The organism is Methylocapsa acidiphila B2, from assembly GCF_000427445.1.
GTDB classification, from domain to species: Bacteria; Pseudomonadota; Alphaproteobacteria; order Rhizobiales; family Beijerinckiaceae; genus Methylocapsa; species Methylocapsa acidiphila.
Genome location: NZ_KE386496.1, coordinates 2,664,046 through 2,779,388 on the forward strand (window position 1 = coordinate 2,664,046; position 115,343 = coordinate 2,779,388).

The 115,343-nt window shown below is 62.3% G+C and carries 98 protein-coding genes and 1 riboswitch (1 of these 99 running past the window's edge); of the genes, 40 read left to right on the top strand and 58 right to left on the bottom strand.

The window, feature by feature from the left end; genetic code table 11:
- Nucleotides 1-482: 482 nt before the first annotated feature.
- The 23 genes from METAC_RS0115065 to cobD all read right to left on the bottom strand — a co-directional run bounded on the left by METAC_RS0115065 (nt 483) and on the right by cobD (nt 18,664).
- A complete protein-coding gene (locus METAC_RS0115065; protein WP_051335607.1) occupies nt 483-797 on the bottom strand; it encodes a septal ring lytic transglycosylase RlpA family protein in 315 nt (104 codons plus the stop codon).
- A 593-nt stretch (nt 798-1,390) separates the two neighbouring features.
- Complete coding sequence (locus tag METAC_RS0115070; RefSeq protein ID WP_026607687.1) at nt 1,391-1,981, bottom strand: hypothetical protein; 591 nt, start codon at nt 1,979-1,981, stop codon at nt 1,391-1,393.
- Nucleotides 1,941-2,384 carry a group II truncated hemoglobin gene (locus METAC_RS0115075; protein ID WP_026607688.1) on the bottom strand — a complete coding sequence of 148 codons (444 nt, stop codon included), beginning with the start codon at nt 2,382-2,384 and terminating at the stop codon, nt 1,941-1,943. Before METAC_RS0115075 ends, METAC_RS0115070 begins: the two co-directional genes overlap by 41 nt.
- A 64-nt stretch (nt 2,385-2,448) precedes the next feature.
- Nucleotides 2,449-3,306 (bottom strand): SIR2 family NAD-dependent protein deacylase, encoded by an 858-nt coding sequence (locus tag METAC_RS0115080; protein ID WP_026607689.1) that lies wholly within the window; start codon nt 3,304-3,306, stop codon nt 2,449-2,451.
- Nucleotides 3,306-3,530 (bottom strand): hypothetical protein, encoded by a 225-nt coding sequence (locus METAC_RS0115085; protein ID WP_026607690.1) that lies wholly within the window; start codon nt 3,528-3,530, stop codon nt 3,306-3,308. Before METAC_RS0115085 ends, METAC_RS0115080 begins: the two co-directional genes overlap by 1 nt.
- A gap of 45 nt (nt 3,531-3,575) precedes the next feature.
- The gene (locus tag METAC_RS0115090; protein ID WP_026607691.1) at nt 3,576-3,881 is read right to left on the bottom strand and encodes a 2Fe-2S iron-sulfur cluster-binding protein; all 306 of its coding nucleotides are present in this window, start codon (nt 3,879-3,881) and stop codon (nt 3,576-3,578) included.
- A 56-nt stretch (nt 3,882-3,937) separates the two neighbouring features.
- Nucleotides 3,938-5,089 (bottom strand): DegT/DnrJ/EryC1/StrS family aminotransferase, encoded by a 1,152-nt coding sequence (locus tag METAC_RS0115095; protein ID WP_026607692.1) that lies wholly within the window; start codon nt 5,087-5,089, stop codon nt 3,938-3,940.
- A complete protein-coding gene (locus METAC_RS0115100) occupies nt 5,086-5,361 on the bottom strand; it encodes a DUF6129 family protein (protein WP_026607693.1) in 276 nt (91 codons plus the stop codon). The genes METAC_RS0115095 and METAC_RS0115100 overlap by 4 nt, the downstream gene beginning before the upstream one ends.
- A 12-nt stretch (nt 5,362-5,373) precedes the next feature.
- Nucleotides 5,374-5,583, bottom strand: coding sequence for a putative nitrogen fixation protein NifT (gene nifT, locus METAC_RS0115105; protein ID WP_026607694.1), 210 nt, complete (start codon nt 5,581-5,583; stop codon nt 5,374-5,376).
- A 40-nt stretch (nt 5,584-5,623) separates the two neighbouring features.
- A complete protein-coding gene (locus tag METAC_RS0115110) occupies nt 5,624-6,760 on the bottom strand; it encodes a cysteine desulfurase family protein (protein ID WP_026607695.1) in 1,137 nt (378 codons plus the stop codon).
- 466 nt (nt 6,761-7,226) lie between these two features.
- Nucleotides 7,227-7,481, bottom strand: coding sequence for a nitrogen fixation protein NifZ (locus METAC_RS0115120; protein ID WP_036255640.1), 255 nt, complete (start codon nt 7,479-7,481; stop codon nt 7,227-7,229).
- Nucleotides 7,478-7,813: a nitrogen fixation protein NifZ gene (locus METAC_RS0115125; RefSeq protein ID WP_026607697.1), complete on the bottom strand. Its 336-nt coding sequence runs from the start codon at nt 7,811-7,813 to the stop codon at nt 7,478-7,480. Before METAC_RS0115125 ends, METAC_RS0115120 begins: the two co-directional genes overlap by 4 nt.
- An 82-nt stretch (nt 7,814-7,895) precedes the next feature.
- On the bottom strand, nt 7,896-8,690 hold the full coding sequence (locus METAC_RS23870) for a 4Fe4S-binding leucine-rich repeat protein (RefSeq protein WP_051335608.1): 795 nt from the start codon (nt 8,688-8,690) through the stop codon (nt 7,896-7,898).
- Nucleotides 8,680-9,207 (bottom strand): hypothetical protein, encoded by a 528-nt coding sequence (locus METAC_RS0115135; protein WP_026607698.1) that lies wholly within the window; start codon nt 9,205-9,207, stop codon nt 8,680-8,682. Before METAC_RS0115135 ends, METAC_RS23870 begins: the two co-directional genes overlap by 11 nt.
- A gap of 12 nt (nt 9,208-9,219) precedes the next feature.
- On the bottom strand, nt 9,220-9,570 hold the full coding sequence (locus METAC_RS0115140; RefSeq protein WP_026607699.1) for a HesB/IscA family protein: 351 nt from the start codon (nt 9,568-9,570) through the stop codon (nt 9,220-9,222).
- A gap of 11 nt (nt 9,571-9,581) precedes the next feature.
- Nucleotides 9,582-9,803, bottom strand: a complete 222-nt coding sequence (locus tag METAC_RS0115145; protein WP_026607700.1) for a YfhL family 4Fe-4S dicluster ferredoxin — start codon at nt 9,801-9,803, stop codon at nt 9,582-9,584.
- A gap of 81 nt (nt 9,804-9,884) precedes the next feature.
- Nucleotides 9,885-11,408 carry a nitrogenase cofactor biosynthesis protein NifB gene (gene nifB, locus METAC_RS0115150; protein WP_245257565.1) on the bottom strand — a complete coding sequence of 508 codons (1,524 nt, stop codon included), beginning with the start codon at nt 11,406-11,408 and terminating at the stop codon, nt 9,885-9,887.
- 899 nt (nt 11,409-12,307) lie between these two features.
- Complete coding sequence (locus METAC_RS0115155; protein ID WP_026607702.1) at nt 12,308-12,502, bottom strand: 4Fe-4S dicluster domain-containing protein; 195 nt, start codon at nt 12,500-12,502, stop codon at nt 12,308-12,310.
- A 296-nt stretch (nt 12,503-12,798) separates the two neighbouring features.
- Complete coding sequence (gene nifA, locus METAC_RS0115160) at nt 12,799-14,553, bottom strand: nif-specific transcriptional activator NifA (protein WP_036255642.1); 1,755 nt, start codon at nt 14,551-14,553, stop codon at nt 12,799-12,801.
- A 377-nt stretch (nt 14,554-14,930) separates the two neighbouring features.
- On the bottom strand, nt 14,931-16,340 hold the full coding sequence (locus METAC_RS0115165; protein WP_051335857.1) for a 4Fe-4S binding protein: 1,410 nt from the start codon (nt 16,338-16,340) through the stop codon (nt 14,931-14,933).
- 201 nt (nt 16,341-16,541) lie between these two features.
- Nucleotides 16,542-16,874 (bottom strand): cupredoxin domain-containing protein, encoded by a 333-nt coding sequence (locus METAC_RS0115170; protein WP_026607705.1) that lies wholly within the window; start codon nt 16,872-16,874, stop codon nt 16,542-16,544.
- 26 nt (nt 16,875-16,900) lie between these two features.
- Nucleotides 16,901-17,446, bottom strand: coding sequence for an iron transporter (locus METAC_RS0115175; RefSeq protein ID WP_026607706.1), 546 nt, complete (start codon nt 17,444-17,446; stop codon nt 16,901-16,903).
- Nucleotides 17,447-17,623: 177 nt separating this feature from the next.
- A complete protein-coding gene (gene cobD / locus METAC_RS23875) occupies nt 17,624-18,664 on the bottom strand; it encodes a threonine-phosphate decarboxylase CobD (protein ID WP_051335609.1) in 1,041 nt (346 codons plus the stop codon).
- Between cobD and cbiB the strand changes: the two genes are divergently transcribed.
- Nucleotides 18,663-19,655, top strand: coding sequence for an adenosylcobinamide-phosphate synthase CbiB (gene cbiB, locus METAC_RS0115185; protein ID WP_026607707.1), 993 nt, complete (start codon nt 18,663-18,665; stop codon nt 19,653-19,655). The two genes, cobD and cbiB, sit on opposite strands and share 2 nt — an antisense overlap.
- Here cbiB and METAC_RS0115190 read toward each other — a convergent pair.
- Entirely contained in the window at nt 19,639-21,081 is a 1,443-nt protein-coding gene (locus METAC_RS0115190; protein ID WP_026607708.1) for a cobyric acid synthase, read from the bottom strand. The genes cbiB and METAC_RS0115190 overlap by 17 nt on opposite strands.
- Before the next feature lie 27 nt (nt 21,082-21,108).
- Nucleotides 21,109-21,729 carry a cob(I)yrinic acid a,c-diamide adenosyltransferase gene (cobO, locus tag METAC_RS0115195; protein WP_026607709.1) on the bottom strand — a complete coding sequence of 207 codons (621 nt, stop codon included), beginning with the start codon at nt 21,727-21,729 and terminating at the stop codon, nt 21,109-21,111.
- 242 nt (nt 21,730-21,971) lie between these two features.
- Between cobO and METAC_RS0115200 the strand changes: the two genes are divergently transcribed.
- The 7 genes from METAC_RS0115200 (at nt 21,972) to cobJ (ending at nt 31,679) form a co-directional block, all read left to right on the top strand.
- The gene (locus METAC_RS0115200) at nt 21,972-23,186 is read left to right on the top strand and encodes a hypothetical protein (protein WP_156898238.1); all 1,215 of its coding nucleotides are present in this window, start codon (nt 21,972-21,974) and stop codon (nt 23,184-23,186) included.
- Nucleotides 23,187-23,465: 279 nt separating this feature from the next.
- Nucleotides 23,466-23,678, top strand: a riboswitch (cobalamin riboswitch).
- 141 nt (nt 23,679-23,819) lie between these two features.
- Nucleotides 23,820-24,863: a cobalamin biosynthesis protein CobW gene (cobW, locus tag METAC_RS0115210; RefSeq protein ID WP_026607711.1), complete on the top strand. Its 1,044-nt coding sequence runs from the start codon at nt 23,820-23,822 to the stop codon at nt 24,861-24,863.
- A gap of 4 nt (nt 24,864-24,867) precedes the next feature.
- Nucleotides 24,868-28,200 carry a cobaltochelatase subunit CobN gene (gene cobN / locus METAC_RS0115215; protein WP_026607712.1) on the top strand — a complete coding sequence of 1,111 codons (3,333 nt, stop codon included), beginning with the start codon at nt 24,868-24,870 and terminating at the stop codon, nt 28,198-28,200.
- Nucleotides 28,197-29,513, top strand: coding sequence for a precorrin-3B synthase (gene cobG, locus METAC_RS23880; RefSeq protein WP_036255644.1), 1,317 nt, complete (start codon nt 28,197-28,199; stop codon nt 29,511-29,513). The genes cobN and cobG overlap by 4 nt, the downstream gene beginning before the upstream one ends.
- Before the next feature lie 5 nt (nt 29,514-29,518).
- A complete protein-coding gene (locus METAC_RS0115225; protein ID WP_026607713.1) occupies nt 29,519-30,160 on the top strand; it encodes a precorrin-8X methylmutase in 642 nt (213 codons plus the stop codon).
- On the top strand, nt 30,157-30,900 hold the full coding sequence (locus tag METAC_RS0115230; RefSeq protein ID WP_026607714.1) for a precorrin-2 C(20)-methyltransferase: 744 nt from the start codon (nt 30,157-30,159) through the stop codon (nt 30,898-30,900). Before METAC_RS0115225 ends, METAC_RS0115230 begins: the two co-directional genes overlap by 4 nt.
- Complete coding sequence (gene cobJ / locus METAC_RS0115235; protein WP_026607715.1) at nt 30,897-31,679, top strand: precorrin-3B C(17)-methyltransferase; 783 nt, start codon at nt 30,897-30,899, stop codon at nt 31,677-31,679. Before METAC_RS0115230 ends, cobJ begins: the two co-directional genes overlap by 4 nt.
- Here cobJ and METAC_RS0115240 read toward each other — a convergent pair.
- Nucleotides 31,646-32,428, bottom strand: coding sequence for a cobalt-precorrin-6A reductase (locus METAC_RS0115240; protein WP_026607716.1), 783 nt, complete (start codon nt 32,426-32,428; stop codon nt 31,646-31,648). The genes cobJ and METAC_RS0115240 overlap by 34 nt on opposite strands.
- A gap of 14 nt (nt 32,429-32,442) precedes the next feature.
- On the opposite strand from METAC_RS0115240, the gene METAC_RS0115245 reads away from it, so the two are divergent.
- Genes METAC_RS0115245 through cobM form a run of 3 tightly spaced genes read left to right on the top strand, consistent with a single transcriptional unit; the run spans nt 32,443 to nt 34,786 of the window.
- Nucleotides 32,443-33,663: a bifunctional cobalt-precorrin-7 (C(5))-methyltransferase/cobalt-precorrin-6B (C(15))-methyltransferase gene (locus METAC_RS0115245; protein WP_026607717.1), complete on the top strand. Its 1,221-nt coding sequence runs from the start codon at nt 32,443-32,445 to the stop codon at nt 33,661-33,663.
- Nucleotides 33,642-34,040: a cobalamin biosynthesis protein gene (locus METAC_RS0115250; protein WP_026607718.1), complete on the top strand. Its 399-nt coding sequence runs from the start codon at nt 33,642-33,644 to the stop codon at nt 34,038-34,040. The genes METAC_RS0115245 and METAC_RS0115250 overlap by 22 nt, the downstream gene beginning before the upstream one ends.
- The gene (cobM, locus tag METAC_RS0115255; RefSeq protein WP_026607719.1) at nt 34,037-34,786 is read left to right on the top strand and encodes a precorrin-4 C(11)-methyltransferase; all 750 of its coding nucleotides are present in this window, start codon (nt 34,037-34,039) and stop codon (nt 34,784-34,786) included. The genes METAC_RS0115250 and cobM overlap by 4 nt, the downstream gene beginning before the upstream one ends.
- A 330-nt stretch (nt 34,787-35,116) precedes the next feature.
- Here cobM and METAC_RS0115260 read toward each other — a convergent pair whose 3' ends face one another.
- Both METAC_RS0115260 and METAC_RS0115265 read right to left on the bottom strand, forming a co-directional pair.
- Nucleotides 35,117-35,671: a carboxymuconolactone decarboxylase family protein gene (locus tag METAC_RS0115260; protein WP_026607720.1), complete on the bottom strand. Its 555-nt coding sequence runs from the start codon at nt 35,669-35,671 to the stop codon at nt 35,117-35,119.
- A 13-nt stretch (nt 35,672-35,684) separates the two neighbouring features.
- Nucleotides 35,685-37,409 carry a thiamine pyrophosphate-binding protein gene (locus METAC_RS0115265; protein ID WP_026607721.1) on the bottom strand — a complete coding sequence of 575 codons (1,725 nt, stop codon included), beginning with the start codon at nt 37,407-37,409 and terminating at the stop codon, nt 35,685-35,687.
- A 324-nt stretch (nt 37,410-37,733) separates the two neighbouring features.
- On the opposite strand from METAC_RS0115265, the gene ilvD reads away from it, so the two are divergent.
- Both ilvD and METAC_RS23885 read left to right on the top strand, forming a co-directional pair.
- Nucleotides 37,734-39,584 (top strand): dihydroxy-acid dehydratase, encoded by a 1,851-nt coding sequence (gene ilvD, locus METAC_RS0115270; RefSeq protein ID WP_026607722.1) that lies wholly within the window; start codon nt 37,734-37,736, stop codon nt 39,582-39,584.
- A gap of 404 nt (nt 39,585-39,988) precedes the next feature.
- Entirely contained in the window at nt 39,989-41,251 is a 1,263-nt protein-coding gene (locus tag METAC_RS23885) for a cation:proton antiporter (protein WP_156898239.1), read from the top strand.
- 22 nt (nt 41,252-41,273) lie between these two features.
- Here METAC_RS23885 and METAC_RS0115280 read toward each other — a convergent pair whose 3' ends face one another.
- The 4 genes from METAC_RS0115280 to METAC_RS0115300 all read right to left on the bottom strand — a co-directional run bounded on the left by METAC_RS0115280 (nt 41,274) and on the right by METAC_RS0115300 (nt 45,182).
- Nucleotides 41,274-41,720: a hypothetical protein gene (locus METAC_RS0115280; protein WP_026607723.1), complete on the bottom strand. Its 447-nt coding sequence runs from the start codon at nt 41,718-41,720 to the stop codon at nt 41,274-41,276.
- A gap of 233 nt (nt 41,721-41,953) precedes the next feature.
- Nucleotides 41,954-43,327: a hypothetical protein gene (locus METAC_RS0115285; protein WP_156898240.1), complete on the bottom strand. Its 1,374-nt coding sequence runs from the start codon at nt 43,325-43,327 to the stop codon at nt 41,954-41,956.
- An 873-nt stretch (nt 43,328-44,200) separates the two neighbouring features.
- Complete coding sequence (locus METAC_RS0115295) at nt 44,201-44,572, bottom strand: Ig-like domain-containing protein (RefSeq protein ID WP_156898241.1); 372 nt, start codon at nt 44,570-44,572, stop codon at nt 44,201-44,203.
- Between the two features lie 61 nt (nt 44,573-44,633).
- Nucleotides 44,634-45,182, bottom strand: coding sequence for a formaldehyde-activating enzyme (locus METAC_RS0115300; protein WP_026607727.1), 549 nt, complete (start codon nt 45,180-45,182; stop codon nt 44,634-44,636).
- Nucleotides 45,183-45,688: 506 nt separating this feature from the next.
- On the opposite strand from METAC_RS0115300, the gene METAC_RS0115310 reads away from it, so the two are divergent.
- Entirely contained in the window at nt 45,689-46,108 is a 420-nt protein-coding gene (locus tag METAC_RS0115310) for a winged-helix domain-containing protein (protein ID WP_026607728.1), read from the top strand.
- 98 nt (nt 46,109-46,206) lie between these two features.
- Here the strand turns inward: METAC_RS0115310 and METAC_RS0115315 are convergent, their stop codons facing one another.
- Nucleotides 46,207-47,631 carry an L-serine ammonia-lyase gene (locus METAC_RS0115315; RefSeq protein ID WP_245257501.1) on the bottom strand — a complete coding sequence of 475 codons (1,425 nt, stop codon included), beginning with the start codon at nt 47,629-47,631 and terminating at the stop codon, nt 46,207-46,209.
- A 148-nt stretch (nt 47,632-47,779) separates the two neighbouring features.
- Entirely contained in the window at nt 47,780-48,187 is a 408-nt protein-coding gene (locus tag METAC_RS0115320; protein ID WP_026607730.1) for a GlcG/HbpS family heme-binding protein, read from the bottom strand.
- Between the two features lie 151 nt (nt 48,188-48,338).
- On the opposite strand from METAC_RS0115320, the gene METAC_RS23890 reads away from it, so the two are divergent.
- Nucleotides 48,339-51,584, top strand: coding sequence for a GH36-type glycosyl hydrolase domain-containing protein (locus tag METAC_RS23890; protein ID WP_156898242.1), 3,246 nt, complete (start codon nt 48,339-48,341; stop codon nt 51,582-51,584).
- On the opposite strand, the gene METAC_RS23895 is transcribed toward METAC_RS23890, so the two are convergent.
- Nucleotides 51,581-52,546: an extensin-like domain-containing protein gene (locus tag METAC_RS23895; RefSeq protein WP_425338916.1), complete on the bottom strand. Its 966-nt coding sequence runs from the start codon at nt 52,544-52,546 to the stop codon at nt 51,581-51,583. The two genes, METAC_RS23890 and METAC_RS23895, sit on opposite strands and share 4 nt — an antisense overlap.
- Nucleotides 52,547-52,645: 99 nt before the next feature.
- Here METAC_RS23895 and arfB point away from each other — a divergent pair, with 99 nt between their 5' ends.
- On the top strand, nt 52,646-53,068 hold the full coding sequence (arfB, locus tag METAC_RS0115335) for an alternative ribosome rescue aminoacyl-tRNA hydrolase ArfB (protein ID WP_026607731.1): 423 nt from the start codon (nt 52,646-52,648) through the stop codon (nt 53,066-53,068).
- Between the two features lie 65 nt (nt 53,069-53,133).
- Here arfB and METAC_RS0115340 read toward each other — a convergent pair whose 3' ends face one another.
- Nucleotides 53,134-53,700: a DUF2852 domain-containing protein gene (locus METAC_RS0115340; RefSeq protein ID WP_245257502.1), complete on the bottom strand. Its 567-nt coding sequence runs from the start codon at nt 53,698-53,700 to the stop codon at nt 53,134-53,136.
- Nucleotides 53,701-53,783: 83 nt separating this feature from the next.
- On the bottom strand, nt 53,784-54,674 hold the full coding sequence (gene galU, locus METAC_RS0115345) for a UTP--glucose-1-phosphate uridylyltransferase GalU (RefSeq protein WP_026607733.1): 891 nt from the start codon (nt 54,672-54,674) through the stop codon (nt 53,784-53,786).
- Nucleotides 54,675-54,995: 321 nt separating this feature from the next.
- Here galU and galE point away from each other — a divergent pair, with 321 nt between their 5' ends.
- Nucleotides 54,996-56,003 carry a UDP-glucose 4-epimerase GalE gene (gene galE / locus METAC_RS0115350; RefSeq protein WP_026607734.1) on the top strand — a complete coding sequence of 336 codons (1,008 nt, stop codon included), beginning with the start codon at nt 54,996-54,998 and terminating at the stop codon, nt 56,001-56,003.
- Nucleotides 56,004-56,068: 65 nt separating this feature from the next.
- Here galE and hemH read toward each other — a convergent pair whose 3' ends face one another.
- On the bottom strand, nt 56,069-57,127 hold the full coding sequence (gene hemH / locus METAC_RS0115355) for a ferrochelatase (protein WP_026607735.1): 1,059 nt from the start codon (nt 57,125-57,127) through the stop codon (nt 56,069-56,071).
- 255 nt (nt 57,128-57,382) lie between these two features.
- Nucleotides 57,383-57,907: an iron response transcriptional regulator IrrA gene (gene irrA / locus METAC_RS23900; protein ID WP_051335860.1), complete on the bottom strand. Its 525-nt coding sequence runs from the start codon at nt 57,905-57,907 to the stop codon at nt 57,383-57,385.
- A gap of 169 nt (nt 57,908-58,076) precedes the next feature.
- Between irrA and grxC the strand changes: the two genes are divergently transcribed.
- The 3 genes from grxC to METAC_RS0115380 are packed head-to-tail and all read left to right on the top strand — an operon-like array spanning nt 58,077 to nt 59,483.
- On the top strand, nt 58,077-58,343 hold the full coding sequence (grxC, locus tag METAC_RS0115370; protein ID WP_026607736.1) for a glutaredoxin 3: 267 nt from the start codon (nt 58,077-58,079) through the stop codon (nt 58,341-58,343).
- Complete coding sequence (locus METAC_RS0115375; protein ID WP_026607737.1) at nt 58,340-58,804, top strand: DUF1178 family protein; 465 nt, start codon at nt 58,340-58,342, stop codon at nt 58,802-58,804. Before grxC ends, METAC_RS0115375 begins: the two co-directional genes overlap by 4 nt.
- Before the next feature lie 34 nt (nt 58,805-58,838).
- Nucleotides 58,839-59,483, top strand: coding sequence for a DsbA family protein (locus METAC_RS0115380; RefSeq protein ID WP_245257503.1), 645 nt, complete (start codon nt 58,839-58,841; stop codon nt 59,481-59,483).
- Here METAC_RS0115380 and METAC_RS0115385 read toward each other — a convergent pair whose 3' ends face one another.
- Nucleotides 59,484-61,550 (bottom strand): M3 family metallopeptidase, encoded by a 2,067-nt coding sequence (locus METAC_RS0115385; protein ID WP_026607739.1) that lies wholly within the window; start codon nt 61,548-61,550, stop codon nt 59,484-59,486. It abuts the gene before it with no gap.
- Between the two features lie 84 nt (nt 61,551-61,634).
- Between METAC_RS0115385 and METAC_RS26525 the strand changes: the two genes are divergently transcribed.
- Together METAC_RS26525 and METAC_RS0115405 are read left to right on the top strand one after the other, a co-directional pair.
- On the top strand, nt 61,635-63,557 hold the full coding sequence (locus METAC_RS26525) for a hypothetical protein (protein WP_156898243.1): 1,923 nt from the start codon (nt 61,635-61,637) through the stop codon (nt 63,555-63,557).
- Nucleotides 63,558-63,738: 181 nt separating this feature from the next.
- Nucleotides 63,739-64,167: a hypothetical protein gene (locus tag METAC_RS0115405; protein ID WP_026607741.1), complete on the top strand. Its 429-nt coding sequence runs from the start codon at nt 63,739-63,741 to the stop codon at nt 64,165-64,167.
- A 134-nt stretch (nt 64,168-64,301) separates the two neighbouring features.
- On the opposite strand, the gene METAC_RS0115410 is transcribed toward METAC_RS0115405, so the two are convergent.
- Both METAC_RS0115410 and METAC_RS0115420 read right to left on the bottom strand, forming a co-directional pair.
- Complete coding sequence (locus tag METAC_RS0115410; RefSeq protein ID WP_036255649.1) at nt 64,302-65,228, bottom strand: BstA C-terminal domain-containing protein; 927 nt, start codon at nt 65,226-65,228, stop codon at nt 64,302-64,304.
- 251 nt (nt 65,229-65,479) lie between these two features.
- A complete protein-coding gene (locus METAC_RS0115420; protein ID WP_026607743.1) occupies nt 65,480-66,442 on the bottom strand; it encodes an IS1595 family transposase in 963 nt (320 codons plus the stop codon).
- Nucleotides 66,443-66,550: 108 nt separating this feature from the next.
- Here METAC_RS0115420 and METAC_RS0115425 point away from each other — a divergent pair, with 108 nt between their 5' ends.
- On the top strand, nt 66,551-66,799 hold the full coding sequence (locus METAC_RS0115425; RefSeq protein ID WP_026607744.1) for a helix-turn-helix domain-containing protein: 249 nt from the start codon (nt 66,551-66,553) through the stop codon (nt 66,797-66,799).
- Nucleotides 66,800-66,915: 116 nt separating this feature from the next.
- Here METAC_RS0115425 and METAC_RS0115430 read toward each other — a convergent pair whose 3' ends face one another.
- Both METAC_RS0115430 and METAC_RS26825 read right to left on the bottom strand, forming a co-directional pair.
- Nucleotides 66,916-67,959 (bottom strand): P63C domain-containing protein, encoded by a 1,044-nt coding sequence (locus METAC_RS0115430; protein ID WP_026607745.1) that lies wholly within the window; start codon nt 67,957-67,959, stop codon nt 66,916-66,918.
- A 252-nt stretch (nt 67,960-68,211) separates the two neighbouring features.
- Nucleotides 68,212-68,463: a hypothetical protein gene (locus tag METAC_RS26825; RefSeq protein ID WP_198017228.1), complete on the bottom strand. Its 252-nt coding sequence runs from the start codon at nt 68,461-68,463 to the stop codon at nt 68,212-68,214.
- Between METAC_RS26825 and METAC_RS0115440 the strand changes: the two genes are divergently transcribed.
- The 4 genes from METAC_RS0115440 (at nt 68,444) to METAC_RS0115455 (ending at nt 72,461) form a co-directional block, all read left to right on the top strand.
- Nucleotides 68,444-68,890, top strand: coding sequence for a PIN domain-containing protein (locus tag METAC_RS0115440; protein WP_026607746.1), 447 nt, complete (start codon nt 68,444-68,446; stop codon nt 68,888-68,890). The two genes, METAC_RS26825 and METAC_RS0115440, sit on opposite strands and share 20 nt — an antisense overlap.
- Nucleotides 68,891-68,904: 14 nt before the next feature.
- Nucleotides 68,905-70,002, top strand: a complete 1,098-nt coding sequence (gene ychF / locus METAC_RS0115445; RefSeq protein WP_026607747.1) for a redox-regulated ATPase YchF — start codon at nt 68,905-68,907, stop codon at nt 70,000-70,002.
- 103 nt (nt 70,003-70,105) lie between these two features.
- Nucleotides 70,106-70,756, top strand: a complete 651-nt coding sequence (gene bluB / locus METAC_RS0115450; protein ID WP_026607748.1) for a 5,6-dimethylbenzimidazole synthase — start codon at nt 70,106-70,108, stop codon at nt 70,754-70,756.
- A 151-nt stretch (nt 70,757-70,907) separates the two neighbouring features.
- Nucleotides 70,908-72,461: an alkaline phosphatase family protein gene (locus METAC_RS0115455; RefSeq protein ID WP_026607749.1), complete on the top strand. Its 1,554-nt coding sequence runs from the start codon at nt 70,908-70,910 to the stop codon at nt 72,459-72,461.
- A 509-nt stretch (nt 72,462-72,970) separates the two neighbouring features.
- Here METAC_RS0115455 and ctrA read toward each other — a convergent pair.
- Nucleotides 72,971-73,672: a response regulator transcription factor CtrA gene (gene ctrA / locus METAC_RS0115460; protein WP_026607750.1), complete on the bottom strand. Its 702-nt coding sequence runs from the start codon at nt 73,670-73,672 to the stop codon at nt 72,971-72,973.
- Between the two features lie 615 nt (nt 73,673-74,287).
- On the opposite strand from ctrA, the gene METAC_RS0115470 reads away from it, so the two are divergent.
- On the top strand, nt 74,288-74,692 hold the full coding sequence (locus METAC_RS0115470; protein WP_026607751.1) for a flagellar export protein FliJ: 405 nt from the start codon (nt 74,288-74,290) through the stop codon (nt 74,690-74,692).
- 299 nt (nt 74,693-74,991) lie between these two features.
- A complete protein-coding gene (locus tag METAC_RS0115475; protein WP_026607752.1) occupies nt 74,992-76,080 on the top strand; it encodes a lysylphosphatidylglycerol synthase transmembrane domain-containing protein in 1,089 nt (362 codons plus the stop codon).
- 148 nt (nt 76,081-76,228) lie between these two features.
- Here the strand turns inward: METAC_RS0115475 and METAC_RS0115480 are convergent, their stop codons facing one another.
- The 3 genes from METAC_RS0115480 to secA all read right to left on the bottom strand — a co-directional run bounded on the left by METAC_RS0115480 (nt 76,229) and on the right by secA (nt 80,913).
- Nucleotides 76,229-76,516: a hypothetical protein gene (locus METAC_RS0115480; RefSeq protein WP_026607753.1), complete on the bottom strand. Its 288-nt coding sequence runs from the start codon at nt 76,514-76,516 to the stop codon at nt 76,229-76,231.
- Nucleotides 76,517-76,694: 178 nt separating this feature from the next.
- Complete coding sequence (locus METAC_RS0115490) at nt 76,695-77,366, bottom strand: Spy/CpxP family protein refolding chaperone (RefSeq protein WP_156898244.1); 672 nt, start codon at nt 77,364-77,366, stop codon at nt 76,695-76,697.
- A 715-nt stretch (nt 77,367-78,081) separates the two neighbouring features.
- Nucleotides 78,082-80,913: a preprotein translocase subunit SecA gene (gene secA, locus METAC_RS0115505; protein ID WP_026607756.1), complete on the bottom strand. Its 2,832-nt coding sequence runs from the start codon at nt 80,911-80,913 to the stop codon at nt 78,082-78,084.
- A gap of 455 nt (nt 80,914-81,368) precedes the next feature.
- On the opposite strand from secA, the gene METAC_RS0115515 reads away from it, so the two are divergent.
- The 4 genes from METAC_RS0115515 to METAC_RS0115530 all read left to right on the top strand — a co-directional run bounded on the left by METAC_RS0115515 (nt 81,369) and on the right by METAC_RS0115530 (nt 85,089).
- Nucleotides 81,369-82,286 carry a peptidylprolyl isomerase gene (locus METAC_RS0115515; RefSeq protein WP_425338917.1) on the top strand — a complete coding sequence of 306 codons (918 nt, stop codon included), beginning with the start codon at nt 81,369-81,371 and terminating at the stop codon, nt 82,284-82,286.
- Nucleotides 82,287-82,409: 123 nt separating this feature from the next.
- Nucleotides 82,410-83,651 carry a bifunctional glutamate N-acetyltransferase/amino-acid acetyltransferase ArgJ gene (gene argJ, locus METAC_RS0115520; RefSeq protein WP_026607758.1) on the top strand — a complete coding sequence of 414 codons (1,242 nt, stop codon included), beginning with the start codon at nt 82,410-82,412 and terminating at the stop codon, nt 83,649-83,651.
- Nucleotides 83,652-83,656: 5 nt separating this feature from the next.
- Nucleotides 83,657-84,058: a (deoxy)nucleoside triphosphate pyrophosphohydrolase gene (locus tag METAC_RS0115525; RefSeq protein ID WP_026607759.1), complete on the top strand. Its 402-nt coding sequence runs from the start codon at nt 83,657-83,659 to the stop codon at nt 84,056-84,058.
- A 128-nt stretch (nt 84,059-84,186) separates the two neighbouring features.
- Entirely contained in the window at nt 84,187-85,089 is a 903-nt protein-coding gene (locus METAC_RS0115530) for a TIR domain-containing protein (protein WP_026607760.1), read from the top strand.
- A gap of 122 nt (nt 85,090-85,211) precedes the next feature.
- Here the strand turns inward: METAC_RS0115530 and METAC_RS23905 are convergent, their stop codons facing one another.
- Complete coding sequence (locus METAC_RS23905) at nt 85,212-85,835, bottom strand: SCO family protein (RefSeq protein WP_051335611.1); 624 nt, start codon at nt 85,833-85,835, stop codon at nt 85,212-85,214.
- Between the two features lie 59 nt (nt 85,836-85,894).
- A complete protein-coding gene (gene mtoX, locus METAC_RS0115540; RefSeq protein WP_026607761.1) occupies nt 85,895-87,181 on the bottom strand; it encodes a methanethiol oxidase in 1,287 nt (428 codons plus the stop codon).
- Nucleotides 87,182-87,433: 252 nt separating this feature from the next.
- Between mtoX and METAC_RS25300 the strand changes: the two genes are divergently transcribed.
- The 4 genes from METAC_RS25300 (at nt 87,434) to fdhF (ending at nt 93,311) form a co-directional block, all read left to right on the top strand.
- The gene (locus tag METAC_RS25300) at nt 87,434-88,045 is read left to right on the top strand and encodes a GNAT family N-acetyltransferase (RefSeq protein WP_051335612.1); all 612 of its coding nucleotides are present in this window, start codon (nt 87,434-87,436) and stop codon (nt 88,043-88,045) included.
- A gap of 150 nt (nt 88,046-88,195) precedes the next feature.
- Nucleotides 88,196-88,858: a cell division ATP-binding protein FtsE gene (gene ftsE / locus METAC_RS0115550; protein WP_026607762.1), complete on the top strand. Its 663-nt coding sequence runs from the start codon at nt 88,196-88,198 to the stop codon at nt 88,856-88,858.
- A gap of 156 nt (nt 88,859-89,014) precedes the next feature.
- On the top strand, nt 89,015-89,989 hold the full coding sequence (locus tag METAC_RS23915; protein WP_036255652.1) for a cell division protein FtsX: 975 nt from the start codon (nt 89,015-89,017) through the stop codon (nt 89,987-89,989).
- Between the two features lie 442 nt (nt 89,990-90,431).
- Nucleotides 90,432-93,311: a formate dehydrogenase subunit alpha gene (gene fdhF / locus METAC_RS0115565; RefSeq protein ID WP_026607763.1), complete on the top strand. Its 2,880-nt coding sequence runs from the start codon at nt 90,432-90,434 to the stop codon at nt 93,309-93,311.
- Between the two features lie 118 nt (nt 93,312-93,429).
- Here the strand turns inward: fdhF and METAC_RS0115570 are convergent, their stop codons facing one another.
- The 8 genes from METAC_RS0115570 to METAC_RS0115605 all read right to left on the bottom strand — a co-directional run bounded on the left by METAC_RS0115570 (nt 93,430) and on the right by METAC_RS0115605 (nt 101,970).
- Nucleotides 93,430-94,155, bottom strand: a complete 726-nt coding sequence (locus METAC_RS0115570; protein ID WP_156898245.1) for a hypothetical protein — start codon at nt 94,153-94,155, stop codon at nt 93,430-93,432.
- Nucleotides 94,156-94,625: 470 nt separating this feature from the next.
- The gene (locus METAC_RS0115575) at nt 94,626-95,144 is read right to left on the bottom strand and encodes a hypothetical protein (protein WP_156898246.1); all 519 of its coding nucleotides are present in this window, start codon (nt 95,142-95,144) and stop codon (nt 94,626-94,628) included.
- A 5-nt stretch (nt 95,145-95,149) separates the two neighbouring features.
- On the bottom strand, nt 95,150-96,916 hold the full coding sequence (locus METAC_RS23920; RefSeq protein WP_051335614.1) for a cyclic peptide export ABC transporter: 1,767 nt from the start codon (nt 96,914-96,916) through the stop codon (nt 95,150-95,152).
- A 145-nt stretch (nt 96,917-97,061) separates the two neighbouring features.
- The gene (locus tag METAC_RS0115585) at nt 97,062-97,580 is read right to left on the bottom strand and encodes a DUF3617 domain-containing protein (RefSeq protein WP_198017229.1); all 519 of its coding nucleotides are present in this window, start codon (nt 97,578-97,580) and stop codon (nt 97,062-97,064) included.
- A gap of 165 nt (nt 97,581-97,745) precedes the next feature.
- Nucleotides 97,746-98,450, bottom strand: a complete 705-nt coding sequence (locus tag METAC_RS0115590) for a hypothetical protein (protein ID WP_026607767.1) — start codon at nt 98,448-98,450, stop codon at nt 97,746-97,748.
- 245 nt (nt 98,451-98,695) lie between these two features.
- Entirely contained in the window at nt 98,696-98,929 is a 234-nt protein-coding gene (locus tag METAC_RS0115595; protein ID WP_026607768.1) for an MbtH family protein, read from the bottom strand.
- A gap of 78 nt (nt 98,930-99,007) precedes the next feature.
- On the bottom strand, nt 99,008-100,438 hold the full coding sequence (locus METAC_RS23925) for a diaminobutyrate--2-oxoglutarate transaminase (RefSeq protein ID WP_084144024.1): 1,431 nt from the start codon (nt 100,436-100,438) through the stop codon (nt 99,008-99,010).
- 128 nt (nt 100,439-100,566) lie between these two features.
- Nucleotides 100,567-101,970 carry a nucleotide disphospho-sugar-binding domain-containing protein gene (locus tag METAC_RS0115605; protein WP_026607769.1) on the bottom strand — a complete coding sequence of 468 codons (1,404 nt, stop codon included), beginning with the start codon at nt 101,968-101,970 and terminating at the stop codon, nt 100,567-100,569.
- A gap of 499 nt (nt 101,971-102,469) precedes the next feature.
- On the opposite strand from METAC_RS0115605, the gene METAC_RS23930 reads away from it, so the two are divergent.
- The 3 genes in view from METAC_RS23930 to METAC_RS0115625 are tightly spaced (each overlapping or abutting the next) and all read left to right on the top strand, a layout consistent with a single transcriptional unit that may run on beyond the window.
- A complete protein-coding gene (locus METAC_RS23930) occupies nt 102,470-112,549 on the top strand; it encodes a non-ribosomal peptide synthetase (protein ID WP_026607770.1) in 10,080 nt (3,359 codons plus the stop codon).
- On the top strand, nt 112,546-113,622 hold the full coding sequence (locus METAC_RS23935; protein WP_051335615.1) for a TauD/TfdA family dioxygenase: 1,077 nt from the start codon (nt 112,546-112,548) through the stop codon (nt 113,620-113,622). Before METAC_RS23930 ends, METAC_RS23935 begins: the two co-directional genes overlap by 4 nt.
- A protein-coding gene (locus METAC_RS0115625) for a non-ribosomal peptide synthetase (RefSeq protein WP_026607771.1) crosses the window boundary here: on the top strand, nt 113,619-115,343 show its 5' end (the start). It continues 7,350 nt past the right edge of the window; 1,725 of the gene's 9,075 nt are visible here — the first part of the coding sequence; it begins with the start codon at nt 113,619-113,621; its stop codon lies off the right edge, out of view. Before METAC_RS23935 ends, METAC_RS0115625 begins: the two co-directional genes overlap by 4 nt.

The window sequence follows — 115,343 nt, forward strand, 5'->3', positions numbered from 1 at the left end:
GGGCGTCAGGCGGTCGACTTCAGTTTGCGCGCTCCTCGTATGTTCGCCTAATCGAAACGGTCTCGTCTAAATTCAATGGGTTGGAGCCGCTCGGCTCTCGATCTCGCCTCTTTTCGCCCGCCGATGGCAGAGGCTTGATAGGTCCCAAACAGGTTTCGCGGACGGATGCCGGCGCGTTCTTCTGTATCACAATGGTTCGGCGTCGAGCAGAGTTCTTTACGCCTCGAACGTCAGACGAACGAATCGCGGCCGAATCGCCGACTTCGGTCGAGTCTGGCTTTGTTCACCGCAAGATGTGGGGATCAGCGCGCCCGTGCGGGCTAACTCTTGAGAAAACCGTCTCTTGAGCTGCATGATGATGGCGCAGCAGAGCAAGCCGCGCGGAGACTCGGAACCGCCCTCATGTCAACCGAGCAAAAAACGAGAGGTCCGAGGCGCGCCGGGCCGGCGCCAAGGCGCGCCTTCCGAAGAGGGCGCGGAGCCTATGGATTCGACAGCGTCTCCATGCTGACCCTTGCGACGCCTGCGCGCCGAAAGCCCAAGGCGTCCGCGGCCCCGGTTGAGACGTCTACGATTCGACCGCCGACAAAAGGCCCACGATCATTGACGACGAGCACCACCGAGCGCCGATTGGACAGATTGGTGACCCGCACATGGGTTCCCAAAGGCAGGGACCGATGAGCGCAAGTCATATGTCCCCGTCCCGAGTAATAAGACGCCTTGCCGGTCCAGCTTTGCGCGCTCGCCGGATGACTAACAATAATGGACAGCAAAACAACCGTGATAGGTAACCTCAATGATCATCTCCATTTGCGCTTTATGACCCGCGCTTTGTCAGGCATTACTCAGGCGCTACATGGAAGATGTGATCACAAGTTGGCGATATACATAGGCTATAGGTACGAGATCCTAGTCTCAGTCTATGCTTTAGAGGCTCTGTATTGAATTCGTCATTTCAGTGTAATCTTGGCCCGCCGGGGCCTCGTCACAGCTTCGAACCTAATCAGCGCGACGGCTCGAGTCCGCAGTAACCGCAGCTTGCGATATGAACAGACGAGCGGAACGCGGCTGCGGACCGGGCATGCGGAGGATTTCCGCGCCAGTCGGCGTTGTTGCAAGGATGAAGACGCGCGGGATTCGGCTCGATTGGCGCCGACCGGACCGCGCTCGACAATGAAGGAAAGCACACCGCGATCTCGCGCGCGGAGACAGCGGCCTCGCCAGATTTATGTCTGCGTCATTCGATCAGATCATGGTCTAATCGACGCTGCGATCTCAGCGCAGATGTGGCTTGGCAAAAATTTGGTCGACCGAATGAGACATTCGGTCGACCAACTCGATCAGGCTCTAGTGGATAAACCTGGGCGTAGAATTTTCGACGCGAGGATCTTCAGACCGGCCGATTTTCGTTCGGATTGCGAACTGGACCCATCCGCTTCAAGCCTTCCTCGTAGCTGATAACCTCCCAGTCGGCGTCGAACTCAAGCGCCTTCTCGGTGATATAATCCATCTTGCCGGCCGTATTGAGCTTCTTGATGTCGTTCTTATCGATGAAGAGCAATTCCAGGAATTCATTATAGGCGGTCGCTTCGCCGATCGGGAGGCAGTAGAAGGTCACGTCCCCCATCGGGATGCGATATTTGCACAAAAGATCCTGATTGTTCGAATAGATGAAATATTTCCCGCCGGGCTTGAAGAACTCGCCGAGGACTTCCATCGTCAGCTGCAGATATTCGAACGAAAGGAGATAGCACATGAAGACTTCAAAAGAAGACGAGCCCTCCTTCGTCGTCACGAAGGCCTGCCAAATCGACAGTTCCGGAGGCCGCTTTTCATCGGCCATGCTGGTCTGAAACTTCAACGCGATCTCGCCGCGGAACCCGAACCGGCCGGGGCTGATTTCTTCCTTGATGATCGGATGCGTCAGACGTCCCTCGGTTTCAAGGCGCGCGAAGACTGTGTTCTCTATTTTGAGCGTCATGAGGGTTCCCGTCGTCATTGCGGACCCAGTCCGCCAATTTGTAAAAAGATTGGAGCAATTGCTCCCGTAATGCGGGATCCGCGACAACCTCGTCAAGGGCGCCGCTCATGCAGAGCATCCAGGCGTCGCGCTCCGCCGGACCGATCCGAAACTGCATATGCCGCATCCGCAGGCGTGGATGTCCACGCTCTTGCGAATAGGCTTTCGGACCGCCGAGCCACTCGCCCAAATAGCGCTTGAGGATTTCGCCAACGGGCGCCAAGTCTTTCGCGTGCATGGCGCGAATTAATTTGGCTTCCGGCAAGGAATCCATGCGGCGATAGAACGAATCGACGAGGGCGTCGATTGACGCCTGACCACCGATGCGCGCGAATGGCGTTGAGGGCTCTTGAGAAGACGTCACTGCCGCGAGTCGTCTTGCAAGAGGCTCCGAGACTTTCGTCCCGGAACCTCAAGATCTGTTCTACTCATGCGAGCGCGGCTTCCTTTTGCGAGGCCATCGTCGCCACGAAATCCGCGAGCGGCATGTCGATTCGCTCGACATTATATCGCTCGAGGAATTTTACTTCGTTCTTGGTCGGCGTCTCGGGCAAGACCGCCCAGTGCTTTTCGGAAGAGCGCTTCATGATTTGCCAAGCGAAGATTCGCTCCAGCTGGGTCATGAAGCGGCAACCGAGAAACAGGAAGCTCCGGTCGGAGCGCAGAGACTGAACCTTTTCCGGAATCGGCGTTTGAATGTCGATCTCGGTGAGCACTTCCACGAAGTCCGAGTCGGAGACGAGGAAATTGCCTTCCGGGGCGACTGAGCCCCAGGGCTGGTAAAGGACGGTCGCCCACCCTTCGGCCGCGGCTAATTCCGCCTCCTTGTCGATCTTCGCTCCGGTCTTGTCGAAATACCGAACCCAGGTCGCGAGATGCTCGGCTTGGCTCACGCCCTGAATAAAGCCCCAGTTCTCACGGACCGCCAGCGCCTGTTGCGGCAGGTCGTCGTACCAAGAATGGACGACGAGCGGCAGCTTGGGCCAAGAGGCGATCCAATTATGGAGCGTCGTCGGCTCGACATGAGGCTTGAACGCCTCCGTCATCACCGCGCTGATGGTCTTGCGATGCTTGAAATTCTCAATGAACTGCGCCGCCGCCGAAAGATTCTTGCGGATCTTATGCGGCACGGAGGCTTTGGCAGTGAGCTTCGCCACCAACGGGTCCGGCCCGACGGGAAGCGGGCAATCCGCGCCGGCCAGCGCCAAGACGCCCGGGCCCAAGTACGGGACAAGGAGGCCGGCGTCCAGAGCCGCATGAATCTGTTCGAGCGTTTGCGTGGTCATTAGAATGCCTCGAGCTTGACGCCTTCCAAGGTCTTCAGCTTGGCGAGCTCGTCGAACGTCGTGTAGAACGCCGCCCGTCCGCCGGACAGCGCATGAATGGCGAGATGATTGGACAGATGGTTGTGCCAGTCCTGGGCTGAAATGCCTTCCGGCGCCTCGCCGCAGAAAATGCATTCGCCCTTCGGATTGTAGCGGACCTGAATGATGACTTCACCGGTGGCCATTGCGAAACTCCTCTCTGGTGATGGGCAGTGCGTCGATTGACGGAATCAACCGGAAAGCGCGCCGAGCAATTCAACTGTTACATTTTCCGTGCCGTTGAGCACGCATTGGCAGGCAAGGCGCGATTTTGATCCGACGCCGACCATCGCGTCGAGGCGCTCGCTCTCCGGCGCCACCAACTTTTTCAAGCCCTTTTTGCCCTCGAGAACAAAAAGATGGCACGGATCATATTTATTCTTGCTCTCGCAGGTGCATTCGATCGGGATTCCGGCAGCTTGAAGAGCGGCCAGAATTGTCGTGCCCTCAGCCGCCTCTTGTGTCTTTCCTGAAGGCTTAATCGTGATGGTGGGCATTTAAAATCGATCCTCTGTTGGTTGGATTGAACTCATGCGAGCGCTTGAAGCGATCGCTATAGGGTGATTTCCGCGCCGGCGCCGATATTGATCGATGCGTCCTTCATCGAGCCGACGATGAACGCGATCTGATCCTCGGTGAGATGGGCGTGGAACGGGAGCACGACGGCGCGATCGGCGACTTTTTCGGTCACGAGAAAGTCCGTCTTGCGATAGCCGAGCTCGAAGTAAAGAGGCTGAAGATGCAACGGCATGGAATAAGCCGCCGCCTCGACTTCCTCTTTCTTCAGATCGTCAATGATCGCGTCGCGGCTCGAGCGCGAAAACCGCGTGCCGAGATGTACGGTATAGAGGAACCAATGCGCCTCGGTCACGTCGGGGGCGATGAACGGGTCCTTGATCCCTTCGAATGATTTGACATAGTCGTAGTACCAATATTCAGCGCGCTTTCGCTTTGCCAGGATCAGCTCGAGGCGCTGAAGCTGCGCCAACCCGAGCGCCGCCGATATATTGCTCATGCCGCCATTATAGGCCGGCGCGCCGCCGACGACGACGGAAGCGCGCTCCTCCAGCCGATGCGACCGGTAGCGGCGTAGCGCCATTGCGACGTCGATGTCGTCGGTGACGACCATCCCGCCCTGGCCGCAGACGAGCGGTCCTGGTTGGGAAAAATCAAAGATCGAACAATCGCCGAAGGTTCCGACCAATGCGTCTTTGTAAGTGGAGCCGATCGCCTCACTCGAATCTTCGATCAAAATCAGCTTGTGGCGCTGAGCGATCTCGCGAAATTCCGTCCACTGCGCGGGATGGCCGTTCACATTGCTGACAAGGATCGCCCGCGTCTTCTCCGATATTTTTCTTTCCGCCTTTTCGGGAACGAGCGTGCCCGCCCAATAATCGATGTCAGCGAAGATCGGAAAGGCGCCGCGAATGGCGATCGCATGCGCGATTTCCCGAAACGAGTGCGGCGACGCAATGACTTCGGCGCCCGGACCGATTCCATAGGCGTCAAGCGTCAGCATCAGTCCCATAGTCCCGCTCGACACCGAGACTGCGAATTTACGTCCGAGATAGGTTGCGAAGGCTTCCTCGAAGGCCTCAACCGCTTCGCCAGAACTGACATGTGCGGACTGAAGCACCTCCATCACGGCGTCGAGCTCCGCCTGCGACATATCGGGATCGCAAAGCGGGATCATGTTGACGCTCATGGCGAGACCTTATTCTGAACAACGATGATTCCCGTCGCGACCGCCGGATCCCTTGTCATCGTCACGCAATGATTAACGGCGCTGACCAGGAAGAGGTTGAACCGCGAGAATTCCTTATAAGGACGCTCGCCGTCGACGTCGCTCGGATCGCATCGCGTCAGCGAGACGCCGGGAAACCGCTGTCGGAAATCCGCCAGTACGGAGGCGTCCGCGTCCGGAGCCGAGAGCAGCGCTTCGATCTGCGCCAAATTTTCCGTGGTGAGAGCGCTCATGCCGCCTTCTCGTCAATCATTCAGCTTGCGGGCTTCGACCGTACAAGGGATTTCCAGCCCCTCTGCGGCCGGCGGCAATTCGAGCTGCCAGCCATTGGCGAGGGTCACGATGCCGCCCCACATTTCCGGCTTCTCCATGGAGACGACCGGCTCTTCCAGATCCTTTTTCGGCACATAGACCGAAAGAACGCCGGCGCCGTCCTTACGAAGCATGATCTTCATTTAAAACCTCACTGACCCCGCCACGCGCAGGGCGCTTTTGTCACGCGGCAATCGCCGCCGCTTCGTTGACGATCCCGGGCAGAACATCGAGGACCGCGTCGATCTCAGCCGCGGTCGTTTCACGGCCAAGCGAAAAACGGATGGACGATAAAGCGCCCCGTGCGTCAAGCCCCATGGCGAGAAGCACATGCGAAGGCTCCGTTCCAGACGAGGTGCAAGCAGCTCCTGCAGAGGCGCAAATCCCCGCTCGATCGAGCCGCTCAAGGATCAGCTCGGCCTCGAGATCGCCGAAGCGAATGTTTGTTGTATTTGCGACGCGTTCGGCGCCCTGGCCATTGATCGACGCAAACGGCAGGCGCTCCAGAACGCCCGCCTCAAGCTTGTCGCGCAGGCCGGCCAGATGGGCGTTTTTCGCCCCCATCTCTTTTTGCGCCAGCGCCGCCGCCGCGCCGAGGCCGATAATCCCGGGGACATTCTCGGTGCCGCCGCGACGGGCGCGCTCCTGATGGCCAAAGATCTGGGCCGGGAGCTTGACGCCCTTCCGCATGAATAAGGCCCCTATCCCGGTCGGCGCGTGAAGTTTGTGACCGGTCAAGGACAATAAGTCGATCTGTGACGTCTTGAGATTGATCTCGATTTTGCCGACCGCCTGAACCGCGTCGGTATGGAAGAGCACGCCCCGCTCGCGGGCTAGGCGCGCGATGGCCTCGATCGGAAAAATGACGCCTGTTTCATTATTCGCCCACATCACGGACACGAGCGCGGTGTCAGGCGCAAGACTGGCTGCGACTTTCTCCGGGTCCGGGTGTCCGACGGCGTCGACAGGGACGTAGGTGACGCGCGCGCCCTTGGATTCGAGATGGGCGAGCAGCTCCAGACACGAAGGATGCTCGACGGCCGTCGTGACGATATGCTGCTTGGCGGGATCGAGGGCCAAGGCGCCCAAAATGGCCAGATGGTTGGCCTCCGTGCCGCAGCTCGTGAAGACGAGCTCGGGCGGCGCGCAACCGAGCAACTTGGCGAGATCGCCCCGCGCCGCCATGACCGCGCTCTTGCTGCATTCGCCGGCCTGATGCTTGCTCGACGGATTTGTTGGACCGCCACGCATGCAGGCGGCCATGGCCTCGATGGCTTCGGGCGCGACCGCGGTCGTCGCATTATTGTCGAGATAAATCATTTTGGCACAATCCACCCAAACGCCAGGCGAGCCCGCGTCGGCCCGATCAGGATCTCCGTTTTCCGACAGTAGCAAGACTCGTGCACGCTGGCCCGCGTGAGTCCCCGGCCGAGAGCCCAAGCCTTGAATTTCTTCTGTTTTCCCTACGCCCCTGTTTCGCGACGGCGATCAAACGCAATAAGGCGTCAGCCTAATCCCTCGCCCGCCTTGGAGACGCCAATTCATGCGAAACGACTTGCGGAGTCGCCATCGACGAAAAGTCGAGACGATTTCGGCCGATCAGACCGAGAGGATCTGAAAAAAGAGGCGACGCGCGAGATGTCCCGATCGCGCAAGATTTGACGTGGGCCAAATCCGCCGATGCGCGCCCGGCATGTGATCGGGCGAAGCATGCCTAATTCTTAAGCGCCAAAATCGACCAAGAGCCGGATGTCGCAGCGGACAGACGGGCGGCTCGCAACGCGCCTCAGGCCTCCGGCGCCAATTCCTCCTCGAGGCATCCGACGACAAGCCGCGTTCCGTCGAACTCGACAAGATAGAGCGGGCGTTTGGTTTCCTCGATCATGCCGATATTGACGACCTCGCCTGTCTCGCCTGTACGCACGAGCAAGACATCAAGAGGCTGGTCCGGATAAGATCCGTCGTTATACAGGTCCTCGGTCGCCTGAACGCGCTGGCCCCATTGGAATTTCGGCGCATAAGCGGCCCCCGGATCAATCATCCCTCATCTCCTTTTGGCGGCTTCGCCGTCTTTTTCTTCGCGTCGGAGGGCTCGTCATCGCCGTCGACAGCCTCGAGCTCGCGCGATTTCATGCCAACCTTGTTGCCAGTCTCGATAAACTCGACGCCGAAAATGTAGAACTGCTGAAGAAAGGTGCCGATATTGCAGACATAGCCCTCCTCGCCCTTCTTTGCGAGAATGTCGCCGACGTCTTTGCCGCAATAGGTCCCGTCGTTCCGAACGGTGCGTTTCGTGCGAACTCTTTGACCATAGGTGAAGCGCGGCGGCTCATTGAGCTCGACGACGTCGCTATCCCGGCTGATATTGGTCATCTTCGCAACTCCTCGACAATTCTTTTGGTGCGCAACCTGATATTCGCGGGCCGAGCGAGACGCTGAAGCATTCAGCTGGCGCTCAGTTGATCATTGTGACGACCGGGCCATCGCCCTGCCCGCTCGGCGGCCGCCCGTCGCGCAATCTTTGCGAAACCATCTCCCGCACCAGCGGATCGGAGTCGTCGGCCATCGCCGCCAAATCCGCGCGATCGATGCGGCTCGCGACCTCATAGCGCACGCGCCAATCCGGATCGCCCTTCATCGCGACAAGTTGCTCATTGGAGAGCCGACGCGCGACGTCGAGCCGCACGCTCGGATCCTTGTCTTGAGCCATACGCATCAACCAGGCCGGATCGATTCGCGCGACGACGGTGCGACGGACTTCCGTCTCCCGATCATGAATCATCATCGGCAGCGTCGAAGGAGACAGTCGCCGAGCGATCATGGTGCGCACGTAATAATCGGGATCGTTCATCATCGAGACGAGCCCCGCGTCGTCGAGGCGGGACGCCACCCGAATACGGACCTCGCGATGCGGATCGTTGCGAAGGCGCAGAAGATAGCTGTCTGGAAGGCGGGCTCCTGCCGCCCAACGCACCGTTTCGTCCGGATCATTCAGCAATGGCGGCAGGCGAAACACGTCGGCATGCTTGGCCGCGACGGCGCGGGCCTCGAAATATTCATCCGCCAAATGGTCATTGGCGAGAGTAGGATTCCAATCGAAAAATCGGTCGATCCGACGGGCGTAGCGGTCTTTCACGCAAGCCATTTTCGGCTGGCACTTCCCCTCTTGCTTCAAGCCTTCATATTGGCAGGCCCCGCAGTCAATCTCGCGCCCGGCAAAATCGCGCGCCTCGTCGATCTCATTCCTCATCAGCGCTCTCCATGCGTTGATGGACCTCGAGCAGAACCGTCGCGCCGATTTTATCGGTCGCATCGAGCTCGAGCAGTTTTGTGGCCGCCTCGACCCCCTCTTCGAGATTGCCGAGCCGCATTTGTAGATAAGCGTAGCCCTTCAAAACGAAGAGATAGAAGCGCGGCATCATGTCATAGCTGCTGAAATTCGCGTCGTCGCTGCGAACCTGGCGCCAATCGTTCGAGAGATTATTATGATGCGCGGCTTCGGCGAGGCAAATCTTGGCGACCTCGAGACATTCGCTCAGCCGACCTTTGTAAAAGTAAAATCGGTACAGACCGATCAGCACCGCCGGATGCGCGGGCGCCAGCGCCTCCGCCTGACGGAGATGCTCAAGCGCCAGCGAGTCATGCGCATAAAGACTCGCGGCCTCGTTCAGATGGTCAGCCGCGCCCGGAGGCAGACCGGCGCCGAGCAGAATTTCCACATCCTGAAGCGAGGCCCCTTGTCCGCTCCCGCCAAACGTCAGATCCATGCCAGCCGCTTTTCAATGCTCATGCGCATGTTCATGCTCGACGACCGGTGCGCTGTGGCTGGAGCAGGTCGAGGTGTTTTTCGGATCGTGAAATTTGAGTCCGGCCGAAGTCGGAGTCTCGACGAAATCCATCGTCACGCCCTGAAGCAACAGACGGCTTTGCGCCGGAAGGAAAAACTTCAAGCCATTGTATTCGTGCACCGTCTCGCCGCTCGCAGGATTGGCCTCGACGCTGAATTCCGCCGAAAGGCCGGAACATCCGCCGGGCGAGACGTGGAGACGCAGGCCGCTGCCGGGACCGCCATCAAAACGAAGCATGCGGCGAATGAATTTATCCGCCGCGGGAGTAAGTGTGACGTTCAAATCTTGCATGTTTAGGCCGCCGGTTGGTAACGAGGATAATTATTGTCGATCACGCAGGTCTCTTCAATCGGACAAATCAAAGCGCATTGCGGATCGTCGTGAAATCCGATGCATTCGGTGCATTTCGCCGGATCGATGACATAGATGCCATCGGCTGCAGAGATGGCTTCGTTAGGGCATTCAGGCTCGCAGGCCGAGCAATTCACGCAGGAAGCCGCAATTTTCAACGACATTGAGCCGCTCCGATCAGAGGCCGCATTTCGGCCTAGTCGCCGGGGGCATAAGACCGCCCCCGGCATGGTGCATTAGGAAAATTACTCCGCGGCGACCGCCGCGACGTCGACGGCGACTTCGCCGGGCCGGATCTCCGCGTCGCCCTTTTCGACGTGGATGATCGAGCCGTCCTTCACGCCTTCGAGATAGCGCTTGAAGTAGGTGATCGCCGACTTCTCGATGAATTCATGGGCGAATTCATCGACCGCCTCAATGCCGGCCGCCAAGAGATCCTTCTTGGGGCAGCCGCCGATCTTGGCGACGAACACCGCATGGCAGTCCTTGATGGCGCGAATGACCGTCTCGAGCGCGTCTTCCTCGCCATAGCCGCCTTGGCAATAGAGATCGACGCGGCGATGGCCGATGAAGTGAGCGCCCTTGCCGGTGCTCAGCTCATAGATCTGGAACTCGGCGGCATGGCCGAAATGCTCGTTGATGCGGCCCGAGCCCTTGGTCGCGACGGCGATCAGGATCTTGATGTCGCTTTCGACGCCCGCGAGGATCTGTAGCTCGTTGGCCTTGGCGCCAGAGACCGCCAGACGCTCTTCCTCGACCCGGGCCTGATAGGCCTGGCGCGTGGCGAGATCGTAATTGACGTCCATCTCCATGATCTTTTCAGTGGTGAACTCGGCGCTGCGGTCTTCGCCGAGAAGACCGACGGCGTCGGCGCGGCACTGGCGGCAATGCCGCATCATGTTCATCTCGCCTTCGCAGCTGTCCTGCAGGCGCTTCAGCTCTTGCGCCGTCGGGCCGCGCTGTCCGGTCAAGCCGAACACCGTGCCATGCTCGGCGGCGGAGATGAGCGGCATGATGTTGTGCAGGAAGGCTCCGCGCGACTTGACGGCCTTGTTCACCTCGACGAGATGCTGGTCGTTGACGCCGGGGATCATGACGGAATTGATTTTCGAGAGAATTCCGCGCGCGGTGAGCATCTCAAGACCCTGCATCTGACGATCGGTCAGGATCTGCGCGGCCTCTTTGCCCGTATAGCGCTTATGCTTGTAGAAGATCCAAGGATAGATCTTCGCGCCGACCTCGGCGTCCACCATATTCACCGTGATCGTGACATGATCGACGTTATAGCGCGCGATCGTGTCGACATGATCGGGAAGCGTCAGTCCGTTGGTCGACAGGCAGAGCTTGATGTCGGGAGCGGTCTTGGCGATGAGGTCGAAGGTCTTGAAGGTCTTCTCAGGATTGGCGAGCGGATCGCCCGGGCCGGCGATGCCGAGAACGGTCATCTGCGGAATGGTGGAGGCGACGGCGAGCACTTTCTTCGCGGCCTGCTCCGGCGTCAAACGCTCGCTGACGACGCCGGGACGCGATTCATTCGCGCAATCATATTTGCGGTTGCAGTAATTGCATTGAATGTTGCAAGCCGGCGCGACCGCGACATGCATGCGGGCGTAATGATGATGCGCCTCTTCGCTGTAGCACGGATGATTCTTGACTTTTTCCCAGATTTCGGGAGCAAGGTCGTTCTGGCCGGCCTCGGTGCCGCAGCTCGCCTTTTTGCCGCCGTCGCTGTTGGTCTCGCAGCCTTTGTGCTCGGCCATCTTCTTCATGATTTCGTCGGCCGATGCGCCCGCCTTGACAGCCGCTTCAGCGACCTCGCGTTCTGACAATTCCATTGTTCGATCCTCGCTTTTGGCTTGGAACCTATTGGTACTAAAGGGGCGCGCCACGCCTCCCCCCGTCCGCCGATAAGCTCTACTGCGATCCCGCTCGGCAAGACCGCCTGGCCCTTGGGGAGCAACTAGCGTGCCACATATGGAATAAGTCTAAACATTTGAATCTTCGAGCATTTTGATGAGTCAGCAATGCGGTCGAAACCCGTCATCTTTATAACCAGTCGTAGGGCCGGCCTGTTTGAAAGATGACAAGGCGTCGCCGCCTCAAGACGTGACGAAATTGGTCGGAGGCAGGCTCGTTTTGCCGCGCGCATCGAGAACCGCGCGTGGCTTTGTGATTATCGCGACAGCGTTAGCCCAGAGACTCGTCCCATAAGGCTTGGAGGCTCCTTGCAGGAAGCGAGATCCGCTCTTTCAGAACCACAGATGTGAATGAGCCCGCGCTGCGGACGAATGAAATGCGACAACAAACCGGTGCCCCTGGCTCCGGCATCCAGCGCGGTTAGCGTGACGTCGCGTTCCATTCAACCCTTTTGGCCAGGCGGCGCATCACCCCTCTTGTTCAGTTCGACATAAGTCCTTCTGGACGGGGTGTGTGCGTTTCGCAAAGACGGTCGCCGTTATTCCCAGCGACATTCTTCGATGCCGGAAACGGCTTCAGCCCGCACGGTTGCAAATCCGACATAAAAAAAGCTGGTCGAGGTCCGACCAGCTTTCAAATCTCGAGACATGCCTTGCTTCAGCCGGTTGGACGATGCGTTCCTATTAAAGCGCTCCGTTCAGTTGAAGCCGGCCGATCGACGGGCCCGAACACCCTTCCCCAGACGGTCGCCTCAGGCCGGCACGCAGGTCTGCGGAACGGGGCAAACCGTATCGCACTGAGGATGGTCATGATCGCCTTCGCATTCGGTGCATTTCTTGGGATCGATCACATAGGTCTCGTTCTTGAACGAGATCGCGGCGTTCGGGCATTCGAACTCGCACGCGCCGCAAACCGTGCATTGGGAGGCGATGATCTTGTAGGCCATTACCGATTCTCCTTCAACAAAGGGGCCCGGGATCGGCTTGTGCATCCCGGAGCGATAGAAAATGAGGTCGAGCTTTCATCGTCTCCGTCGAGATGGGAGGCGTGCGCGGAATTTTGGGGACGGCTCGGCGCCAGCCCAACGCAAATTCGCGCAAGAGCAACCGAAAAGCGTCTAAGCAAATTCAGGACCACCAACTAATCCGTTGAATTTCCAAGACACTATTGGCCGCTTCGTCGACAGGCCGGAGACGAGGCGGACAAACCTGTCCGACCTTCGACAATTGGCGCGGGCGATAATCAGAACTTTTTGATCTCGATCGCATGCTTGCGCAGCGCATAGCCGATCTGGCGCGGCGTAAGCCCCAACATGCGCGCGGCTTTGGCTTGGACCCAGCCGGATTTCTCCATCGCTTCGAGCAAGCGCGCGCGTTCCGAATCGTCGCCCCGATCGAATGACTCCGGCCATTGGGTTCCCGGCGCGGCCTCGACCGATTCCGCATTGGACGGCGCGGCGACAGGACGCGCCAGTTGCGGAGGTTCGCGATATGCCTCGACCGGCGGCGGCGCGGAGAATGGCCCGAGTCCGCCCACGGCCTTCGGCCAAGGATCCGCCGACGCCTTTCCTTTCCAGAGAGTCGCCGACAGACATTGATCCTGCCCGCAGGCGAAATCCGCGGCGACGATCGATTCCTCGGCCGCGAAAGTCGCCGTCCGCTGGACGCAATTTTCGAGCTCGCGGACATTGCCGGGAAAATAGCAGGATTTCAGCACCTGCATGGCCTGCTTGCTGAACGCGAGCTGGCGGCCGTTTTCTTCGTTGAACTGTTCGAGGAACCGCGCAGCTAGAAGCGGTATGTCGCTGCTCCGCTCGCGCAACGGCGGCAATAACAGCGGCACGACGCTGATGCGATAATAGAGATCGGCCCGAAACTCGCCATTGCGGACGGCCTCTTCCAGATTTTTGTTCGTCGCCGCGATAAGCCGGACATCCGCCTTCAAGGTCTTGGTTCCGCCGACCCGCTCGAACTCGCCGCTCTGAAGGACGCGCAACAGCTTGGCCTGGAAGGACGCCGAAATTTCGCCGATCTCGTCGAGGAAAAGCGTGCCCCCGTCGGCGAGTTCGAAACGGCCCTTGCGGGTCGCGACCGCGCCGGTGAAAGCGCCCTTCTCATGGCCGAAAAGCTCGGATTCGAGCACGCTTTCGGCGAGCGCGGCGCAATTGACCTTGACGAAGGCCTTCGGCGCCCTCGGCGACATTTCATGCAAGGCGCGGGCGAATAATTCCTTGCCGGTTCCGGATTCGCCACGAAGCAGCATGGTCGCGTTCGAACGCGCGACGATCGCGATCTTGTCGAGAACCGAACGTATCGCCGGGCTTTCCCCGATAATGCCGGAGGCCCGCACCCCGCTCGCCGGAGCCGGCTGCAGCTTGGTGATCTCCTTCTGAAGCCGATGGCTCTCCTCGATGAGACGATCGCGATCGCGCGCGACGACGCGATGAAGCTTCACGGTCTGCCCGATCAGATTGGCGATCATCACCAGGAAGCGGACATCGGAATCGAAGCGAAACACGCTTTCGCCGTCCCAGATGCGGTCCACAGTCAAAGTGCCGACGACTCTATCCCCCGCCCGGATCGGCACGCCCATGAAAGAAACCTTGACCCCGTCCGAGGCGAGCGCCGCGACGTCGCTGGCGTCGAAGAGATCATGGTCGGCGACATTGTGAACGACGAGCGGAACGTCCGTCGCGACGATCTGTCCGATGGCGCGCTCCGGATAGCGCTGCGGGGTCTGTGAAAGACTGTCCTCGCTCCATCCCGCTCCCACGGCCACCTCGGGCGCGCCGTCATCCGCCAAGAGAACGATGGTTCCGTGCCGCATCTGAAGGAAAGACGACAGAAGATTGAGGACATTGGCGAGGGTCGTCTCGAGCCGGGTCGGGGCGGTCAGGATCTTGGAGATTTCATAGACGCCGATCAGCGCGATCTCGCTCAATTGGATGCGCTGAGAGGGGGCCTGCGTCGTCGCAGCCAGAGCGTCTGCGTCACTCATTTGCACGGCCTTCCTTAGCTCGCGGCGTCGCTGAACTGTTGGAACCCGAACACTGACAATAAGTCAGTATGTTTTTTGACAGCGACCTGTCTCAATTCCAACCTTTGTGAATCTAATCCGACGGCCAAAGCCTGTCGCTCTCAAATTTTGGGCAGGATTTTGCGCTGCAACTAAACAACGCGCCCATTTTGACAGCATAAATTGTTCGGCTAGTCGCATTTCACGCCAATTTCTCTTCACCCCCGCGAATGTCGTCCCGGAACGGCGTAAAGGCAACAATCCGCGCAGGCGCGCGAAGCCTCTGCCGCATCACGGCTCTGAGGAGGCAAAAAAGATTTTGCCAATCGGTGAGGCGACAATCGCGACGCTGCGCGGCGTCACCAAACCCAAAGAAAGACGGCCCAGCCGCCCGCTCCGATCAAGACGGCGAGCCCGACCAAACCGGTCGCCGCCGCGCGGCGGAAGATGTCGGTCGTCGAGAGACCGGCGATCCGCCAGCCAAGCCAGAGCGACCAAAGCGCGCTTCCGACCAGTAACGCGCCGCGCAGAAGGCCGACATATCCAAGCGCTAGGCCCTCGCCGTGCAGCATCGTGACGGTCGTGGCGCTGAGCCCAATGAATACGCCGCAAGCAGCGATCGGGATGAGGCTTTGGGCGAAATGATGGAACCGCGCCGCCGGCCATGGGCCGAGGCTGCGGGCGGCGGCCCAGAGGCAAAGCGAGATCGCCCCGCCGATCGCCGCCGCGGTCGCCGCGATATAGGCGACAAGCAGGGCGCCGTCGAGAAAGGTCAATTGATCATTGACCTCGGGATAGTCGGTGAGAATCCACCACGGCGGCTGCAAGCGCAGCGGCCAAAGCAGATCCCTGTCGATCAGCCATTCCGCGACCGCCTGCTTGAGGGCGACGAACCACGGGCTCACGCTCCAGTGAAAAGCGCCGGTGGCGACGCCCAGGAGGCCGAAGATAATGAGCAGCGTCTCCGCCGGTTTCGACGTCGATCCCGCGACATGAACGATCTCATGATTGGGACCGCGCGGGGCGAGGCTGACCGCGCCGCGAAAATCGCTGCAGCGGCCGCACATATGGCAATCGGAGGCGCCGCGCATGGTGCGAATTGGAACAAGCGGAGCGCAATTGATCGCCTTCGCATGGGCGTGTCCCGAAAGGCGCGATTGCGTCCAAGCCGCCGGATCGACCTTGAAATGCACCGGCGCCAGCTTCGCCAAAAGGCCGAAAACGCCATTGACCGGGCACAGATAGCGGCACCAGACCCGTTTATTGCGGCCGTAGAGATAGCCGACGAGGATAGCCCCGGCGGTCGAGCCGCCGAGAATGAGAAGCGCCGGCTTTGGATACTGATAGACGCTGATCATCTGGCCATAGATCGTCGTGCAAACGAAGGCGACGAAAGGCCAACCCTTCCAGGCGATCCAGCGCGGAACCGCATGGCCGCGGCCGAACCGGCTCGCCGCCTCGGAAAGCGCGCCCTCGGGACAGAACAGTCCGCACCACGCGCGCCCGACCAACGCCATGCTGAGCAAGACGAAGGGCCACCAAATCCCCCAGAACGCGAATTGCGCGAAAAGAGTGAGATTGCTCCAAATATGCGCCGTCCGCGCCGGCAAAGGAAGGAAAGCCGGGACTGCGACGAGAAGGACATAGGCAAAAACGACGGCCCATTGGATGCGCTGGATGAGGCTTTGGCGCTGGCGCAACCATTCGCCTGCCTCAAAAAAAAGGCGCACGGCGGCCGTCGGTCGGCGCGGCAAAACCTCCTCCGCCATGGCTTTGGGCTCAAATCCCGGCTGATCTCGCTCGAGGGCGCGCCGGTCGCGTTCAACGGCGTCAAAGGCGCTCATGACTCATACTCTCCGGATCCGACCTGCACGTCTCGGCGATCTGGCGTCCCGCGCAGGGAGGGACATTAAGCGCTTCGGCGAATGTCATGGTTCGGACATGCCCGTCGAGACAATGCAATTCGCGCCTCACTTCGCCACGAGCACCGCCTTGGGCGCGTCGGGATGAAAATCGTCGAAAAACGAATATTCGCCTGGATCGAGCGTCCTGAAGACGAGAATTGACGTCGAATTCGGCGCAAGCACTTTTTCCTTGCGCAATTCTCCGCTCTCGAATTCCGCCGGCGACGCCCCAGTGTTGCGCAGCTCGAGCTTGAACCTCCGGTTTGCGGGAACCTCGATCCGGAGCGGCTCGACCTTCCCATCATGAAACTCGATCGAGAAGGTCGGCTCGTCGTCTGCGCGCGCCGCGGCCGTCGCGCAGAGAAAAATGAGCGCCGCACAAAGCCGCATCGCATTCATGGACAAACTTTGATCCTTTGCCTCGTTCAATAGGCGCCCTTTTTCCCGGCGCCGGCATAGACAAAATCATAATCGATGGAAAAGGCGTCGAACCAAGGCGCCACCCCGGTCTCCTTGTCGACATGGCGCCCGAAATGGGCGTGGGCGTCGGCGCCGGGCGGCGCGATCGTCAAGCGGAGCCTATATTTGCCAGGGCCGAACATTTTGACATTGTCGCCGTAGTGCGGCCCGTCATTCGCGACCATGGGCATGAAGGCGCCCTTTTGTATCTGGTTGTCATCGAGCTTGGTCAATTCGTAATTGACGGAGAGATAGGGAATCCAATCCCCTTGCGCAAAGCCGTTCTTGTTGTCTTTCGCAGCCTTGATGTCGGATTCGAGATGAACGTCAGAATCCTTCGCCGGGCGCATCACGTCGGGCGGATCCATCTCAATCGGCTGAAGATAGACCGCGCCGATCTCCATCCCGTTTTTCTGCTGTGGCTTGCCTATCGGATATTCCTTGGCGAAAGCGCCGGATCCGAGCGAGGAGCCGAGAAGCGCGACGCAGGTCAAAGCAAAGCCAAAGCGCATCAGTTTCTCCTCGGATAAGATTGGTCGCGCAATAATCGTCATAAGTAGCAAGGATGACGCCTTACATTCAAGGCTTCAAAGCCAATATTTTCCAAGATGGGTCAAAATGCACTTCTCTATTTTATAATGATTTTAAAATAGACGAACAAAGCCCTACTAAGCTTAGATTGCTCAATTCTATTTTCTCGTCGCGCCAAAGCTCAGCGCCGCACGAAGGCGCGCGCGATCCGCATCCGATCCGGGCAGGCCGAAGCGGAGCAAAGCGGGCCGCGAGGCGAAGCGCCGAACCAGGATTCCCGCCCTCGCCAAGGCGTCAAACAGCTTCAGGGCGTCCCGATGCGCGGCAAGGCGAAAAAGCGGGCTCCCACCGACGATCTCGAATTGCGCCGACAACAGAATCTCGTCGAGCGCGGCCGCATCCGCCGTAAGCTTTCGGCGCGCGGTCGCAAGCCAGTCCGCATCGGCCAAAGCCTTCGCGCCGAGCGCAATCGCCGCGCCCGAAACCGGCCACGGCCCCAGGGCCGCACGCAGTTTTTTGGCGAGCTCCACCGGCGCGATCACAAAGCCGAGGCGAAGCCCCGCCAGGCCATATGCCTTGCCGAAGGAGCGCAGGGCGAGGACGCCGCGGGTCGGCATGGCCGGGATGATGCTGGCCGCAGGCTCGACAAAATCCATGAAGGCTTCATCAACGATCAGCAAACCGTCATGTTCGCCGAGTTCCCTCGCAAGTGCGTGCAGGTCCTCCGCGGGAACGAGCCGGCCGTCGGGATTATTGGGATTGACCACAATGGCGACGTCCCTGTCGGCAAGCCCGGCGAGGTCCTCGACCCTATCGACCTCGGCCCCAGCCGCCCGCCACGCATCGGAATGTCCGCGATAAGCATGGCCCAAAATCCCAACGCGGCGGGCGGGCCAAAGATAAGGCAGACAGCCGATGATCGCCTGGCTTCCGGGAGCGGCGAGCGCTGCGGCGCCTTCGCTGGCGCGATAGGCGAGCGCCGCCGCCTTTTCGAGCGCGCGCAGGGCCTCTGGCTCCGGCAGGCGGCTCCACGCCTCGGCAGGCAAATCCCCGATCGGATAGGCATAGGGGCTGACGCCGGTCGAAAGATCGAGCCAGGGCTCGGGCGCCAAAGGATAGGCGCGCCGCGCCGCGGAAAGATCGCCGCCGTGACCGTCGCCGAATGGCGTCGGCGCCGCGAATGTTGGATGATGCCGCATGGATCTCTATGTCACGCTTCCGCTCGCGGCGCTGGCCGCGGCGATCGAGGCCGGCCTCGGCTATCCGCAAGCCCTGTTCAAGGCGATCGGCCATCCCGTGACCTGGATCGGCGCCCTGATCGCCCGCGCCGACCACGGCCTCAATCGCGACGCCGACTCATTTGCGCAAAGGCGCGCCCTCGGCTTTCTCGCCCTGGGCCTTGTGCTAGCCATCGCCGGAGGCGGCGGCTTCATTATCGCCCAAGGCATCGAGGCGTTGGCGATCCCCCACGCAATCGGCCTAATGCTGACAGCGCTTATCGCGTCGAGCCTCATCGCGCAACGCAGCCTGCATGCGCATGTCCGCGCCGTCGCCGACGCGCTCGAGCGCGAGGGGCTCGCCGCCGGCCGGACGACCGTGGCCGCCATCGTCGGCCGCGACGTCGTGGCTCTCGACGAGGCCGGCGTCGCCCGCGCCGCGATCGAGTCGCTCGCGGAGAATTTTTCCGATGGCGTCGTCGCGCCAATCTTCTGGCTGGCGCTCGGCGGGCTTCCGGGCGGAATGGCCTATAAAGCGATCAACACCGCCGACAGCATGATGGGGCATCGGACCGCGCGGCACGTAGCTTTCGGCTTCGCCGCCGCCAGGCTCGACGATCTGGTCAATCTTGTTCCCGCACGCCTCTCCGCGCTGTTGATCGCGACGGCGGCTCTTTTCACGCCCGGCGCTTCCGCCATCGGGGCGCTGCGGACCGCATGGCGCTTTTCCGGCGGGCATCCCTCCCCCAACGCCGGCTGGCCGGAGGCGGCCTTCGCCGGCGCGCTCGGCCTGCGGCTCGGCGGCCCGCGTTGTTACGGGCAAATCAAGATCGACGACCCCTGGATCGGCGCCGGCGCGGCAGTCGCGGGGTCGGCCGACATCCGACGCGCGCTCGCGCTTTATCGCCGCGCCTGCTTCGTTCATTGGGTCCTTCTGACGCTGCTCGCCCTTGGCTTTATTGGGCGAGCGTGAGGAGCCGGTCGAGATCGATGCTCGCCTCCAGATGCGCCGCGACCGCGTCGAGCGCCTGCTCGAGCGAATCGTCATAGGAGCGGCCCGAGCCGGACGCGCCGAGCCTCGCGAGCAAAGCGGCCCGCTGCGACGGCTCGGCGAAAAGGCCATGCACATAGCAGCCGCTCACCCTCCCGTCGGCCGAGGTCGCGCCGTCCATGCGCCCGTCGTCGAAGGCGAGAAGCGGGCGAGCACAATCCGGCCCGAACGTGCGCCCGAGATGGATTTCATAGCCCGAGAAGGGCGCGCCGTCCTGCGCCCCCGCGCCGCGCACCGGCCTGACCAGCTTCTCGCCTGAGAAATCCGTCTCGACATCGAGCAGGCCGAGGCCCGGCGCCTCGCCGGACGGACCTTCGAGCCCTTGCGGGTCGCGACAGATCCGGCCGAGCATCTGATAGCCGCCGCAAAGGCCGAGCACATGGCCACCCCGCCGCACATGGGCGAGAAGATCGATGTCCCAGCCCTCCCGACGGAACGCGGCGAGATCGGCGATCGTCGTCTTGGAGCCGGGCAGCAGCACGAGCGCGGCCTCGACCGGCAAGGTCTCGCCGCTTTTGACCATGACGAGCCGCGCCGCGCTTTCGAGAGCCAAGGGATCGAGATCGTCGAAATTGGCGATCCCCGGCAGGACCGGGACGGCGATCGTGATCTCGCCCGCGCCGGCCTCCCTTCGATGCGCCAGCGCCAGGGAATCTTCGGCGGGCAGGCGCGCCGCCGCCGGGCAAAAGGGGATGAGCCCGAGTCCCGGCCAATCCGTATGGCTTTCGATCAGGCGCATGCCCTCGGCGAAGAGGGAGGGATCGCCGCGAAACTTATTGACGAGGAAGCCCTTGATCATCGCCGCGTCGGCCGGATCGAGGACGAGCTTGGTCCCAACGATCTGCGCGATGACGCCGCCGCGATCGATGTCGCCGAGCAGAACCACCGGAACGTCTGCGGCCCGGGCGAAGCCCATATTGGCGATGTCGTTCTTGCGCAGATTGATTTCGGAGGCGCTGCCGGCGCCTTCGACGATGACGAGATCGGCCTCGCCGCAGAGCCGCGCAAAGCTTTCCAGCACCGTGGCGAGCAGCTTCGGCTTCCAATCCTGATAATCCCGCGCGCTCGCCTGGCCGACGACCTGGCCGCGCGCCACGACCTGCGCCCCGCCGCCGCCATGGGGCTTCAAAAGCACGGGATTCATATCGATCGAGGGCGCGACGCCGCAGGCTCTCGCCTGCATCGCCTGGGCGCGGCCGATCTCGCCGCCATCCTCGGTCACGGCGGCGTTGTTCGACATATTCTGCGGCTTGAACGGGCGGACGGCGAGGCCCCGCTTATGAAATGCGCGGCAGAGCCCGGCGACGATCAGCGATTTGCCGACGTCGGAGCCCGTCCCCTGCAGCATCAACGCCTTCGCCCGCCGCGCCATGGCCTAGAATTCGATCCCTTCCTGCGCCTTCACCCCCGCCTTGAAATGATGCTTGACCAGCGTCATCTCGGTCACGAGATCGGCGGCCTCGATCAGCTCCGACTTGGCGTTGCGGCCGGTGACGACGACATGAAGATCGGGCCTGCGGGCCTCGAGCGCCGCGAGAATCTCGACGAGCGGCAGGTAATCGTAGCGCAAGGCGATGTTCAATTCGTCGAGCACGAGCAGCCTGATCTTCGAATCCGCCATAAGCGCCCGCGTCTTGGTCCAGGCGGACTCAGCGGCGGCTACATCCCGCGCGCGGTCCTGCGTTTCCCAGGTGAAGCCCTCGCCCATCGTGTGCCAGGAGATGAGATCCGCGAATCTCGCGAGCGCCGCGCGCTCGCCGGTCTCCCAACCGCCCTTGATGAATTGGACGATTCCACAGGACCAGCCGTGGCCGAGCGCGCGCAAAAGGAGCCCCATAGCCGCCGTGGACTTGCCCTTGCCAGCCCCCGTGTGGACGATCAGCAGCCCTTTTTCCACGATGGTTTTAGAGGCCACCTCGGCGTCCTGCAGGGCCTTGCGCTTCGCCATTTTTTCGCGATGGCGGAGGGCTTCGGGTTCGTCAGTGGATTTATTCATTTGTGCCCAATTCGTCGAGACGGCTTAAGTGGCCAGTGAAGCAATTTTGAAATGCTCCATTCTTAAAAAGCCGGGGCTTCAATTGTGGCTTAGGTAAGGTTGAAGGGTAACTGGAACAGACACCAACCCTTGCAAAGGCTTCTGCCAACTGCTGACAAGGCCATGCTCTAAATTGAGCTCGACCTTTAGCACCCGCTGTGGTTTACTTACCATATTAGTGGCTCAGCCTGCTGCAGGGGACTATGAATATTTATAGCCGGCTCTACAAGTACCGGAACACTCCCTCAGCATTCCCAGCAGAAAACTTTCTCACAGAAGCACTCGCAGACATCTTCAACCGATTGCCGATGCCCTTCCAAATCGAGTTCCTGGTTCGAATGTTGTCAGCATCGTGCTCGAAGCGCCTCCGAAAGAAGTGCAAGGACGTAGGACAGATCAACGCCAAAACGCAAGTCTGCATAGACGTGGTTGGCTCCTTCAAGCGACCGGACATGATCGTCTATCTGGACAACCAGCCGCTCGTCCTTTTCGAAGTCAAGGTCAACGCTGCTTTCCAGGAACACAAGGTAGAAGGCCCCGAAGTTGAACGACTGCACCGTGCCGACAATAACGAAGCCCTCATTCAGAGCCAGCTCAAGACGTACTCGGACTGGATGAGTTCGCAGTGCTCCGGCGATTGGCCGGGTGCCGTCGTGCTGCTAACACACGGGACGCAAGCGCCAGATGGATTCGAGGATGACGGGCGCGAGCGCAACTCTGTTATCGGCGTTACGCGGACATGGGCGCACGTTGGTGGCTGGCTCGCCTCTAATCTCAACTTGAACCGATCTGAGATGACGTATTGTGCACTCGCTTCGGACTTCAATCTCTTTCTAGAGGAACAAGGACTGATGACGGACTTCATGACTTCGCGGGATTTGGCGGCAACGGCACTTTTTATGTCCTCCTACCGAGCGCTGATGTATACTTTCAGCACAGCAATATCCGCAATCGCTTCAAAGTACCCGAAGTCCCGGGGCGGAAATTTGCATTGGGAGTTCTGGCCCGATGGTAACGCATATTGGGCTTGGTACTACCTGAATAGCAAGCTGAACCCCCCTGGCAGCAAGTTCTGGATCGGGATCGGCATATGTTTTCCAGATCAGCGAGCGCTTGATTGTGTTGATCCCGTTGGCATACCGATGCATGAGCCTTTCTTCTTCGTCATGAGCGACGACGACTGGCACAAAATGAAGCCCTCTGAGTTCTTCAGCAAAATCCCCAAGGGATGGGTTGAAATCCACGACGGATACAGCGTAGTCGCGACGCGCGCGGTCAGCAGTTTCGTAGCCGACCCAGATGCTCGCGCGCAATCGTTAATTGCCTGGGCTCAGGAAGAAGTTGGGCAACTTATCTCTTGTATCCCAAACTTCGAGGATGCGCCCATCGAGAATATACCCGAGGAGGTCGAAAGCTGATTCAACAGCCGCAGCAACGCCAGTGGAAATAGATTTCCCATTTTTTCGGTGTAAACGGCGGCTCAAGATCAGACCATCTCAAGAAAATTGTCCTTCCGTGTTTGGGAAAGCATTATTGAGGCGTCGCTCGTTGCCACGACCGGCAGTCGTTCGAAAGAGGTGCGCCGCAGAAACGAAAGTATCGAAGATGGCTCGCGAGTGGAGAAACCACCCCCACAGGCACAACGCGATCCAAACTTGACCCGCCACCCCTCGATTGACAGAACTCCCCACTGGTATAGTCTCCCTCCCCGCAACGGTCCCTCGCTTCGAGTGGTAAAAGGGAATGCGGCGGCGCTTTCTTTCGCGCCGGAAGCCGCAGCTGCCCCCGCAACTGTCAGCGGTGAGCCGCGCGCCACAAAGCCACTGGGACGCCGGGCGACCGGGTTCTGGGAAGGCGGCGCGGGGCTATGATCCGTGAGCCAGGAAACCTGCCGTTCAAATCGAGCCAAGGCCGGCGGGGTGCTCCGGCTTTCATCGATGCCGGCGACCAGCTCGCCGGCGAAGGAGCCCGCATCTTTGCGGCGCTCCCGCCGAAGCGCCCGCGCGTAAATTCAACGCCGAAGGACCGGGCGCCTCGATGACGACACTCGCATGACCAGCTTCGCCAAAATCCCGGCGACGATCGTCACCGGCTTTCTCGGCGCCGGAAAGACGACGCTCATCCGTCACTTGCTCGCCACCGCCCAGGGCCGCCGCCTCGCCCTCGTCATCAATGAATTTGGCGATGTCGGGGTCGATGGCGAGATTTTGCAGGCCTGCGGCGACGAAGCCTGCAGCGCCGACCGAATCATCGAGCTCGCGAATGGCTGCATCTGCTGCACCGTCGCCGATGATTTCCTGCCCGCGATCGAACGGCTCCTGGCGCTGCCAGAGCCGCCCGAGCACATCATCATCGAGACCTCCGGCCTCGCTTTGCCGAAGCCGCTGGTCAAGGCCTTCGATTGGCCGGCGGTCCGCTCCCGATTGACGGTCGACGGCGTCATCGCCGTGGTCGACGGCGCGGCGGCGGCGGAGGGCCGCTTCGCCGATGATCCAGCGCGTCTCGCCCGCCAGCGCGAGGCCGATCCCTCGATCGAGCATGACAATCCGCTCGAAGAAGTCTTCGAGGATCAATTGCTCTGCGCCGATTTGATTATTTTAAACAAGACCGACCTCATCGGCGCGGAAGATCAGGCGCGTGTCTCGGCCGAAATCGCAGCGAGCGTTCCCCGCGCGATCAAAATCGTCGCGGCGCGCGAAGGGCGGATCGACGCAGCCATCCTTCTCGGCCTTCATGCCGCCACCGAGGACGATCTCGCCGCGCGGCCCTCCCATCACGATTCCGAAGCCGAGCATGATCATGATGATTTCGAAAGCATCATCGTCGACATGGACGCGATCGAGGATAGCGGCGCCCTGATGCGCCGCCTGGCGGAGGTCGTCGAGCGCCATGACGTCCTGCGGATCAAGGGCTTTCTCGAATTGCGCGGCAAGCCGATGCGGCTCCTCGTGCAAGGGGTCGGCGCGAGGCTGCAGCAGAGTTTCGACCGGCCCTGGCGTCCCGGAGAGCCACGGCGCGGACGCTTGGTCATGATCGGCGAGAAAGGCCTCGACGCGGCGGCGATCGCCCAGGCCCTCGCGCCCAGCGCGTTTTGAGCCTATGCACCTCCTGCGCAGCCAATCGCTGACGCTCGACGAGGCGGAGGCCGCGATCGATCTGGGGCAGACGCCGGCCGATCTCGTGTTCCTGTCCTTTTCGGACAGCGATCTCGCGATCGTCGCGGCCGCGCAGGCGCGGCAGAAGAGCAGGCAGAGCCTACGGCTCGCCAATCTCGGCAAGCTCAAGCATCCCTATTCCGTCGATCTCTATGTCGAGAAGCTCGCCTCGAAAGCCCGCTTTGTCCTCGTTCGCCTGCTCGGCGGCCTCGACTATTGGCGCTATGGCGTGGAAGAGCTCGCCCGCGCCGCGAGGGCGCAAAATTTCACGCTCGCCATCATTCCCGGCGATGCGACGGAAGACCCGAGGCTCGACGCCGCCTCCACCTTGCCGATCGCCGAGCTTCGCCGCATGTCCGCGGCGTTCCAACATGGCGGGGTTGAAGGCGTCGCCGCGCTTCTCAGCTGGATCGAGACCTTTCCTCATGCGCCGGCCATGCCCGGCGAGCCTACGACCTTGCCAGCGGCTGGGCGATGCGAGGCCGCTTGCCGAGCGCCCGCCGCGGCCGCAGGACGAGCGTTCATCGTCTTTTACCGCGCCTTTCTTCTCGCCGGCGACCTGGCGCCGATCGAGGCGCTCGCCGACGCGCTCGCCGCGCGGAGCTTGAGCGTCTCCGGCCTGTTCGCGACGAGCCTCAAGGACGCGCAGGCGATTGCTTTCCTGCGCACGCAGATCGCGCGCGAAAAACCCGACGTGATCGTCAATACGACCGGATTTTCAGCCCGCCTCGACGATGGCAGAAGCCCGCTCGACGAGGCCGATTGTCCAGTGCTGCAGGCGATCCTCGCCGGCTCGAGCGAAGCCCAATGGAAGGCGGACCCGCGCGGCCTCGGTGCGGCGGATCTCGCGATGAATGTCGTCCTGCCAGAAATGGACGGGCGGCTGATTTCGACCGCGATCGGCTTCAAGACGGAAAGCCTTCCCCGTGCGGATCTCGAATTCACGCCGCTCGTTCATGCGCCCACGACCTCCGGCGTCGATCGCGTCGCCGATCTCGCCGCCGCCTGGACGAGATTGCGAAAGGTCCCGCAAGCGAAGCGCAAGATCGGCTGCGTCCTTTCGGATTATCCGGGCAAGGCCGGCCGCGCCGGCTATGCGGTCGGGCTCGATGCGCCGCAAAGCGTCGCCTCGATCGCGGCGATCTTGCGCGACACCGGATATGACGTAGGCACGCTTCCGCCCAACGATGAATTGATGCGCGGCCTCGAAGCCGGCGCCGCGACCGAGCGCTTGAGCCTCGCGGATTACAAAGACGCCCTTCGCGCCATGCCGGGACCATTTGTCGAGTCGCTGCTCGCGCGCTGGGGAGAGCCTGAGGCGGACCCGCTGGCGCGCCAGGGCGCTTTCCACTTCTCGATCCTGCGCGCGCGCCATTTGCTCGTCGCGCTACAGCCCGATCGAGGCGCGAGCCCCGAGCGTAAGGCCGACTATCACGACTCGAGCCTGCCGCCGCGCCATTCCTATGTCGCCTTCTATGTCTTTCTGCGCCGGTCGGAGCAGATCGACGCCATGATCCATTGCGGGACGCATGGCACGCTCGAATGGCTGCCGGGAAAGGCGGTCGCGCTCGCCGAGGATTGCGCGCCGGCCGCCGTGCTCGGACCTCTGCCCGTCGTTTATCCGTTCATCGTTAATAATCCAGGCGAGGCCGCGCAGGCCAAGAGGCGCATCGGCGCGCTGACCCTCAGCCATATGACCCCGCCGCTGACGGAAGCCGGAAGCCATGGCGCCGCGCTCGAGATCGAAGCCTTGTTCGACGAATATGCCGCCGCCGAGTCCCTTGACCCGAAGCGCGCGCGACTCCTGGCGAAAGCCATTCTGGAACGCGCCGAGGACACGGGATTGGCGCGGGACTGCGGGCTCGACCAAAGCGCCGACCCGTCAGCAGCGCTAACGCGCCTCGACGCCTGGCTTTGTGATCTGAAGGAGATGCGCATCGGGGACGGCCTGCATGTCTTTGGCCAGTCCCCTTGCGCCGCCTCGCGCGACGCCAACGCGCCAGCGGAAACCGCCATGCTGATTGACGCCTGCGGACTGGCGGAAGCAACCGGCCTCGTCGCCGCGCTCGACGGCCGCTTCGTCCCGCCGGGGCCGGGCGGCGCGCCCTCACGCGGACGCCTCGACGTCTTGCCTACCGGCCGCAACCTTTATGGCGTCGATCCGCGCGCGGTCCCGACCCGAACGGCCTTCGAGATCGGCCGGCGCGCCGCGCGCGAGGTCTTGAACCGTCATGCCCAGGATCATGGCGATTGGCCGAAGCGGATCATCATGGACCTTTGGGCGAGCGCGACCATGCGCACCGGCGGCGACGATCTCGCTCAGGCGCTCGCGCTCATGGGCGTCATGCCGGTCTGGGATTTCGCCTCGTCCCGCGTGAGCGGCTTCGAGATCCTGCCTCTCGCCCGCCTCGACCATCCGCGCGTCGACGTCACCTTGCGGATTTCCGGCCTCTTCCGCGACGTGTTTCCAGCTCAGATCGCACTATTCGATCAAGCCGTCCGCGCCGTCGCAGCCCTCGACGAGGACGACGACAGCAATCCCTTGGCGGCGGCGCGGCGGCGTTCGCCGGGGGACTTTCCGCGCATCTTCGGCGCCGGGCCCCAGGCCTATGGAATCGGCGTCACGCGGACGATCGACGCAGATCCATCCAGCGCGCGCGACGATCTCGGACGGCTCTATCTCGCCGCGACCTCGCACGCCTATGGCGGCCCGCGCGGCGAAGGCGCGGCCTCGGCGCAATTTTCCGATCGCGTCGCGGAAGCCGATGCGCTCGTCCATGTCCAGGACCAGGATGAAGGCGACGTTCTCGACTCCGACGCCCTCGTCGATCACGAGGGCGGCTTCGCGGCGGCGGCGCGCCTGCTCGGCAATGACGCGCCGGTCTATCATGTCGAGACGACCAGGCCTGACGCGATCAGGGCGCGCACCCTGCCTGAGGAGGTTGCGCGCGTGGTCCGCGCGCGCGCGAGCAATCCGCGCTGGATCGCCGGGCAGATGCGCCATGGCCATCGCGGCGCGGCCGAAATCGCCTTGACCATAGACAATCTCTTCGCGCTCGCGGTTCTCGCCGATGCGGTCGCGAGCCAGCATTTCGACTTAATGTTCGAGGCGACCTGCGGCGCGCAAGATGTCCGGGACTTTCTGATCGAGTCCAATCCCAAGGCGGCGCGCGCCATTGTCGAGCGTTTCGAAGAGGCCCATCGACGCGGCGTCTGGAAAAGCCGGCGGAATTCCGTCCTCGATCGCCTCGCCGAAATGCGGGGCGCGCTTCCATGACCCTCGCGGCTCGCCTTCGCAAGGGCTGGTGTCCGGGCGCGCTTCGGCCCATGCCGGCCGAGGACGGCATGCTGGTCCGCTTGCGCATCAGTGGCGGCGCGCTTTCGAGCAGGGCGCTGCGGCGGCTGGCGGAGGCAGGACGCGCGTGCGGCAACGGGCTCTTCGATTTGTCGTCGCGCGCCAATCTGCAAATGCGCGGCGTCTCGGCGCAAAGCCTGCCCGCTCTGACCGCGATCCTTGCGGAGCTCGGCCTGCTCGACGAAGACGCGGAGGCGGAAGCCGTCCGCAATGTGCTCGCGAGTCCCCTCGTCGGCCTCGATGCGCCGATCGACGCGGGGCCCATCGCGCAGGCGCTGGAGAAGGCCCTCGTCGGCAACAAGGATCTTCATGGGCTGCCGGGCAAATTCGGCTTTCTCATCGACGATGGCGGCGCGCTGTCGCTGGCCTCGGTTCCGGCCGATGTCCGCTTCGACTATTGCGCGGAGCGAAAGGTTTTCATCGTTGGCGTTGGCGGCGACGCGTGCGAGGCCGAATGTCTCGGCGCCTGCGAGCCCGGCGCCGTCGTCGATCAAGCGCTGCGGATCGCGCGCGCCTTTCTCGATCACGGCGCGCGCATGCCCGAAACTCCCCGCCGGATGCGCGAGCTTTTGCAATCATGCGGCCCCACCGCGATCGCCAAGGCCACAAGACTTCGCCCTGCGCCGCCGCCGCAAAAGGCTCGCTCCCTAGCCGAGCCCTGCCCCATCGGCCCGATCCGCCTCGGGGGCGGCGAAAATCTCTGCTTCGGGGTCGGCGCGCCCTACGGCCGCTTCGACGCCGATATGCTTGAAGCGATCGCCCGCGGCGCGGAAGCATTCGCCGATGGCGAGACCCGCCTCACGCCCTGGCGCGCGATGCTTTTGCCGGGGGGCGCCGAAGCCGAGATCGAAGCGCTGAAGACCCATTTCTCCATGGAGAATTTCATCATCGACCCGCAAGACCCTCGGCTCGCCGTCGCCGCCTGCCCTGGCGCCCCGGCCTGTGCGCAAGGCTCAACGCCGACCCATGCCGACGCCCTAGCCTTGGCTCCTCTCGCGCGGCTCTTGCAGCCGGAGGGCGTGACGCTCCATGTGTCGGGCTGCGCCAAGGGTTGCGCGCGGCGCGCCGCGACGCCTTATGCGCTCATCGCGAAAGACGGCCGCTATGAGCTGATCGTCGAAAACGCGCCGCCGAATCGGGGCGCGGCGCAAGGTCTCACGCTTTCGGAGGCGCAATACATGCTGGAGTCGATCGCCCGCCAGGCGCGCGCGGCCCGCGAGGTCGAGCATAGATGAACGCCATGTCGGAACCTTCGAGCCGCTTCGATTACATTCGCGACGGCGCCGAGATTTATCGCCGCTCTTTCGCGACCATCCGCGCGGAAGCCGATCTCGCGCGCTTCTCCCCCGATGAGGAAGCCGTCGCGGTGCGCGTCATCCACGCCTGCGGCATGGTGGAGATCGCCAGCGATCTCGCATTCTCGCCCGAGGCCGCCGCGCGCGCGCGCCAGGCGCTGCGGGACGGCGCGGCGATCCTTTGCGACTCCCAGATGGTCGCCCATGGCGTCACAAGAGCGCGCCTGCCGCGCGCCAATGACGTGATCTGCACGCTTGGCGATCCCACTGTCCCGGCGCTCGCCGCACGGATCGGCGAGACGCGCAGCGCCGCCGCGCTCGAACTCTGGCGCGATCGCCTCGACGGCGCCATTGTCGCGATCGGCAATGCGCCGACCGCCTTGTTTTACCTGCTCGAAATGCTCCGCGAGATCCCTGCGCGGCCCGCTTGCATCATCGGCATGCCGGTTGGCTTCGTCGGCGCCGCCGAATCGAAGGAAGCGCTGATCGCAGCGGCGCCCGCGCCTTTCATCACGGTGAAGGGCCGCAAAGGCGGCAGCGCCATGACGGCCGCCGCCTTGAACGCGCTTGCAAGCGAGGCCGAATGAACGATCAGGCGCAGCGCAAAGGGCGGCTCTATGGCGTTGGGCTCGGCCCCGGCGACCCGGAGCTCGTGACGATCAAGGCGGCGAAAATCATCGAATCCGCACCAGTCGTCGCCTTCTTCTCCAAAAAAGGCGCGCCGGGAAAAGCCCGCGCCATCATCGACCGTTGGCTCCATGGCCAATGCATGGAATTGCCTCTCCTCTATCCGCTGACGACCGAGATCCATTTTCACGATCCGGCCTATGTCGAGGACCTGCGCGAATTCTACGCCGCGGCGACCGAGACGATCGCCGCGCATCTTGCGACAGGCCGCGACGTCGCTCTCGTCTGCGAGGGCGATCCGCTCTTCTACGGCTCCTTCATGCATGTCTATATCCGGCTGAAGGGTCGATTCGAGATCGAGATCGTGCCCGGCATCACCGGCATGTCCGGCTGCTGGAGCGCGGCGAAATTGCCGATGGCCTGGGGCGACGATGTCGTGAGCGTTCTTCCAGGCACGCTGGAAGGCGCCTGCCTCACCCGCCATTTGAGCGCCAGCGACGCCGCCATCATCATCAAGATCGGCGCGAATTTATCAAAGGTCCGAGCTGCCATCGCGCAAGCCGGGCGGCTCGACGCCGCAATCTATGTGGAGCATGGCACGGCCGCAGCAGAGAAGATCATTCCGCTGGCCGAAAAGACCGACGATCACGCGCCTTATTTCTCGCTCGTCCTCATTCCGGGAGAGGGGCGACGGCCATGACGATTTCTCCCCGCGCTCCAGCTGGAAATCTGAGGGTGGTCGGCCTCGGCCCCGGCCCCGAGGCATGGCTGACCCCGGAAGCCTCCGCCGTCCTCGCCGAGGCGACGGATCTCATCGGCTATGCGCCCTATCTCGACAGGCTTCCGCCCCGACCGGGGCAGACGCGCCATGCGAGCGACAATCGCGTCGAACTGGAGCGCGCGCGCCATGCGCTCCGCCTCGCCGAGGAGGGCCGCCGCGTCGCCGTCGCCTCGGGCGGCGATCCAGGCGTCTTTGCAATGGCGGCGGCCGTGTTCGAGGCGATCGATCGAGGCAAGCCCGCCTGGCGCGAGATCGACATCGCCATATGTCCGGGCGTTTCGGCGATGCAGGCGGCGGCGGCCCGCGTCGGCGCGCCTTTGGGCCATGATTTCTGCGCGATTTCGCTCTCGGATAATCTCAAGCCCTGGGCCGTGGTGGAGCGAAGGCTGAACGCGGCCGCGATCGGCGATTTTGTGATCGCGCTCTATAATCCGGCCTCGAAAGCGCGGCCGCATCAGATCCATGACGCCTTCGCCCTGCTGCGCCGGAGCAAGGCCCCTGAAACGCCGGTGATCTTCGCCCGCGCCATCGGCCGCGCGGATGAAAAAATCACAATAACGACGCTCGCAGCGGCAGAGCCGGGCCTCGCCGACATGAGCACTCTGGTGATGATCGGCTCGAGCGAAACGCGGCTCATCGCCCGCGCGGGCGCGCAACCCTTCGTCTATACGCCGCGCGACGCGAGAGCCTCGGCGTGAGCGAGAATATGGGCCATGGCCTCGGCCGGATCATGCAGGGCGTCTCCCGCGACGCCTTGCGGACGTTCGACCATCACGACCGGCAGCCCGAGGCGCCGCGCCGCGACGATCTTGGCGAAAGCCGCGCCACCGCCGCTATTCTTGGTGACGATCATTTCGATCTTTTCATCGCGCAGAAGCTCTTCTTCCGCAGCCGACCCAAATGGGCCGCGCCCGGCGATCACCCGGCAACGAGCCAATTCAGGCGGCGGATCGAAGGGATCGACGGCGCGAATGAGATAGGCATGCTGCGGAGCCGACGCGAAAGCCGCGAGCTGCAGCCGGCCAATGGTGAGAAAGACGCGCTTCGGCTCGGGTCCGAGCGCGGCGGCGGCTGCCTCCATATCGCCCACTATGGTCCAATCATCGCCCGGCTCGCGCAGCCAGGGCGGGCGCGTCAGGACGATGAGCGGAATCCCCGCCTGCGCGGACGCGAGCTCAGCGTTGCGCGACATTTGCTCGGCATAGGGATGCGTCGCGTCCACGAGAAGTTCGATGCGCTCCCGCTCGAGATAGGAGACGAGGCCCTCGACCCCGCCAAAGCCGCCAATTCGATAGGGAATCGCCGGCGCGATCGGCGCCTTGGTGCGGCCGGCGAAGGACAGCATGGACCATATGTCACGCCGGGCGGCCGCGAGCAAGGCGGCGAGGCGGCTCGCCTCCGTCGTCCCGCCGAGCACGAGCACGCGCATCCGTTTTCCTCCCAACATCGGCGCGCGACGCCATGACTGCGACGCCCAGCAAAAAATGGCTTTCCGTGATCGGCATCGGCGAGGACGGACTCGACGGGCTTTCTCCTGCCGCGCGGCGACTATTTTCGCAAGCCCGCCTGGTCGTCGGCGGCGCGCGGCATCTCGCGCTCGGCGGCGCTCTCGAGGCCGAAACCCTGGCCTGGCCCTCGCCCCTCGCCGACGCCATGCCGAAAATCCTGGCGCGACGCGGGACCCCTGTCTGCGTCCTCGCCTCGGGCGATCCCTTCTTCTTCGGGGTCGGCGCGCTCATCGCGGCCCATGTTCCAGCAGAAGAGATGCTTTGTCTGCCGGGACCTTCGGCCTTCAGCCTCGCGGCCGCGCGGCTCGGCTGGAGCCTTCAGGATTGCCGCCTCATCTCGCTGCATGGCCGCGATTTCGAACGGATCATCCCTGAATTGCAGCCTCGGACCCGCATCCTCTGCCTTTCCTGGGACGAGACGACTCCGCCGCGCCTCGCTGGGCTCCTTCGCGAGCGCGGCCTCGGGGGCTCGCGGATAATCGTCATGGAGGCCATGGGCGGACTACGCGAGCGCCTGAGTGAAAGCTCCGCCGAATCTTTCGCGATGGACAAGATTAATCCCCTGAATCTCGTCGCGCTCGAAATCAGCGCGGCGCCCGGGTCCAGGGTTCCGCCAGCCGCCTCGGGCCTCCCCGACGCCTGGTTCGAGAATGACGGGCAGCTCACCAAGCGCGAGATTCGCGCCATCGTTCTGTCGGCGCTCGCGCCGAGGCGCGGCGAATTGCTTTGGGACGTCGGCGCCGGCGCGGGCTCCGTCGCGATCGAATGGATGCTCGCCGATCCGGCCAATCGCGCCATCGCGATCGAGTCTCAGCCCGCGCGCGCGGAGCGCATCAGGCGCAACGCGCTTGCGCTCGGCGCGCCGCAGATCGAGATCGTGACCGCCGCCGCGCCCGAAGCCTTTACCGGCTTGCCTCAGCCGCAAGCGATTTTCGTCGGCGGCGGCGCGAGCGACCCAAAACTTCTCGATGCGGCCTATGCCGCGCTTCCGGCCGGCGGCCGCATCGTCGTCAATGCGGTGACGCTCGAATCCGAGGCGGAATTGATCGCCCGCTTCAAGGCGCATGGCGGCGATCTCATCAAGATCGACATTGCCCGCGCCGATCCTCTCGGCGGCTTCCACGGCTGGAGGCCGGCGCGGCCGATCACGCAATGGTCGGCGACCAAGACATGATCGCCATTGGACTCGGATGCCGGAAAGGCTGCGGCAGCGAGGCGGTCATCCGCCTCGTCCGACGCGCCTTGGCGACGGCAGGTTGCAGCGACGCCCGGGCCAGTCTGTTCACGCATGTGGATAAGAGAGACGAAATGGGCCTCGTGGAGGCCGCGCGGACGCTCGGCCTGACGTTGAATTTTCTCGACGCCAACGTGTTGCGTCTCGCCTCAAACCGCGCCGCGACCCGCTCGATGCGAGTCATGCAACTCTTCGGTCTGCCCTCGATCGCCGAGACCGCAGCGCTCGCGGGCGCCGGCCCAAACGCCATGTTGATCCTGCCGCGCATGAGCGAAGGCGGCGCGAGCTGCGCGATCGCCGCAACGGAGCGAATATGACCGTCCATTTCATCGGCGCGGGTCCCGGCGCGCCAGACCTCATCACCTTGCGCGGCCGCGATCTCATCGCCAGCTCGCCTGTCTGTCTTTTCGCCGGCTCGCTCGTTCCCCGCGCCTTGCTGGAGCATTGCCCCAAGGGCGCGCGCGTCATCGACACGGCGCCAATGAGCCTCGACGAAATTTGCGCCGAATTTTCCCGCGCGCATTCTGCTGGGCAAGACGTCGCGCGGCTTCATTCCGGCGATCTTTCGATCTGGAGTGCGCTCGGCGAGCAAATCCGCCGCCTCGACGGCCTCGACATTCCCTACACGATCACGCCCGGCGTTCCCGCATTCGCCGCCGCCGCGGCGTCTCTCGGCTGCGAGCTGACTTTGCCGGAAGTCGCCCAATCTCTCGTGCTCACGCGCACGCCGGGGCGCGCCTCCTCCATGCCGGCGCTGGAAACGCTAGAGGCTTTCGCGAGGACCCAGGCGACGCTCGCAATCCATCTTTCCATCCACGCCCTCGGCCAAGTCGTCGCCGACCTGACGCCGCATTACGGCGCAGATTGCCCGGTCGCGATCGTCTATCGCGCCTCGTGGCCCGAACAAAAGATCATTCGGGGAACCCTTTCAACCATCGCGCAACAGCTCGCCAAGACGCCAATCGAGCGAACGGCGCTGATCTTCGTCGGCCGCGCGCTCGATGCGCCGGATTTTCGCGAAAGCGCGCTTTATGACGCTGCTTATCAGCGGCGGTATCGTTGACGCTCTTGCGTTGTGTTGGAACAGTTCAAGGTGACGGGTCGTTCCGCGCGCATAGCGCAAATGCTAACATGCGTCCTGTCAGCTGGAATGATTCGATCCAACCAATATTTGCGCAAGGCGAATATGCCGCATGATCGAACTCACAACGCCACAACCCGTGCGAATCCTACGACCGCACGACGAATTCTCTGCCGCTACGCGTAAGCGACGCCTGTAGTTCGACGTCGGTAGATACAGCATGCGGCGAACTTGCATTCCGATAATTACGGTTGATCGATCCTAAGTCATTTCGATCTTGCCGGACGAATGCGGACTAGCCCCTCGATCCACCTAAAACGGCTTCGCCGCGCCTTCGGGCAAGGCGACGCCGAAGCCTTGATTGATCGCCGAAAACATCTGGTAGAAGCCGGAGAGCACGACCAATTCCACAAAGCCCTCTACGCCGAAGGCCTCGATGCTTCGGTCCTGCAGGTCTTGCGGGACATTCTTCCAGGCGAGCGTCGCGGCCAAAATGTTGGCGACGAGATCATAGGGCGCCGGGAACGCCCCGTCCTGAACGCCGTCCTTCCGCAAAGCGTCGATCACCGGCAAAGGCACGCCCGCCGCTTCGGCATGCTCGACATGGTCGAGCCATTCAAAAGCCGCGCCCGTGCTTCTTGCGACGCTCAACACGATGAACTGATAAATATTCCGCGGCAGGCTGCCTTGGAATTTCAGGAAGAAGCCCAGGTCTTCGATCCGTCGGCAGAGCTGCGGATGGTTCATCAGCGCGGCATAGGGGCCGCCGAAGCCCGCGCCCTGCGCGGCGCGGCGCTCGAGCATCTCGTCGTAGAGCTCGAGATCGGCCGGCGAAAGCTTTGAAGGATCGAAAGGCAGCTGCGCCATAAAGGCCTCCGCGTCACTCGTGATAGGAATAGGCGGCGAGCGCCGCCGCCCAATCGGCGACCGGCGTCGCCGCGGACTTGTCGGCTTTGACATCTATGAGACATGGGCCTTCGCCGGCAAGGCCGCGCGCGAAGGCGCCGGCGAGATCGCCCGGCTCGCGCACCGTCTCGCCGCGACAGCCCAAGGACCGCGCGAAACCCGCCCAGTCATGATCCGGCAGCCGCGTCAATTCATCGGGAACCGGCCCGAGCTTATGCGCGCGCAGCCATACATTGCCCAAAGCCGCATTGTTGACGACGACAAACAAAATTGGGAGCCCATAACGCGCGGCGGTCGCGACCTCGATCCCATTCATGCCCATGCAGCCATCGCCCGTGACGACCGCGACCCGGCGCTGCGGCTGGGCGCATTGCACGCCTGCGGCGGCGGGAATGGCCCAGCCCATCGGCCCGAGATTGGTGGCCGAAATATAGGTGCGGGGCTCATAAGACTCCCAATAATGGCCGGCGAAGGCGCGATGCGCGCCGGAATCCACCAGCAACACGCCGTCGCGGGGAAACGCGCGCCGCAATTCGGCAATGATTCGCGCCGGATGGATCGGCACGGCGTCGCTGGCGCAATGTTCCACGTCTTGCAGCCGCGGCGTCGCGCGAATCTCCGATAGCCAGGCTTCGCGCGCGGCGCGGCTCGTTCCGAGCGAGGCGTCAAGCACATCCGTGCGGTCAAGCAAATAGCGTAGAAATGCGCCGCAATCTCCAACGACGCCGCCGCCTGCCGAATGCATCCCGATATTCGCCGCCGCGAGATTGACGCAGATCGTGGCGCTCGGCGCGAGCTGCAGCGACCAATGCATGGTGTCGCGCTCGTTCAGGCCGGAAGCGAGCACGATCAGCAGGTCGGGCGGCGCGTCGAGCAGGGCCATGCGGGCATGATGCGTTCCGCCATAGCCGAAGACGCCGAGCGACAAAACATGATCCTCCGGAAAGACCCCCTTGGCGCGCAACGTGGTCGCGACCGGAATGCGCCAAAGCTCGGCGAATTGCCGCAGCGCCTTGGCCGCATAGGCGTGCTCGACGCCCGCGCCCGCGAGGATGGCGATCCTGATCGGCGGACGACCGCCGTCAGCGCCGGTGAAATGACGGAACGCGGCTTCCGCGCCGCTCAAGGATAGCGGCGCCGGATCGACCAGCGTGGGATCAATCGGGACGTAATCAACCGAAAGCTCAGCGATCTGGCAGTCGCTCGGCAATGAAAGATGAACCGGGCCAGACGGCTTTGTGCGCAGCTGCAACATGGCGTGCTTGAAAATATGCGGCAGGTTTTTTGGGTTGTCGACAGAAGAGGACATGCGGACGATCGGCTTCAGAACCGAGACGTCGTCGAGCGTGAGCGGGCTTGCGTCCTGGAACATGCCGAGGCCTTCGACCAGCGTCGCGACCTCGCCGCTGAGCAAAAGCACCGGCGAGCCGTCGGTCTGCGCCGCGGCGACCGCCGTCACCGTATTGGTGAAGCCCGGCCCGCCAATGCAGAGCGCCGCGCCAAACTTGCCGCTCGCCCGGGCGTAGCCGTCGGCCATATAGACCGCGCCGCCCTCTTGCGCGGCGACGATGGGCTTCAAGGCCTTTTGCCGCCCCAGCGCCGGCAGAAAAGGATCGACAAGGCCGCCGGGGACCATGAAAAGATGGTCGACGCCCTCGGAGGCTAGAGCGTCGAGAATGAAATCGGTTCCAAGCGGCATGGCGGCATTCCCCTCGTCGCTCAAGGCCCGGAGATGGTGCGAATCGGCCCTTGCGCAGCCTAATCCTTGACTGCAGGTTCTAATATCACGCGCGCTCTTTCCATATCCGCCTTGCGCGAAGATTTCATGCCCCGCCTTCGCCCCGGCGGCGGCTTGCGGTCGCGAACATGAATGCGACCAAGAAAGAAAACGATTAGCCGCGCCCGAAGCGTAGCTCAGCGACAGCTCCGCCGAAGCGCCTGCGGCCTCATAGGCGGCGCGTGACCTTGCCGCGCCGATTGGCTATAAGTCGCGGACAAATTCCTCACCTTCAGGATCGATGTCATGCCCGCTTACCGCTCCCGCACCACGACGCATGGCCGCAACATGGCGGGCGCGCGCGGCCTTTGGCGCGCCACGGGCATGACCGACGCCGATTTCGGCAAACCGATCATCGCCGTCGTCAATTCCTTCACCCAATTCGTGCCGGGTCATGTGCATTTGAAGGATCTCGGCCAGCTCGTCGCGCGCGAGATCGAGGCGGCCGGCGGCGTCGCCAAGGAGTTCAATACAATCGCGGTCGACGACGGCATCGCCATGGGGCATGACGGCATGCTCTACAGCCTGCCTTCGCGCGACATCATCGCCGACTCCGTCGAATATATGGTCAACGCCCATTGCGCCGACGCCATGGTCTGCATCTCGAATTGCGACAAGATCACCCCCGGCATGTTGATGGCGGCGCTGCGGCTCAACATCCCCGCCGTCTTCGTCTCCGGCGGCCCGATGGAGGCCGGCAAGGCCGTCGTGGCCGGCAAGACCAAGGCGCTCGACCTCATCGACGCCATGGTGGCGGCCGCCGACGACAAGATCGCCGACGCCGATGTCGCCGTCATCGAGCGCTCGGCCTGCCCGACCTGCGGCTCCTGCTCCGGCATGTTCACCGCCAATTCGATGAATTGCCTGACCGAGGCGCTGGGCCTCGCGCTGCCCGGCAATGGCTCGCTCGTCGCCACCCATGCGGATCGCAAGCGCCTCTTTATCGAGGCCGGCCATTTGATCGTCGATCTCGCCCGCCGCTGGTACGAGCAGGACGACGCTTCCGTTCTGCCGCGCTCGATTGCAAGCTTTTCGGCCTTCGAGAACGCCATGACGCTCGACATCGCCATGGGCGGCTCGACCAACACCGTGCTGCATCTTCTCGCCGCCGCCCATGAGGCCGAGGTTGATTTCACCATGCGCGACATCGACCGCCTCTCGCGTCGGGTGCCGGTTTTGTGCAAGGTCGCGCCTTCCGTCCCTGACATTCATCTCGAGGATGTGCATCGCGCCGGCGGCGTGATGGCGATTCTCGGCGAGTTGGAGCGCGCCGGGCTCCTCCATGCCAGCCTGCCGACGGTCCACGCGGCGAGCCTCGGCGAGGCGCTCAAGCGTTGGGACGTGCGCCGCACGACGAGCGAGACGGCTGCGCATCTCTTCCGCGCGGCGCCGGGCGGGGTTCCGACCCAGACCGCCTTCAGCCAGGACGCCCATTTCGCCGCGCTCGATCTCGACCGCGAGTCCGGGACCATCCGCGACGCCGCTCACGCTTTCTCCAAGGACGGTGGCCTCGCCGTGCTATATGGCAATCTCGCCGAGGACGGCTCGATCGTGAAGACGGCCGGCGTCGACGCCTCGGTCCTGACCTTCGCCGGTCCGGCCCGCATCTTCGAGAGCCAGGATGCGGCTGTGGACGCCATTCTCGCCAATGAAATTAAGGCCGGCGACGTGGTCGTCATCCGTTATGAAGGTCCTCGCGGCGGCCCTGGCATGCAGGAAATGCTCTATCCGACGAGCTATCTGAAGTCGAAAGGCCTGGGCAAAGCCTGCGCCCTGATCACGGACGGCCGTTTCTCCGGCGGCACCTCGGGCCTTTCGATTGGCCACGCTTCGCCGGAAGCGGCCGAAGGCGGCGCCATCGGCCTCGTGGAAGAGGGCGATCTGATCGAGATCGACATACCGAATCGGCGTCTCCATCTAGCCGTCTCGGACGAGGAGCTCGGCCGCCGCCGCGCCGCGATGGAGGCGAAGGGCAAGCTCGCCTGGAAGCCCGCGAGCCGCCGCCGCAACGTCTCGACGGCTTTGCAGGCCTATGCGGCCTTGACGACCAGCGCCGCGCGGGGAGCGGTCAGAAGCCTCGACGCGCTCTCGCGCTGAGGTAGAAGCTCCCTCTCGTCCTTGAGGGCGACGGTCCGCGCGCCGATTGGAGCACCCCGCCTGTCCGACCGTCTCGTGACTTTCGTAAGCCTCAAGGGCTTGCGAAGGCCATTGCGCAACGCGTTTCTTTCACGCAAGCTCCGCTTTATTCTGTCGCCGTACTGAAGAGGCCGCACAGGCCGGCGTTAGAGCGTGATGCGAAAAGTGGAAACCGATTTTTCGCATCCCGCTTCCATTTTTCGAAACTCGATCACGAAATTTTTCGATCTTTCCGTCCAAAGTCGTTGTGATGGAAATCCCGACTGTGGAACCGGCTCAAAATAAGATTGCCGCCTTTTCGGCAAGAAACTTCTGCGCCTTTTGGGGTCCGGGCGCAGAATGAGAAAACCGCGGAAAGACTGAAAATGAGCGAGATTTATTCTCTTTTCATCATTTCCCTCGTGGCCGCTCTGGCGCCTCTGCTCGGCCGCTTACCTCAGCTCGCTCAAACGCCGGTCGTGGTCATCGAATTGGTGCTCGGCATCCTGATCGGCCCCAGCGTCGCGAATTGGGTCGCGAGCGACAGCACGATCGGGTTTCTCGGCATTGTCGGCCTGTCCTTCCTCTTCTTCCAGGCCGGGCTCGATTTCGACAAGGAAAAGATCGGGGCGCAGGCGCTGCGCCTCGGCGCGATCGCCTGGCTCGCCTCGTTCGGCTTGGCCTGCATATTCGTCGGGCTCCTTTATTTCGTAGGGCTTTTACGCGCGCCTCTTCTCGTCGCTCTGGTCCTGCCGACAACTGCCTTCGGCATTCTCATCCCAATTCTCCGCCAGACCGGGGACCTCGACAGCGATTTCGGCCGCTATCTCCTCGGCCTGGCGGCGGCGGGCGAGCTTGGGCCCGTCATGCTCGCCTCGGTGGCGCTGGCGCACGCCAATCATCATTTGCATCAGACCCTATTGAGCATAGGTTTTCTGGCGATCGCCGTCGGCGCGATCTTTCTCGCCAGGACCCTGCCTGCGGACGGCTTATCGCGCGCCATCGGGCGCTGGATGGGCGACGGATCCATTTTGCCCGTCCGCATCGCGATCTTGATTTTGCTTGGCCTTGTCTCGCTGGCGAGCGAGCTTGGCATGGAGACGGTTCTCGGCGCCTATGCGGCCGGCGTCATCGTCGCTCTGCTGGCACGGGGCGACGCGACGGAGGCGCTCGTCGGCAGGTTGACGTCGATCAGCTCCGGCTTTTTCATTCCGATGTTCTTCATCACGAGCGGCGTGGAGCTCGACCTCATCGGCCTTGTGACAAGCCCGGCAAGCCTTCTCCGGCTCGCTCTCTTCACTTTGGCGCTCCTGTTCATCCGGATCGTGCCGATCCGACTTTACAGGGGCGGGCTTCCCGACCGAGATCTGCTGCCGCTCGCGCTTTTGTCCTCGACGACCCTTGGTCTGGTCGTCGCCGTGACCTATTTGGGCGTGCGGACCGGCCAGATGTCGACCGAAAACGCCTCCGCGCTCGTCGGCGCCGCCGTCATATCGGTCGCTGTCTTTCCAACCCTCGCGATCTCGCTTCGTGCCCAGTCGGACGAAGCTCGCGCAGCCGGTTTCCCGGCGCTCATCGCGCGCCGCGCAGGCGATTTCGCCGCAACGCAGCTTATCCGACTGAAAGGCTTGATGTCTCAGAAGGGTTGAGGCCCGCGCCGCCCAAGCGGAATCAACCAGCGGGCGAGATCGCCGGCGAGGACGCAAGCGACAATGTCAGCGATCTCTGCTCGTTGAAGATGCGCGAGGCTTCGCGTTCAGCCAAGGGCGCGCGTCGGTGCAAAACAAGCCAGGCGCTTAAGGCGATGAGCGCGGAGCAGACGAGAAGAACGAGGCTTCTCCGAGCGAATTGCGTTGTCGCCAAGAGGCGAATGACGCCAATCTCCCGTTCGGTGAGCGCGCCCTTAACGCGGCTGTCCGAATCGATGAGTCTGACGATCTGCTCCGGAGTCAGACGGTCGTAGTTTTCAATACGCACGCTTGAAGAAGCGCGCAGCTTATTGACGACGGTCGTGAAAACCTGGCCGGTGAACTGAGCTTTGCCGGGCCAGATATAAGTGAGAAGGCCAGCAACGCCGAGCGCGCCCGGCACGAACTTCAAGAAGCTCGAGACATCCATGGGCGCCGTTCCTGAGCGAGAGGATCTACCTGCGCTGAGCCCGACGATCGGGACCAGCAGACCTAAAGTCCTATAGCGGCCAAGGGATGAACGCAATCATCCGAGACAGTTCGTCTCATAGGGATCGGCCGGCGAAGATCGCCGGCCTTGACCAACGAGGTGGGATTCGCTCTTGGAGCGAGCCCGCAGGCCCATGAGTCCGGCTTCGGCTCGCACCAGACTCCTCGGGAGCCTCAATGAGCCCAGTCGAACAGCTTCGCGGCGCCGGACGTAATCGAGCTAACCGCCGTTTGCGCGAAACCGAGCGGACCCGGCGCCGCAGGAGCAGGCGCCGGAGGGGTGGACGGCGTGGACGAAGCGGATTGCGTCGCGGCTGGCGCCGGATGCAGCGACGCGGGCTTGGCCGCTGCTGTGACGGGCTTAGCTTTCGCCGCGCTTACGGCTTGGGCTTGCCGGACGTGACCAGCTGCGGTCGGCGCCGGCTTTGCGGCGGCCGCTTGAGGTGCGGCGGGCTTTTGCGGTTTTGCCGCGGCGGCGCGAGGCGCCGGCGTGACGGGCGCAACGTCACCAGGGACAAGCGCTCCATCCGGCCGAACCGCCACGGTCCTGACCGGAGCGGCGGCTGCCGGCGCGACAGCCATGCTCGGATCAGACAAGTTCTCAGCCTTTTCTTGCGGCTGCGGAGGTTCGATCGCCGCCGGTTCGACGGCCGCCACTTCCGGCCGCTTGGGTTCATCCAAAGAAATCACGCGCGGCGCAGTGTCCGAAGCGGGCGCGAGCGCTGCTGCCTGACCGGCCGCATCGGCCGAGGCCGATGAAGCTTGCGCCGTAGACTCGGTGAAAGCCCGAGGCTCCGAAGGCTCCAAGGCCTCCGAGGCGGCATCGGGAAGAAGCGCGGTCATTTCCGTCTGATCGGTCTCGCCCGTTTGCGAGACGAAACTCGCGCCGATGCCGACAAGCCCGGCAATGATGATCGCGGCTATGGCGTAAAGCGGGACGCGCGACCTAAAGTCATCGTCGCCCATCGCCGCTGTGCGCGCGGAAGGACCTTCGTCGGCTTCGACCGCCAAAATCGGAGACGCCGCGCCGACATTCGCGGCTTGGCTCGGCGTGGTCGACGCGCTTTGCAAGGCGCCGAGCAATTCAGTCTCAATGGCCGAGAAATCAAAGCTGTGGAAGGAGGCCGGAGCCGACGCCTCTTGACGCTCGGCGCGAAGCGCCTGGCTCGGCGGCGAAATCGCGGGCTCACGCCGATTCACGCGATGCGCTCCAATTTCAGCCGCGGCAAAAGCGTCGCTGTCCTCTGCTTGCGCCGAGCCCGAGGCCCCGGGATGGCTCGCCCTCGGCTCAACCCGCGTCCCAAAACCCAATAATCCGGCTTCGATCGCCGCAAAATCGCCGGTGATGAACCGCTCCAAGGGCGGCGGCTCCCGACGCTCGCCCGGCGCGAGACCGGCGACCTGGCCAGCCAGCTGGACGCTGGACTTGCTTAAATCCCCTTGCCGACCGAGGAGCTGCGCGAGCTCGGCGATGCGTTCGCCTTCCCACGGATTCGAGGCGCGCGGGCTGCGCGAAGATGGTCCTTCGAGCTCCTGCGAATCGCTCATCGGGCGTCGTTTCATAACAGGCATGCTCATGCTGCCGACCTCCTGTTGCAATCATGCGGTCCGCCCAAAACACGGCGATCCGCATCCCTGCCTACGCGCATCGGGCGCTCGAGCATGCCGCATCAAAGAAGTCGCTCGACTTCTCGACTCAAAACATGCTCCGAAACTCCGCGATCGAAACGGTTTCGCATGCTTGCGCGAACCCATCGATCAGGAGCCGGCTTCGATCGCGCCGCGTCCGAATCAAACCGATTCCAACCAGCCAACACGATCGATTCCGTTCAACCAGAGCGGCCTCTTCAAGGATAAAAGGAGCGGAACGCCGCTTTATCGCTTGAATTTCCCCGTTTCGGGCGTCCGCCTGTAGCGCGCCCCGTGGGCTCCGACGAGATCTGAGATCCCACGGCGAAGCCCCACGCTACGCTCCTTGCCAACCTAGCCATCCCTCGACCTGGCTGGCGCTACGCTCTTTAACAACCTATTAAGAAATCGTAATTGTGGCTGATCTGTGCCGTCGGTTGAAATTGCGGCTTGGACGCCGAGCGGCGATAGACCGACCCTCTCCGCCTCCTCAAGCGATTCTAGGCGTTTTCAACCAGTTGGGCTTTTCTTGACCCATAAACATGGCGTCAACGCTCGAAGAACTCTCTCGCATTCGAGCAAATATGACATTTGCCTTGTTTGAAACATGCTCCTAGAAATCCCAAGTTTTTCTTAACATGCGACGCCGAGCCGCCGCGAACAGGACGGCGAGCTGCAGGTTTGGAATTAATCTCAAAGGAGAGAAAGCTTGGCGCCATGTCCGCATCCGGCGCCGCCACCGAGCGCGGAAACCGTCTCGCGGAAATAAGACGCCGCGCCGAACGTCCTGACTCACCGCTTGACAAGTATATTTACGGTGACGACCGACGTTCCGGAGCCGTGGACTCCCTGTCCGACCAATGTCATTTGGAAACTATCGGTTCCGACAAACCCGCGGTTGGGGATATACTCATAGCTCGCGCCATTGATTGTCGCTATTCCGTGTCCCGCGGGACGCGACAATGCGCCACTCCCGATCCAGCCGTTTGGAAGAGAGATCGTCGCCGTGCAGGATGCGCCCGCCTGCAATTGCAACTGCCAGGTTGCATTGACGCCAAAGACAAACCACGCCCCGCGCGGGCGGCATATGTCGCCCCACGCCAAGCCCGGCGCAACCGCCAGGGCCAACATAAGGCAGGCCCGCCAGATTGCCGGACGCGTCATGACGCCCGCCTCGCCTTCGCCCAGCAAAGGCGGACTTCCCGGCTGGTCCGCTCGCCAACGATCATTCGCCCTCTTGGTCGAACAGGCCTTCCAGCGCGTAATGGCTGATCGTCTTGCGGTTGGCGATCAGCTCATCGACCGTCGGCTCGCCCTTCATGGCGCGGGAAATCGCGAGCTTCGTCGCTTCATAATTGGTGCGATAAAGGTCGCGCTGATCGAGATTGGCGTCCGTCGCGCAGCGCGGATCGAGCCACACCATGATGATCATGCAAAGCTCGTCCGCCGCCTCGCGCGGCAAGACGCCTTCCGATAGGCAATCGACGATGGCGTCGCCCGTCGCAGCCTGCACCACGCCGCCGAGCAATTCGACATAGTCGTTGGAGCGCACCGTCATCTTGGTGGTCATCATGGTCGCCGGCCTCACCATTTGATTGAGGTCGCGAATGACGAACATGCGCGGATGGCCGGCGACCTGTCCCGCCATGGAGGCGAAAGCATGCCCGACCGGCCCCCGGACATGGCCGATCATCACCTCGGGCATCGCGTCGGTGAACTGACCATCTGCGGCGAGAACCGTCGCCTCGCCTGTGCGCAGCCAAATTTCGCTCATGTTTCATCCTGCTGATTCGAAGGGCGGTTACGAATAGCATCGGAACGGGCGCGCCGGAAGCGCTCGCATGGACCCGATTCATCGCAAAGCTGCGGCGCGCAGCGCGATGCGCCTACCTCCGCGCAGGCCAACATGGCCGCCCCCGCCCACGCTTCCCTCGCGCGGCTCGAGGCGTTGAGCGAGCGCGGCCAACGCCCACAAAGATCCCGGAACAACGCCGACTTGACCGATCTTGAGCCCAAATAAAGCGGGCATTGATCATTCTACCGGAAACTCTATTGGACATTTTTCCAAAAAGATGCTGGTGATAGAATGTCCATATAGATTCGTGGGCAGAATCATGCAACCAACACCGCCGCTCGGGGAGCAGTTCCTACGGTAGGCGCGAACTGAACAATCGTAGGATCACGGGAGCACCGCCCAGGATATTCGCGCATCGACGATTGCGGCTCGCGCCGAGGCAGGATGCAATCCTTTCCGTCACTCTACATGGTAAGCAGAAACACATGAACACATCACTCGATCGCATCCGCGAGAGAATTGCGGAACTGGAGGCGAAGATCAACGACCTTCGCATCGCCGAGCGCGAGCTCCAGGCGCTGGAAAAAGGTCCGGCCAAGGCCGCGAAGGAGCCGGCTCCAAGGGGGCGTCCGGGACGCGCGCCAAAACGGACGGCCGCTCCGTCGGAAGCCGAGCCTCAGCCGGAAGGTCGTCAGACCATCGGCGCGGCCATCGCCGAAGTCCTCGACCAGCACGGCGCTTTGTCGGTGGCCGAGATCGCCGAGCAGATCAAGGCAGCGGGCCGCGACATCAGCAATCGCACCGTGTCCTTTTCGCTTCAGGCCCTCAAAAAGCGCGGCCTCGTGAAAGGCGTCGACGGCAAATGGACGCTGCCTAAGGCCCGAGCCAAGCGCACCCCCGCATAATCAAAAGCGGATCTATAGCGGACCACGCCGCAAAGCGCTCGCGGCGTCGGTTTCGGCTTCGGGTCGTTCTCGCCTTGTCGGCGGCTGACAGCACGCTGTCAGCATTCGACAACATTGACGGCGAGTCCGCCTAGGCTGGTCTCCTTATATTTCGACTGCATGTCGCGCCCGGTCTGGCGCATCGTCTCGATCACCGCGTCGAGCGAAACATGATGCGCGCCGTCGCCGCGTAAAGCGAGGCGCGCCGCGTTGATGGCTTTCACCGCGCCCATCGTGTTGCGCTCTATGCAAGGGATCTGGACGAGGCCCCCGATCGGATCGCATGTCAGGCCGAGATTATGCTCCATGCCGATCTCGGCCGCGTTCTCGACTTGCTCATTGGTCGCCCCAAGCGCGGCCGCAAGGCCCGCGGCGGCCATCGAGCAGGCGACTCCGACTTCTCCCTGGCAGCCCATTTCCGCCGCCGACACGGAGGCGCGCTTCTTGTAGAGCGCCCCTATCGCCGCCGCGGCGAGCAAAAGGTTGCGCGATCCGGCGAGCGTCGCCCCTGCGCAAAAAGTCTCGTAATATTTCAGCACGGCCGGAAGCACGCCCGCCGCGCCATTGGTGGGCGCCGTGACGACGCGCCCGCCGGCCGCGTTTTCCTCATTGACGGCAAGCGCGTAGAGGCTGACCCAATCAAAAATGCGTGACGGATCGACCGTCGCCTCGGTCCTGATCAGCTCGGCGTGCAGCGCCTTCGCGCGGCGGCGGACCTTGAGTCCGCCCGGCAAGACCCCGCCTTGGGCGCAGCCGCGCTCGATGCTCGCAAGCATGGCCGCGCGCACCCGATCAACGAAGGCCAGAGTCTCCACATCCTCGCGCCATGATTGTTCATTCGCGCGCATCACCTCGTAAATTCGTAGATTGTTCTCATGACCTATGGCGAGCAATTCCGCCGCGGACGAGAACGGAAATCTCAAGCGGAAATTCGAGCAGTGCTCAGGCGCGGCGAGATCCTCGCCGTCGAGAACGATCGCGCCGCCGCCGACAGAATAATATTGTTGCGAGAGGAGGACTCGCTCGCCAGCCAAGCCGATGATGCGCAGCGCGTTGGGATGCGCGGGCAGAAATTCGCCGATCCGATAGATGAGATGTTGCGCTTCGACGAAACGGATGCGCTTGCCGGCGCCAAACGTCAGCGCGCCGCAGCGACGAATCTCGTCGACAAGGGCTTGCGCTTCGGCCGGATCAACCTTTTCCGGCTCCCAACCCGACAGACCGAGAATCACCGCGACATCGGTCGCATGGCCCTTTCCCGTCAGAGCCAATGAGCCGAAAAGCTCGACGCGAAGGCCGTCGAGCGACGGCTCCAGCCCCATGGCCTGGACGGTCTTCGCGAATCGATAGGCGGCCCGCATCGGGCCAACCGTATGCGAGCTCGAAGGGCCTATGCCGATCGTGAACAGATCGACCACGCTGACCGCGGCCGCGGCGCGGCGCATCCTGGCGGGCGCGTCGTCCATCATAGGTGCGGCTAACATGCGCGGCGCTCTCCCAGCCTTCGCGGCGCGGCGATCAAACGTCCAAACGCCTGAATTCGCCGGTGCGGCGACATGACTGAAAATGGGCGGCGCCACGCGGCGATCAAGGGCGAATCGACGCCGCCGCCGAGTTGACGCCGCGCCGCACTCACAATTTCGCGGCGACCTCGACGCCGGCAGAGGCGATCTGCGCATCCTGCGGAGATTGCACGCCGGACACGCCGATCGAGCCGATGATGCGTCCGCCGTTCAACAAGGGCAGGCCGCCTTCGATCGGAGTCGCGCCCGGCAGGGTGAGCATGGCCATGCGTCCGCCGGCGACGATTTCCTCGAACGCTTTGGTCGGCCGCTTGAACAAGAGCGCGGTGCGGGCCTTTTCCTGCGCGACGACGATGGAGCCGAGCGGCGCTTCATCGAGCCTTTGCAGGAAAAGCAGATTGCCGCCATCGTCGAGCACGGCGATCGTCACGCTCCAATTGTTCTTCAGCGCCTCGGCCTCGGCGGCCGCGGCGATCTCTTTTGCGTCGGCGAGGCTGAGCGCATTCTTGACATACATGGACTGCTTCTCCGTGGATCGACATTATGCGCAACGGGCGTTATCGGCCCGCCGCGAGCTGAGGAAAATCAGATTTTTCGATATAATTGAAGCGTCGGGCGAGCGACGCACGGCGAGGGATGTTCGAGACGCCGAACGAGGAGCGAGCATTATGCCTTCGCGCAACCGAATTTGGAAGACGCCGCGAGAGCGCGATCTCGGCCTCCGATGGATCTCCAACCGCGCCGGCCTCGCGATCGGCGTTCTCCCCAACGGCCGCCTCTTCGCGATCGAGAATCGCCGAGCCGACGGCGCGATCATGATCAACCAGTTGCTCGGCTCTCCCATCGCCGACGGGATTTCCCGGCTCTATCTGCGGAGCGGCGGGGCGGCGCCAGCCGCGATCGACGTCCTCGGCTCCGCCGGCGCGAGCCGTTTCGGGACGGGACCAGATCGCTTCGCGTGGGAAGGAGAGACGAACTTTCTTCTCCATCGCGCGACGCTCTCGCTCCATCCTGAAGCGGCCGCCTGGATGTGGCGGCTCGAAGCCATGAATGTCGGCGCGGCGGCCGTCCCGCTCGACGCCGTCCTCATCCAGGATCTGGGCCTCGGCGATAGGGGCTTTCTCATGAACAACGAGGCCTACGCCTCGCAATATATCGACCATCATATCGAACGTCGCCCCGGCCTCGGCCCTGTGATCATGAGCCGGCAAAACCTCGCCCAATCCGGCCGCCATCCATGGGTTCTTCACGCCTGCCTCGACGGCGCAAAGAGCTTCGCCACAGACGGGCTTCAGCTTTTTGGACCAGGCTTTCGCGACCAGGGCGACTTCGCCTATGCATTCGGCGCGGACCTACCGAACATGCGGCTCCAACATGAGCTCGCCAGCGCCGCGATCCAGTCGGCGCCGCGCGAGCTTGCGCCCGGCGCAGCGGTGGAATGGCGTTTCCTCGGCCTTTACGAGCCTGACCACCCGACGGCGTCGAGCGCCTCGGATCTGGCGCGGATCGACGCCCTCGCCTGGCCCGAGTCAGACCCTGCGCCCATCGTCATGGCCGCGCCGGCGCGCAGCATTATCCAAGAAGCTCCCGCCGCGATCGCCGATGCTTTGACCCCCGACGACGTCGCCGAGCGTCGCCCCGAGCGTTTCCTCGAAGAGCACGAGAACGAACGCCTCCTTTCGTTCTTTTGTCCTGATGCGCCGCTCAACCGTCATGTCGCGCTGAGGGACAAGGAGCTGCTCGTAACGCGCCGCCACGGCGCCATCCTCCGCTCCGGCCAAGCCATGCTGCCGGATGAGGCGACGCTCTGCGCCACCTGCTGGATGCATGGCGTCTTCGCCGCGCAGCTCACCATCGGCAACACCTCTTTTCACAAGCTGCTGTCGGTCTCGCGCGACCCTTACAACATCACCCGCGCAAGCGGCTTGCGCATGCTGATCGACTTCGGCGACGGCTGGCGTCTGCTCACGGTCCCATCCCTGTTCGAGATCGGACTCAGCGATTGCCGTTGGGTCTATCGTTTCGGCGCGCGCGTGGTCGAGCTGCGCGCCGCGGCCTCGGGCGAGGATCCCGCGATGCAATGGCGCGTGACGATCGAAGGCGAAGCATGCAGGCTTCTTATCTTCGGCCATCTCGTCCTTGGCGAACGCGAGCTCGATCACGCCGGCGACGTCGAAGTCGACGCCACGGCAATGCGCCTATCGTTCAGGCCGGACGCCGATTCGCTGTGGGGCAAAAGCTACCCCGACGCCATCTACCACCTGGTTACGAGCGCTCCCGAGGCGATCGAAGCGATCGGCGGGGACGAACTGCTCTTCAGCGACGGCGTCCCACGCGACGGCGCCTATTTCGCGCTGCGCACACGGCCGATACGCGCGTTCAAATTCGCGCTCGTCGGATCGTTGACGAACCCCGAAGCGGCGGATCGGCTCGCCGAAAAATATCGAAGCGGCGTCGCCGAGGCAGAGCTGCTCGCGCCGGCGGCGGATTTCTGGCGGCGAGTCACGCGCGGCCTTCGCCTAGATGGCGGAGACGCGGAGGGCGCTGCTCTCGATGCAGCTTTCCCTTGGCTCGCGCATGACGCCATGATCCATCTGACGGTTCCGCACGGCCTCGAGCAATATGCAGGCGCCGCGTGGGGAACGCGCGACGTCTGCCAGGGGCCCGTCGAGTTTCTTCTGGCGCTCGAGCATGACGAGCCGGTCAAGGAAATTTTGCGGATCGTCTTCGCCCAACAATATGAAAGCCGAGGCGATTGGCCGCAATGGTTCATGCTCGAACCCTACTCGTTCATCCAGGACAAGACGAGCCATGGCGACGTCATCATCTGGCCGCTCAAGGCGCTCAACGATTACATCGAGGCGACCCATGATCTCGCCTTTCTCGACGAGCCCGTCGCGTGGCGGCGCGAGGATAATTTCGCGCGGACGGAGCGAAAGGACACGATCGCCGCGCATATCGAGAAGCTGCTCGCCGCCCTGCGCGAGCGCTTCATTCCCGGCACGCATCTCGTCAAATATGGCGAGGGCGATTGGAACGACTCGCTTCAACCCGCCGATCCGCGAATGCGCGACTGGATGGCGAGCAGTTGGACGGTCTCGCTGTTGCACCAGCAGCTCAACCGCTACGCCGACATCTTGTGGCGCATCGGCCAAGCCGATGAGGCCTCTGCGCTCCATGCGCTCGCCGCGCGGATGCGCGAGGACGTCAACCGCTATCTGATCCGCGACGGCGCGATAGCTGGCTATGGCCTGTTCGACGCCGCGGGCGGCGAGCCGGAGCTCTTGCTTCATCCGAGCGATGCGCGCACCGGGCTCAAATATTCGCTCCTGCCGATGATCCAAAGCATTACTGGCGGCTTGTTCACGCCGGAGCAACAACGAAGCCACCATCGGCTCATCCGCGACTTTCTGCTTTTTCCAGACGGCGCCCGCTTGATCGACCGTCCGATCGTCTATCGCGGCGGCGTCGAGACCACATTCCGCCGCGCCGAATCCTCCGCCTTTTTCGGGCGTGAGATCGGACTCATGTATGTTCACGCCCATTTGCGCTACGCGGAAGCCATGGCCGCGCTCGGCGACCAGGATGCAGTGTGGGATGCGCTTCAGCTCGCAAATCCGATCGCGGCGACGGATCGCCTGCCGCGAGCCCGGCTTCGCCAGCGCAACGCCTATTTCAGCAGCAGCGACGCGGCCTTCCCCGATCGCTACGCGGCGAGCGCCGAATGGGCGCGCGTGAAGGTCGGCGACATCGCGCTGGAAGGCGGCTGGCGCGTCTATTCCAGCGGCCCCGGCCTCTATGTGAGCGTGCTGCTCCGTCATGTGCTTGGATTGGGCCGCACATGGGACGAAGCCGGCGAGTCCCGAGCGTATGCGAGTCTACGCGGCGTCGCCGCGACGTTGGATCCCGATTAGCGGCGCTTCGGCAGATCCCAGTCCGAGGGACTGCCTTCCGGCGCATCGACGCCGTCCGCACGCAGGGCGCCGCGCACCGGCTCGGAAGGCGTCGGCGCGTCGCCGCGCCGCATGGGCGTCTTCATCGCGGCGATGAAATAGTCCTGCGGAATGCTCGCGATCGGCGACGAGCCCGCGCCGCCGCGCAAGGCGAGCGCGCCGCCATTGCGGATGCGATTTTCGGCGACATCGACGTCGTCGTCTATATCCGGCGCATCGGGCAGCCCGTCGCGCGGCGGTTGCGGCGTCGCGCTCGGACCGAGAAGCGGCCGACAGACCCGACGCGGGCCAGTCGAGCTATTGCCATGCATCGCGAGATCGGCATGGATGTGATTATAGTGAAAGACATTGGCGCCGGGGCCGAGCGCCGTCGTGAAATGCGCGCAGGCGCCGGCATGGACGTCTTGCAGAAAGGCGCGGGTTTGCTCGTCGCCGCGCGTCCAATCGCGCACGATGGAGATCTCACGTCCGTCCGCGAGACGGAAGCCGCCGATGTCGATCGCATTGCCGAAAGCATGTTCGGAAATCCGCGCGCCGAATTGATTGTTCATGGCGCGGCAACTATAGGTCCCCATCGAGTCGATCTGGACCACCGGTTGCCCAAACCGCGCTCGAGCCGCCGGCTGGACCACATCGGCGAGCCATCCGTTGAGCGCTGCGATCATCGGGCAGTCGAGAAGATAGCTCGCATTGAAGCTAACCGCACCATCCTGCAAGGCCGTCACCCTAAAGGGCCGCGTCAACCCGCAGATGCCAGGCCCGTTGATTTCGCGCGCGGGCTGAATATAGGCGGAAGGCTCGACGAGGCGCTGCGCGAGGCAGGCGTTTTCGGCCTGCGTGCGCCAAGCCGGGCGTCGCGGCGTCTCATAGTTCGAGCAGCCGGCCAGGGCGCCGACGAGAACCGCGACAAGAGCGAATGGCAAGTTGCGTCGCGCCATCGCCGAGACATGCGCGCAATTTATTAACCTGCGCTAAAGCAGTGCGGTTAACAGTTCGGAAACTTTGCGGGAAGGACCAACGCCATGCCGAGGATCGCGGCGACGCCGGAGATCTCGATCGACGAGGCGGAACTCGACTTCTCCTATGCGCGCGCGAGCGGGCCCGGAGGTCAGAACGTCAACAAGGTCGAGACGGCTGCGCAATTGCGCTTCGACGTGGCGAACTCTCCCTCCCTCGCGGAGGCGGTCAAGCAGCGCCTCGCCAGATTGGCGGGGAGCAGGCTGACAAAGGAGGGCGTGATCGTGATCTTCGCCCAGAACCGGCGCTCGCAGGAGCTCAATCGCCAGGACGCCTTGGCGCGCCTCCTCGCGCTGATCGCCGCGGCCGCTGAAAAGCCCAAGCCGAGGATCAAGACGAAACCCAGCTTTTCGGCCCGCAAGCGGCGCGTGGAGAGCAAAGTGCGGCGCGGAGAAACGAAAAGGTTAAGAAGCGCGCCTTCGGAATAGAAGCAGCCGAAAACGGGCGCGCAAGCGTCGCGCCCGTCACATCGGATCAGACCAAGTCAGCCAAATCAGACCGAGGTCGTCGGCCCCTGCTGGCTGCGCCGTTCGTTCATGAACCGCTCGAATTCCTCCCGGTCCCGGGCGCGGCGGAGATTCTCCATGAAATCGGCGAATTCTCGTTCGGCTTGAACGAGCTTTTGGCGTTCTTCCTCGAGCCGCGCGAGCTCGGCGGAGCGCCAGTCGTCGAAGGCGAGATTGCCGCTCGAGCCGAAGCCTCGCCAAGGATTGGCGGCGGAGCGCCAGCCGCCGGAGCTGCAGGCCCAGCTCCAATTCGAGCTATTTCCCCATTTCTCGCGTCCGAAGGCCAGAATGTCGCCCTGATAACCGGTCTTTCTTTGCCAAACCTTCCACAACAAAACCCCGACGCCAATCGGCCAAAAAACGATAAATCCGAGGATCATCGCCAAAAGCTCGACCGGCCGCCAAGGCTGGCCGCGCCCACAGGCGCCCCAGCCGGGCCCGCCTTTTTGTCCCATCGAGGACCCATCGTAAGCTTGCCCCATGTCAGCGCTCATCGTCTGCTCCCAGGTGATCGCTTTGTCGAACAAAGCGGCGCCCCAAGGCGCGCATGACATATGTGGACCCTCTCTCGATGCGGGAGTCGCGGCGACGATCACATTCTCGCGAGAGCATCCCGAAAAGGCCGGCCTCACCAGCGTCAGACGGCGCCGAGCACCTTCTTCAATTCCGCCTTGAAAGGACCAGCGATTTCGGGATTGGCGAGCGCGAAAGCGACATTTGCGGCGAGGAAACCCAGCTTCGAGCCGCAATCATAGGTCTTGCCCTCGAAACGAACGCCGTTGAAAGCCTGAGTCTGGGCCAGAATCTTCATGCCGTCCGTCAGTTGAATTTCACCGCCGGCGCCCTTCTCGCCTTTTTCCAGAATTGCGAAAATCTCGGGCGAAAGGACGTAGCGGCCGGAGATCATGAGGTTGGAAGGCGCCGTCCCCTTCGGCGGCTTCTCAATCATGCCGGTGATCTCGAAAGCGTCGCCGAAATCCTTGCCGACGGAGACGATGCCATATTGATGCGCCTCCTCCCACGGGGTTTCCTCAACCGCGATAATATTGCCGCCGTGCTTCTCATAGGCCGCGACGCATTGCGCGAGGCAACGGCCGCCCTGTCCATTGGCCGGCGCCGTCACCATGTCGGGAAGCAATACCGCGAAGGGCTCGTCGCCGACGATCTCACGGGCGCACCATATGGCGTGACCGAGCCCGAGCGGCGCCTGCTGGCGGGTGAAACTGGTCGCTCCAGCGGCCGGAAGTTGCGCCGCCAAGGCTTCAAATTCCTTGATCTTGCCGCGCCTTTGCAGGGTCTCCTCGAGCTCATAGGCGATGTCGAAATGGTCTTCGATCACCGCCTTGTTGCGGCCGGTCACGAAGACGAAATGCTCGATGCCGGCCTCCCGCGCCTCCTCGACGACATGCTGGAGGACCGGTCGGTCCACGATGGTCAGCATTTCCTTGGGGATGGATTTGGTGGCGGGGAGAAATCTCGTTCCGAGACCCGCGACCGGGAAGACCGCCTTGCGAATGCGTTTGCTCATCTGCCGTTCCTGGAAAGCTGCGCCATATCGAGTTGCGATTTAACATAGCGAATAACAATACGGAAACACGCGGACCCGCGACGGCGCCTCGGCGAGTCCGGGCCGAGCCGGCGCCCAGCGGCACGCGCGGGCTCGAATCGTCGGCATCGCCGACGGTTCGCGTTCGTCTGGATCAGTTCCTTGTCGATTGCATGACTTCGGCGGGACAAACGTGCGCGCGGAGACATTCGACCGAAGGAAATCAGCTTCCGCTTCCCTTTCTCCTTTCCACTTTTCAGCGTCTCGCTCTAAGAAAATATTGCAGCAGCGAAGGGAGCGGGCATGACGGTTCTGGTCACGGGGGGCGCCGGCTATATTGGCGGACATATGGTTCTGGCGCTTCTCGACGCCGGCGAAAAAGTTATCGTGCTCGACAATTTATCGACGGGCTTTCGCTGGGCGGTGTCCGACGCGGCGAAGCTCATCGTCGGCGATTTTGGAGACACGGCGCTCGTCGATTCGGTCCTGGCCGAGCATAGCGTCGACGCGATCGCGCATTTCGCCGCCAAGATCGTCGTGCCGGAATCGGTTTCGGACCCCATCGCCTATTACGGCAATAACACCGCGAAGGCGTTGAGCCTTCTCGATTGCGCCCTGCGCGCCAAGATCAAGCATTTCATCTTCTCCTCCACCGCCGCGGTCTATGGCGAGCCCGAGTTCAATCCCATCTCTGAACAGGCGCCCCTTGCGCCCATCAATCCCTATGGGCGCTCGAAGCTCATGGTCGAATGGATGTTGCAGGACGTCGCCAAGGCGCATGATCTCCGCTTCGCGGTTCTGCGCTATTTCAATGTCGCGGGCGCCGATCCCAAGGGCCGGCTCGGACAATCCTCGCCGAAAGCGACCCATCTCATCAAGGTCGCCGTGCAGGCCGCGCTCGGGCTCCGCGACGGGCTCGACGTTTTCGGCGTCGATTATCCGACGAGGGACGGCTCCTGCATCCGCGACTATATTCAGGTCTCGGACCTCATCGACGCGCATCTTCTCGCGCTCGGCCATCTTCGCAAGGGCGGCGAGAGCCTGACCGTGAATTGCGGCTATGGCCGGGGCTATTCGGTGCTCGAGGTGATTGACGTGGTCAAACGGCAGTCGGGGGTCGCGTTCGACGTGCGGATTTCCGGCCGCCGCGCCGGAGATCCGGCGTCGCTCGTCGCCGGCGCCAATCGCGTCAAGGCCGAGTTGAATTGGACGCCGCGCCACGACGATCTCGACGAGATCGTCCGCCAGGCGCTCGACTGGGAGCGCCGCCTGCGCGACCGGCCCTTGGAGCAGGGCCCCCTGCCTCGTTAGGCCGATCCCTCGACGGCATCGACCAGGCTCATGGTATTGGACCGGATCGGTCCAATATCCACAAACTAGACCCAGCCTTTGATCTCGCGGGCGACGAGATCGAAAATCACCATCATTCCCATCTCACTGTCGTTGAGGCAGGGCGCGAGCGCGAAATTCTTGCCTCCGTTCGCGAGAAAAACGGCGCGCGTCTCCAATTTGATCTCATGCAGCGTCTCGAGGCAGTCGGCGGAAAAGCCCGGGGTGACGACGACGAGATTCTTGATCCCCTCACGGGCGAGGCGTTTGACGGTGGCGTCCGTATAGGGCTGCAGCCAAGTTCCGGCGCCGAAACGGGATTGAAAGCTGATCGGGCATTGCTCGGCGGTTAGGCCGAGTTCTTCGCGCAACAGCCGCCAAGTCTCGCGGCATTGCTCCAGATAGGGATCGCCCTTTTCAATCTCGGATTTCGGCAAGCCGTGGAAAGAGACGAGGACCGCCTCGGGCCGGAAATCGAGGCGCGACACCGCCGCCCGCAGCGAGGTCGCGAGGACGTCGATATAGGTTCGATCGTCGAAATAGGGCGGCGCGAACCGCACGGCCGGGTCCCATTGCATGCCTTCGAGCGTCGCGAACACCTTGTCGTAGACCGAGGCCGTGGTCGCCGCGGCATATTGCGGATAGAGCGGAACGACGAGAATCCGGTCGCAGCCATGCGCCTTGAGGTCATGGATGGCCGGCGCAATCGAAGGCTCGCCGTAGCGCATCGCCCAGGCGATGAAGATGCTCTCCGCGCCCCGGCCATGTTTCTCGAGGCCTCCGGCGCGGATCCAGGCGGCGAGCTTTTCCGCCTGGGCGCGCGTGATGGATTTAAGCGGGCTTTCGTCCAGGGTCTTGTTCCAGATCGCGGCATATTTGCCGGCGAGCCGGGCCGGCCGCAGCCAGAGGACGAAAAGATGCAGGATCGGCTGCCAAATGATCCTCGGCAGAGGAACGACGCGCCGGTCGGACAGAAACTCCCTCAAGAAGCGGCGCACCGCCCAAAACCTCGGCGCGCTCGGCGTACCGAGGTTGACCAGAAGGATTCCGATTTTGCTATGCGGAGCCGCGGCGTTCTTGCGCGCGAGAGCGTCGGACTGTGACATGGATCTCTGAGCCTGATTGGCTAGATCACGATGCTTTCGGATGAAACAGCCAAAAGCGGGCGACGTGATCGAGTTTCGAAAACGAGAGCGGGATTTTCCGCGAAAAACCGGATTCCACTTTTTCGCATCCCGCTCTGGAGCATGTTCATCGAAAAAGGGGGCGCCTTTTCAAGCATGCTTTGGACGGCTGCGCTGCAGCCTCGCCCCTAAATACGCCTTCTCCGCGACGGGGACATCACGAGAAGCGAATTATCCTCACAATTCGTCAGAAAGGGCAGGCTTCGTCGGCTCGGCGTCGCGCAGCTTGACGATGACCTCGACCTGAGCCACGCGCTTGCCTTCCGGCGGCGGCGGCAGGCGCATGAGATCGACCGCCACTTGCGGAATATCGATGAGAATATTCGAGCCCTCGACCAGGAAATGATGATGCTCGGCGACATTCGTGTCGAAATAGGTCCTCGACCCGTCGACCGCGATCTCGCGCAAGAGGCGCTGCTCAGTGAACTGGTGCAGGCTATTGTAGATCGTCGCCAGCGAGATGGAGACGCGTGAGGCTTGGGCCTCCTCATGCACCATTTCAGCGGTGAGATGCCTGTCGCCCTTGGCGAAGAGCAGCCAGCCGAGCGCTATCCTTTGCCGCGTCGGGCGCAACCCCGCCGCGCAAAGCTTCATGCGCACGTCATGAAACGGGCAACCAGTGAGAGCGCCAAGCGTCGCCTTGGCGCGCGCGCCGCGGCGGGCTTTCGTCGACCGTTTCGAGGGCGCCGCGCGAGGGGCCATGCCGCCAGCTCCCTTATTGAATTTCACCGGCCCTGCGCCGGAGAGTGAATCTTTTGCAACATAGGTCATTCTTCAGGTTCCGGCAACTCTGGTCCGCGCCCGTGGCATGGGGGCTGCTTGCGGCGTCACGCCAGCGACGCATATAATTTCCACTGGAAAGGCCGGCGCAATGATTCAGATCACAATTTACACCACGGCGACATGTCCCTATTGCCGCCGAGCCAAGGAGCTTTTGCGGCAGAAGAATCTTGAATTCGTCGAAATCCCGGTCGATCATGATCCGGCCGAGCGAATGAAGATGATGGAAAGGGCGAATGGCCGGATGACGGTGCCGCAAATATTCTTTGACGACATGCATATCGGCGGCTGCGACGATCTTCATGAGCTGGAATATGGCGGCAAGCTCGATCTGCTCCTGGCCGATCTCGCCCGATGATCAAATTCGCTTTGGTTTGCCACGAAGGGCATGAATTCGAAAGCTGGTTCCAAAATGGCGCGGCCTTTGATCGGCAGGCGGACTCCGGCCTGATCCTTTGCCCGAACTGCGGATCGGCGAAAGTCGCAAAGGCCATTATGGCGCCCGCACTGGCGAGCCGTAGCGCCGCTGAGCCTTCGCCCGCCCAGTCCACCGCGCCGGCCGAAGGCGCCGCGCCGGTCGCCTTGCTCCAGGAGCGCGACCATGAGCTCCGAGCGATGATCAATGAGCTACGGACGCGCATTTTCACCGATACGGATAATGTCGGCGCGCATTTTTTCGAGGAAGCGAGCAAGATCCACCAGGGCCTCGCCCCCGAACGTCCAATTCACGGCCTGGCGAGCTTCGAGGAGGCCCGCGCGCTTCTTGACGAGGGCGTCGGAATCCTGCCCATTCCTCCTGCGCCGGCGGATTATAACTGACAGCCCGAGCGCAGCGACCCGAAGGATTTTCAGCGTGGCAAAATTGTCCCGACGCGTCGCCCTGAGCCTCGCCTTTGCGATCGCCGGGTTTTGGGGCCTTTCCGCCGCCGTCCCGCGCGCCGAGCAAGCGGCTGATCCCGATCTGACCCGCGAGGCGATCCTCAACGATCCGCAAGCGCCCGTCGGCGGCAACCCCCAAGGCGACGTGACCGTCGTCGCCTTCTTCGACTATAATTGCATTTATTGCATGAAGTCGGAGCCGGAGCTCAACAAGCTCCTCAAATCGGATCACGGCATTCGCGTCGTCTATAAAGACTGGCCAATTTTCGGCGAAGTCTCCAGCTATGCTGCGCAAGTCGCTTTGGCCGCCAAGCTTCAGCTTAAATATGGCGCCGTCCATGACGCCTTGCTCGCCGCCGGCGCGAAGAAATCGAGCAAGGATCAGGTTCGCGACATTGCGCAAAAGGCCGGCGTCGACATGACGAGGCTCGACGCCGATCTCGCCGCCCACGGGGCGGAGATCGAAGCGATTCTCAAGCGCAATGACAAGCAGGCGACAGGCATGGGCTTCCAGGGCACGCCCGTCTATCTGATCGGGCCCTTCCTCGTCGCCTCGCCGCTGGATTTGGCCGGCTTCCAAAAAACCGTCGCCGACGCGCGGAAACGGCAGGCTAAATAATCACGCCGCGTCGGCGAGGCCGCGCTTGCGCAACAGCGCCTCGGGCGAAGGCGCCCGACCGCGAAAGCCCTGATAGGCCGCATGCGGATCGCGGCTATAGCCGGCGGCATAGACATAATCGCGCAGCCGCGCGGCGATCGCCGGATCGAAAATATCGCCGCTCTCCTCGAAGGCCTCGAACCCGTCGGCGTCGAGAATTTCCGACCAGAGATAGCTGTAATAGCCCGACGAATAGCCGTCGCCCGAGAAGATGTGCTGGAAATGCGGGGTGCGGTGGCGCATCACGATCGCCTCCGGCATGCCGAGCCGCTCCAGCTCCTTCTTCTCATAGGCGAGAACGTCGAGCTTTTCCGGCTCGGGCTCCATATGCAGGCCGAGATCGACGAGCGCCGAGGCCGCGAATTCGACCGTCGCGAAGCCCTGGTTGAATTGCCGCGCCGAAAGAAGCCGTTGAAGCAAAGCCTCCGGCATCGGCGCCCCGGTCTCATGATGAAGCGCGAAACGGCGCAGGATTTCCGGCTGCTCCAACCAATGCTCATAAAGCTGCGACGGAAACTCCACGAAATCCTGCGCGACGGCCGTGCCGGAGATCAGCGGATAGGTGACGTTCGAGAGCATGCCATGCAAGGCATGGCCGAACTCGTGAAACAGCGTATGCGCGTCGTCAAAGCTCAGAAGAGTGGGCTCGTTCGGCCCCGCCTTGGCGAAATTCAGCACATTGACGACGATCGGCAGGCTTTCCCGGTCGAGCCTGTGCTGATCCCTGAAAGAACTCATCCAGGCGCCGCTGCGCTTTGATTCACGGGCGAAATAATCGCCGATGAACAGCGCGACCTCCTTGCCGTCCGGCCCAATGAGCGTCCACGCGCGCGCCTCGGGATGATAGAGCGGTATGTCCGCGCGCGGGACAAAACTCACCCCGAAAAGCTTGTTCGCCGTATAGAAAGCCGCCTCGATCAGCCGGTCGAGCTGAAGATAGGGCTTGGTCTCGCCTTCGTCGAAATCAAACAGCGCCTTGCGCCGCTTCTCCGCGTAATAGCGCCAATCCCAGGGCTGAATTGTGAAATTGCCGCCCTCCGCCGCGACGATCGCCTGCAAATCCTCCTGCTCGGCGAGCGCCCGCGTCCGCGCGCGGGTCCAGACCGAGTCCAGAAGGCCCAGCGCCGCGTCCGGCGTCTTGGCCATCCGGTCGGCGAGGCGGAAATGCGCGAAAGTCGGGTAGCCCAAAAGCTTCGCCCGCTCGGCCCGCAGCGCGATCATCTCCGAGGCGATCATCCGATTATCGGTGACGCCCCCGGTCTCGCCGCGCATGGCCCAGGCGCGAAAGACCTTTTCACGCAGATCGCGCCGCGCCGAGAATTGCAAAAACGGTTCGATGCTGGAGCGGGCGAGGCTGATCGCATGCTTGCCCGGCATCCCGCGCTCCGCCGCCATCTGCGCCGCCGCGGCGACGAGCGAAGACGGCAGGCCTTCAAGGTCCTCGGGCGCCTGGAGCACCAGGAGATAGTCTTTTTCGTCGGCGAGGACATTTTGGCCAAAAGCCGTGCCGAGCGTGGCGAGGCGTTCGCCGATTTCCGCGAGCCGCGCCTTGGCCGCCGCCGGCAACCCGCCGCCCTGGCGCTGAAAGGCGATGGAATAGCGTTCCAAGACCCGCGATTGCTCGGCGTCGAGATGGAGCGTTTCCACCGCCGCCTGCAAAGCGGCCACGCGAGCGAAAAGCGCTTCGTTCAGATAGATCTCGCTGCGATGGCGCGACAGGATCGGCGCGATCTCGCGCTCGATCTCCTGAAGCGCGTCATTGGTGTCCGATCCGGCGAGATTGAAGAAAACGGAGGCGACCCGGTCGAGGGCCTGGCCGGAACGTTCGAGCGCCGCGATCGTGTTCTCGAAATTGGGCGGGGCGGGATTTGCGGCGATGGCCGCGATCTCGGCCTTCTGCTCGGCGAGCGCGGCCTCGAAGGCTGGCCGATATTGCTCCGGCTTGAACAGATGGAAAGGCGGCGCCTCGAACGGCCCGGTCCAGGGTTCGAGAAGCGGGTTCTGCTCGCTGAGGCCTGTCTGAGTCATGGGGGCACTGTCCGGTTTTTTCCGCGCAAGGCCTTTATATAGGGAGTTTTTCGCCCGCGCTCAGATCGCTGGCAAGCAAGCGCCTTGCCGAATCGCGCCGCCGCGCTCATGCTTCGGGCCGAAGCTGTCGAGAGAGTGGAGGGGCCTCTGGTCGAGATCAACAATCGCGATGATTTGGAGGCTTGGCTTCGAACGAGACCACACGAAGTGGCAGTCACATTCGCGGCAAGGGCCGCCTTGCGCGTATTACCTTGTTTGTGGAGCGCACGTGATGCATCTTGCAGCGGCGACATAAGAACCGATCTCGTTCTGCCGGCTTTTCGCGGAACCGCGATAGTATGGGCAGTGGCGAATTTTCGTTCGAACCGCCAAGAACTCTCATTACGCGCCATTTACGGGATCAAAGCGGAGTTTTCTGCAAGATTTGTCGGCATCTCTGCTGCCTCATTGGCTTGTGAAGCCGTTAGAGCCGCGGTCGAGTCGGTTACAGCTCATGGCACCCTGCTCCGTCAGGCATTGCTTTCACCTCGCGCCCTCGCCGCCGCAACCGACCCCACCGTCTTTGCTTCAGAGACCGCCGCCGTTGATGCTGCTGATTTCGCAGCTCAAGCTGGTGCCGCTCTGGACGCCGTCGACGTCCCACTCTGGGCGGGAGGACTCAGCCTTAGCTTGGGTTTTGGACATGCAGAAAAAGATTTATGGTCCGCCATTTCCATAGATGCAAGGCGTGTGGAAGACAGTGTACCGGTTTCGGTCATCGCTCGCTCGCCACTGTGGCCTAACAGCTCATCACCAACGCCATACAGTCAGCCTGAGCCAATTTGGTCCTTGTGGCGCGACCTAAAGCGAGAGTTGCACGCTGCGGGCCAGGATTGGCAGGTTTGGACCATCTGGTACGAAGACCGTCTTCAAGGCTACGTCAGGGATGAAAAACGTGAATTCGCCTATATTCAAATCGAAGACGAGCTTTGGAGGCAAGGCCCGACCATCGTCAATGCTGAAATCATAAAGCAGGTAGAATCCCTTAACGCGCAACGAACTGATGCGAAACACTGGGCGAACACGCTCGCTAATTTAGCGGAAGCCCCGCTTGGCAATAGGTGGATCGAACACGGCGATCAACTGACTATCGATCCTCGCGGAAATGAAACTGACACGGCAGCTGCGCTTGATCCAGTCGTGCGTCAGCTCCACGAAGCGCTGAGGCGGAAAGCAATTGCATTTGCCATTGACTCAACAGGAATTGATGAACGACTTGGCTGGACGGGCTTCGAGGGCGCGATTGGGCGTTTTCGCGCTGCGGTGGACATCGACACCGCCGAAATTCCAAACCAGATCGCGACGGTCTACGATGCAACCATCGAGCTTGCCTCATTTCTTGAATACGATAACGACCTCAAGGAACGCTTCGCGGGCAATGTCACGCCGCTCGATCCCTCGACGCGCCGCGCATTTCAAGATCTTGTGCGAACCGCGTCGCCTTGGGTAAGGCATTTCCCCACCGCATGTAAACTGGACGACGAAACAGGCACGTTTTTGGCGCGTCGCGATTTATTTGAACCGTCGAGGACGGTGTTGGAAGGCGCTGGCAGCGTGTCCCTTATCTCAGGGGCTGATGAGGAACGATTAAAGGCGCTTCTTTCCGCCGCCTTATCCGATGGTCTTCAGGCCCAAAAGGCTGGCAACAGGGGTGTTTTCAGCGCGAAAAATTTGATCCTCACATCATTGGTGTGCATGGCGACCAGCGGAATCGCCTTCTATTCCAGCGCAGTTGCATCCGATTTCGCAAATCGCTCCGAACTGGTGAAGAAAATCGGAACATTCCTCGCCAAGGAAGAGTCGCAGATCAAGCAAATTTTCGCCGACGCGCCCGCAGACATACGTCTCGCAATTTCTTCTTTGTTGGCAGATCTTAGAAGCGGTCATGCCAGCGATCACTCCTCCCCTCTGAGCGGAGATCAATACGCGATCCTCAATCGCCGCAAGCGTGAAGAGGATGGAAATTGATACCGTGCTCGAAACAACCGGACCTCCGCTACCCCAGCGAAAGCTCTCCTTAAATCGGAAGGCTTCATCAGAGCGCGACTGGATTTTGAACTCAAGGACCTCCGGCCAGCAGAGCGGCATTAGGTAGCAAGCTCACCAAGTCAGATATGGCGCAGTTTTAGGCAACCCGCCACAATGCGGCATGGCCGAACCGCTCGTATTCACGATGTTGCGCTCCAAGCGCGCTGAGATCGAAGATGCAATCGTCGCTTACGAAAAGCGGCTTATTGAAGCGCGCGCCAACTTGGCGCACATAACCGCGACGTTGCGGATGTTCGAGCTAACCGACGATTTGGCATCATTGCCGGCCTATGTCGATTTGGGGCGTCTCTTCAAACGAGGCGAAGTCGTCTCCATCTGCTTCGCGGCGCTGGCCGAAGAAGGCCCGCTTGATACCCGAGAACTCGGCTTGCGAGTTGTCCGCGCCAAGGGGCTAGATGAAACGGATGGCGTCTTGCGGCAAACCGTCGTCTATCGCGTCATCCAAGCTCTCGCCATTCAGCGAAAGCGCGGGAGGGTCAGAAACACCGGGAAGCGGAGAGCGGTGCTGATCTGGGCGCTCCCGGCATGACATGCGCGTTCAGTTCAGTGCGCTGGCCGTCGGGTGACCATCCTTCGCGTCGGCGAGCGAGGCCAGCGTCATATGGGCGTTGGAGTGGTGTTGCGGGTCACATAGGACTAACCAAATGACCCACAACGCTACGCTTACTTGAGCAGCTTTTGCGGCTTCACTCCAAACGCCTCCAACGCCCTGTTGGCCGCTGGCGCGGTGATCCCTTGATTTTTGATTTTGGTCTCAAGGTAAGCTGGGAGGTTTTTCTTCAGATAGTGAACTCGTACCCACTTCCGAAACTCGCCTAATGCGTCGTCAGGATAAGCATATGGCGACTGCGGGTTAGAGGCGGACTGTGGAAAATACAGAGGATAGTTATGCTCATATTTTATACGCTCTCCGTATAAAATATCCAAGCTCTCAGCTCTCCAATACTTTCCCCAAGCTAGACCAACACTTATATCTGGGATAAAAGATGGCCCTAGGCTCGCTTTCTGCCTAATCAGCGTGACAAAAATATCTGATATCTCTTTGAAGACGCTAAAGTATCCATCAGGAACTGTATGGTGGCTTAGCGAAACTCTGTCGTGGAATTGCTGCCAAGCAATATCATAGGACCCTGAAGGATTATATCCAACCTGCGCATAAACAAAATCATTGAAGCCCTTACGGGCAAGGGTTCTGTAATTCTTTGCTGCTCTTTCGCTGTCGCCTTGCTTGGTTTCAAAAGCATAGTATTCGAGAGTAGCCATACATACAGCATCTGGGACAGCATGATGAACTACTCCATTCTTCATGGTCGCGATGAAAGCGATTGTATCATCCGCATTCTGCGCTCTCACCAACTCGCGAATCTTTGCTTCACGAGGCTTTAGAGGCTTTTCATTCCAATTCGCTGTCATTCTGACGATCGAAGCATTATCGACCCCGCACATGCGCGCGAGCCCGCGCATGGTCAGGAAGGAGGTTCCATCGCTGAACACCCCCATGCCAACACCGTCGATTTCTTTCTCGGCGGCGACTTGAAGTTCTAGATTGAGTTGAGCTGGTGTGATGACCTCTGGTGTCGTATTTTTCATTTCCGCAAGCCTTTTCAGCAAGTTAGGATGGTGACCAAACTGGCTAGACTGCGTTTCCAAGACCGTTATGATCTTGAGTGCATGGAACGGGCCTAGCCATTGCTACGTCCAACCGAGGGGCCGATCGTCATTGGCGTGGCGATCGGCTTCGCGCTGGGCCCATGAATATACACGCTTGCCGCCGAAAGTAAAATTCGGCGCGGCAGGTAGTCCATATGCTTGACGTGCAAATTCGTCATGCGCCTATCCCCTCAATTAACGCTACGCTGCCAATAACCTTTCCATTGGCGCGAAACGCCATGTTGTAAGGCCGCATTCGTTGCCATGAGATACTGTTCGCCATTGCTTACGCGCCGGTTATCCTCGCGCCAAGCCATTTCTGAGGCGTAAGCGCCAAGGTAGCGCCCGCTGATATGGTGATGCGTCCCGATCTCGGCCCGGCGCAGGCGGGAAAAGAAGCTCTCCGCCTGATTGGTGCAAGCGTCGCCGTCTGAATAGCATTCCTCGTGATTGATGCGCTTGGTCAGGAAGCGCTCATGCAAAACATCCCAGCCGGCGGCTTGATCGGCATGGATCGTGGCCTCGGGATGAACGCGCTGGCCAATGGTCGCCACTGACTGCGCTTCGCTCTTGAACACGAAAGGCAGAGTAATCCCGTTCCGCTCGCGCATGATGACGACGACGCGGCGCTTGCCGGTTTGGTTCTCGGCAAGGCGACGATCGCGGCGGTTCTCTTTCCAATTGGCCGGCTTCACATAACCGCCGAAATAGGCGCCGTCGATCTCGACTTCGCCAGAGACGGTTTCTTCGGCCTTTTCGTCGGCAAGCGCTTCGCGGATTTTATGCGCCAGCACGAAAGCCGTCTTGTATTGCACATCCAAATCGCGAGAGAGCTGCAACGCGCTATGGCCTTTCGCGCCGTTCACAAAGATCGCGATGGCAAGGAGAATGTCACGGATCGGCATCTTGCGGCTGGCGAAGATTGTGCCCGACGTGACGCTGAATTGATGCGAGCAAGCCTTGCATTTCCAGAGCTTGCGGGTTTCGTATTTGTAGGTCGCGCCGCATTGGCAACGCGGGCAAACCGGCTCGCCTTCGGTCGCGGTCCAGCGGATCAGGCGGAAGGCGTCATGCGCTTCCTCATCCGAAAGCCGGGCGACCCGAGCAATGCTCAGGCTCCTTGCGGCTTTGGAAAGAAGGAAGTGCTGGCTCACTTGCAGGTCGTCCGTTTTGGATGACCTTATCTATAATAGATGATATGGATGGCGTCAACCTAAAAGGCTGACCTTTACAAATATTTTCGATGATGTTAGCTTTTCGGGATGACGCCTGAGCAATGCCGGGCCGCCCGAGGGTGGCTGAATTGGACGCAAGCCGATCTCGCGAAAGCCGCGAACACGGCGCTTTCGACCGTGAAGGATTATGAAGGCGGACGTCGGACCCCGATGCCGAATAATCTAGCGGCAATTCAAGCTGCGCTGGAGAAGGCCGGAATCGCCTTCGTCTTTGCCGAGGGAAAGATCGCATCTGGGATTGCCTTCAAAGCGCCGCTAGAGGCGACGCCGCGCTAGAGAACCGTACAGGATTCTGCTATAAAACAGGTGGAGGCGGGGGGAGTCGAACCCCAGGGGGGAGACGCTGCAAATCGTTCCCTGGCACCGGCGCACCGCCCCCACAATTTGAAGGCTCAGACACTTTCGGTGTCTGGGTCTTCGTCGTCCTTGGGAGGCGGCAACGCGAACAAATCGCCAGATTGCGGCCTGAATCTTTTGCTGAACAACCGCGAAAATTCTTTCCAGTCGTCAGCTACCGATAGAAGCGTTGTTACCGCGACGATCTGTTTTTGCAGATGGGGGTCTCCGACATCCTCAGTCAAATATTTGTAGTGAAGATTCTTACGGCGCTTTTTGTCCGGCAAGATCGGATTTTTCTTTCGGAGATTGTCCAGCACGCCTTCTGGCAATTGCTTATAAATTAGTTCGTTCGTGAGCTTTCCAATGTAGTGGTTTCGCTTGTTCGATCCGGGGGCGTATTTCCAGCCGCGGACACGGTGGAGTTCAGAGTAAAAATTCTGCGGGAATCGGGACGTATAGGGCATCAAGTCTGGAGAAACATAGGCCGCCAATATTCTTTGAAGTTCGTCGCGGGCCCGAACTTGTTGATAGCCGGTTGCCTCATCAACAAGCGCAATCAAACCAATATCGGCCAAGGCTCGCATCAACGCTTCCGCGCGTTGTGCTTTGTCTAGCTGCTGCTTTTGTAGCGCCTTAGCTTCGCGGGCTCGAAGCCAAATTTCGCAAACGGCTCGAAGAATGCGCGGGTCGTATCCGACAAAAATCCTGCGCCCATCTAAGTAATAGATTGGCTTTAAGGGCCCTTCGGCTAAGGCGCTGTCAATAAAGGGTTTTAGCTGACTCGGCGCAACAAAAAGGGGCAAAAGGGCCCCGCTCTCCTGCGAAGCTTTTTTAAGCCGCTTAGACGCCCCACTCCTGCCCCCAAGAATCGCTTCTGCAATGCCTGTTTCAGACAATACTCGGCTACCGTCGTTTAAAACGGCGCAAGGGATTGACGCGTCACCAAGACGTAAGATGCCGGAGTATTCAACTTTTGGCAGCAACGCCGCCGCCTCTGCGCGGGCCCTCCCGCCTTCGGAGGCGATGCGCTGCCGATCTTCAGGGCTTAGGAGTTCAGCACGCGCTTTGCCGCCCTTGCTCTGTTTTGATTCGTCCATCTATGGGGCCCTTAAATTGCCACCTATTTTGGACTTATAGCTTGCTAATTTCGATTCGCGCAAGCTGTCTCATAAAAATTGTTTTGGTGAGCTTGCTACCTAATGCCGCAGCAGAGCTGGCGCGCCTTTGGCGCGTCCTTGACTTCAAAATCCAGTCGCGCTGCGATCGGCCGTTCCGGTTAAGGCAAAAACCGCCTTCAGCATTTCCTATCGCAGGCAAGGCTTCTTAAAGAACTTGACACAAAACCCGTGTCACACGATATCCGTGTCATGAAAAACCTCACCATCACGTTGCGCGAGGATGTCGCCGAATGGCTCCGCGTCGCGGCGGCCAAGTCGGGCCTGAGCATGTCCGCCTATGTCGGCGACCTGTTGGAAACCCGCATGGGGCGCGGCAAGGCGCAAATGGAAGGGCTCGAATATTTCCTCAGCGGTCCGGGCTTCCCCGGCGTTTCCGCCGATCTGCCCAAGCGGGAGGAGCTTTATGACCGCGCGGCTCTTCATCGACACGAACATCCTGATCTACGCCCTCGATCCGGGGGCGCCGGAAAAGCGCGCGATCTCCGCGGATTTGCTGAGGCGGACGATCAAGAGCCATACGCTGGTCCTAAGTCCTCAAAACCTGAATGAATGCTATAGGGTTTTGACGCAGAGGCGCCGTCTGGCGTCGGTCGAGGCGGCCCGCGCCTTCCTGACCCATCTCATGCCTTGGTGCGTCGCGCCGCTCGACGCGCAAACGACGCTCAAGGCCTGGGCGGTTCAGGACGAGGCCGGCCTTGCCTGGTGGGACGCGCTTTTGATCGCCTCGGCCCTTATAGCCGGGTGCAAGCTCTTCATTTCCGAGGACATGCAGGATGGCCAGTTGATTTCCGGCATGCGGATCGTCAATCCATTCGGCGCGGACTTCTTGAGCCGCCTCGCCAAACAATAGGACATTTCCTCCCCATGGGTTTCAAATGCGGCATCGTCGGCCTGCCCAATGTCGGCAAGTCGACCCTTTTCAACGCCCTGACGCAGACCGCCGCGGCGCAGGCGGCGAATTATCCGTTCTGCACCATCGAGCCCAATGTCGGCGACGTCGCCGTGCCCGACGCGCGGCTCGAAATGCTGGCGAAGATCGCGGGCTCCAAGGAGATCATCCCCACAAGGCTCACCTTCGTGGACATAGCCGGGCTGGTGCGCGGCGCCTCCAAGGGCGAAGGGCTCGGCAATCAGTTTTTGGCCAATATCCGCGAATGCGACGCCATCGCCCATGTCGTGCGCTGCTTCGAGGATTCCGACATCACCCATGTGGAAGGCAAGATCGCCCCGGTCGAGGATATCGAGACGATCGAGACCGAGTTGATGCTCGCCGATCTCGAAAGCCTGGAAAAGCGCGTCACGGCTTTGGAAAAGAAGGCCAAGGGCGGCGACAAGGAGGCCAAGGAGACCTTCGATCTCGTCCAGCGCTGCCTTGTCCTGCTGCGCGAGGGCAGACCGGCCCGGCTCGTCGAGGTGAAGCCGGAAGAGCAGAAGCTTTTCAGCGGCTTGGGACTGCTCTCGTCCAAGCCCGTGCTTTACGTGTGCAATGTGGAGGAAGGCGCGGCCGATCGCGGCAATGCTTTTTCCGACGCCGTGGCCGCACGGGCGGCTGAGGAAGGCGCCGTGGCGGTCGTCGTCTCGGCCAAGATCGAAAGCGAGATCGCGGTCCTGCCGCCCGACGAGCAAAAGGACTATCTGGAGGCCGTGGGCCTCGCGGAGCCGGGGCTCAACCGGGTCATTCGCGCCGGCTATGGGCTTTTGCGGCTCATCACCTATTTCACCGTCGGTCCCAAGGAGGCCCGCGCCTGGACCATCGAGCAGGGGACCAGGGCGCCGCAAGCAGCGGGCGTGATCCATACCGATTTCGAAAAGGGCTTCATCCGCTCCGAGACCATCGCCTATGAAGATTATGTCGCCTGCAAGGGCGAGGCGGGCGCGCGGGACGCCGGCAAGTTTCGGCTCGAAGGCAAGGAATATCTCGTCGCCGATGGCGACGTCTTGCATTTCCGCTTCGCCACGTGAACAATTCATAAAAAATCACATGGGAGGACGGCATGGGCAGGCGTTATTATGACGGCGCGGGCTTTAGCATCGGCGCCTTCTCCCCGGCCGGCCGGTGAGGCGCATCGATCCGGCAGCGGCGCCGCCGGATTTCGACGGGGCCTTCGTCCAAAGCCTCGAGGATCTGTTCAAATGGCGGCGCGACGTGCGCCGGTTCAAGACGGACTCTGTTTCGCCCGCGCTGATCGACGAGCTTGTGGCGATCGCCGCGCTCGCGCCCTCGGTCGGCAATAGCCAGCCCTGGCGTTTCGTCAGCGTCGAGACGCCGGCGCGGCGCGAGGCGGTCATCGCCAATTTCGCCGCCTGCAACGCCGCCGCGCTCCAATGTTACGAGGGCGAGCGCGCCGCGCTCTACGCCAAGCTCAAATTGGCCGGACTGCAGGAGGCGCCGGTTCATCTCGCGGCATTTTGCGATCATGCGACGCTGGCGGGCGCGGGCCTCGGCCGCAAGACAATGCCGGAGACGCTGGATTATTCCGTCGTGGCGGCGATCCACACGTTTTGGCTCGCGGCGCGGGCGCGAGGGCTCGGCCTCGGCTGGGTCTCGATCCTCGATCCTGCCGCGCTCGCCGAGACGCTCGGCGCGCCGCCGGACTGGAAGCTCGTCGCCTATCTCTGCGTCGGCCTCCCGCAGGAGGAGCATCAAGACCCCGAGCTCGAACGCCAGCAATGGCAGCCGCATATCAGCGAGCATGAGCGGCTGCTGCGCGTTTAGCCGCGGCTCGGCCCAGGAAATTCATCGTCGGGAAATTGGAAAATGTTCGCGGCTAAGCTGAAATTGTCATAAAAGTGGCAATCTCCCGGCGCTATGGCCTAGCGCTCAAGCTCTTTCATGAAGCCAAGGTTGGAACGGGGAAACCACCAGTATGATAAAACTCCCAAAGATTCTCTGCGGGCTCGGCGCGAGCCTTTTGGCGCTGACGGTCGGCCTTTCCGCGCGCGAGCAATTTAATCCGCGCCATCCTTACACCCATGTGCTGCTCATCAGCGTCGATGGCCTACACGCCGTGGATCTGACGAATTATGTCGCCGCCCATCCGAGCAGCACGCTGGCCGCTCTTTCGAACCAGGGCTTGACCTATCCGAACGCCCTGACCTCGGCTCCGTCTGACTCCTTTCCGGGCCTGCTCGCCCAGGTCACCGGGGGCACCTCGAAGACACATGGCGTCTTCTACGACGTTTCCTATGACCGCACGCTGTTCGGTCCCGGCTCGAATTGCCAAGGTCTGCCCGGATGGCAACCGGCCTTCGACGAGAGCATCGACAATGACAAGACGAGCTACACCGCCGGCGGAACGCTCGGGCAGCCTTTGACGCAAATCAACCCGGCGAACCTGCCGATGGCCTTGACGAACGGAAGCTGCGTCCCGGTCTATCCGCATGATTTCATCAAGGTGAATACGATTTTCGAGGTCATCCGGCGTCACGGCGGCCGCACCGCCTGGGCGGACAAGCATCCCGCCTATGACATCGTGAACGGCCCATCGGGAACAGGCGTCCAGGATCTCTTCACGCCGGAAGTCAATTCGAACGATTCAGTCACCGGCCAGGACGCGACGACGGGCTTCCACAGCATCGAGCGCAATGACCTACTCAAGGTCAACGCCGTGCTCAACGAGATCAAGGGCCTTGACAGCACTGGCAAAAATCAGGTCGGCGTGCCAGCGATTTTCGGGTTCAACTTTCAATCGGTTAGCGTCGGACAAAAACTCGCCAAGGGCAACGCGAAAGACCCGCAAGACGCCGGCCTGATCGGCGGCTATGCCGACGCCGTCGGCAAGCAGCCCAACAACGGCCTCCAGCTCGGGCTCGACTTCGTCGACGCGCAGCTCGGCGCGATCGTCGCCGCCTTGAAATCCGCGAAAATCGAAAGAGACACTCTTATCATCGTCTCGGCCAAGCACGGCCAGTCGCCGATCAATCTGGCCCTTCGCCAAGCCGTGGACGACACGCCTTACACGAATGCGCCCGGATTCGCCGCCTCAGCCGATGACGACGCCGGGATCATTTGGCTGAATCCGCAGCAGCAATGGGGCGATTACCTGGCTGCGAAAAACTACATTCTCAGCCAAAAGACGGCGCTCGGAATCGTCAGCCTGCTCGACAAGGATGCGCTCACGCAGCTCTATCAGAATCCGTTCACAGACAATCGGACGCCGGATTTCATCGCCATCACGACGCATGGCCTGATTTACACGGGCGGGAGCAAGCTCGCGGAGCATGGCGGATTCGCCAATGACGACCGCAATGTCGCCCTTTTGGTGTCAAATTCGGCGCTCGCGCCCCGGACGATTAACGCTCCGGTCGAGACCCGTCAGATCGCCCCGACGATCTTGCTCAGCCTTGGCCTCGATGCGGACGAGCTGAAATCCGTTCGCGTCGAAAACACGCAGCCCCTGCCCGGCTTCGATCGGCGCTGATTCCCTATATTTCGGAGCGGGACGTATCGCGCGTTCCGCCCTCCTTTGGGCGCATAGTTGCCCCGCTCCAGACGCGAAAGGCAATGGCGCTCTTCGCCTAACTTTTGCCGACCATGCGCTGCGCCTGGTCGGCAGGATGCGCGCCGACGCCGCCCTAAGCAAAGCAGAGCCAATGCCTGCCGAGGCCCGGCATCTTATTCCGACGCTGCGAGAGGTTTGCTGAAGCGCGGCGACTTCCAGGAGTTTTAGCGGGCGCACGAGACCCAGACGGCCCAGGCGTTGCCCGCCTGATCGCGGCTAACGCGAGAATGACTTCATTGCATCGGCGATTGATCGCGCAAATTCTGCGCAAAGGCGCATAATTGAATTAGTAGGCTTTGCTGGACCATGCGCCGCGGTGCTCGGCGAAGGGCGTCGATGATCCCGCGCCAAGCTGTGCCTGCACCTAAGGACTTCCCGCGCGAAATCCACAAAAAATCGCTGCGCCCCTGACGCTGGCGGCGATCCCGTCAGGCCGTGATGCGTTCGTCGTCGTCGTTCGGCTCGCGGAGCACATAGCCCCGACCCCAGACCGTCTCGATATAATTGCGGCCATGGCTCGCATTGGCGAGCTTCTTGCGCAGCTTGCAGATGAAGACGTCGATGATCTTCAACTCCGGCTCGTCCATCCCGCCATAAAGATGGTTGAGGAACATTTCCTTCGTCAGGGTCGTGCCCTTGCGGAGCGAAAGCAGCTCCAGCATCTGATATTCCTTGCCGGTCAGATGAACCCGGGCGCCCGCGACCTCGACGGTTTTTTGATCGAGATTGACGATGAGATCGCCGGTCGAGATGACGGACTGGGCGTGGCCCTTCGAGCGCCGCACGATTGCGTGAATGCGCGCGATGAGCTCGTCCTTATGGAAGGGCTTCGTCAGATAGTCGTCGGCGCCGAAGCCGAGGCCCTTGACCTTGTCCTCGATCGCCGCGAGCCCGGAAAGAATGAGGATCGGCGTCTTGACCTTGGCGACGCGCAAGGTGCGAAGCACCTCGTAGCCGGACATATCCGGCAGGTTGAGGTCGAGGAGAATGATGTCGTAATCATAGAGCTTGCCGAGATCGACGCCCTCTTCGCCGAGATCCGTCGTATAGACGTTGAAATTCTCGGATTTCAGCATCAGCTCGATGCTCTGAGCCGTCGCGCTATCGTCTTCTATGAGTAAAACGCGCATCTGAGGTCCCCACTTTCCCCCCGTCGGTCGCCTGATGGCGCGCGAGATCGCCAAAGGCTCCACACTGGCGGCGCGCAAGCAGGCCGAACGTCCAGCGATTGGGTCCTTGCAACGATTTTCGTAACCTTAACGGGCATTGGTTAACAAATACATTCCCTTTGCGGACCGTCTCAAAACCTTCGCCTCATCAGACGTCGGCGGTCCGCGGCCAGATCCTCAAAGAGCCATCACTTTTCATATAATTGAATGACTTGAGAGGCGTCTCGCTTGTAGGCGATACGGCTGTCTCAAACCGAAACCTCCATCCGCATGCGCCGCGAGCGCGACGCGACCAGGTTCGCCGAGCCCGCCGCAAGCCGGGACCGACAAGGCTGATTCGCAGCTGTCAAAGCACAGCCTGGCGCCCCGAGCTTGCGCGACGAAGGATTCGCCGCGCGCCGCAGACCCACGGAAAGACGGCTGACGTTCGGCCGCGCCGCAAAACTCCGTCGCGCGAGTAACGAATGGGCAACTTTGCTGCGCCAAAGTCGGGCGTCGGAGCGAAATCTCGCGTCGCTCGCTGAGCTGGGGGTTGACTTGAATGATTGCGTCGAAACCGTTGGGAGGCCGAAGACTATGAAGTTGCAGGACACGGTCGCGCGCCTCAAACGCTTCCAGGTCGACGAAAAACGTCGCCGGGTCGCGCAAATCGAATCCATGGTCGCCGAGTTTTCCCGAATCGCGCGGGAATTGGACCAAGAGGTCGCGCTCGAGGAGCAGCGCGCCGGCATATTCGACGCCACGCATTTCGCCTATCCGACCTATGCGCGGGCGGCGCGGACGAGGCGCGATAATTTGAACCGCTCGGCCGAGGAGCTTATGGGCCAGCTTCAAGACGCCAGGCGTCGCCTTGACGAAGCGCTAGCCGAACTGAGCAAGACGGCCGGCCCCGAAATCCGGGACAAGGGCGTCGAGTCCGCCGAGGCCGCAGCGGAGTCCCATAAGGACCAGCCGGCGAGGCTGAGGACCGCGCGGGCCTGAGGGACGATCGTTTGGCCAGAAGGGCGCCGCTTAACGCCCGTCCAGCCCACCAATTCATCGGAACGGCGAGGTTCATGATTCGGGTTCGAGATCGTCCAGAAAATGTCGCGTCTCTCTACGCCGGCTTTGCGATGTGGCCTTCTCACCTCGCGACCGAAGCCGCCAGCCTTGTCCACGTGCGCGCCGGTGGATAATGCGAATTCGCCGTTTGCGCACTTGAAGTCGGGCGACGCATCGTGCAGGGATTGGCCAGTCGCGCAGCTTGAACATCGTCGCGGCGGGGACCTGGCCGGAGCCTCATGAAACGAGTTCTTGATTTTGTTTGGCCGGTCTTAGGCCTTGTGGCGGTCGTCATTTCGGTCTGGCTGCTCTACCGAGAATTTCGTGGCCAATCCGTCGGGCCCGAGGTCTGGGAGCACGTCAAGTCGATCTCGCCGGCGCATTATTTCTTTGCGATTCTCTCGACCCTCGTGGCTTATGCGGCGCTCGCCTGGTACGACCGGATCGCTTTGCTCCATCTCGGCGTCAAGCATATCTCCTGGATCTTCATTTCGCTCTGCTCTTTCACGACCTACGCGCTCGCGCATAACATCGGCGCGACGGTTTTTTCCGGCGGCGTGGTCCGCTACCGCGCCTATAGCACCAAAGGGTTGAACGCGGAGCAGGTCGCGCTTCTCGTGGCGATTTGCTCGCTGACCTTCTTTCTCGGCGTGATTTTGCTCGGCGGGCTCATATCGGTGTTCGAGCCGGAACAGTTGGCCCGGTTCAGCGGCCTCATGTCCGGGCTTGAGCTCGGATGGGTCGGCGGCAAATTGCGCGACATCCTTCAATACGCCACCGACGCCGCGGCGGCGCGGACCATCGGCGTCGTTTTCCTGAGCTTGATCGCAATCTATGTCGCCGGCTCGGTTTTCAAGTTCAAGCCGCTGGTCATCCGCGGTTTCGTCCTCGAATATCCGCATCCCGAGATTGTGCTGCGACAGCTTATTGCGGCGCCGCTCGAACTCCTGGGAGCTGCCGGCATCATCTATTTCGCTTTGCCCGAAGTCGGAAACCCTGGCTATTTCGTCGTGCTTGGCGTGTTTCTCGCCTCGTTTTCAGCCGCCCTGGCCTCGAACGCGCCCGGCGGGTTGGGCGTTCTGGAGCTTTTTTTCATCAACGCCATGCCGGCGACGCCAAAGGTCGAAGTTCTCGCCGCCCTTCTCGTCTTCCGGCTCTTTTACCTCTTGATCCCCCTGCTGATATCGATCGTCATCGTGATACTCTTCGAGCGGAGCAAGCTTGAGGAAGTGCTGCATCACGAGGAGCATCCTCCTCTTGGCCAAGGCGCCCTCGCCGGGCCGGACGCGGAGAAAAAGGACGATCAGAAGCGGATCAGCAGCTTCTAGAGCGCTTCCGACCGAATGGACACATTCGGTCGACTTAGAAATCGCTCCAGTTCCAGAGATTTAAGCATATCCGAAAAGCTAATCGCATCCCGATGGTTTCACGGCGGCCGGCTCGGAAATCATCGGGACCGCTCGACGCAGCTCAGGCCTAATCGCAGACGCGAACGCGGCGGTAGCTGATAATATTGCCGTAGACGTCGACCACCGGCTGGCGGCTGATAGTGCAGCCGGGATAGGCGGCGCCATATCCATAGTAGGGAGCAGAAGCGGCCGCAGCTCCGATTGCAAGTCCGGCGGCGACGCCGCCGAGGCCCCAGCCCCAACCATAATGATGAAAACCGCCCCAAGCGGCGGCCGGGGTCGCGGTGGCGGCGACGCCGAGGCCGAAGGTTGCGACGGCGACGCCGACCGCGAGCATTTTCCTGAAATTGGTCATCTATTTCCTCCTTCTTTCGTCGGATGAGATGTGCTCCGGCGATGAAAGAAGGCTAATCCGCGTCGCGCCGCGCGAATGTGTGAGCTCGCACGGGCGACGCGCTTTCCAAACTGGCGAGAAACGCGCGCTTTTCCAAAGGGGAGCGCGCGCTTCCATCGCTCATCGGAAATTTCGCGCGTTAAAGCACGCCGAAGGGGCCGACCATCAATCCGTCGGCGATCTTCTTTTGCTCCTCGCTGAAGGAGGCGTAGAGCGGAGCAAGGGCGGATTTGATCGCCTGAAGCTTGGCGAGATGCTCGCTCATATGCTTTTCATGCGCTTCGAGGCGAGAGAGAAGACCTTCGGCCGCTTCCGACTGGGGGGCGGGCGCGCTCTGCGCCGCTTCGTTGCTCGTCGGAGCCGGAGCGGTCTTCTTGATCGCCGCGGCGTCCGGATAGGAGCGCTCGCCGCCGTAGACCACTTTCACGACCGCCGGCTTGGCCTTCGCCTCTTGGTGATGCTCCCCTTGCTCGGTCTGGGCTGCCTTCGCAACCGAACGGATCGCATCCGCGAATCCATTCCATAGAGGCACTTGGGCGTCGGTGATTTTGAGCTCGGTCTTGAGTGCGGCGAGCCGCTCGTCCGCATGACTCGCCATCGCAGTCATATGGACCATCATTCCATGCATCATCTCATGCATCTTCGCGCGCATCTGCGCCGGATCGCCGCCCATCATATCGGCATGGTCAGCCTCGCCATGCTCATGCGCCTGCGCTGGTGACGGGATCTGCGCAGAGACGCCCGCGCAGGCGAGCGCGACAGCGGCGCCGAAAGAAAAAACGGTCAGGGAACGAGAGATACGAGCCTTCATATGCGTGCTCCTCATCTGAGTTGGCTCTTCTTCTGCGGGAAGGCGCAGTCGCTGGACTACGACAATTCAGCACGAGCTCCATGCCAAAACATCGTGATCAATTCCGATCATCGTTCAAAACGGCGCATGCGCAAGACAGAGCATCCCGCGTTCTGAGCCGACACCCGAGCAGATTCGAGCTGGATCGAAACGATCCGGTCGACGAGAAGATGCTCGAGAGATCGCATTAGAGTTGATTTCGCGCGGACAAACAGGATCGCGCCGGTAGAGGCGACCGCCTCCCCACGCGCCCAACAGCATCGCTTGCCGCCTGAATAGCCGGCGCAAGCGACAAGAACGTGAAGAAAAATACTTCGATTCATCGCTTTCCAGGAGCATATTCATATTCCGATCGCATCGAATTGATCCGATCGACTCAAATAGTCTCGGGCGTTTGCGATTTGGTCGATGTTCCGACGACCGGCGATACGGGGAAAGCGCCTGAGCCGCCTTGCTCGGCCGAAGCTGCGCTATGCTAGGCGAGCGCCGATGCGGCGCCATGATCCAAGTCAATCGCCGGCGAGGACAGATCGAGTCCCACGAGGGCCGCCGCCAGAGAATGTTCCGCCTGAAACGAGTTTTTGTCCAATCCGAACGCGCGTTGGACCGCGGATCGACCGGGTGTAGGTCGATCCCGCCGACAGAATCATTCGAACTTCAAATAAGAAATCAGCCGTTACGCCACCGCGCCGTGGCAATGCTTGAATTTTCGTCCTGAGCCGCAAGGACAAGGCTGATTGCGGCCGACCTTGGCGAAGGGCGACGGCCCGCCGCCGCCGGGTTCACGCGCGAGCGTATCGACGGAGGACGCTTCGCTGGCGCTGAAGACGATCTCCTGACTCTGCGGCGCGGCCTTTGCGCTGCTCGACGGCGCGAAGGCCGCGCGCAACCCCGAGTCCGACGCCGTTTGCTCGAGCGTCGCCGCCTCGATCGGCTCGATGAGATTCGCAGGCGGCTCGAAAGCGACCTCGACGCGGCTCAGCTGCGACGTCGTGAGCTCCCGCAAATGTGTGATGAGCACGTTGAAGAGCTCGAAGGCCTCCGACTTATATTCATTCAGCGGGTCGCGCTGCGCCATGCCGCGCCAGCCGACGACCTGGCGCAAATGATCGAGCGTGACCAAATGCTCCCGCCACAAATGATCGAGCGCCTGCAGCACGATCTGCTTTTCGACATAGCGCATGATGTCGGGGCCGTTCCGCTCGACGCGGGCTGAATAAGCCTCGTCCGCCGCGGCCTGCAGCCTCTCGTGCATATGCTCCTCGTCGATCCCCTCCTCTTTCGCCCAATCGGCAAGCGGCGGCTCGATATTGAGCCCGGCTTTGACGGCCTCAGCGAGGCCTTCGATGTCCCAGGCCTCGGGATAGGCGTCGCGCGGCACATGTTTCGTGATCAAATCATCGACGACGCCCTGGCGCATGTCGTGGATCATGGTTTCGAGCGATTCCTGCGCCATCATCTCGCGACGCTGCTCGAAGACGACCTTGCGCTGGTCGTTCATGACATTGTCATATTTGAGAATGTTCTTGCGCATGTCGAAATTGCGCGCTTCGACCTTTTGTTGCGCCTTCTCCAATGCTTTGTTGATCCAGGGATGCACGATCGCCTCGTCCTCCTTGAGGCCGAGCTTGACGAGCATGGATTCCATTCGCTCGGATCCGAAGATCCGCATCAGGTCATCCTTGAGCGACAGGAAGAACTTGGACCGGCCGGGATCGCCCTGGCGACCGGCGCGGCCGCGCAGCTGATTGTCGATGCGGCGGCTCTCATGGCGCTCGGTGCCGATGATATAGAGGCCGCCTGCCTCGATCGCCTGCGCCCGGAAGCGCTCGACTTCAGCGCGGATCTCGGCTTCCTTCGCCTCGCGCTCCGGTCCCTCGGGCAATTTGGCGCATTCTTGCGCGACCCGCATCTCGACGTTGCCGCCGAGTTGAATGTCGGTGCCGCGGCCCGCCATATTGGTCGCGATGGTGATCGCGCCCGGCACGCCAGCCTCGGCGATAATATAGGCTTCCTGCTCGTGGAAGCGCGCATTGAGGACGGCGAACAGCTTCGACGGCTTCGCCACTCTCGACGCCGCATAGAGCTTTTGCAGCGCCTCCGGCTCCGAGAAGTCGATCTGCTTATAGCCGTGCTGCTTCATAGCTTCGGCAAGCTGCTCGGACTTCTCGATCGAGGTCGTGCCGACGAGCATCGGTTGCAGCTTCGCGTTGGCGGTTTCGATTTCGCGAATGATCGCGCGAAGCTTTTCCTCGGAGCTGCGATAGACTTCGTCGTCTTCGTCTAGACGCCTGACCGGCCGGTTGGTCGGCACCTCGACGACCTCGAGCTTGTAGATCTCGGCGAACTCATCCGCTTCGGTCAGCGCCGTTCCGGTCATGCCGGCGAGCTTGCCATAGAGGCGGAAATAATTCTGGAAGGTGATCGAGGCGAGCGTGACGTTCTCGGGCTGGACCTGGACATGCTCCTTCGCCTCGAGCGCCTGGTGCAACCCTTCCGAATAGCGCCGGCCAGGCATCATGCGGCCGGTGAATTCATCGATGATGACGACCTCGCCACGGCGGACGATATAGTCCTTGTCGCGCTGGAACAATTTATGGGCGCGCAAAGCCTGGTTGACGTGATGCACGATCGTGACATTGGCCGCCTCGTAGAGGGAGCCTTCGGCCAGGATCCCGGCCTCGCGCAGCAATTCCTCGATATGCTCGTTGCCGGCTTCGGTGAGATTGGTCGTGCGCTGCTTCTCGTCGAGGTCGTAATCCTCGCGCGTGAGGCTCGGCAGGATCTTGTCGATCGCGTTGTACAGGTCTGATTTATCGTCGGAGGGACCGGAAATGATGAGCGGCGTGCGCGCCTCGTCGATCAGGATGGAATCGACCTCGTCGACGATCGCGAAATGATGCCCGCGCTGGACCATTTGGCCGAGCTCATATTTCATATTGTCGCGGAGATAGTCGAAGCCGAATTCGTTATTCGTCCCATAGGTCACGTCGGCGGCGTAGGAGCGACGGCGCTCATCGTCGTCGAGTCCGTGCAGAATCGTCCCCGTCGTCAGGCCGAGAAACTTATAGATGGCGCCCATCCATTCGGCGTCGCGGCGGGCGAGATAATCATTGACTGTGATGACATGAACGCCCTTGCCGGCGAGCGCGTTGAGATAGGTCGCGAGCGTCGCCACCAGGGTCTTGCCCTCGCCAGTGCGCATCTCGGCGATCCCACCCTCGTGCAGCACCATGCCGCCGATGAGCTGAACGTCGAAATGGCGCTGCCCGAGAACGCGCCGCGCCGCCTCGCGCACTGTGGCGAATGCTGGCACGAGGAGCTGATCGAGCGTCTTTCCGGCGGCGAGCTCGGCGCGGAACGTCTCGGTTCTGGCCGCGAGCTCGTCATCCGTGAGCTTCAGCATCTCGGGCTCGAGCGCATTGATCGCCGCGACTTTCGGCCGATAGCTTTTCAGGCGGCGGTCATTGGCCGATCCGAAAATCTTCTTCGCGAGGGACCCCAACATTATCCAAGGACCTTTCCGGACACGCGGCCCGAGCCGATTTCAAATTGCGCCGGGCGTCGAGCGGCGCCGCCCGACTTCGCCCTCAGCTCACGCGCGCAAGGGCCTAAACCCAAGCGCCCCTGCGAGCAAGAAACAGATTCGCCGCGCACGGCCTCTTCCAGCCGGACGCGGGCGCAAGGGCCCGAATTTGCAGGAAAACACGAAATTCGGGCGCGGCGGGCCGGCCTCCGCGCCGAAGGCGCGATGCGTCCACGCGGAGCCGGCGGCCCTGGACGACTTTTGCAAGAACGTCTCGAAAAATTTGCGCTCCTGCGTTGAAAACGATCCCGCCAGCCTGCGCTCGACAGATAAGAGTGGGGTTTGACCTTGTCAAATCCGCGCGTCCGTGCATCTGTCGCCCGCCGTCCCGCGCTCAACCGCGCCCGGGGCCGCGGGGCCTCGACCGCCTCGGTCCCATGTCCACTCTCAGCCCGGAGCTCAACTGCATGATCTCGAAGCAATCCTTGCGCGGCATGGCCATGGGCCTCGCCTGCGCCGCGGCCGTCGCCGGACCGGTTCTCCTCGCGGCGGCCCCCGCCGCAGCGAAGGTTCTGGCCACGGTCAACGGCAGGGAGATCACCGACGAGGACGTGAAGATCGCCGCCGAGGATCTCGGCCCGAGCCTTCCCCCCCAGCTCGAGGGCAAGGCGCGCGAGTCCTATGTTCTCGACTTTTTGATCGACGGGCTCCTCGTGGCGCAGAAAGCGCAGGCCGACAAGCTCGACCAGACTCCCGATTTCGCCAAAAAGCTCGCCTATTATCGCGAGAAGCTTCTGATGGAGACGCTGCTCAACCAGGTCGCCAAAGCCGCGATCACCGACGCCGCGCTCAAGGCCACTTATGACGAAGCCGCCAAGGCGCAGAAGCCGGAAACCGAGATTCACGCCCGCCATATTCTCGTCCCGACCGACGAAGACGCCAAAGCCGCGTTGAAGCGGGTGAAGGCCGGCGAGGATTTCGCCAAAGTGGCGAAGGAAGTCTCCAAGGATCCGGGCTCGGAAGGCGGCGACCTCGGCTGGTTCACCAAGGACCGCATGGTGCCGGAATTCGCCGACGCCGCGTTCAAGCTTGACGAAGGGCAGATTTCCGAGCCGGTCAAGAGCCCGTTCGGCTGGCATATCATCAAGATCGAAGGCAAGCGGCAGAAAACCTTCCCTTCCTTTGACGAGGTCAAGGATCAGGTCTCCCGCTATGTCGCGCAAAAGGCTCAGGGCGAGCTGGTCGCGCAATTGCGCAAAACCGCCAAGATCGAGCGCACCGAGCCCCCGGCCGATCCGGCTAAGGCCGCTGCGCCAGACGCCGCCAAGCCAGCCCCGGCGCCGGCAAAGAAGTAAGGCGGCGTAAACGCGCGAAGACGCTCGAGGGCCGCGCATGCGACGCGGCCGCCTCGGCGCCCCGACGGCGCCGAGGCATTCTCGCAAGACGAGCTCATTCTAAGTCTCGGAGGATGCGCAACCATGGTCGCCGCCCTATCCCCGCTCGCGCCCAAATCCTATCCCGACCTGCCCGACATCGAGGGCGTGCGCTTCGCGACCGGCGCCGCCGGCGTGCGCTACAAGGGCCGCACCGACGTCATGCTGGCGCTGTTCGACAAAGGCACGCAAGTCGCCGGCGTGTTCACCAAGTCGAAATGCCCATCGGCGCCGGTGGACTGGTGCCGCGCGAGGCTCGCCGGCGGCAAGGCGCGCGCGCTCGTCGTCAATTCGGGCAACGCCAACGCCTTCACCGGCAAGAACGGGGCGCAAGCCGCCAAATTCACCGCGACTCTCGCCGGCAAGGCGACCAGCGCGCCGGCCGCCGAGATCTTTCTAGCCTCGACCGGCGTGATCGGCGAGCCGCTCGACGCCTCGAAATTCGAGGGCGTGTTTGAGAAGCTCGCCGCGGCGGCCGCGCCGAATGGGCTGTTCGAAGCCGCCAAGGCGATCATGACGACCGACACATATCCTAAGGTCGCGACGGCGCGGGCGACGATCGGCGGCGTCGAAGTTCTGATTTCCGGCATGGCGAAAGGCGCCGGCATGATCGCGCCGGACATGGCGACCATGCTCGCCTTCGTCTTCACCGACGCGCCGATCGCGGCGCCCGCGCTGCAATCCTTGCTGAGCAAAGGCGCGCAGGGCTCGTTCAATTCAATCACCGTCGACAGCGACACCTCCACTTCCGACACGTTGCTGATCTTCGCCACGGGCGCGGCGGCCAAGCGCGGCGCGCCGCAGATCGCGCTCGCCAACGACCGTCGTCTGGCGAGCTTCAGGGCGGCGCTCGATGGGCTTCTGCTCGATCTGGCGCAACAGGTGGTCAAGGATGGCGAGGGCGCGCGCAAATTCATCGAAGTGAAGGTGGAATGCGCGGCGAGCGCCGCCGCGGCCAAGAAGATCGCGCTCTCCATCGCCAATTCGCCCCTGGTGAAGACCGCGATCGCCGGCGAGGACGCGAATTGGGGCCGCATCGTCATGGCCGTCGGCAAGGCCGGCGAAAAGGCCGAGCGCGACAGACTCGCGATCTGGTTCAACGGCGTGCGCGTGGCCTATAAGGGCCTGCGCGACCCGGCCTATGACGAGAAGCAGGTCTCGAAGCTGATGCAAGCGCAGGAGATCGCAATTCGCGTCGAACTCGGGCTCGGCAAAGGCCAGGCGACCGTCTGGACCTGCGACCTCACCAAGGAATATATCGCGATCAACGGCGACTACAGGTCCTGAGGCCGATGAAGCTTCTGCTCGTCGTCGCCGTCGCGCTTGTCGACGCCGACGCGCGGGTGCTGATCGCGCAAAGGCCGGAAGGCAAGCAGCTCGCGGGGCTTTGGGAATTTCCCGGCGGCAAGGTCGAGGCGGGCGAGCGGCCGGAAACCGCGCTCATCCGCGAATTGCGCGAGGAGCTCGGCATCGCGGTCAAGGAACCATGCCTCGCGCCCTTGACCTTCGCGAGCCACACCTATCCAGAATTTCATTTGCTGATGCCGCTTTATATTTGCCGGCGTTGGGAAGGCTTTGTTGAAGCGCGAGAGCATAGCGCGCTGAAATGGGTGCGCGCCAAAGAGCTGCGCGCCTACCCGATGCCCCCCGCCGACGCGCCGCTCATTCCGCCGTTGATCGATCTTTTGGGGTGAAACACTTTCCGCGTGAGCCGCGCGCCGTCAGCGATGCAGGCTTGCCTCGCGTCAACGGTGTAAGCTTTATTAACCCGCGAGCTTCGCATATTTGACAACGCCTTTTATAAATTAGGATAGAATGTTTCATGGCTTCTCGCCCCGATGTTCAGAAGTCAGAGCGCCCCGACCTTACGGTCGAGCAAAAGCGTCGATGTATTCTGCGCCTCCAGCGATGTATTGGAGAGCTTGAGAATTTTGTTCCCACTAATGTTCAGAGACGCAATCCACCGGAGGTGCTCGTCCTGGAAACCTCGATTGAGGAGGCGCTGGTCGCGGCGTTTGGCGAGCGAACAGCTTCCTACACCCGCTATAGCCGGGCCACGAACTTGAACCATGGTTCGTATGTGGGCGTCGCGGGATTATACTTTCACGATCCAGCACGGGCTGAGGCCCAAGTACAAGCTGACACGCGGCGATTTCTTGCCGAAGGCAAGGAGGAGTCGCTTGCCCTTTTGCGGCAAGCAATCCGTGCACTTGAAGATGAAATTGCCGATCAAGAATTCGACGCGGCAACAGCTTTCACGCCTATTTCTGCACCAGTTCACCCGGAGAAAGTCTTCGTTGTGCATGGGCACGATGGCACTCCGAAGGTCGAAGTTGCCAGATTCATTGAAATGCTCAGATTCGAGGCGGTAATTCTGCATGAGCGACCGAACAAGGGACGCACGCTTATTACGAAATTTCGTGAGGAGGCGGACGGTGTCGGATATGCGGTCGTATTGATGACTCCTGACGATGTAGGTAAGGCCGAGAAGACGCTTGATCTCAAGTCGCGAGCGCGTCAGAATGTGGTATTTGAACTCGGCTTTTTTGTCGGCAAGCTTGGCCCTGAGCGAGTAACTGCACTGGTTAAGGGCGACATTGAGAAACCCTCTGATTTTGATGGGGTTGTCTACATCTCGCTCGAAGAGGACTGGCAAAAAAAGTTGGGTATCGAGCTTCAAGTGGCCGGATATGAAATAGATTGGAACAAGGTGATGAAGCGATAGTTAGCTCGCACGTTTGCCTTATCTTAACCTGTTCATTCCGATAATCATCTTTGCCGTTGCAGATTGCGTGTAGACGCGTTTCTAGAAAACCTTAGCCTGGCAAACAAAGATCAGCGTTAGTCTCAATCCTTCCTCATTCCCGCCTCCATCAACAGCGTCTCGATGTCGCCGAGAATCGCCGACACGTCGAGAGACTGGTTGGAATAGATCTCGCGCACATCGCCTTCGTGGTCGATCAGGAACACTTTCAGGAGGTGGTTGAAGACCGGCGCGCCCGCCGCCGAGGCCGCTCGATCCAGAGCGATCTCCTCGCCAAAATTGTGCAACAAAGGTCTCAAGAAAAAATCCGAATAGGTGGTGAGAAAATGCCACCGCGCGGAGTCGGACCCGCTTTCATAGGCGCGGGAAAAAGCCGCGAGCGTCCCGGGCTTGTCCCGCGCCGGATCGAGGCTGAGGAAGACAAGGCGAAGGCGTCCACGCAGATCTGACCGCGCGATTGCAGCCGCACGGACTTCCTCGAACGCCTCCCAAGCGAGCGGACAGCCTTGCGGATCGACGCATGATGTGTAGAAAAAGCTCAGAAGCGTGATCGCCCCTTTCGTATAGGAGGATAACAGATGCGGAAAGCGGCTGCCCTCCAGAACGATTCCTTGCGGCGCGCGAAAAATATGGTCGAGCCGATAGCTCCCCGGGGCAGGATAACCAAACCCACCGGCGCTCTCCTCTGCGCCTGAGGGCGCAAGCATCGACGCCCATAAAAGCGACGCAACAATCAGCGGCCGGGTAAGCAAGCCGCCCCGCGCGCTCAGGGCGAGGCCTTGTCGGCGGCGGCGGAAAATTTCATATGATGCGGCCGTCCGAGCTGCTCCTTGAAGAAATCGATCTCGAATTTGAGGTTCAGGTCCTTGCCGTCCCAGTCATAGGCGCGCAACACCTGCTCATTGTCGGCGCCCTTTTTGTCCCAGTTCGCCAACAGGGACGAGGTGATGTAGACGCGCTTCCCATCCCAGCTCTGCGAGATCATGTTGACCTGCTTGCCGGTGGTCTTTTCATAAATCTGCGTCGGATGCTCGGGATCTGAAATGTCGAATAAATGCGTCTTGCCGTCCATGAACGTGTTGACCCATAAAGTCTTGGCGTCGGCCGAGATCGAAATGTCCACGGGCAAGGGAATCTTGGCGGGATCGCCGATCGTTCCAACCTCCTTGGCGCCCCAATCGCCTTTCGCGTCGCGGCGGACGAGCCAGAGTTTCGAGGTCAGGGCGGTGGCGGTGATCGCCCAATCGTCGCCATCCTTGAGCGACCATCGAATCTCAAGCGGCGCGCCGGGCACGGCGAGGACTTTCTCCGGCTCCATGGATTTGAGGTTCCACAAGACCATCGTATTGCCAAAATTCTGCATCGCCTCGGCGTCTTGCACCAGTCCGCCGAGATCGCGCATGTAATTGTCCCAGCCGGTGAAGCTCGACGTTAGCATCACGTTCTTTTTCGGATTGATCGCTATGTCATAGCCATAGCCGTCGCCGCCGTTTTCGGCCGGAATCGGATGGGCGGAAAGGAACTCGCCTTGATTGTTGTAGACCGCGAGCCCGGTCACGCCGTCATGCGTCGTGTTGGACAAGGCGCCAATGACCATTCGCCCGGGAATTGCGTAAAATGTATGAGGACCGACATAACCTGTCTTTTCCGGCAGGTCGTCGATCGTGCGGACGAGCTTTGGATGAGCAGGGTCCGTTCCAACGTCGAAGATGAAAATCTTGCTGTCGTCGAGCCGACCCGCCCAAAGATATTTGCGGTCGTCGGTGAAGCCCATGTGGTGCGCCTCGCCTTGGCCTCCGACCGAAATCTTGTCGATCGGCTTCCCGTAAGTCTTCGACTTCGGATCGACATCGATCGTCACCAGCTTGTCGGATTCGTCGCCGATCCCTTTCTCTCCCAGCGCCCAGACGTGCAAATAGGCTTCCTGCCCCTTGATCAGCGCCGCCATGTAAGGCGAAAGGCAGGTTTCGTCCGCCCGCGCCAGAGGCGCCACCGCGCCCAGGCATGCCGCCACAATTGCTGCCGCCAGCCGGCCCGCGACATTTGTCTGCATTCCTTGCTCCCGCCCTACCGCCTCGCGCGCGCGAACGGTAAAGCTTTGGCTAAGCCGGCCGAACGCCTGAGAGGAACAGCCAAGCCGGCAAAAGGTTCAACGCCGACGGAACGGCGCGCCGCGCTCAGCCTCGGTCGAACAAGACGAAGGGGGCGTTGCACGCTGGCTGCGCGCCGGCCATGATCTACGGCTCGTTAGACATGCCGACCGAAAGGTCCCAGACCGGCGCTCCGATCGGATGGACTTTCTCTGATGCTCCAAAGCAATCGGTTCGAATTGGATGGAAACACGGCGCCGGAGCTGCTCGGACCCGGCGACTATAATGCCTTGGCTGAATATTTCGACCGCCTGAGAGGCGCCGCGGATCGTTTCGGCCTCGCCCTTCATGCGCCATTTTCCGGCGCGGCCGAGGCCCGCGACCCCGAGGCTCGCGCGCGATGCCTTTCGCAATGGGCGCGGCCCCTGAGCGCGCCCGGCTGGCGCCGGACCTTTGCGTTCCGCGACGGCGTGGGGGCGGTGGTCGCCTGCTTGGATCTCCTCGGCCCCGAACTCTCGGCCGAGCTGCATCGCGCCAGGGTCTCGCTCGCGGTGGAGCCGGCGTTTCAGCGGCGCGGACTTGGGGAAAGGCTAGTTCGACACGCGATCGCCTTCGCCCGCGACGCAGAGCTCGCCTGGCTCGATCTTTGGGTCTTCGCCCATAACGAGCAGGCTTTGGCGCTCTATCGCAAGGTCGGCTTTGTCGAAATCGGGCGGCATCGCGACCAGTTCCGCTGGCGACGCATGTCGATCGACGACATCGCCATGGCTTACCGGCTCGATCCGCATTTGCCGCATCGCGTGTTCCAAACCGCGCCGCCGCAATGACGCGAGAAGGACGCCGCCGGGCCGGACCTCGCCTGAAAACTGTCCAGATGATATGCGCCAGTCTAGATTGCGTCATTCCGGTTTCGAGAACATGCTCGTTTCCGTCGAGCTAAAGCTGCGGTCTCTAAAATTGCGCAAACGAGGTCTCGCTTGGTCCGTTTTGAAAATGTCGGCCTGCGTTATGGAATGGGAGCTGAAATCCTCAAGGACATCAGTTTTTCGATCGAGCCTCAGTCGTTTCAATTCCTGACCGGCCCCTCCGGGGCGGGCAAGACCACGCTGCTGCGGCTGATTTTGCTGTCATTGCGGCCGACGCGCGGCCTCATCACCCTGTTCGGACGCGACGCCTTGTCGCTCGACAAAGGCGCCATCACCGATTTGCGGCGGCGGATCGGCGTGGTCTTTCAGGATTTTCGCCTGCTCGACCATTTGACGACCTATGAGAATGTGGCCCTGCCCCTGCGCGTGCGCGGAAAGGATGAGGCGAGCTATCGCGGCGAGGTGATGGAGCTTTTGCGCTGGGTCGGGCTCGGCGACCGGATGCACATCCTGCCCCCGGTGCTCTCGGGCGGCGAGAAGCAGCGCGCCGTGATCGCGCGCGCCTTGATCGTGCGGCCGGAGCTGCTGCTCGCCGACGAGCCGACCGGAAACGTCGATCCGAATCTCGCGCGGCGGCTGCTTCGGCTCTTCACCGAGCTCCACAAATCCGGGACCTCCGTCGTGATCGCGACCCATGACCTCGGCTTGATGGACCAATTCGACAACGCCCGCCGGCTCGTCCTCGGGGACGGCAGACTTCATATTTTCGACTAGAGTCTATCCGCTCGGATTGAATCGATCTGATTGACCAGAATATGCTCAAGCATTTGAAATTTAAGCGATTTCCTACCGGCCGAATGAATTCATTCGGTCGGCGAGCCCTCCAAACCGCGACCCGAGCGGAGCAAACGCCATAGCGCGAGGCGATCGATGAGCATTTTCAGCGGCCTATTGGGACGGACCCGATCGCTGCGCCTTAGCCGGCTGGGACAGGACGGAACCGAGATTCGCCCCGACAAGGCGCTGGTGCCGGCGGCCTCCATCGCCGGGCGCGCGCTCGTCACAGTCGTTGCCATCATGACCTTCCTCGCCTCGCTGACCGCCGGCGGCGCCATCATGATCGCCGACGCGTCACGCGGCTGGCAGGATCAAGTCGCCCATGAGATGACGATTCAAATCCGGCCAACGGGCGGGCGCGACATCGAGGCCGACGCCGACAAAGCGGCGCAGATCGCGCGCAAGACGAGCGGCGTCGCCGCCGTTCGCCCCTATACCAAAGTTCAGTCCGAAGCCTTGCTGGAGCCCTGGCTCGGCTCCAACCTCGATCTTTCCGAATTGCCCGTCCCGCGCTTGATCGTGGTCGCGCTCGATCCCGAAACCCGCCTCGACGCCGCGGCCTTGCAGCGTCGCCTCGCGGAAGCCGTGCCGGGGGCGACGGTCGACGATCATCGGCTTTGGATCGAACGTCTCGCGATCATGGCGAAGACCGTCGTCCTGGCGGCTGCGGTGATCTTCGCCCTTGTATTGACGGCCATGTTTCTGGCGGTCGCTTTCGCCACCCGCGGCGCCATGGCCGGAAATCGCGAGATCATCGAGATCCTTCATTTCGTCGGCGCGGCCGACGACTATATCTCGCGCCAGTTCCAGCGCCACTTTTTCCGCCTCGGCCTGCGCGGCGGCGCGCTCGGCGGCGGCGCGGCGATCGTCGCCTTTTTCGCCGCCTCGACCCTCTCCAATTGGTTGCGCGCGACCCCATCCGGCGACCAGGTCGATGTGATGTTCGGCGATTTCGCGCTCGGCCCCAATGTTTATGGCGCGATCATCCTCATCGCCGCCTGCATCGCGCTCGTCACAGGCTTCGTCTCGCGCGTCATCGTATTTCGGCATTTGCGCGACCTGACGTGAAAAGCAGAGCAAAGACTCGAACGGCCATCGCCGATGGCGACGAGCGCTTGCGAACAGTTTTACGATGGACGGCGACCACGCACTCCCATCTTCGACTTCACGAAAATAAATATATATCTGCTTGAATTGCTTATATACGTGAATCCTTCCTCACAGACGACTCATAACTCTTATATCCACGTAACGCTTCGCTTAATACACCCATTTATTTGAAAGACAAATAGGCCCACGAGAAGAATATATTGAGCGCCCTTGGTCCGTTTGGTATTTATTTTATATCGCATAGCCGGCGCATTGCCCGAATGTCGGACGCAGGCAGCAGCTGGCCCGGGCGAACCCGCATCCGGCGATCGAGGGGGCAAAGAGCCTGCATCCGCAGGGGCGACCTCGCTTGCACCGTCGCTCCGTCGGCCGTCCGCGCCAGGCGAAAAGGATCTCCTCCATGCCGCTCATCAAGGAAATCGACTATGGCACGCCCGCCTCCAAGGCGGAAACAGAGGTGATGCTCACCATCGATGGGCAAGAGATCTGCGTTCCCGAGGGCACGTCGATCATGCGGGCGGCGATGCAGCTTGGAATCGCAATCCCGAAACTCTGCGCGACCGACAATATGAACGCTTTCGGCTCCTGCCGGCTTTGCCTTGTCGAAATCGAGGGTCGCAACGGCCTCCCAGCCTCTTGCACGACGCCCGTGGCGCCGGGAATTTCCGTGAAGACCTTCACTCCGCGTCTCGATTCGATCCGACGCGGAATCGTCGAACTCTACATTTCAGATCATCCGCTCGATTGTCTGACCTGCGCGGCCAATGGCGATTGCGAATTGCAGGCAATGGCCGGCGCGGTCAGCCTGCGCGATGTGCGCTATGGCTATGAAGGCCGCAACCATGTGTTCGCGCGTCACAACAGCGAGGCCAACGCTGATTGGACGCCCAAGGATCAATCGAATCCTTATTTCTCTTACGACCCGTCCAAATGCATCGTCTGCAATCGATGCGTTCGCGCCTGCCAGGAAGTTCAGGGAACCTTCGCGCTGACCATCGAGGGCCGCGGCTTCGACAGCCGCGTGTCGCCCGGCGCGGGCGAGGCTTTCATGGAGTCCGAATGCGTCTCCTGCGGCGCCTGCGTGCAAGCCTGCCCGACCGCGACCCTGGTCGAAAATTCCGTCGTCGACATAGGCCAGCCGGAGCATTCGGCAGTGACCACCTGCGCCTACTGCGGCGTCGGCTGCGCCTTCAAAGCCGAAATGCGCGGCGAGGAAATCGTGCGCATGGTGCCCTGGAAAGACGGCAAGGCGAACCACGGCCATAGCTGCATCAAAGGACGGTTCGCTTACGGCTATGCGCTTCATCGCGATCGCGTGCTTAAGCCCATGATCAGGGAAAAAATCACCGATCCTTGGCGCGAGGTCAGCTGGGAAGTCGCCATCGGTCATGCGGCCTCGGAGTTCCGCCGCATCCAGGCGAAATATGGCCGCCGCTCGGTCGGCGGCATCACCTCGTCCCGCTGCACATGCGAAGAAACCTATCTGGTCCAGAAGCTCATTCGCAGCGGCTTCGGCAATAACAATGTCGACACATGCGCGCGCGTCTGCCATTCGCCAACGGGCTATGGGTTGAGCCAAGCCTTCGGCACGTCGGCCGGCACGCAAGATTTCGATTCGGTGCAGGACGCCGACGTCATCCTGATCATCGGCTGCAATCCGACCGACGCCCATCCCGTGGTCGGATCGCAAATCAAGAAGCGCCTGCGCGAAGGCGCCAAGCTCATCGTCGTTGACCCGCGCCGCACCGAGCTCGTGCGCTCGGCGCATATCGCGGCGGATTATCATCTTGCGCTCCGACCCGGCACCAATGTCGCAATCGTCACGGCGCTTGCGCATGTCATCGTGACGGAAGGGCTTGTGAACGAAGCCTTTGTGCGCGAACGTTGCGATTGGGACGAATATCAGGATTGGGCGGCGTTTGCAGCCGAGGCGCGCAATAGCCCCGAGGCCGTCGAGAAATATACCGGCGTTCCCGCCCATCTCGTTCGCGGCGCGGCGCGGCTCTACGCGACCGGCGGCAAGGCCACGATTTATTACGGCCTCGGCGTCACCGAGCACAGCCAGGGCTCGACCACGGTGATGGCCATCGCCAATCTCGCCATGGCGACCGGCAATCTCGGGCGGCGCGGCGTTGGCGTGAACCCTCTGCGCGGCCAAAACAATGTGCAAGGCTCATGCGACATGGGCTCTTTTCCACATGAGTTTCCGGGCTATCGCCATGTCTCGAACGACTCCGTTCGTCATTCCTTCGAGGAAGCCTGGGGCGTCACGCTCGACCATGAGCCGGGGCTGCGCATCCCCAACATGTTCGACGCAGCCGTCGAAGGCGAGTTCAAAGGCCTCTATGTCCAGGGCGAGGATATTTTGCAATCCGACCCGGACATCAAGCATGTCTCCGCCGGCCTTGGAGCGATGGAATGCGTGGTCGTTCAAGACCTTTTCCTCAATGAGACGGCGAATTACGCGCATGTGTTTTTGCCCGGCGCGAGCTTTCTCGAGAAAGACGGCGTCTTCATAAACGCCGAGCGCCGCGTTCAGCGAGTGCGTCGAGTCATGAGTCCAAAAGGCGGCTATGCAGACTGGGAGGCCACCCAGCTTTTGGCCAACGCCCTCGGTTGCAATTGGGACTATAAGCATCCGAGCGAGATCATGGATGAAATCGCTCGCCTGACGCCAGCCTTCGCCCATGTCTCCTATGATAAGCTCGACGAAGTAGGCTCAGTCCAATGGCCGTGCAACGAGGCTGCGCCGGAGGGCATGCCCATTATGCATGTCGACGCCTTCGCCCGCGGCAAAGGCAAGTTCGTCATCACGGAATATGTCCCGACGGACGAGCGCACCGGGCCACGCTTCCCGCTCCTGCTCACCACGGGCCGAATTCTGTCGCAATATAACGTCGGCGCGCAGACGAGGCGCACTGAAAACAGCCAATGGCATCCGGAAGACGTCTTGGAAATTCATCCGCATGACGCCGAGCTACGGGGCGTGCGGGATGGCGGCTGGGTGCGCGTGCAAAGCCGCGCCGGCGAAACGACTCTTCACGCGAAGATCACCGATCGGGTGGCGCCGGGCATTGTCTACACGACCTTTCACCATCCTTTATGCCAAACCAATGTCATCACCACCGACAATTCGGACTGGGCGACGAATTGCCCGGAATATAAAGTGACCGCGGTTCAGGTCGCGCCCTCGAACGGCCCCACAGAATGGCAGGAGCGCTATCGCGAAATGGCCGAAAGCAGCCGCCGCGTCGCCTCGCCGAGCGAGGCCGCCGAATAGACGATTCGATCGGTTCAATATTTTGGCCGGCCTTGGCGTTCGAAACATTTGGAGGAGCGCCTCCGAAGATTGGAAGCGCTCCTCCTACCGGCGAACCGAGCATTTGTCGGTTTAGGCTTTACCAGTGACGTCCCGATCCGAGGGAGCCGCTAGCCTGATAGCCGTCTTCCGCCCGCCCAGGAAAGGGCTGGATCGCCGCGACGCAATTGAAGGAATGTGGTGGATTGAGCGATCCATTGCCGCAGACATAATAAGCGTCGATATTCACAGTCCTAGCGGCGAGAGCATGAGGCGCCGAATCGCCGCTGCATTGATAGCTGTTCGCGCCGGCATGGACCGTTCCCTTGACGTGAAACCCATAGGCGCCGCCAGCGGTCGAATTGCCTTCATGGGTCGGTCGGAACCAGCTATTATAGGTGCCGGCGTCGCCATAAGCTTCCTTCAACGCCGAGGCGTTGGTGATCGTCAGCGTTTTCACGATTCCAACAGGCGCGACGCTGCCTCCGGCTCCGGTCGGCTGGGTCTGGTTTTTCAGGTAAAGAGCATCGACCGTTAGACTTACCGAGTCGGGGTCCGCATTGGTCGAGGTTCCGCTCACATCGATGACTTGCCCCCAAAAATCCGAAGGATCGGCGCAAGCCCCGTCATAGGTGTAGAGAATCACATCGACGGCATTGAAAGAATCCTCAAATGCGGGCTCGACATGAAAGCCGACCGTCAGCCGTATATTCTTGCCCAGCGCGAATGTCGCGGGTAGGACCCGAGTTTCATGGCCATAGGCGGACGCCAAGGCGTTGACGGCGAGCACAGCCGCGCTCGTCATCGCCAATTTTCTAAATTTCATAATTGTCCCTCCGTTTTATTTTCGTTGAGTACATCTCGTCCTCACAGCCCGGGATTAGGCCCGGTCCCACTCCGCGTCTCAGCGCGAATTCCATTCGCGCGCCGCCCATCGCTTCCAAATCCACATTGATCTACATTGTTGACTTGATGAGCCACACAGGTCGACGGCGACGCGATAGGCAGGGCCCGTGCGCGTTAGGACTCTTTGTGCGGAATTGGCGACGCGATTCGCAATCGTTCTTGGTTTTCTTTTTCAGGGGGCAAAGCCTCGCGAAAACCGGCGCAACAATGCGCCTCAGCTAAGGGGTAAACGCGCCAAGCGCGCGCAACCCGACAGATTTTCGCCAATTTTTTGAAAAGGTTTTGTCTCTTTCAAATCGCGCCGAGATAAAAAATTGGACCAGGCTCAGCGCTAGTCGCCCTATCGACGCTTGTAGCCGACTCGCGAAAGTCCTCGCGCGCACACAGGGGCTAGTCGGCGGGCCATCCTTGCCGCGCGCGAGCCGCATTCAGCGCATGCGCCGGCCGTTGTTGCGGGCGCGCATTTCGTTGGTCGATCCAACGCCCATGCGTGGTCGGCCGCCCGCTGGAATTGCCTTTGGCCTCCTTTGAAGGGCTGGAAACCTTGCCTGTCGATCCATTTACGTCGTAGACAATCACGCCCACGCCGTCTTCTGTTGCGCTAATAACAAAGTTATAGTCCTGAAGCAGGCGTGAAAGCACATAGCTAAGGGTTCCGACATAGGAGCCCGAGACGGAACGATCGAGGCCCGTCGGCAATCGGTAATGTAGAGCGTAAGCCTTGTTCAGCGACTCGAGAACCTGCCCTAAGGGATCATTTTGAGCTTCGAGCCGCACCGCATTCGCGTCGCCGGAAACGACGACCTCGGCCATCGCCAGCGTAGCGCGGCCGCACAAGACGGCGCCTGCGAGGAAAAGCACTTTAACGGCGCCGGCCTTATTGCTTTTGATGCTTTTGCTTGAAGTCACGGCGTTCATCCCGACCGCTCGCTTGAGCGCCGAATTCGCTCCGCCGGCCCATGCGCATCCATGATCTGCTCAACGGCGCCGGCGCCGAGCCGCAAGATCCGATCGGCCACATGATAATATCGATCATCATGTGTGATGACGATCACCGTCTTGCCCCGCGCCTTCAGACTAGACAAAATCTCGGTGTAGAAAAGATTTCTGAAGATGGGATCTTGCTCGGCCGCCCATTCGTCGAACAGGTAAAAAGGCTTGTCCTCAACAAAGGCGGTCAATAAAGCCAAACGCTTTCGCTGACCGCGAGAAAGATCGACGGTTGAAAATCGGCCGTTCCGAATTTCGACCTTATGATGGAGCTCAAACGTGCGAAGGAGTTGCGTCGCCTTTGCAAGGGACGCCGGATCGCGATAACCGAGAAGAGCCTGGAAATTAAAGGCGTCCGCAAAGACTGCTGCGAAATTCTGACGAAAAGCCTCTCGCCGATCGCCTGTGACAGGCTCGCCGTCCAATTTGATCATACCCTGCTCCGGCGCAAAAAGTCCGAGAAGCAGAAAAGCCAAGGTCGTTTTGCCGCTGCCATTGCCTCCGGTGATGAAAAGTAGCTCGCCTGGTTCAATCCGTAGCTCGATCGGCCCGAGAGTGAATTTGGAGCCGTCAGTTTCCGATCTGTAGGAATGGGTGACGCCGACGAGCTCCAGGGCGCCGGGACGGCTCGAGATCGCCATGGGCGCGATCGACGCTCCGGTCGACTCTTCCGGCGACATCGACAGGCCGAGCGCCGCAATCTTGCGCATCGCGACAAGGCCTTGGCCGACGATAGGCGCCGTGTTCACAATGGTCGAGATAGGCGACATGATGAACAAGATCGCCAGCGTCCAACCGCTCGCGACATGGGACGATGCGCCCTCGGTCAGCGCCGGCCCGAACAGCGCCAGACCGATAGCGACGAAGAACAGGAGCCTGCTGCTTTGGGCGCCGACGATAAAAATCGTCAATCCGGCGATCATGCTCGTCCGGATCCGGTCAGCTGCGTCGGTCAGTTCCTCTTCGATAAAAGCGCGTCGGCGCCGCTCGTTAATTTTCAGCTCTTTCGCGCCTTCGGTGAGCGCTTGAAAATTGGCGAACAGCGCGTCGTCAGCCTCGCGCGCATGACGCATCCAGCGTAACGATCTAGCTTGAGCGAGAAAGAATGCGCTCGCCCCGATTCCGAGAAAAATCAGAAGGACCAGCAGAAGCTTCAGCGAAAGGCAGCCAACGTAAATTATGCCCCCGACCGCGACGGCGACGTCAATAACGAGGAGCGGCATCGCTTCGTAAACGCGGGCGATGCTGCCGACGTCGTCCGTCAAAGCGGCCATGAGACGGTGCGCCCCGCAGGCTTGCAATTGGCGCAAGGGCGCAGACAGGATGCGCCGGCACAACCAAAGCCGCATCTTAAAAAGCATGTTTTGCGTTAGCCGCAGGGCAAGCCATTCAGAGAGGATTCCGGCGGCGAGGACAAGCGCGCAAAGAGCCCAAAAGGACGTCTCCATCGCGACATTGCTCCGGTCCTCGACCGTAAGCATATTGTTGATATAGGCGAGCAATCCCGCGCCGCCCCCGCCAGCGACAAGGCCCGCGAGAACGGATAGGACGAAGACGCCCCAAGCTGGACCTGGAACTTCCGCTAAGCCTTGCGGAAATCGCGAGCGTCGCCGAAAAAATGAGACGATCATCGCATTTTTGAAGCCGCCGCGGGAATACGCAATCCCCGACGCCAGCGCGAGGGACCACATAGCCAATTCGCTCGATGGTTCGATTGAAACGCTCGCGAATGAGCATAGCTTCCTAAGGCGTCACGCGGCGTGATGCGCCGCCCGCGGGCGGATGCGCTTGCTAACAGTCCGGTTCCGCATTCGCTAAGCGCCATGATGGCATCTTTCAGTTATTCGGCAGGAACTCGGCCGCGTCGACCAAATTCCGCTTTGGCGCGTCATCGGCGACAATGTCCCCGGGCCTCATGTCTTGCGGACATGCCCCGATCCACTTGCCATCCTGCTTGCGCGTCGCCTCGCGCTGGCCAAACAAAGGCGGAGCGTAGGCGCTTTGCGCCTCGATGTGAAAGGACTCAACATCGGCGATCGTGATGGCGGCGCGCGTGATCGCGCGCGTATTGCGGAAATCGCAAATCGTCTCTAGGCGCAAGACATTGCCAGACGTCTTGGCTTTGGTCTCGCTGCAATGACTCTTGCGCGTGATGGCGTTGACATTATTCAGCAGCGGCTCGGTCGCCGCGTCGATGCAAACGCGCGCCGTTCGCGCTGGGCCGAGGGGATTTGCCGCATCGTCGACGATTTCCCACAGCCCCGGGCGACGCGCCGGGAGCTCATCCGCCAATGAGCCGCCGGGAGCCGAGACCGCCACGGCTAGAACAAACATCACCCAAATACGCGGAACCATCCGAATCTCCGTAGACTCGCACCACGAGAATGCGCAGTCCGACATCCCTAAAACGACGAAACAGTCCATCCGGGCCGTCTCATTCTAGTCTGTTGTCGACGCCGGATCGAGCGGCGCATGACTGCGCATCGATCCGACGCAAATCGGCTAATCGCCGTGTCCCTTTCAGGGAGCGACCTGAGGTATTTCGACACAGGTCGAGCCGTCTCCAGGCGTTCTCGTCCCATTTCCGCAGACGAAATATTCATCGACTGTCGCGTCGCGAGCCGCTATGGGCAGCGGGCTCGATGTTCCCGCGCATTGATAGCTGTTCGCCCCGGCGTGGATCTTTCCGAAGACATGGAAACCGTAGGCCTTGCCCGCGTTGGTCCCGTTGGGCTGGTTGCCGCTCGCTGGACCGCCGGCCGCCGTCGAGGGCTTGAACCAGCTGTTGTAAAGACCCGCGGTGCCCAGTTCCTCCTGGACAGGTGAAACCTGGCTTATGTTTTGACGCGCGAGGATGGCTGGATTGCCGGACTGTCCGGGATAATAGGCCTTTTCCTTGCTCAGGATCAAAACTTCGGTCTGGAGGCTTACCGTGTCTCCATTGCTTCCGTTAACGTCGATAGGAGCGCCGACGAAATCGCCGGGGTTTGACCCCCCGACGGCCGCACAAGATTGGTCATAGGTATAGAGATAGATATCCACCCCATTGGTCGTGCCGTCGAAAAATGCGGGCTCGTTATGAAACCCGACAGATAGTTGAACTTTGCCCGTCGAAGCGTTGGCGAGACGGCTCTCATGCGCTAGCGCCGAACTCACAAACGCCCCGGTCAATGCGACAGCCGCCGCGGTCGAAAAGAGCCTCTCCCGAAAAATAAATTTGATCATAGTCCCCTCGTGTGTTGCGTCTCGAGCTTTCGCCTAACGCGCGTCTGAAAGTGGAGTATTGCCCTTGCGTCCGGGTTCGATCTTTCGAACGAGCTCGCAACGCCCTCCACATTCATTAAGACGAACGACAGGCTTAAGCTCCGCCAAGCCGCATTCTACAAAACGCGAAGAGACCTCAACGTCTCCATCGGGTCGAATTGCTCGGAAGCAATTTCAACGAAGGCGTACGCTCGCAACGTAAGGTGTCACGATCCGCTGGGATCATCGGGGGCGGCCTGCTCCATTTTCTTGCGCAAACTCAGCGGGCGCATATCTGTCCAAACCTCCTTGATATAGGCGAGGCACTCCGCTTTCGATCCAGATTTTCCCGCCGCGCGCCAACCACAAGGAATCTCCTTGTAGTCGGGCCAAAGCGAATATTGCTCTTCGTCATTGATGACGACGACATAGGTTTGCAATTCGTCTTCTTCCAAGGCCATAGGCCGAACCCCTTTCCAATAGTGGGCCTGACGTCGCTATCGCCGCGACGGAAATTCGCGCAGCAGGCGGCCTCGCGGCTAGTCCAACGCCCACATAGCTGCGTCGAAACGCGCTGCGATCTCGTCCACTTGCTCGGCGGTCACGATGAGAGGCGGCAAAAACCGCACAACGCTCCCGGACCGACCGCCAAGCTCTACAATTAGACCGCGCTGGAGGCAATTGCGCTGAATTTTCTGAGCGATGCCCGGCGAGCATGGGGGCGGGGCCCCGTCTTTCGTCGGAGCCGCGGGATCGACAATCTCGACGCCGATCATGAGGCCTCGTCCGCGCACGTCTCCGATGACGGCCTGCGTCGCCGCGACCTTAACCAGCGCACGCATGAGCCGATCGCCCATCTCGCGGGCATGCCGATCGATTTGATTGACCCGAATATGACGAATGGTCGCGGCCCCGGCGGCGAATCCCAATTGATTGCCGCGAAACGTGCCGGCATGGGCGCCGGGAGTCCACTGATCGAGGCCCCGCTTGTAGACGATCGCCGCGAGCGGCATTCCGCCGCCAAGCGCCTTGGAAAGAACGACGACGTCAGGCGTTATCCCTGCGTGTTGGAATGCGAACATGGCGCCCGTTCGCCCGAAGCCGGTCTGGACCTCGTCCACGACGAGCGGGATTCGTCTCCGCAATGTGATGTCGCGAATGGCGCGCAGCCATTCGTCGGGCGCGGCATTGACGCCGCCTTCGCCTTGAACGACCTCCAGAATTACCGCCGCAGGCGTAACCGCGCCGCTATTCGGATCATCGAGCAAAGATTCGATGTAATGCGCATTTGCGCGCCAACCCGCCTCGCCGCCAACGCCGAAAGGACAGCGATAAGCAGTTGGGAAGGGGAGAAAATGAACGTCCAACATTCCGGCGTTGGAGGCCGCCGCCGCCACGCTCCCTGTCAGGCTGAGTGCGCCCATCGTCATCCCGTGATACGCGCCATGAAAGCAAAGCAGGCTGCCCCGGCCGGCGCCCGCGCTTCGGACCAGCTTGATGGCCGCCTCTATCGCATCCGACCCGGACGGGCCGCAGAAATGGATCTTGGCGTCAGCGGCGAAATCGGGAGGTAAGGCCGCGAAAAGCTCGTCGATGAATCGATCCCTGATCGGCGTCGGAAAGTCGAGCGTCTGCAACGGCGCGGCGCTCAGAATCGTCTCATGAATCGCCTCGATGACAACCGGATGATTATGGCCGAGAGCGAGAGCGCCCGCGCCCGAAAGGCAATCCAGATATTCTCGGCCATCGGTGTCCCATAACAGCGTGCCGCGCGCCGATTTGGGAGCGAAGGGCAAGCGCCGAGAATAGGCCCTGGCGCTGGATTCGATCTCTTCTTGGCGGTCGAGATATCGGTTGCCGAAGGTTGCATAGTACGGAGCCTTGGCCGCCGATCCATCCGGCGGGCTCGGCCGATCCGCTTGCGCCGGCTCGAGAGCCTGATGCGATTGCAATGTCCCCTGCGCTTCCATTTTCTTATGTCCGCGGCTTGTTCTTCTTTTTGGCGGCGCGATCATGCGACGACGCATGTGGGCGCTTGCCCGATGCGCCCGTACGCTCGCCCAATGACCGGCTTTCACGCTCGACCAGCCGACTTGGCCTAGAGCTGAGACGTTCGAGATCCGCCGAACGCGCCAGTCTTTTTTTCGTCGTCGTCAGCAATTTTCTTTTCGGCGAGCAGGGCTTCGATGAATCGCACTGCCGGCGCCGATTCATGCTCCTCGCGCAACAGACCCCGAACACGATCGATGTGCTCAGAAATCGTCGTGCTATCTTCAATTTTCGAGATGAGGCGCTCCAAATAACGGGGCGTGAGTTTGCTGCGGTCGCCGCGGAGACCCAAGCCGCGATGGACCATCCGTGCCACATTGCCCGGATGGTCATATCCGAGGGGAAAAGCGATCATAGGCACGCCAAAATAGGCGCATTCCTTTACCGTGTTGGCGCCGCCATGGGTAATCATCAGGCGCGCCCGCCGCAGCAACGCCAATTGGGGCGCTCGCCGGACGATCACGATATTCGACGACGGCGAGCGAAGTGCGCCAGGGTCCAATCCCTCGCCTGTCGCTAGGACCCATTGCCTGTGCGGCCCGGCCTGAGCGACATCGATCACGGTCTGGAAAAACCTCCGGTATTTTTCCTCACCGAACCAAACGAGGCTGCCCAAGGCGCAATAGTAGATCGGACGATCGTCATCAAGCCGATCCCAGGGAAACGGTTCCTCGCTACGATTGAGCGAAAGCGAAGCGCCGACGTAAATTTGGCCCGGCGCCTCGCGACAGGGGAATTCGAGCGCCCGAGGCCAGGCGATGAGCTCGGGCAATTCCGGCGCCCGACGATCTCCGCCGCATTCTCCGAGCGGGTAGCCGTAGCGCGCCGCGAGCCTGCGCCTGACGGCGTCGAAATCGATGGACAGCCTAAGCAATGACAAAGCGCCAGACCACAGTCGTTCTTCAAATTGCAATCGCGCCCAGGCGAAAGAAATTCGCAACCGCGAGACGCGGTTGTCCGCGGGAATTAGCGCGCTCGAAATGGGCGGCAGGCCGGATTTTGCGCGGGGGTTGAGTGAATCCTGAAAATAGACGCAGGCGAGTCCCGCTCCCCAGGCGACAAAGGCGGGCCATTCCATCCATTCATCCGTCGATGCGAAAATGACGAGATCAGGAGCGACGCGCTGAAGCTCTTCGCGAAACGCGTCTCCGCCGCGCGTCAAGAGATTGTCGACGAAAGCATTGATGCGCGCGATGAAGCGCCGCTGCGCGCGAAGCGCGGCGAGGCCGGGCGAAAGCCTTTCGAGAGCTTCGGCCTCGCGCAGGAACCCGCCCGGAAAATACGCCTCCAAAACGATCGTAAAGCGAAAGCCGCGCGCGCGAACTTCAGCAGCCGAATCGGCCAAGCCGAAATAATGCACGACATGTCTCGCCGCCCGAAGACGATTGGCGAGATCGAGCGTCGCGAGAAGCCCGCCGGGATTTGGCAAAATGAAAATGGCGACGGTCGACATTGGTTCGGTCAAGCCGGACGCCCGGCCGCTCGGCGGTTACACCGGCTCTTTCTTTAACTCCGCGCCTGCGCGCAACAAGATAAAAATTTTCGCGCAGCCGTGACGGATTCGGCGCCGCTCATTCGTTTTAAGAAGATAGAGCATTGCATCCAAGGCATCCGGGACGGGGACTTCTCATGGCGCGCCTCGCCATGAAGCGCCTCCATCGGGCGGCCGATAGTGCAACAGAGTAGAGTGTTTCCTGTGATGATCCCAAGCGTAGAGCGCCGCCCATTTGGGTGCGACATTGACGGCTTCGGTCAGGCGACGGAGCGCCCACGCGGCCGGGTCTTAGAGGGCACATCGCCGAACGAGGGCGCGATCTTTAATGCGTCACGAACGCGAGAACCGCCCGTCGGCGAGTCTCCGACCTCCTACTATTCGCGTTGACCTGTCGGCCAGAAAAATTCCCCAAAAAAACGGGCCTCGTCGAGGCGAAAGAAAATAGGGAAGCGCAGGGGTGAAGCAGCCGCTGGAACAGGGCGAGAGCGTGGCGCATGACGAGGCGGCCGCGACGGAGGCGAATATCGTTTCCGTCCTGCGCCGCCGCGCGGCGGCGCGACAGGAACGTCCCGCCTTCGTTTTTTTAGCTGACGGCGAAAACGAATCCGCGCGCATGGAGTTCGCGGAGCTCGATCTCTGCGCAAGGGCCATCGCCGCATTCCTACAGCGCGTGACCGCCGCAGGCAGGCGAGCCCTGTTGCTCTATCCGCCGGGGCTCGACTACATCAAAGGCTTCATGGGCTGCCTCTACGCTGGCGTGGCGGCGACGCCCGCCTATCCGCCGACGCGCCGTCATGCGGATCGGCTGCGCGCCGTCATCGCGGATTCTAGCCCGGACGTCGTGATGACGACGACGTCGCTCGCAGCGCAGCTCGCCGGCCTCGCTGAGGACGCGTGGGGGCGACCGGACATCATCTGGCTGACGACCGACGACTTGACGAGCGACGCTGCGGCCGAGTGGAGCGAGCCGCAGATCTCCGGCGATGCGCTCGCCTTCCTCCAATATACGTCGGGATCGACGGGCCGTCCGAAGGGCGTGATGGTCACACATGGCGCGCTCATCGCCAACGAGGCGGCCATAAGCCGCGCATTTGGTCACGACGCCGAATCGACGGTGGTCGGGTGGCTGCCGCTCTACCATGACATGGGGCTGATCGGGAACGTCCTCCAACCGCTTTATGTCGGCGCCACATCTGTGTTGATGCCGCCGCTCGCCTTTCTCGAGAGGCCGGCGCGTTGGCTGCAAGCGATCTCGACCTATGGGGCGAAAACCAGCGGCGGCCCGAATTTCGGCTATGAGCTTTGCGTTCGCAAGATTTCCGCCGATGAGCGGCGCGATCTCGATCTGAACGGCTGGCGGCTTGCCTTTAATGGATCCGAGCCGGTGCGGGCCGCGACTTTGGATCGCTTCGCCGCCGAATTTGCCGAGAACGGCTTCCGCCGCGAGGCCTTTTTCCCTTGCTATGGCCTCGCCGAATCGACCCTTTTCGTCACTGGCCCAAGCATCGGCGAAGGGCCGGCGACGCGGCGCTTCGACCGCAACGCGTGCGGCGGAATCGACGCCACGGAAGCCGCCTTTCCCGACGCGCACACGGATCTGGTCGGCTGTGGGCGTGCCGCCGCTGGACATGCGCTGCGCATCGTCGACCCCGCCGAGCGGAGGATATGCGAGGACGGCCGCATCGGCGAAATCTGGGTCTCCGGTCCGAGCGTCGCCGCAGGCTATTGGGGCAAGCCGGACGAGTCGGCGCGCCTGTTTCGCGCCGCCCTTTGCGATGACCCTGACACGTCCTTTCTGCGCACCGGCGACCTCGGATTCCTCCTGGACGGCGAGCTCTTCATTGCGGGCCGGATCAAGGATCTCATCATCTTGCGCGGCCGCAATTTCGATCCATCCGATCTCGAGCATGTCATCGAACAAGGCGTCGCGGGGATTCAGCCGGGCGGAGTCGCCGCGTTCAGCATCGCTCGCGAGGGCGAGGAGGCGCTGGTCATCGCCGCTGAGGTCCAGCGGCATTATTTCCGCGTCAATGGCGCAGCCCCGCTTTTCGACGCGACGCGCGCGGCGATCGCGCGACATTTCGATCTCGGCATTCACGAGATTGCTCTGGTTCATCCGGGCGCCCTGCCCAAGACGACGAGCGGCAAGCTTCGGCGCGGCGCATGCCGAGAGGCCTATCTCGACGGCGCGCTGAAGCTTTTCGCCCGCAGCGGCGAGCAGGCTCCAAACGAGACAGGCGCCTACATCCCCACGCCACAAGACGGCGCCAGGGGAATCGAGCATTTCCTGCGCGGCGAGATCGCCCGCCTGCTGCGACGCCCGATCCTGGAGATCGATCCAACGAAATCGCTTGCCGAGCTCGGCCTCGACTCGCTGCAAACCGTCGCTCTCAAACATACGCTCGACGCCGCTTTCGACATCGACCTGCCGCTGGCCCTGTTGCTTTCCGACGCGCCCACCGCGGGGCTTGCGGCGTCGATCGTCAATCTGCCGTCCCGTTCTCCCGCCTCGACGGGGACAAACACCGTCGGCGCCGAAGCAACACGCCTGACTGCAGCGCAGCGGGCGATCGCACGGGTGCATCGTCTCGACGAGTCCGGCCTCTCACACAATCTGCATCTGGCGATCGAGCTGACCGGCGGCCTCGACATCGAACGGTTCGAAGCGGCCCTCATCCTGCTCTGCGCGCGTCATGAGCAGTTGCGGACGTTGTTCTCCATCAAGGACGACATCGCCGAACCCGTCGCCGCGCGCGCCGAAGCGCCGCGCGCGATGCTGACGACCATAGACGCACAGGGATGGACCGATTCCGAATTGCAGGCGGAGCTCGGAAAGGAAGCAAGGCGGCCTTTCGACCTCGCGACCGAGCCGCCGCTGCGCGCTTTGCTCTATCGTCTGCGTCCCGGCCGAAACGTGCTGTTCCTCGGCGCGCATCATATCGCGATTGACTTTTGGTCGCTGCTCCTCGTCCTCCGCGAGTTAAGCACGGCTTATGCGGCGCTCGGATCTGGCGAAACGCCGGCGCTCCCGCCGGCACCGAGCCATGCCGAATTCGTCGCGCGCGAAGACGCCTATTTAGCCAGCCCCGAGGCCGCGCGCGGTCTCGCCTATTGGCGCCGGGCTCTCGCCGAGACCCCGCCGCCGCTCCCGCTGCCGACAGATTTCCCGCGGCCTGCCGCGCCAGACCATCGCGGTGCGTCGAAAGCCCTACGGCTCGATCGCGATGTCGCGACCAGTTTACGCGTCTTGGCCGCGCGGGAAAAGACAAGCCTCTTCACGCTCCTGCTCGCGGTTTGGCAAGTCCTGCTGCACCGCTATACGGGGCGGCGGGACATTATCGTCGGAAGTCCGAGCAGCGGCCGTCTACAAGGACGCTTCGCCGGCCTCGTCGCCAACTGCGTGAATCCAATCGCCTTGCGCGGCGACGTCGATCCGCGCCTGCCTTTTCTCGATTTCATGCGGCGGCTTCGGGAAACGGCGCAGGAAGCGCTCGTCCATCAAGAATTTCCTTTCTCTCTGCTCGTTGAAGAGCTGCGGCCAGAACGCTTCGGCGACCAGTGGCCGGTCTATCAGACCTGGTTCGTGCTGCAGCAGGCGACGCCAGGCTTCCCGCAAGCTTTATCCGCCTTGGCGCTCGGCGAGAGCGGCGAGCTTTTCGACCTCTGCGGCTGCGCCGCCGCGCCGCTCGCCCTGCGCGACCGGGTGGAGAATTTCGACCTTAAGCTCATGGCCGCGGAAACCGACGCCGGCCTCCTCTGCTCGTTTCAATATCGCACGGCGCTTTTCCGATCCGAGACGATCGATCGCGTGGCTGCGCATTTTGAGTCCTTGATCGTCGCCGTTCTCCGCGATCCCCAACGCCCGATTGGCGAATTGTCGATGCTCACGGCAGATGACATGCGCGAGAAGGCGCGCTGGAACGACACAAGCCGGCAATGGCCGGACGTCGGTTTTCTGCCGCAGCTGATCGAGGCGCAGGCGTCCGCCCGAGGGGACGCGCCCGCGCTTCTCTTCGGCGACGAGTCGTTGAGCTACGCCGAACTGAATCGTCGCGCGAACCGCGTCGCGCATGGCCTCATCGCGCGGGGCGTCGACGCCGACGATATTGTCGCGGTTCGCGCGAGGCGCTCCTTCGCGCTCGTCATCGGCCTTCTCGGCGTCGTCAAAGCGGGGGCCGCCTATCTCCCGCTCGACCCGGACGATCCCGTCGAGCGCCTCGCGGCGCTTTGCCGCGACGCCGCGCCGAAATGCCTGTTGCTTCATGACGAGATCGACCGCGAGCCGCCTGCGATCTCCGCTCCGACTCTACGTCTCGACGACGCAGCGAGTTCGTTCGCCGGCGAGCCGGATCACAATCCTTCCTGCGACATCGACGCCGATCAACTCGCCTATGCCATCTTCACGTCCGGCTCTACGGGGCGGCCGAAAGGCGTCGGGATTTCCCACGCCGCGCTGCGCAATCGGCTCTTGTGGATGCGAAGCCATTTCGGGATCGGCGGCGAGGACGCGATCCTGCAAAAGACCAGCTACACATTCGACGTTTCGGTGTGGGAAATCTTCTGCACGCTCCTCGTGGGCGCGCGAATGGTTCTTGCGGGACCGGACGACCACCGCGATCCGCAGCGCCTCGTCGCGCTCGTCGCGCGTCACGGCGTGACGATCCTGCATTTCGTCCCCTCCATGCTCCGGGTCTTTCTCGACGCGGCGGATCTCGGGGGCTGCGCGTCGCTGCGCCATGTCGTCTGCAGCGGTGAAGCGCTGACCGGCGATCTCGTCCGCCGGTTCAAGGAGGCGTCGCCGGCCAAGCTGCATAATCTCTACGGACCGACCGAAGCGGCGATCGACGTGAGCGCCGCGGAATGCGACGACCCGGAGGATGTATCGATCGGCTGGCCGATCGCCAACACGAGCCTCTACATTCTCGCCGCAGGGCTTCAACCGGTTCCGATCGGTGCAACGGGAGAGCTCTGCATTGGCGGCGCGCAAGTCGCGCGCGGCTATGTCGAGCGCCCGGATCTCACCGCCGCAGCCTTCATCCCGGACCCGTTCGGTCCGCCCGGCGCTCGTCTCTACCGCAGCGGCGACCTCGTCCGCAGGCGACCGGACGGATCGATCGCCTATATCGGGCGCATCGATCACCAATTGAAAATCCGCGGCTTTCGAATCGAACCCGGCGAAATCGAGGCTTGCCTGCTGCGACATCCCGACGTCACCGGAGCCGCGGTCCTGGCGCTCGAGGGCGAGCCCGGGGAGCGGCGCCTCGCCGCCTGGCTGCAAGGCAAATTCGACGACGGTCGCGAGGCCGAAAAGGTGGAGAGCCTGCGCGCGCATCTCCGGCAGTCCCTGCCCGACTATATGATTCCCGCGGGTTTCGTCTTTCTTTCGTCCCTGCCTTTGACGGCGAGCGGCAAGCTCGATCGAAAGAGGCTTCCCGCGCCGAACTTCGCTTCCCAACTCGCATCGCAACGCGTCGAGCCCCGCACCGAGGCGGAGGCGACTCTCGCCCACATCTGGGCCGATGTGCTGCAAGTCGAGCACGTCGGCGTCGAGGATAATTTCTTCGCGCTCGGCGGGGATTCGATCCGCGGCATCGTCATGGCCAGTCGGGCGGCCGAAGCCGGCTTGCGGCTCAGCCCCGCCGCTCTATTCCGCGCCCCGACCATCGCTGAGCTCGCGCGGCTCGCCCAGCCGATAGAGTCCGCCGCGCGCGTCATTCCGACGGAAGCGCCTCGCCCGCATGGGCGACGCGATCGGCTGCGTCCCCAGGATTTCCCGCTCGCGAGCTTGAGCCAGGACGAGCTCGACGCCCTGCCGATCGACCCGGACAGCGTCGAAGACATTTATCCGCTCGCACCAATGCAGGAAGGCATTCTTTTTCACAGCCTCTCCCATCGCGGAACCGGCGTCTATGTGATGCAGGACCGTTATGCGATCTCCGGCCGGATCGATCAGGACGCCTTCGCCCGAGCCTGGCGAAAACTCGTGGAGGATCATGCGATCCTGCGCACCTCCTTTTTGTGGGATTGCGCGACGCGGCCGCATCAGCTCGTCCATCGCGCGCCCTCTCTCTGCGTCGAGAGTTTCGATTGGCCGGAGCTTCCGCCACACGAAAAAGAGGCGCGGCTCGACGCCATGCTCGCCGCCGAACGCGAAGCCGGGTTCGATCTCGCCCGCGCGCCGCTCATGCGCATTCGCCTTCTGCGGCTCGACGAAGAACGCCATCTCTGCGTGCGCAGCTTTCATCACATCATCATGGACGAGTGGTGCACATCGCCGCTGCTTTTGCAATTTCGCGATTATTACGCCGCCTTCGCGCGCGGATCGCAGGCGCCGAGTCCGCGCGCACCGGGACAGTTTCGCGACTATCTGGCCTATCTGCAGCGTCAGGATTCCACCGCGGCCGAACGGTTCTGGCGCCGCGAGCTCGAAGGCTTCGCGGAGCCGACGCCTCTCGTGGTCGACAAGGCCTCGGCCGCGTCGGAAAAAGCGCTTGGCGCGGTTACGGACGTCGCCGCCGAGCTATCGCTCGCAGATACGCAAAAGCTCGCCGAGCTGGCGCGGGGGCGCCGCCTCACCGTCAACACCTTCGTCCAAGGCGCGCTGGCTTTATTGCTCGCCCGCTATTCCGGGCGCGCCGACGTGTTGTTCGGCGTCACCGTCGCCGGCCGACCCGCGACCTTGCCCGGCGTCGAAACGACGATCGGCCTCTTCATCAACGGCCTGCCTTTGCGCGTGCGCATTCGGCCGGAGCAAACCGTCGCCGATTGGCTCAGCGAGCTGCTCGAACGCAACATCGAGATGCGCAGCCATGAACATGTCTCACTGGTCGACATTCAAAGATGGAGCGGGATTTCGCGCGCCGACGGCGAGCTGTTCCAGCATTTGCTGACCTTCGAGAACGCGCCAGTCGATCCCTCTTTGCTGGAGCGGCGGGACGGCTTGGAGATGCAGCTCGCCGCCAATCGAGTCCACACCAATTATCCGCTGACTTTTGTGGCGATCCCCGACCGGGGCCTGAAGCTTCGGCTGACCTATCAGCAGGAGCGTTTCGATTCCGCGGCCATGACGCGCATGGTTGGGCATTGGAAGACGCTGATCGAAGGCCTGCTGCGAGGCATTGACGATCGTGTCGAAAGCGTCTCGCTCCTGAGCGAGGCCGACCGGCGCATGTTTGCTGCTTGGAACGAGACAGGCGCCAGCGATCCGGACGCCCCCGATCTCGTCGCCCGTTTCGAAGCCCAAGCCGCGCAGGCACCAGAGAAAATGGCGATCGCCTGTTGCGGAGACTCGCTCGCCTACGCCGAGTTGAACGCGCACGCGAATCGCGTCGCACGCGGCCTTGCGGGGTCGGGCATAGGCTCCGACGACGTCGTCGCCCTGCTCGCCGACCGGGGCGTCGAATTTCTCGTCATGATGCTCGCGATCTTCAAGGCGGGCGGCGCCTATTTGCCGCTCGATCCGGCCCATCCCGACGGGCGCATAGTCCAGGTCCTCGCCGAAAGCCACGCGAGCCGCCTGCTGCATGGCGAGGCGCAGGGCCGCCGCGCGGAAGGCCTTTGCCTCGAATTAGGCGACGCGGCGCCGGTTCGCATCGGCCTCAAGGAAGCCGAGGCCAAGGGCGCCCATGCCCCCGCTCCCACGCCGGCGCGCGACGGCAAAAATCTCGCGGTCGTCATCGCCACCTCGGGCTCGACGGGGACGCCGAAGCTCGCGATGGTCGAGCAGGCCGGCATGGTCAACAATCTTCTCACCAAGGTCCCGGCGCTGGAGCTGGCCGAGTCGGACGTCATCGCCCAGACCGCGTCGCAATGTTTTGACATTTCGGTCTGGCAATTTCTGACCGCGATCGCGATCGGCGCCCGCGTCGAGGTCTTTCCCGACGAGATCTCGCGCGATCCGCGCCGGCTCCTGCACGCCGTCGCCGAGACCGGCGTCACCATCCTCGAAACCGTTCCCTCGATGATCCGCGCGCTGCTCGACGCCGCCGACGAGGACGGCGCGACCTTGCCGGCTCTGCGCTGGCTGATCCCTTCCGGCGAGGCGTTTCCGCCGGACCTCTGCCGCCGCTGGATGCGGCGCTTTCCGACCGTGCGGCTGCTCAACGCCTATGGGCCGGCCGAATGTTCCGACGACGTCACCTATCACGAGATCGACTTTCCCGACGCGGCTGACGCGACCGTGTCCATCGGCCGTCCGACAGCGCGGACCCGCATTCACATCGTCGACCGCTGGCTCGACCACGCGCCCATCGGCGCGCCGGGCGAGATATGCGTGGCCGGCGTCCAGGTCGGCCGGGGCTACCTCAACCGTCCGGACCTGACCGCCGCGGCCTTTATCCCGGATCCTTTCGGCGGGCCCGGCGAAAGACTTTATCGGACCGGCGATCTCGGCCGCTTCAGACCCGATGGGCTGATCGAATTTCTCGGGCGCATGGATCATCAGATCAAGATTCGCGGCAATCGCGTCGAGCCGGGCGAAGTCGAGGCTTGCCTCCTCTCCTGTCCCGGAATTGGCGAGGCGGCGGTCGTCGCCCGCAAGACGGCGTCCAGAGCCATGGCGCTCGTCGCCTATGTCGTCGGCGCGCCGCGCGCCTTGGAGCCGCTCCGGGCGCATATTCGCGCAAGACTGCCCGATTACATGACGCCGCAGGCCTTCGTCTTTCTCGACGCGCTGCCGCTTTCTCCCAACGGAAAGATCGATCGTAGCCGCCTGCCGGACCCGCCTCCGGCCGCTTTCACGAAGGAAGGCGGCGGCGCGCCGCGCACCCCGATCGAGGAGATTCTCGCCGGGATCTGGGCCGAAATCCTGAATGTCGAACGACCGGGGGTCGAGGATAATTTCTTCGATCTCGGCGGCCATTCGTTGCTCGCCACGCAGGTCGCCTCGCGCATTCGCCAGGCCTTCGTGATCGAGCTGCCTCTGCGCAGCATTTTCGAGCATCCGACCATCGCCCGTCTCGCCGCCGTCCTCGACAAAACCGCCGCGGAATCGGCGGCTCCCCCGCTCCTGCCCGCCCCGCGCGAGGCGGATGCGCCGCTCTCCTTCGCGCAGCAGCGGCTCTGGTACATGGACCGGCTCGATCCGGGCAACGCCTTCTATAATTTCGTCGCCGCGATCCGGATCAAAGGCCCGCTCGACGCGGCGGCGCTGGAAGCGGCGCTCGCGGATCTCGTCGCGCGCCATGAGGCGCTCCGCACCGGCTTCGCGGCGGGCGAGGGCGATCCCGCGCAATTCATCCTGCCCGCGCTGGAGGTTCCGCTCGCGCGCGTCGATCTGAGCGAGACGCCTTCCGCCGAGCGCGAGGGCGCGTTGAGGCAGGCGCTCGAAAAGGCCGCGCGGGAATCTTTCGACATCGCGCGGCCGCCCCTGCTCCGCGCCGCGCTCTATGGGCTCGACCCCGGCGGCGCCGACCATGCGCTCTTGCTGGTTTTTCACCACATCATTTTCGACGGATGGTCCTTCGCGATCTTCGTCAAGGAGCTCGCCGCGTTCTATCGATCCCGGCGCGGCGGCGCGGATGCGGGCCTCGCGCCGCTTTGCGTTCAATATCCAGATTTCGCCGCATGGCAGCGCGACTGGCTGCGCGGACCCGAGCTCGAACGCCGGCTCGCCTGGTGGAAAGCCCATCTCGCCGGCGCGCCGGCCCTGCTCGAACTGCCCGCCGATCGACCGCGCGCGCCCCAAACGCCCGCGGCGGGCGGGCGCCATGGCTTCGAGATCTCGCCGGAGCTGACGCGAAAGATCGCCGATTTATGTCGGCGCCAGGGGGCTACTCTCTTCATGGCCCTGCTCGCCGTCTTCAAGCTGATGCTGCATGTCCTCGCCCGGCGCGACGACATCGTGGTCGGCGTCGACATCGCCGGGCGCCGGATGGCCGCGACCGAAGGGCTGATCGGATTTTTCGTCAATCTTCTGGCCTTGCGGACCGATCTCGGCGGCAATCCGAAATTCGCCGATCTGCTGGTCAGGCTGCGCGAGACGACCTTGAACGGCTTCGCCCAACAGGACGCGCCCTTCGACAAAGTCGTCGAGGCGGTGCGGCCGCCGCGCGCGCTCGGGCATGCGCCGATCTTCCAGGTCAAATTCGTCCTCCACAACATTCCCTTCCCGGACGTGCGGATGGACGGGCTCGCCTTCAGCCCGATCGAGATCGAAACGGGGCGCACGGAGCTCGATCTCGTTCTCCATGTCTTCCAGGAAGCCGGCGGGGAAATGGGAGAAAGAGAAGGCGCGAGGCTTCGCGCCGCCTTCGAATATCGCACGGATCTCTTCAACCCTGAGACGGTCGCGCGCTTCGCCGACTATTTCGTGAGGCTGCTCGAGAAGGCGACCGCCGACCCGGGCGCTCGCCTCGACGCGCTCGCCGCCGGCGTGACCGAGGTCGACCGCGAGCATCGCGGCAGACGGATCAAATCCGACGAAGGTCCTCTCAGCGGTCCCGCGGCTGGCCGCGGGCGGCGGATCGCAAAACCCGTCGCCGCTGTGCAGCCGCTGGCGGACATGAACATCATCAGCGGAGGCGAGGTCGAGCCATGAACGTCAGCAGGACCGCTCCGATCGTCGGCGCGGCGCGCCGTCGCGGGGCGCCTCTTTCGGGGAGCGACCTCGTCGCCGAGGGGACCTTGCCCGGCTGCGGCGGCCTTCCCCTCTTGCTGGAGCCGAAAGCCGAGGGCGTTCGGCTGTCGGCCTGGGCCAAGGGCCGCCGCGCCCAGATCGAGGCGCTCGTCGCAAGGCATGGAGCCGTGTTGCTACGCGGATTCGCGCTCGACTCTGTCGCCGAATTCGAGGCCTGCGTCGACGAGCTCTGCGGCGGCGCGCTCGAATATCGCTTTCGCGCCTCGCCCCGCACCGAGATCGGCCGCCACGTCTACACCGCCACCGATTATCCGGCCGAACAATCGATCTTTCCGCATAACGAGCATTCCTATTCGCCCGTCTGCCCGCTTTATCTCGCCTTCTTCAGCGAAAGCCCCGCCCCGGAAGGCGGCGAGACCCCGCTCGGCGACAATCGGGAGGTGACGCGCCGCATCGACCCCGCGATCAAGGAGCGCTTCCGCGAGAAGGGCGTGCTCTATGTGCGCAATTACGAGGCGGGCGTCGGCGGCGCGGGTTTCGGCCTGCCCTGGCCGATCGTCTTCCAGGCCGACGACAAAGGCGCCGTCGAGCGCTTTTGCGATGGGATCGGCGTCGAATGGACCTGGAAGAGCCATGACCGCCTCTGCACGCGCCAGGTCGGCCCGGCCCTCATCCGCCATCCGCGCACGGGCGAGGAGATCTGGTTCAATCACGCTACCTTCTTCCATGTGACGACGCTGCCGCAGGCGCTGCGCGACGCTTTGCTCGCGGAATTCGACGAAAACGATCTTCCGACCCAGACCTTTTATGGGGACGGCGCGCCGATCGAGCCGGAGACATTGGAGCATTTGCGCGCGGTCTATCGCGACGCGCTGGTCGCATTCCCCTGGAAGCAAAAAGACGTGCTGATCCTCGACAATATTCTTACGGTCCACGCGCGCAATCCCTATCGGGGCCCGCGCCGCGTCTTGGTCGCCATGGCCCAAACCTTCAAGCCGCGCGATTTCGCGGCCCACGCCGGAGCCACGCCATGACCGCCGCCATGGACCGGATGGGCTTCAGCATCTCACGCCAGCAGGAAAAGCTCTGGCGTTCTCGAGCCGCGTTGAACGGCGCGCTTGCGCCGATCCGGGCGCGCGTTCTGATCGACGGCCCCTTCGACGCTGACCGCATGGGGCGGGCCATCGCGGGCTTGGCGTCGCGCCATGAAATCTTGCGGACAGGATTCGAGACGCTGCCGGACATGGCGCTGCCGGTTCAAGTCATCGGCGACGAGGATCCAGCGGCCATGTCATGGCCCGGATGGTCAAAGAACGCGGCTTTCGCGGCGGAAATCATCTCTCTCGCGCCCGAGTCGCATGTCCTCGAGCTTCGGCTTTCGCCGCTCTGCGCCGACGCCGTCAGCGTCGCGACGCTCTTTCGAGAACTCGCGGCGCTCTATCGAGACGGCCCGGACACTCTCGCAGACGAGCCGCTGCAATATGCCGATTACGCCGCCTGGCAACGCGAGCTTCTCGCCGCAGACGAAGGCGAAGGCCGGCGCTATTGGTTCGGCCAGGACGCCGCGAACGCACCGGCCCTGCGGCTCCCGCTGGAAGCCGAGAGCGAGGAACGCCTCGAACCAAATCCCGGCCGTAGGGCATGCCTCACCATCCCCCTTCCTCCAGAGACGGCGGCGGCGTTGCGGGCGTTTTCAGCTTGCGGCGCGACGAGCGCGGAATCCGCCTTGCTCGCCGCCTGGTCGATCCTTCTGCGCCGGCATCTCGGCGCGGAGGTCTTCACCCTGGGCTTTCTTTGCGACGCCCGCACCGCTGAAATCGCCTCCGCCGTCGGGCCTTATGCCCATTTCCTGCCTTTTCCGATCGCGCTCGGCGCGGGCCAGACATTCGGCGAGCTTGCGGCGCGGCTCGAGGCGGATCTCGCGCTCCATCGGGAATGGCGGGAATATGCCCCCGATACGGCGCGCGGCCTAGATTTCGGCTTCGGCTGCCGCGAGGCGCCGCCGGCCTCGTTGCGCGCCGGTTCAATTGCGCTGTCGCTCGAAGCCGAAGACGCGCCGGCGGAGCCCTGTCGCCTGCATCTTCAAAGCCTGATCGGAACAAGCGAAGTCTCGCTCGCGCTTCACTATGATTCGAGCCGCCTCGGCGCCGAGGCGGCGGCCTGCATGATCAAGCAGCTTCTCGCGCTGTTGGCCGACGCCCTGCCCGCACCGGACAAGGCTTGGGAGCGACTGTCGCTCGTCGGCCCCTCCGAGCGGCTCTGGCTCGCCGCGCGCAATGGCGGGCCGCCGCGCCAGCCGCCCGTGGCCGGACTCCATCAGCTTCTTGACGAACCGACGCGGCGCGCGCCCGAAGCGGTGGCCCTTTGTCACGCCGGCGCCGAGATCACCTATTACGCGCTCGACCGACGCGCGACGGCGCTCGCCGGCGCCCTGATCGAAGCCGGGCTCGCGGCCGAGGATCGCGTCGGACTGCTCATGCGCAATCCGCTGCGCATGGTCGAAGCCGTTTTCGCCGTGCTGAAGGCCGGCGGCGCCTATGTTCCGCTCGATCCCGCCCATCCCGCCGAACGGACGACCGCGATCCTCGCCGACGCCGACGCCCGTTTCCTTGTGACCGAGGCGAAACTCGCCGACGCGCGGGCCGGCTTCAACGGAATCGTGCTTCTTCATGAAGATCAGGATGCTTCCCCGCGCGACGCCTCGGCGAGCCGGCCTTCCCTGCCGGCGATAGATCCCGATCAACTCGCCTATCTC

Coding starts and splice junctions, on each gene's coding strand:
- METAC_RS0115070 (WP_026607687.1), bottom strand. CDS start 1,981: ATGACGCTCAAAATAGAGAACACAGTCTTCGCGCGCCTTGAAACCGAG.
- METAC_RS0115080 (WP_026607689.1), bottom strand. CDS start 3,306: ATGACCACGCAAACGCTCGAACAGATTCATGCGGCTCTGGACGCCGGC.
- METAC_RS0115085 (WP_026607690.1), bottom strand. CDS start 3,530: ATGGCCACCGGTGAAGTCATCATTCAGGTCCGCTACAATCCGAAGGGC.
- METAC_RS0115090 (WP_026607691.1), bottom strand. CDS start 3,881: ATGCCCACCATCACGATTAAGCCTTCAGGAAAGACACAAGAGGCGGCT.
- METAC_RS0115095 (WP_026607692.1), bottom strand. CDS start 5,089: ATGAGCGTCAACATGATCCCGCTTTGCGATCCCGATATGTCGCAGGCG.
- METAC_RS0115100 (WP_026607693.1), bottom strand. CDS start 5,361: ATGAGCGCTCTCACCACGGAAAATTTGGCGCAGATCGAAGCGCTGCTC.
- nifT (WP_026607694.1), bottom strand. CDS start 5,583: ATGAAGATCATGCTTCGTAAGGACGGCGCCGGCGTTCTTTCGGTCTAT.
- METAC_RS0115110 (WP_026607695.1), bottom strand. CDS start 6,760: ATGATTTATCTCGACAATAATGCGACGACCGCGGTCGCGCCCGAAGCC.
- METAC_RS0115120 (WP_036255640.1), bottom strand. CDS start 7,481: ATGATTGATCCGGGGGCCGCTTATGCGCCGAAATTCCAATGGGGCCAG.
- METAC_RS0115125 (WP_026607697.1), bottom strand. CDS start 7,813: ATGACCAATATCAGCCGGGATAGCGACGTCGTCGAGCTCAATGAGCCG.
- METAC_RS23870 (WP_051335608.1), bottom strand. CDS start 8,690: ATGAGGAATGAGATCGACGAGGCGCGCGATTTTGCCGGGCGCGAGATT.
- METAC_RS0115135 (WP_026607698.1), bottom strand. CDS start 9,207: ATGGATCTGACGTTTGGCGGGAGCGGACAAGGGGCCTCGCTTCAGGAT.
- METAC_RS0115145 (WP_026607700.1), bottom strand. CDS start 9,803: ATGTCGTTGAAAATTGCGGCTTCCTGCGTGAATTGCTCGGCCTGCGAG.
- nifB (WP_245257565.1), bottom strand. CDS start 11,408: ATGAAGAAGATGGCCGAGCACAAAGGCTGCGAGACCAACAGCGACGGC.
- METAC_RS0115155 (WP_026607702.1), bottom strand. CDS start 12,502: ATGGCCTACAAGATCATCGCCTCCCAATGCACGGTTTGCGGCGCGTGC.
- nifA (WP_036255642.1), bottom strand. CDS start 14,553: ATGAGTGACGCAGACGCTCTGGCTGCGACGACGCAGGCCCCCTCTCAG.
- METAC_RS0115165 (WP_051335857.1), bottom strand. CDS start 16,340: ATGGCGGAGGAGGTTTTGCCGCGCCGACCGACGGCCGCCGTGCGCCTT.
- METAC_RS0115170 (WP_026607705.1), bottom strand. CDS start 16,874: ATGAATGCGATGCGGCTTTGTGCGGCGCTCATTTTTCTCTGCGCGACG.
- METAC_RS0115175 (WP_026607706.1), bottom strand. CDS start 17,446: ATGCGCTTTGGCTTTGCTTTGACCTGCGTCGCGCTTCTCGGCTCCTCG.
- cbiB (WP_026607707.1), top strand. CDS start 18,663: ATGGATCTCTATGTCACGCTTCCGCTCGCGGCGCTGGCCGCGGCGATC.
- cobD (WP_051335609.1), bottom strand. CDS start 18,664: ATGCGGCATCATCCAACATTCGCGGCGCCGACGCCATTCGGCGACGGT.
- METAC_RS0115190 (WP_026607708.1), bottom strand. CDS start 21,081: ATGCTGCAGGGGACGGGCTCCGACGTCGGCAAATCGCTGATCGTCGCC.
- cobO (WP_026607709.1), bottom strand. CDS start 21,729: ATGAATAAATCCACTGACGAACCCGAAGCCCTCCGCCATCGCGAAAAA.
- METAC_RS0115200 (WP_156898238.1), top strand. CDS start 21,972: ATGAATATTTATAGCCGGCTCTACAAGTACCGGAACACTCCCTCAGCA.
- cobW (WP_026607711.1), top strand. CDS start 23,820: ATGACCAGCTTCGCCAAAATCCCGGCGACGATCGTCACCGGCTTTCTC.
- cobN (WP_026607712.1), top strand. CDS start 24,868: ATGCACCTCCTGCGCAGCCAATCGCTGACGCTCGACGAGGCGGAGGCC.
- cobG (WP_036255644.1), top strand. CDS start 28,197: ATGACCCTCGCGGCTCGCCTTCGCAAGGGCTGGTGTCCGGGCGCGCTT.
- METAC_RS0115225 (WP_026607713.1), top strand. CDS start 29,519: ATGTCGGAACCTTCGAGCCGCTTCGATTACATTCGCGACGGCGCCGAG.
- METAC_RS0115230 (WP_026607714.1), top strand. CDS start 30,157: ATGAACGATCAGGCGCAGCGCAAAGGGCGGCTCTATGGCGTTGGGCTC.
- cobJ (WP_026607715.1), top strand. CDS start 30,897: ATGACGATTTCTCCCCGCGCTCCAGCTGGAAATCTGAGGGTGGTCGGC.
- METAC_RS0115240 (WP_026607716.1), bottom strand. CDS start 32,428: ATGTTGGGAGGAAAACGGATGCGCGTGCTCGTGCTCGGCGGGACGACG.
- METAC_RS0115245 (WP_026607717.1), top strand. CDS start 32,443: ATGACTGCGACGCCCAGCAAAAAATGGCTTTCCGTGATCGGCATCGGC.
- METAC_RS0115250 (WP_026607718.1), top strand. CDS start 33,642: ATGGTCGGCGACCAAGACATGATCGCCATTGGACTCGGATGCCGGAAA.
- cobM (WP_026607719.1), top strand. CDS start 34,037: ATGACCGTCCATTTCATCGGCGCGGGTCCCGGCGCGCCAGACCTCATC.
- METAC_RS0115260 (WP_026607720.1), bottom strand. CDS start 35,671: ATGGCGCAGCTGCCTTTCGATCCTTCAAAGCTTTCGCCGGCCGATCTC.
- METAC_RS0115265 (WP_026607721.1), bottom strand. CDS start 37,409: ATGCCGCTTGGAACCGATTTCATTCTCGACGCTCTAGCCTCCGAGGGC.
- ilvD (WP_026607722.1), top strand. CDS start 37,734: ATGCCCGCTTACCGCTCCCGCACCACGACGCATGGCCGCAACATGGCG.
- METAC_RS23885 (WP_156898239.1), top strand. CDS start 39,989: ATGAGCGAGATTTATTCTCTTTTCATCATTTCCCTCGTGGCCGCTCTG.
- METAC_RS0115280 (WP_026607723.1), bottom strand. CDS start 41,720: ATGGATGTCTCGAGCTTCTTGAAGTTCGTGCCGGGCGCGCTCGGCGTT.
- METAC_RS0115285 (WP_156898240.1), bottom strand. CDS start 43,327: ATGAGCGATTCGCAGGAGCTCGAAGGACCATCTTCGCGCAGCCCGCGC.
- METAC_RS0115295 (WP_156898241.1), bottom strand. CDS start 44,572: ATGACGCGTCCGGCAATCTGGCGGGCCTGCCTTATGTTGGCCCTGGCG.
- METAC_RS0115300 (WP_026607727.1), bottom strand. CDS start 45,182: ATGAGCGAAATTTGGCTGCGCACAGGCGAGGCGACGGTTCTCGCCGCA.
- METAC_RS0115310 (WP_026607728.1), top strand. CDS start 45,689: ATGAACACATCACTCGATCGCATCCGCGAGAGAATTGCGGAACTGGAG.
- METAC_RS0115315 (WP_245257501.1), bottom strand. CDS start 47,631: ATGTTAGCCGCACCTATGATGGACGACGCGCCCGCCAGGATGCGCCGC.
- METAC_RS0115320 (WP_026607730.1), bottom strand. CDS start 48,187: ATGTATGTCAAGAATGCGCTCAGCCTCGCCGACGCAAAAGAGATCGCC.
- METAC_RS23890 (WP_156898242.1), top strand. CDS start 48,339: ATGCCTTCGCGCAACCGAATTTGGAAGACGCCGCGAGAGCGCGATCTC.
- arfB (WP_026607731.1), top strand. CDS start 52,646: ATGCCGAGGATCGCGGCGACGCCGGAGATCTCGATCGACGAGGCGGAA.
- METAC_RS0115340 (WP_245257502.1), bottom strand. CDS start 53,700: ATGTCATGCGCGCCTTGGGGCGCCGCTTTGTTCGACAAAGCGATCACC.
- galU (WP_026607733.1), bottom strand. CDS start 54,674: ATGAGCAAACGCATTCGCAAGGCGGTCTTCCCGGTCGCGGGTCTCGGA.
- galE (WP_026607734.1), top strand. CDS start 54,996: ATGACGGTTCTGGTCACGGGGGGCGCCGGCTATATTGGCGGACATATG.
- hemH (WP_026607735.1), bottom strand. CDS start 57,127: ATGTCACAGTCCGACGCTCTCGCGCGCAAGAACGCCGCGGCTCCGCAT.
- irrA (WP_051335860.1), bottom strand. CDS start 57,907: ATGGCCCCTCGCGCGGCGCCCTCGAAACGGTCGACGAAAGCCCGCCGC.
- grxC (WP_026607736.1), top strand. CDS start 58,077: ATGATTCAGATCACAATTTACACCACGGCGACATGTCCCTATTGCCGC.
- METAC_RS0115375 (WP_026607737.1), top strand. CDS start 58,340: ATGATCAAATTCGCTTTGGTTTGCCACGAAGGGCATGAATTCGAAAGC.
- METAC_RS0115385 (WP_026607739.1), bottom strand. CDS start 61,550: ATGACTCAGACAGGCCTCAGCGAGCAGAACCCGCTTCTCGAACCCTGG.
- METAC_RS0115405 (WP_026607741.1), top strand. CDS start 63,739: ATGGCCGAACCGCTCGTATTCACGATGTTGCGCTCCAAGCGCGCTGAG.
- METAC_RS0115410 (WP_036255649.1), bottom strand. CDS start 65,228: ATGAAAAATACGACACCAGAGGTCATCACACCAGCTCAACTCAATCTA.
- METAC_RS0115425 (WP_026607744.1), top strand. CDS start 66,551: ATGACGCCTGAGCAATGCCGGGCCGCCCGAGGGTGGCTGAATTGGACG.
- METAC_RS0115430 (WP_026607745.1), bottom strand. CDS start 67,959: ATGGACGAATCAAAACAGAGCAAGGGCGGCAAAGCGCGTGCTGAACTC.
- METAC_RS0115440 (WP_026607746.1), top strand. CDS start 68,444: ATGACCGCGCGGCTCTTCATCGACACGAACATCCTGATCTACGCCCTC.
- METAC_RS26825 (WP_198017228.1), bottom strand. CDS start 68,463: ATGAAGAGCCGCGCGGTCATAAAGCTCCTCCCGCTTGGGCAGATCGGC.
- ychF (WP_026607747.1), top strand. CDS start 68,905: ATGGGTTTCAAATGCGGCATCGTCGGCCTGCCCAATGTCGGCAAGTCG.
- METAC_RS0115455 (WP_026607749.1), top strand. CDS start 70,908: ATGATAAAACTCCCAAAGATTCTCTGCGGGCTCGGCGCGAGCCTTTTG.
- ctrA (WP_026607750.1), bottom strand. CDS start 73,672: ATGCGCGTTTTACTCATAGAAGACGATAGCGCGACGGCTCAGAGCATC.
- METAC_RS0115470 (WP_026607751.1), top strand. CDS start 74,288: ATGAAGTTGCAGGACACGGTCGCGCGCCTCAAACGCTTCCAGGTCGAC.
- METAC_RS0115475 (WP_026607752.1), top strand. CDS start 74,992: ATGAAACGAGTTCTTGATTTTGTTTGGCCGGTCTTAGGCCTTGTGGCG.
- METAC_RS0115480 (WP_026607753.1), bottom strand. CDS start 76,516: ATGACCAATTTCAGGAAAATGCTCGCGGTCGGCGTCGCCGTCGCAACC.
- METAC_RS0115490 (WP_156898244.1), bottom strand. CDS start 77,366: ATGAAGGCTCGTATCTCTCGTTCCCTGACCGTTTTTTCTTTCGGCGCC.
- secA (WP_026607756.1), bottom strand. CDS start 80,913: ATGTTGGGGTCCCTCGCGAAGAAGATTTTCGGATCGGCCAATGACCGC.
- METAC_RS0115515 (WP_425338917.1), top strand. CDS start 81,369: ATGTCCACTCTCAGCCCGGAGCTCAACTGCATGATCTCGAAGCAATCC.
- argJ (WP_026607758.1), top strand. CDS start 82,410: ATGGTCGCCGCCCTATCCCCGCTCGCGCCCAAATCCTATCCCGACCTG.
- METAC_RS0115525 (WP_026607759.1), top strand. CDS start 83,657: ATGAAGCTTCTGCTCGTCGTCGCCGTCGCGCTTGTCGACGCCGACGCG.
- METAC_RS0115530 (WP_026607760.1), top strand. CDS start 84,187: ATGGCTTCTCGCCCCGATGTTCAGAAGTCAGAGCGCCCCGACCTTACG.
- METAC_RS23905 (WP_051335611.1), bottom strand. CDS start 85,835: ATGCTTGCGCCCTCAGGCGCAGAGGAGAGCGCCGGTGGGTTTGGTTAT.
- mtoX (WP_026607761.1), bottom strand. CDS start 87,181: ATGCAGACAAATGTCGCGGGCCGGCTGGCGGCAGCAATTGTGGCGGCA.
- METAC_RS25300 (WP_051335612.1), top strand. CDS start 87,434: ATGCTCCAAAGCAATCGGTTCGAATTGGATGGAAACACGGCGCCGGAG.
- METAC_RS23915 (WP_036255652.1), top strand. CDS start 89,015: ATGAGCATTTTCAGCGGCCTATTGGGACGGACCCGATCGCTGCGCCTT.
- fdhF (WP_026607763.1), top strand. CDS start 90,432: ATGCCGCTCATCAAGGAAATCGACTATGGCACGCCCGCCTCCAAGGCG.
- METAC_RS0115570 (WP_156898245.1), bottom strand. CDS start 94,155: ATGAAATTTAGAAAATTGGCGATGACGAGCGCGGCTGTGCTCGCCGTC.
- METAC_RS23920 (WP_051335614.1), bottom strand. CDS start 96,916: ATGTGGTCCCTCGCGCTGGCGTCGGGGATTGCGTATTCCCGCGGCGGC.
- METAC_RS0115585 (WP_198017229.1), bottom strand. CDS start 97,580: ATGGTTCCGCGTATTTGGGTGATGTTTGTTCTAGCCGTGGCGGTCTCG.
- METAC_RS0115590 (WP_026607767.1), bottom strand. CDS start 98,450: ATGATCAAATTTATTTTTCGGGAGAGGCTCTTTTCGACCGCGGCGGCT.
- METAC_RS0115595 (WP_026607768.1), bottom strand. CDS start 98,929: ATGGCCTTGGAAGAAGACGAATTGCAAACCTATGTCGTCGTCATCAAT.
- METAC_RS23925 (WP_084144024.1), bottom strand. CDS start 100,438: ATGGAAGCGCAGGGGACATTGCAATCGCATCAGGCTCTCGAGCCGGCG.
- METAC_RS0115605 (WP_026607769.1), bottom strand. CDS start 101,970: ATGTCGACCGTCGCCATTTTCATTTTGCCAAATCCCGGCGGGCTTCTC.
- METAC_RS23935 (WP_051335615.1), top strand. CDS start 112,546: ATGAACGTCAGCAGGACCGCTCCGATCGTCGGCGCGGCGCGCCGTCGC.